The 114010-nt window shown below is 57.3% G+C and carries 112 protein-coding genes and 1 tRNA gene (1 of these 113 running past the window's edge); 75 read left to right on the top strand and 38 right to left on the bottom strand.

Going from position 1 to position 114010, the window contains the following annotated elements; genetic code table 11:
• Positions 1 to 18: 18 nt before the first annotated feature.
• Complete coding sequence (gloB, locus tag OK409_RS10555) at positions 19 to 774, bottom strand: hydroxyacylglutathione hydrolase (protein ID WP_264367041.1); 756 nt, start codon at positions 772 to 774, stop codon at positions 19 to 21.
• Between the two features lie 42 nt (positions 775 to 816).
• On the opposite strand from gloB, the gene OK409_RS10550 reads away from it, so the two are divergent.
• Complete coding sequence (locus OK409_RS10550; RefSeq protein ID WP_010671138.1) at positions 817 to 1554, top strand: class I SAM-dependent methyltransferase; 738 nt, start codon at positions 817 to 819, stop codon at positions 1552 to 1554.
• Here the strand turns inward: OK409_RS10550 and rnhA are convergent.
• Positions 1536 to 2003, bottom strand: coding sequence for a ribonuclease HI (gene rnhA / locus OK409_RS10545; protein ID WP_010255125.1), 468 nt, complete (start codon positions 2001 to 2003; stop codon positions 1536 to 1538). The two genes, OK409_RS10550 and rnhA, sit on opposite strands and share 19 nt — an antisense overlap.
• Positions 2004 to 2054: 51 nt before the next feature.
• Between rnhA and dnaQ the strand changes: the two genes are divergently transcribed.
• Positions 2055 to 2786, top strand: a complete 732-nt coding sequence (gene dnaQ, locus OK409_RS10540) for a DNA polymerase III subunit epsilon (RefSeq protein WP_264367038.1) — start codon at positions 2055 to 2057, stop codon at positions 2784 to 2786.
• Between the two features lie 134 nt (positions 2787 to 2920).
• Positions 2921 to 2997, top strand: a tRNA-Asp gene (locus tag OK409_RS10535).
• A 49-nt stretch (positions 2998 to 3046) separates the two neighbouring features.
• On the opposite strand, the gene OK409_RS10530 is transcribed toward OK409_RS10535, so the two are convergent.
• The gene (locus OK409_RS10530; protein WP_010255130.1) at positions 3047 to 4555 is read right to left on the bottom strand and encodes an NCS1 family nucleobase:cation symporter-1; all 1509 of its coding nucleotides are present in this window, start codon (positions 4553 to 4555) and stop codon (positions 3047 to 3049) included.
• Between the two features lie 144 nt (positions 4556 to 4699).
• On the opposite strand from OK409_RS10530, the gene OK409_RS10525 reads away from it, so the two are divergent.
• The 3 genes from OK409_RS10525 to puuE are packed head-to-tail and all read left to right on the top strand — an operon-like array spanning position 4700 to position 7136.
• Entirely contained in the window at positions 4700 to 5422 is a 723-nt protein-coding gene (locus tag OK409_RS10525; protein ID WP_010255133.1) for a GntR family transcriptional regulator, read from the top strand.
• On the top strand, positions 5419 to 6150 hold the full coding sequence (hpxA, locus tag OK409_RS10520) for an allantoin racemase (protein ID WP_010671141.1): 732 nt from the start codon (positions 5419 to 5421) through the stop codon (positions 6148 to 6150). The genes OK409_RS10525 and hpxA overlap by 4 nt, the downstream gene beginning before the upstream one ends.
• Before the next feature lie 32 nt (positions 6151 to 6182).
• Positions 6183 to 7136, top strand: a complete 954-nt coding sequence (puuE, locus tag OK409_RS10515; RefSeq protein ID WP_010255138.1) for an allantoinase PuuE — start codon at positions 6183 to 6185, stop codon at positions 7134 to 7136.
• Between the two features lie 50 nt (positions 7137 to 7186).
• Here the strand turns inward: puuE and hpxZ are convergent, their stop codons facing one another.
• Genes hpxZ through OK409_RS10495 form a run of 4 tightly spaced genes read right to left on the bottom strand, consistent with a single transcriptional unit; the run spans position 7187 to position 10742 of the window.
• Positions 7187 to 7567 (bottom strand): oxalurate catabolism protein HpxZ, encoded by a 381-nt coding sequence (hpxZ, locus tag OK409_RS10510; RefSeq protein ID WP_010255141.1) that lies wholly within the window; start codon positions 7565 to 7567, stop codon positions 7187 to 7189.
• Positions 7567 to 8964 (bottom strand): AtzE family amidohydrolase, encoded by a 1398-nt coding sequence (locus OK409_RS10505; RefSeq protein WP_122889168.1) that lies wholly within the window; start codon positions 8962 to 8964, stop codon positions 7567 to 7569. The genes hpxZ and OK409_RS10505 overlap by 1 nt, the downstream gene beginning before the upstream one ends.
• Positions 8961 to 9143, bottom strand: a complete 183-nt coding sequence (gene hpxX / locus OK409_RS10500) for an oxalurate catabolism protein HpxX (protein ID WP_033766590.1) — start codon at positions 9141 to 9143, stop codon at positions 8961 to 8963. Before hpxX ends, OK409_RS10505 begins: the two co-directional genes overlap by 4 nt.
• 12 nt (positions 9144 to 9155) lie before the next feature.
• Positions 9156 to 10742, bottom strand: coding sequence for a gamma-glutamyltransferase family protein (locus OK409_RS10495; RefSeq protein ID WP_157351583.1), 1587 nt, complete (start codon positions 10740 to 10742; stop codon positions 9156 to 9158).
• A gap of 138 nt (positions 10743 to 10880) precedes the next feature.
• Here OK409_RS10495 and hpxU point away from each other — a divergent pair, with 138 nt between their 5' ends.
• The 9 genes from hpxU (at position 10881) to uraH (ending at position 18080) form a co-directional block, all read left to right on the top strand.
• Positions 10881 to 11720: a MurR/RpiR family transcriptional regulator HpxU gene (gene hpxU, locus OK409_RS10490; RefSeq protein WP_010255152.1), complete on the top strand. Its 840-nt coding sequence runs from the start codon at positions 10881 to 10883 to the stop codon at positions 11718 to 11720.
• Between the two features lie 192 nt (positions 11721 to 11912).
• Positions 11913 to 12698 carry a transporter substrate-binding domain-containing protein gene (locus tag OK409_RS10485; protein WP_010255154.1) on the top strand — a complete coding sequence of 262 codons (786 nt, stop codon included), beginning with the start codon at positions 11913 to 11915 and terminating at the stop codon, positions 12696 to 12698.
• A gap of 10 nt (positions 12699 to 12708) precedes the next feature.
• On the top strand, positions 12709 to 13377 hold the full coding sequence (locus OK409_RS10480) for an amino acid ABC transporter permease (protein ID WP_010255155.1): 669 nt from the start codon (positions 12709 to 12711) through the stop codon (positions 13375 to 13377).
• Positions 13377 to 14033, top strand: coding sequence for an amino acid ABC transporter permease (locus OK409_RS10475; protein ID WP_010255156.1), 657 nt, complete (start codon positions 13377 to 13379; stop codon positions 14031 to 14033). The genes OK409_RS10480 and OK409_RS10475 overlap by 1 nt, the downstream gene beginning before the upstream one ends.
• Positions 14014 to 14745: an amino acid ABC transporter ATP-binding protein gene (locus tag OK409_RS10470; protein ID WP_010671147.1), complete on the top strand. Its 732-nt coding sequence runs from the start codon at positions 14014 to 14016 to the stop codon at positions 14743 to 14745. The genes OK409_RS10475 and OK409_RS10470 overlap by 20 nt, the downstream gene beginning before the upstream one ends.
• 20 nt (positions 14746 to 14765) lie before the next feature.
• On the top strand, positions 14766 to 16001 hold the full coding sequence (locus OK409_RS10465; protein ID WP_010671148.1) for a pyridoxal-phosphate-dependent aminotransferase family protein: 1236 nt from the start codon (positions 14766 to 14768) through the stop codon (positions 15999 to 16001).
• Positions 15998 to 17251, top strand: coding sequence for an allantoate amidohydrolase (gene hpxK / locus OK409_RS10460; protein ID WP_010255158.1), 1254 nt, complete (start codon positions 15998 to 16000; stop codon positions 17249 to 17251). Before OK409_RS10465 ends, hpxK begins: the two co-directional genes overlap by 4 nt.
• Positions 17252 to 17253: 2 nt before the next feature.
• Positions 17254 to 17748, top strand: a complete 495-nt coding sequence (uraD, locus tag OK409_RS10455) for a 2-oxo-4-hydroxy-4-carboxy-5-ureidoimidazoline decarboxylase (protein WP_264367037.1) — start codon at positions 17254 to 17256, stop codon at positions 17746 to 17748.
• Positions 17745 to 18080 (top strand): hydroxyisourate hydrolase, encoded by a 336-nt coding sequence (uraH, locus tag OK409_RS10450; protein ID WP_010671151.1) that lies wholly within the window; start codon positions 17745 to 17747, stop codon positions 18078 to 18080. The genes uraD and uraH overlap by 4 nt, the downstream gene beginning before the upstream one ends.
• A 27-nt stretch (positions 18081 to 18107) precedes the next feature.
• Here uraH and OK409_RS10445 read toward each other — a convergent pair whose 3' ends face one another.
• Positions 18108 to 18875, bottom strand: a complete 768-nt coding sequence (locus OK409_RS10445) for an amidohydrolase (RefSeq protein ID WP_187507156.1) — start codon at positions 18873 to 18875, stop codon at positions 18108 to 18110.
• Complete coding sequence (locus OK409_RS10440; protein WP_264367036.1) at positions 18863 to 20023, bottom strand: pyridoxal phosphate-dependent aminotransferase; 1161 nt, start codon at positions 20021 to 20023, stop codon at positions 18863 to 18865. Before OK409_RS10440 ends, OK409_RS10445 begins: the two co-directional genes overlap by 13 nt.
• Before the next feature lie 411 nt (positions 20024 to 20434).
• Between OK409_RS10440 and OK409_RS10435 the strand changes: the two genes are divergently transcribed.
• From OK409_RS10435 to OK409_RS10415, 5 genes are all read left to right on the top strand, one after another.
• Positions 20435 to 21424: a colicin D domain-containing protein gene (locus OK409_RS10435; RefSeq protein WP_022625183.1), complete on the top strand. Its 990-nt coding sequence runs from the start codon at positions 20435 to 20437 to the stop codon at positions 21422 to 21424.
• Entirely contained in the window at positions 21414 to 21713 is a 300-nt protein-coding gene (locus OK409_RS10430) for a colicin immunity domain-containing protein (protein WP_022625182.1), read from the top strand. The genes OK409_RS10435 and OK409_RS10430 overlap by 11 nt, the downstream gene beginning before the upstream one ends.
• A gap of 79 nt (positions 21714 to 21792) precedes the next feature.
• Positions 21793 to 22407 carry a methylthioribulose 1-phosphate dehydratase gene (locus OK409_RS10425; protein ID WP_010671154.1) on the top strand — a complete coding sequence of 205 codons (615 nt, stop codon included), beginning with the start codon at positions 21793 to 21795 and terminating at the stop codon, positions 22405 to 22407.
• Positions 22404 to 23087 carry an acireductone synthase gene (gene mtnC, locus OK409_RS10420; RefSeq protein WP_158131977.1) on the top strand — a complete coding sequence of 228 codons (684 nt, stop codon included), beginning with the start codon at positions 22404 to 22406 and terminating at the stop codon, positions 23085 to 23087. The genes OK409_RS10425 and mtnC overlap by 4 nt, the downstream gene beginning before the upstream one ends.
• 1 nt (position 23088) lies before the next feature.
• A complete protein-coding gene (locus tag OK409_RS10415; RefSeq protein ID WP_264367035.1) occupies positions 23089 to 23631 on the top strand; it encodes a 1,2-dihydroxy-3-keto-5-methylthiopentene dioxygenase in 543 nt (180 codons plus the stop codon).
• 56 nt (positions 23632 to 23687) lie between these two features.
• Here OK409_RS10415 and mtnA read toward each other — a convergent pair whose 3' ends face one another.
• The gene (gene mtnA / locus OK409_RS10410) at positions 23688 to 24710 is read right to left on the bottom strand and encodes an S-methyl-5-thioribose-1-phosphate isomerase (RefSeq protein WP_256850103.1); all 1023 of its coding nucleotides are present in this window, start codon (positions 24708 to 24710) and stop codon (positions 23688 to 23690) included.
• Positions 24711 to 24832: 122 nt separating this feature from the next.
• On the opposite strand from mtnA, the gene mtnK reads away from it, so the two are divergent.
• Positions 24833 to 26032, top strand: a complete 1200-nt coding sequence (gene mtnK / locus OK409_RS10405; protein WP_158149529.1) for an S-methyl-5-thioribose kinase — start codon at positions 24833 to 24835, stop codon at positions 26030 to 26032.
• A 193-nt stretch (positions 26033 to 26225) separates the two neighbouring features.
• On the opposite strand, the gene fadE is transcribed toward mtnK, so the two are convergent.
• On the bottom strand, positions 26226 to 28676 hold the full coding sequence (fadE, locus tag OK409_RS10400; RefSeq protein WP_010255176.1) for an acyl-CoA dehydrogenase FadE: 2451 nt from the start codon (positions 28674 to 28676) through the stop codon (positions 26226 to 26228).
• Positions 28677 to 28929: 253 nt separating this feature from the next.
• Here fadE and lpcA point away from each other — a divergent pair, with 253 nt between their 5' ends.
• Positions 28930 to 29508, top strand: coding sequence for a D-sedoheptulose 7-phosphate isomerase (lpcA, locus tag OK409_RS10395; RefSeq protein WP_010255178.1), 579 nt, complete (start codon positions 28930 to 28932; stop codon positions 29506 to 29508).
• Between the two features lie 51 nt (positions 29509 to 29559).
• Entirely contained in the window at positions 29560 to 30327 is a 768-nt protein-coding gene (locus OK409_RS10390; RefSeq protein WP_010255181.1) for a class II glutamine amidotransferase, read from the top strand.
• Here the strand turns inward: OK409_RS10390 and dpaA are convergent.
• Entirely contained in the window at positions 30298 to 31041 is a 744-nt protein-coding gene (gene dpaA, locus OK409_RS10385; protein ID WP_010255183.1) for a peptidoglycan meso-diaminopimelic acid protein amidase, read from the bottom strand. The two genes, OK409_RS10390 and dpaA, sit on opposite strands and share 30 nt — an antisense overlap.
• Positions 31042 to 31285: 244 nt before the next feature.
• Here dpaA and dinB point away from each other — a divergent pair, with 244 nt between their 5' ends.
• The gene (gene dinB / locus OK409_RS10380) at positions 31286 to 32341 is read left to right on the top strand and encodes a DNA polymerase IV (RefSeq protein WP_010255185.1); all 1056 of its coding nucleotides are present in this window, start codon (positions 31286 to 31288) and stop codon (positions 32339 to 32341) included.
• Between the two features lie 54 nt (positions 32342 to 32395).
• Here the strand turns inward: dinB and OK409_RS10375 are convergent, their stop codons facing one another.
• The 4 genes from OK409_RS10375 to pepD form a co-directional block, all read right to left on the bottom strand.
• Positions 32396 to 33463 carry a sugar ABC transporter substrate-binding protein gene (locus tag OK409_RS10375; protein ID WP_010255186.1) on the bottom strand — a complete coding sequence of 356 codons (1068 nt, stop codon included), beginning with the start codon at positions 33461 to 33463 and terminating at the stop codon, positions 32396 to 32398.
• A 25-nt stretch (positions 33464 to 33488) separates the two neighbouring features.
• Positions 33489 to 34490 carry an ABC transporter permease gene (locus OK409_RS10370; RefSeq protein ID WP_010671160.1) on the bottom strand — a complete coding sequence of 334 codons (1002 nt, stop codon included), beginning with the start codon at positions 34488 to 34490 and terminating at the stop codon, positions 33489 to 33491.
• Positions 34487 to 35992 carry a sugar ABC transporter ATP-binding protein gene (locus OK409_RS10365; RefSeq protein ID WP_031292786.1) on the bottom strand — a complete coding sequence of 502 codons (1506 nt, stop codon included), beginning with the start codon at positions 35990 to 35992 and terminating at the stop codon, positions 34487 to 34489. Before OK409_RS10365 ends, OK409_RS10370 begins: the two co-directional genes overlap by 4 nt.
• A gap of 260 nt (positions 35993 to 36252) precedes the next feature.
• Positions 36253 to 37710: a beta-Ala-His dipeptidase gene (pepD, locus tag OK409_RS10360; RefSeq protein ID WP_250489512.1), complete on the bottom strand. Its 1458-nt coding sequence runs from the start codon at positions 37708 to 37710 to the stop codon at positions 36253 to 36255.
• Positions 37711 to 37964: 254 nt separating this feature from the next.
• Here pepD and gpt point away from each other — a divergent pair, with 254 nt between their 5' ends.
• The 3 genes from gpt to crl all read left to right on the top strand — a co-directional run bounded on the left by gpt (position 37965) and on the right by crl (position 40321).
• Positions 37965 to 38423, top strand: a complete 459-nt coding sequence (gene gpt / locus OK409_RS10355; protein ID WP_009091894.1) for a xanthine phosphoribosyltransferase — start codon at positions 37965 to 37967, stop codon at positions 38421 to 38423.
• A 116-nt stretch (positions 38424 to 38539) separates the two neighbouring features.
• The gene (frsA, locus tag OK409_RS10350) at positions 38540 to 39787 is read left to right on the top strand and encodes an esterase FrsA (protein ID WP_010255196.1); all 1248 of its coding nucleotides are present in this window, start codon (positions 38540 to 38542) and stop codon (positions 39785 to 39787) included.
• A gap of 132 nt (positions 39788 to 39919) precedes the next feature.
• Entirely contained in the window at positions 39920 to 40321 is a 402-nt protein-coding gene (gene crl / locus OK409_RS10345) for a sigma factor-binding protein Crl (RefSeq protein WP_264367034.1), read from the top strand.
• A gap of 333 nt (positions 40322 to 40654) precedes the next feature.
• Here crl and ompC read toward each other — a convergent pair whose 3' ends face one another.
• Complete coding sequence (gene ompC / locus OK409_RS10340; RefSeq protein WP_010255197.1) at positions 40655 to 41767, bottom strand: porin OmpC; 1113 nt, start codon at positions 41765 to 41767, stop codon at positions 40655 to 40657.
• Positions 41768 to 42005: 238 nt separating this feature from the next.
• Between ompC and proB the strand changes: the two genes are divergently transcribed.
• The 10 genes from proB (at position 42006) to OK409_RS10295 (ending at position 50199) form a co-directional block, all read left to right on the top strand.
• Positions 42006 to 43109: a glutamate 5-kinase gene (gene proB / locus OK409_RS10335; RefSeq protein ID WP_010255198.1), complete on the top strand. Its 1104-nt coding sequence runs from the start codon at positions 42006 to 42008 to the stop codon at positions 43107 to 43109.
• A 10-nt stretch (positions 43110 to 43119) separates the two neighbouring features.
• Positions 43120 to 44373, top strand: a complete 1254-nt coding sequence (proA, locus tag OK409_RS10330; RefSeq protein ID WP_050680064.1) for a glutamate-5-semialdehyde dehydrogenase — start codon at positions 43120 to 43122, stop codon at positions 44371 to 44373.
• A gap of 360 nt (positions 44374 to 44733) precedes the next feature.
• Positions 44734 to 45465 (top strand): S24 family peptidase, encoded by a 732-nt coding sequence (locus OK409_RS10325; RefSeq protein ID WP_010255201.1) that lies wholly within the window; start codon positions 44734 to 44736, stop codon positions 45463 to 45465.
• A gap of 423 nt (positions 45466 to 45888) precedes the next feature.
• The gene (locus OK409_RS22495) at positions 45889 to 46167 is read left to right on the top strand and encodes a hypothetical protein (RefSeq protein WP_071785064.1); all 279 of its coding nucleotides are present in this window, start codon (positions 45889 to 45891) and stop codon (positions 46165 to 46167) included.
• A 204-nt stretch (positions 46168 to 46371) separates the two neighbouring features.
• The gene (locus OK409_RS10320; protein WP_010255203.1) at positions 46372 to 46839 is read left to right on the top strand and encodes a glycoside hydrolase family protein; all 468 of its coding nucleotides are present in this window, start codon (positions 46372 to 46374) and stop codon (positions 46837 to 46839) included.
• Positions 46836 to 47183, top strand: coding sequence for a hypothetical protein (locus OK409_RS10315; RefSeq protein WP_010255205.1), 348 nt, complete (start codon positions 46836 to 46838; stop codon positions 47181 to 47183). The genes OK409_RS10320 and OK409_RS10315 overlap by 4 nt, the downstream gene beginning before the upstream one ends.
• Positions 47180 to 47473 carry a hypothetical protein gene (locus OK409_RS10310; RefSeq protein WP_010255207.1) on the top strand — a complete coding sequence of 98 codons (294 nt, stop codon included), beginning with the start codon at positions 47180 to 47182 and terminating at the stop codon, positions 47471 to 47473. Before OK409_RS10315 ends, OK409_RS10310 begins: the two co-directional genes overlap by 4 nt.
• A 203-nt stretch (positions 47474 to 47676) precedes the next feature.
• Positions 47677 to 49431, top strand: coding sequence for a glycosyl hydrolase family 28-related protein (locus tag OK409_RS10305; RefSeq protein ID WP_264367033.1), 1755 nt, complete (start codon positions 47677 to 47679; stop codon positions 49429 to 49431).
• A 381-nt stretch (positions 49432 to 49812) separates the two neighbouring features.
• Complete coding sequence (gene cspA, locus OK409_RS10300) at positions 49813 to 50025, top strand: RNA chaperone/antiterminator CspA (protein ID WP_003854408.1); 213 nt, start codon at positions 49813 to 49815, stop codon at positions 50023 to 50025.
• Between the two features lie 3 nt (positions 50026 to 50028).
• Positions 50029 to 50199: a cold-shock protein gene (locus OK409_RS10295; protein ID WP_085978710.1), complete on the top strand. Its 171-nt coding sequence runs from the start codon at positions 50029 to 50031 to the stop codon at positions 50197 to 50199.
• Positions 50200 to 50571: 372 nt separating this feature from the next.
• On the opposite strand, the gene OK409_RS10290 is transcribed toward OK409_RS10295, so the two are convergent.
• The 3 genes from OK409_RS10290 to OK409_RS10280 all read right to left on the bottom strand — a co-directional run bounded on the left by OK409_RS10290 (position 50572) and on the right by OK409_RS10280 (position 53641).
• Positions 50572 to 52149 (bottom strand): methyl-accepting chemotaxis protein, encoded by a 1578-nt coding sequence (locus tag OK409_RS10290; RefSeq protein ID WP_010255214.1) that lies wholly within the window; start codon positions 52147 to 52149, stop codon positions 50572 to 50574.
• 299 nt (positions 52150 to 52448) lie between these two features.
• On the bottom strand, positions 52449 to 52598 hold the full coding sequence (locus OK409_RS10285) for a hypothetical protein (protein WP_022625169.1): 150 nt from the start codon (positions 52596 to 52598) through the stop codon (positions 52449 to 52451).
• Between the two features lie 80 nt (positions 52599 to 52678).
• A complete protein-coding gene (locus OK409_RS10280; protein WP_010255217.1) occupies positions 52679 to 53641 on the bottom strand; it encodes a chemotaxis protein in 963 nt (320 codons plus the stop codon).
• A gap of 167 nt (positions 53642 to 53808) precedes the next feature.
• Here OK409_RS10280 and OK409_RS10275 point away from each other — a divergent pair, with 167 nt between their 5' ends.
• Positions 53809 to 54201, top strand: a complete 393-nt coding sequence (locus OK409_RS10275) for a YgiW/YdeI family stress tolerance OB fold protein (protein ID WP_033785405.1) — start codon at positions 53809 to 53811, stop codon at positions 54199 to 54201.
• 35 nt (positions 54202 to 54236) lie between these two features.
• Here OK409_RS10275 and dbpA read toward each other — a convergent pair whose 3' ends face one another.
• From dbpA to OK409_RS10260, 3 genes are all read right to left on the bottom strand, one after another.
• Positions 54237 to 55619 carry an ATP-dependent RNA helicase DbpA gene (gene dbpA / locus OK409_RS10270; protein WP_010255222.1) on the bottom strand — a complete coding sequence of 461 codons (1383 nt, stop codon included), beginning with the start codon at positions 55617 to 55619 and terminating at the stop codon, positions 54237 to 54239.
• Positions 55620 to 56606: 987 nt separating this feature from the next.
• A complete protein-coding gene (locus OK409_RS10265; protein ID WP_022625168.1) occupies positions 56607 to 57995 on the bottom strand; it encodes an amidohydrolase in 1389 nt (462 codons plus the stop codon).
• A gap of 90 nt (positions 57996 to 58085) precedes the next feature.
• Positions 58086 to 58946, bottom strand: coding sequence for a LysR family transcriptional regulator (locus tag OK409_RS10260; RefSeq protein WP_264367032.1), 861 nt, complete (start codon positions 58944 to 58946; stop codon positions 58086 to 58088).
• 87 nt (positions 58947 to 59033) lie between these two features.
• On the opposite strand from OK409_RS10260, the gene OK409_RS10255 reads away from it, so the two are divergent.
• From OK409_RS10255 to yniD, 6 genes are all read left to right on the top strand, one after another.
• Complete coding sequence (locus OK409_RS10255) at positions 59034 to 60203, top strand: cyanate transporter (RefSeq protein WP_264367031.1); 1170 nt, start codon at positions 59034 to 59036, stop codon at positions 60201 to 60203.
• Positions 60204 to 60408: 205 nt separating this feature from the next.
• The gene (gene lldP, locus OK409_RS10250) at positions 60409 to 62064 is read left to right on the top strand and encodes an L-lactate permease (protein WP_264367030.1); all 1656 of its coding nucleotides are present in this window, start codon (positions 60409 to 60411) and stop codon (positions 62062 to 62064) included.
• A complete protein-coding gene (gene lldR, locus OK409_RS10245) occupies positions 62061 to 62834 on the top strand; it encodes a transcriptional regulator LldR (protein ID WP_010255231.1) in 774 nt (257 codons plus the stop codon). The genes lldP and lldR overlap by 4 nt, the downstream gene beginning before the upstream one ends.
• Positions 62834 to 64021: an FMN-dependent L-lactate dehydrogenase LldD gene (gene lldD, locus OK409_RS10240; protein ID WP_022625165.1), complete on the top strand. Its 1188-nt coding sequence runs from the start codon at positions 62834 to 62836 to the stop codon at positions 64019 to 64021. The genes lldR and lldD overlap by 1 nt, the downstream gene beginning before the upstream one ends.
• 58 nt (positions 64022 to 64079) lie before the next feature.
• Positions 64080 to 64508: an OsmC family protein gene (locus OK409_RS10235; protein WP_022625164.1), complete on the top strand. Its 429-nt coding sequence runs from the start codon at positions 64080 to 64082 to the stop codon at positions 64506 to 64508.
• A 121-nt stretch (positions 64509 to 64629) separates the two neighbouring features.
• Positions 64630 to 64737, top strand: coding sequence for a small membrane protein YniD (gene yniD, locus OK409_RS22530; RefSeq protein ID WP_022625163.1), 108 nt, complete (start codon positions 64630 to 64632; stop codon positions 64735 to 64737).
• A gap of 115 nt (positions 64738 to 64852) precedes the next feature.
• Here the strand turns inward: yniD and OK409_RS10225 are convergent, their stop codons facing one another.
• From OK409_RS10225 to OK409_RS10215, 3 genes are all read right to left on the bottom strand, one after another.
• On the bottom strand, positions 64853 to 65083 hold the full coding sequence (locus tag OK409_RS10225) for a hypothetical protein (protein WP_029519422.1): 231 nt from the start codon (positions 65081 to 65083) through the stop codon (positions 64853 to 64855).
• 99 nt (positions 65084 to 65182) lie between these two features.
• Positions 65183 to 65353: a hypothetical protein gene (locus OK409_RS10220; RefSeq protein WP_003850083.1), complete on the bottom strand. Its 171-nt coding sequence runs from the start codon at positions 65351 to 65353 to the stop codon at positions 65183 to 65185.
• A 172-nt stretch (positions 65354 to 65525) separates the two neighbouring features.
• Positions 65526 to 66176 carry a CPBP family intramembrane glutamic endopeptidase gene (locus OK409_RS10215; protein WP_010255238.1) on the bottom strand — a complete coding sequence of 217 codons (651 nt, stop codon included), beginning with the start codon at positions 66174 to 66176 and terminating at the stop codon, positions 65526 to 65528.
• A 213-nt stretch (positions 66177 to 66389) separates the two neighbouring features.
• Here OK409_RS10215 and OK409_RS10210 point away from each other — a divergent pair, with 213 nt between their 5' ends.
• From OK409_RS10210 to OK409_RS10200, 3 genes are all read left to right on the top strand, one after another.
• Positions 66390 to 68993, top strand: coding sequence for an EAL domain-containing protein (locus OK409_RS10210; protein ID WP_264367029.1), 2604 nt, complete (start codon positions 66390 to 66392; stop codon positions 68991 to 68993).
• 272 nt (positions 68994 to 69265) lie between these two features.
• A complete protein-coding gene (locus tag OK409_RS10205) occupies positions 69266 to 69562 on the top strand; it encodes an I78 family peptidase inhibitor (protein WP_062758274.1) in 297 nt (98 codons plus the stop codon).
• A 155-nt stretch (positions 69563 to 69717) separates the two neighbouring features.
• Positions 69718 to 70038 (top strand): hypothetical protein, encoded by a 321-nt coding sequence (locus tag OK409_RS10200; protein WP_033756735.1) that lies wholly within the window; start codon positions 69718 to 69720, stop codon positions 70036 to 70038.
• A 9-nt stretch (positions 70039 to 70047) separates the two neighbouring features.
• Here OK409_RS10200 and OK409_RS10195 read toward each other — a convergent pair whose 3' ends face one another.
• Positions 70048 to 70299 carry a biofilm development regulator YmgB/AriR family protein gene (locus tag OK409_RS10195; protein ID WP_010255246.1) on the bottom strand — a complete coding sequence of 84 codons (252 nt, stop codon included), beginning with the start codon at positions 70297 to 70299 and terminating at the stop codon, positions 70048 to 70050.
• Positions 70300 to 70733: 434 nt separating this feature from the next.
• Between OK409_RS10195 and OK409_RS10190 the strand changes: the two genes are divergently transcribed.
• The gene (locus tag OK409_RS10190) at positions 70734 to 72008 is read left to right on the top strand and encodes a multidrug efflux MFS transporter (RefSeq protein WP_319633920.1); all 1275 of its coding nucleotides are present in this window, start codon (positions 70734 to 70736) and stop codon (positions 72006 to 72008) included.
• Here the strand turns inward: OK409_RS10190 and OK409_RS10185 are convergent.
• The gene (locus OK409_RS10185) at positions 71890 to 75027 is read right to left on the bottom strand and encodes a beta-galactosidase (protein WP_264367028.1); all 3138 of its coding nucleotides are present in this window, start codon (positions 75025 to 75027) and stop codon (positions 71890 to 71892) included. The two genes, OK409_RS10190 and OK409_RS10185, sit on opposite strands and share 119 nt — an antisense overlap.
• Before the next feature lie 601 nt (positions 75028 to 75628).
• Between OK409_RS10185 and iraP the strand changes: the two genes are divergently transcribed.
• The 3 genes from iraP (at position 75629) to OK409_RS10170 (ending at position 78030) form a co-directional block, all read left to right on the top strand.
• Positions 75629 to 75880, top strand: a complete 252-nt coding sequence (iraP, locus tag OK409_RS10180; RefSeq protein ID WP_010255252.1) for an anti-adapter protein IraP — start codon at positions 75629 to 75631, stop codon at positions 75878 to 75880.
• 115 nt (positions 75881 to 75995) lie between these two features.
• Entirely contained in the window at positions 75996 to 76298 is a 303-nt protein-coding gene (locus OK409_RS10175; RefSeq protein ID WP_264367027.1) for a PsiF family protein, read from the top strand.
• Between the two features lie 205 nt (positions 76299 to 76503).
• On the top strand, positions 76504 to 78030 hold the full coding sequence (locus OK409_RS10170) for an FAD-dependent oxidoreductase (RefSeq protein WP_264367026.1): 1527 nt from the start codon (positions 76504 to 76506) through the stop codon (positions 78028 to 78030).
• 61 nt (positions 78031 to 78091) lie between these two features.
• Here the strand turns inward: OK409_RS10170 and proC are convergent, their stop codons facing one another.
• Positions 78092 to 78904 (bottom strand): pyrroline-5-carboxylate reductase, encoded by an 813-nt coding sequence (gene proC / locus OK409_RS10165; RefSeq protein ID WP_010255263.1) that lies wholly within the window; start codon positions 78902 to 78904, stop codon positions 78092 to 78094.
• Between the two features lie 168 nt (positions 78905 to 79072).
• Between proC and OK409_RS10160 the strand changes: the two genes are divergently transcribed.
• Positions 79073 to 79522, top strand: a complete 450-nt coding sequence (locus tag OK409_RS10160; RefSeq protein ID WP_010255266.1) for a YaiI/YqxD family protein — start codon at positions 79073 to 79075, stop codon at positions 79520 to 79522.
• A 2-nt stretch (positions 79523 to 79524) separates the two neighbouring features.
• Here OK409_RS10160 and OK409_RS10155 read toward each other — a convergent pair whose 3' ends face one another.
• Positions 79525 to 80241, bottom strand: a complete 717-nt coding sequence (locus OK409_RS10155) for a DUF2076 domain-containing protein (protein WP_264367025.1) — start codon at positions 80239 to 80241, stop codon at positions 79525 to 79527.
• 315 nt (positions 80242 to 80556) lie between these two features.
• Between OK409_RS10155 and aroL the strand changes: the two genes are divergently transcribed.
• From aroL to ppnP, 7 genes are all read left to right on the top strand, one after another.
• On the top strand, positions 80557 to 81081 hold the full coding sequence (aroL, locus tag OK409_RS10150; RefSeq protein WP_033779680.1) for a shikimate kinase AroL: 525 nt from the start codon (positions 80557 to 80559) through the stop codon (positions 81079 to 81081).
• A 111-nt stretch (positions 81082 to 81192) separates the two neighbouring features.
• Positions 81193 to 81384, top strand: a complete 192-nt coding sequence (locus OK409_RS10145; protein WP_010255272.1) for a YaiA family protein — start codon at positions 81193 to 81195, stop codon at positions 81382 to 81384.
• Positions 81385 to 81733: 349 nt separating this feature from the next.
• Positions 81734 to 82486, top strand: coding sequence for an IclR family transcriptional regulator (locus OK409_RS10140; RefSeq protein WP_010255274.1), 753 nt, complete (start codon positions 81734 to 81736; stop codon positions 82484 to 82486).
• 288 nt (positions 82487 to 82774) lie between these two features.
• On the top strand, positions 82775 to 84334 hold the full coding sequence (locus tag OK409_RS10135) for an OPT/YSL family transporter (protein ID WP_052272146.1): 1560 nt from the start codon (positions 82775 to 82777) through the stop codon (positions 84332 to 84334).
• Positions 84335 to 84345: 11 nt separating this feature from the next.
• A complete protein-coding gene (locus OK409_RS10130) occupies positions 84346 to 85278 on the top strand; it encodes a DUF1177 domain-containing protein (RefSeq protein WP_033766613.1) in 933 nt (310 codons plus the stop codon).
• 1 nt (position 85279) lies between these two features.
• Positions 85280 to 85960, top strand: a complete 681-nt coding sequence (locus tag OK409_RS10125) for an AroM family protein (RefSeq protein WP_010255292.1) — start codon at positions 85280 to 85282, stop codon at positions 85958 to 85960.
• A 95-nt stretch (positions 85961 to 86055) separates the two neighbouring features.
• Positions 86056 to 86346, top strand: coding sequence for a pyrimidine/purine nucleoside phosphorylase (ppnP, locus tag OK409_RS10120; protein WP_009091800.1), 291 nt, complete (start codon positions 86056 to 86058; stop codon positions 86344 to 86346).
• Between the two features lie 635 nt (positions 86347 to 86981).
• Here the strand turns inward: ppnP and rdgC are convergent.
• On the bottom strand, positions 86982 to 87893 hold the full coding sequence (gene rdgC, locus OK409_RS10115) for a recombination-associated protein RdgC (protein ID WP_022625153.1): 912 nt from the start codon (positions 87891 to 87893) through the stop codon (positions 86982 to 86984).
• A 146-nt stretch (positions 87894 to 88039) separates the two neighbouring features.
• On the opposite strand from rdgC, the gene mak reads away from it, so the two are divergent.
• Positions 88040 to 88951, top strand: a complete 912-nt coding sequence (mak, locus tag OK409_RS10110) for a fructokinase (protein WP_010255298.1) — start codon at positions 88040 to 88042, stop codon at positions 88949 to 88951.
• Between the two features lie 83 nt (positions 88952 to 89034).
• On the opposite strand, the gene eat is transcribed toward mak, so the two are convergent.
• Positions 89035 to 90399 (bottom strand): ethanolamine permease, encoded by a 1365-nt coding sequence (gene eat / locus OK409_RS10105; RefSeq protein ID WP_033766618.1) that lies wholly within the window; start codon positions 90397 to 90399, stop codon positions 89035 to 89037.
• Between the two features lie 249 nt (positions 90400 to 90648).
• Here eat and OK409_RS10100 point away from each other — a divergent pair, with 249 nt between their 5' ends.
• Positions 90649 to 91653, top strand: a complete 1005-nt coding sequence (locus OK409_RS10100; protein WP_010671182.1) for a phosphotransferase enzyme family protein — start codon at positions 90649 to 90651, stop codon at positions 91651 to 91653.
• A 162-nt stretch (positions 91654 to 91815) separates the two neighbouring features.
• Complete coding sequence (locus OK409_RS10095) at positions 91816 to 92883, top strand: AraC family transcriptional regulator (protein WP_033779673.1); 1068 nt, start codon at positions 91816 to 91818, stop codon at positions 92881 to 92883.
• Here the strand turns inward: OK409_RS10095 and OK409_RS10090 are convergent.
• Entirely contained in the window at positions 92880 to 93221 is a 342-nt protein-coding gene (locus tag OK409_RS10090) for a cell envelope integrity TolA C-terminal domain-containing protein (RefSeq protein ID WP_235603783.1), read from the bottom strand. The genes OK409_RS10095 and OK409_RS10090 overlap by 4 nt on opposite strands.
• Positions 93222 to 93425: 204 nt before the next feature.
• On the opposite strand from OK409_RS10090, the gene OK409_RS10085 reads away from it, so the two are divergent.
• Genes OK409_RS10085 through OK409_RS10075 form a run of 3 tightly spaced genes read left to right on the top strand, consistent with a single transcriptional unit; the run spans position 93426 to position 95124 of the window.
• On the top strand, positions 93426 to 94103 hold the full coding sequence (locus tag OK409_RS10085; protein ID WP_033756751.1) for a CsgG/HfaB family protein: 678 nt from the start codon (positions 93426 to 93428) through the stop codon (positions 94101 to 94103).
• An 11-nt stretch (positions 94104 to 94114) separates the two neighbouring features.
• On the top strand, positions 94115 to 94474 hold the full coding sequence (locus OK409_RS10080) for a DUF4810 domain-containing protein (protein WP_264367024.1): 360 nt from the start codon (positions 94115 to 94117) through the stop codon (positions 94472 to 94474).
• On the top strand, positions 94471 to 95124 hold the full coding sequence (locus OK409_RS10075; RefSeq protein ID WP_031593975.1) for a DUF799 domain-containing protein: 654 nt from the start codon (positions 94471 to 94473) through the stop codon (positions 95122 to 95124). Before OK409_RS10080 ends, OK409_RS10075 begins: the two co-directional genes overlap by 4 nt.
• A 29-nt stretch (positions 95125 to 95153) precedes the next feature.
• Here OK409_RS10075 and OK409_RS10070 read toward each other — a convergent pair whose 3' ends face one another.
• Both OK409_RS10070 and sbcD read right to left on the bottom strand, forming a co-directional pair.
• A complete protein-coding gene (locus tag OK409_RS10070; protein WP_264367023.1) occupies positions 95154 to 98828 on the bottom strand; it encodes an AAA family ATPase in 3675 nt (1224 codons plus the stop codon).
• Positions 98825 to 100024, bottom strand: coding sequence for an exonuclease subunit SbcD (gene sbcD / locus OK409_RS10065; RefSeq protein ID WP_167429837.1), 1200 nt, complete (start codon positions 100022 to 100024; stop codon positions 98825 to 98827). Before sbcD ends, OK409_RS10070 begins: the two co-directional genes overlap by 4 nt.
• Before the next feature lie 197 nt (positions 100025 to 100221).
• Here sbcD and phoB point away from each other — a divergent pair, with 197 nt between their 5' ends.
• The 6 genes from phoB to proY all read left to right on the top strand — a co-directional run bounded on the left by phoB (position 100222) and on the right by proY (position 107585).
• The gene (gene phoB / locus OK409_RS10060; RefSeq protein WP_003852491.1) at positions 100222 to 100911 is read left to right on the top strand and encodes a phosphate response regulator transcription factor PhoB; all 690 of its coding nucleotides are present in this window, start codon (positions 100222 to 100224) and stop codon (positions 100909 to 100911) included.
• Positions 100912 to 100925: 14 nt separating this feature from the next.
• On the top strand, positions 100926 to 102239 hold the full coding sequence (gene phoR, locus OK409_RS10055; protein ID WP_010255313.1) for a phosphate regulon sensor histidine kinase PhoR: 1314 nt from the start codon (positions 100926 to 100928) through the stop codon (positions 102237 to 102239).
• 19 nt (positions 102240 to 102258) lie between these two features.
• A complete protein-coding gene (locus tag OK409_RS10050) occupies positions 102259 to 103179 on the top strand; it encodes a PstS family phosphate ABC transporter substrate-binding protein (RefSeq protein WP_031293116.1) in 921 nt (306 codons plus the stop codon).
• 165 nt (positions 103180 to 103344) lie between these two features.
• Positions 103345 to 104451 carry a cobalamin-independent methionine synthase II family protein gene (locus tag OK409_RS10045; RefSeq protein WP_052272142.1) on the top strand — a complete coding sequence of 369 codons (1107 nt, stop codon included), beginning with the start codon at positions 103345 to 103347 and terminating at the stop codon, positions 104449 to 104451.
• A 391-nt stretch (positions 104452 to 104842) separates the two neighbouring features.
• Positions 104843 to 106162, top strand: a complete 1320-nt coding sequence (gene brnQ, locus OK409_RS10040; RefSeq protein WP_033771063.1) for a branched-chain amino acid transporter carrier protein BrnQ — start codon at positions 104843 to 104845, stop codon at positions 106160 to 106162.
• 70 nt (positions 106163 to 106232) lie between these two features.
• On the top strand, positions 106233 to 107585 hold the full coding sequence (proY, locus tag OK409_RS10035) for a proline-specific permease ProY (RefSeq protein ID WP_031593969.1): 1353 nt from the start codon (positions 106233 to 106235) through the stop codon (positions 107583 to 107585).
• A 512-nt stretch (positions 107586 to 108097) separates the two neighbouring features.
• Here the strand turns inward: proY and OK409_RS10030 are convergent.
• From OK409_RS10030 to OK409_RS10020, 3 genes are all read right to left on the bottom strand, one after another.
• Entirely contained in the window at positions 108098 to 109354 is a 1257-nt protein-coding gene (locus OK409_RS10030) for a histidine-type phosphatase (RefSeq protein WP_264367022.1), read from the bottom strand.
• Entirely contained in the window at positions 109355 to 110167 is an 813-nt protein-coding gene (locus OK409_RS10025; RefSeq protein WP_010255344.1) for an inositol monophosphatase family protein, read from the bottom strand. It lies immediately after the preceding gene.
• Positions 110168 to 110373: 206 nt separating this feature from the next.
• Positions 110374 to 110955 (bottom strand): ACP phosphodiesterase, encoded by a 582-nt coding sequence (locus OK409_RS10020; protein WP_022626127.1) that lies wholly within the window; start codon positions 110953 to 110955, stop codon positions 110374 to 110376.
• 103 nt (positions 110956 to 111058) lie between these two features.
• Here OK409_RS10020 and queA point away from each other — a divergent pair, with 103 nt between their 5' ends.
• The 4 genes from queA to secD all read left to right on the top strand — a co-directional run.
• The gene (gene queA, locus OK409_RS10015; protein WP_010255349.1) at positions 111059 to 112129 is read left to right on the top strand and encodes a tRNA preQ1(34) S-adenosylmethionine ribosyltransferase-isomerase QueA; all 1071 of its coding nucleotides are present in this window, start codon (positions 111059 to 111061) and stop codon (positions 112127 to 112129) included.
• Between the two features lie 78 nt (positions 112130 to 112207).
• A complete protein-coding gene (gene tgt / locus OK409_RS10010; protein ID WP_010255351.1) occupies positions 112208 to 113356 on the top strand; it encodes a tRNA guanosine(34) transglycosylase Tgt in 1149 nt (382 codons plus the stop codon).
• Positions 113356 to 113688 carry a preprotein translocase subunit YajC gene (gene yajC / locus OK409_RS10005; RefSeq protein ID WP_010255353.1) on the top strand — a complete coding sequence of 111 codons (333 nt, stop codon included), beginning with the start codon at positions 113356 to 113358 and terminating at the stop codon, positions 113686 to 113688. The genes tgt and yajC overlap by 1 nt, the downstream gene beginning before the upstream one ends.
• A gap of 25 nt (positions 113689 to 113713) precedes the next feature.
• On the top strand, positions 113714 to 114010 hold the beginning of the coding sequence (gene secD, locus OK409_RS10000; RefSeq protein ID WP_071997994.1) for a protein translocase subunit SecD. Its footprint extends 1551 nt past the window's final position; 297 of the gene's 1848 nt are visible here — the first part of the coding sequence; it begins with the start codon at positions 113714 to 113716; its stop codon lies off the right edge, out of view.

Below are 114010 nucleotides of genomic sequence, written 5' to 3'. Positions count from 1 at the left end.
ACAACACAACCCGAAAAATCAAAAAGCGTCTTTCTTCTCGCGTAGAACGGCAAATGAACGCCATACAGGTTCATCAGTAACGTTAACGTTTAATGCCCTTTGTAAATCAACGTCTTGCGTGCGAAGAAATAAATTTATTGTCCGTTCGTGCGCCAGTTTTGTGGGCAAACTAATGCCATTTTCAGCGCGTAAGTCCTTAATTTTCTGATATTCGGCCGTTATTTGTGGGTCATGGGGCAGAATAGCCGCAGCAAACTTCAGATTGGATAAAGTATATTCATGTGCGCAGCAGACTAATGTTTCACCTGGAAGCTGGTTAAGCTTTTGAAAGGAATCATACATCTGCTCTGCCGTGCCCTCAAAAAGGCGTCCGCAGCCGCCCGAAAAGAGTGTGTCACCACAGAAAAGATAAGGTGAGCTGTAATATGAGATATGTCCTAAAGTGTGACCAGGGGTGTGGATCACCTCAAACGTCAGGCCCAGTACCGTGACCTTATCGCCTTCGCTGACTATGGTTCTGGCCCCTTTAGCCGCAGTTTCCTGGGGACCATAGACCTCAAGCTGAGGGAAATGCTCGCACAGTGTTTTCACTCCGCCCGTATGGTCGTTATGGTGGTGAGTCAGCAGAATAGCGACCGGCTGCCAGCCGTTGGAGGCCATTTTTTCTAACACCGGTTGGACTTCGCCGGGATCGACAATCAGGCATTTACCGTCATCATCAGTCAGCGTCCAGATGTAGTTGTCCTGCAACGCAGGAATACTGGTAAGATTCATCATCACCTCTCGCAGGTCGTAGGAAAAGGAAGAGCGTAAAGCATGAAGCCCGCTAAATCACGCCAGATTCTGAACGCACCGCTGTCATGGCGCGATATGCCGTGGGGAGATTATTTCCGCGACGCGCTAACGCAGCAGCTTCAGCCTTACCTTGGAAAGCTTTATGGCTTTCATATGCTTAAGCTTGGCAACCTCAGCGCAGAAATCAACACCGAAAACTGTGCTATTTCACATCAGGTCAATGTTGGCAGGGAAGGTGAGCTGTTACAGGTGCTGGCTGACCCGATGCAACTGCCGTTTGAGTCGAAGTCGATCGATGCCTGTTTGCTGGCCCATACGCTCGCCTGGAGCCAGGATCCTCACCGGGTGTTACGTGAAGTAGATAGGGTGTTAATTGATGATGGCTGGATGATTATCAGCGGCTTCAATCCATTCAGCCTGCTCGGCGTGAGTAAGATGGTGCCGGGCCTGAACCGCAAAGCCCCCTGGAGCGGACGGATGTTCAGCCAGGTGCGGTTAGTCGACTGGCTGGGACTGTTGAATTATGAGGTGGTCTATCGCACCCGCTTTCAGGTGCTGCCGTGGCATCGGCAGGGCGGAAAACTGATCAGCGCCCACTTACCGGCGCTGGGCTGTCTGAATATTGTGGTGGCACGTAAACGCACCTTCCCGCTGCTGCCGACCCGGGCTAAGAAGAGTATGAGCACCAGCAAGATCCGCCAGACGGTCAATGCCACACGCCAGTTCCGGCAGGCAGAGGATCAGGATTCGGTTTTATAACCGATATCCTCAAAAGCGGGATTTTCAGCTGCGCTGCGGGCCAGCACGTCGCAGCGCTCATTTTCCGGATGTCCGGCATGGCCTTTAACCCACTCCCACTGAATCTTATGGGTGCTGAGTGCTAAGTCGAGACGCTGCCAGAGATCGACATTCTTCACCGGCTTTTTGTCGGCGGTTTTCCAGCCACGCTTTTTCCAGTTATGGATCCAGCTGGTAATTCCCTGACGCACATACTGACTGTCGGTACTGAGCACCACATCGCACGGCTGGGTCAGCGCTTCCAGTGAGACAATCGCCGCCATCAGCTCCATCCGGTTATTGGTGGTAAGGTGATAGCCCGCGCTGAAGGTTTTCTCATGCTGACCGTAGCGTAAAATCGCCCCATAACCGCCGGGACCGGGATTTCCAAGACAGGATCCATCGGTGAATATTTCTACCTGTTTGCGCATCTCTGGTAGACTTCCTCTCAAAAACGCTAAGTCTGACATAAAACGGGTCTTATGAGCACTGCAAATAACCGCCAGATCGTTCTCGATACTGAAACCACCGGCATGAACATGATCGGGGTACATTATGAGGGGCATCGCATCATTGAGATTGGTGCGGTAGAGGTGATTAACCGTCGCCTGACCGGTAACAATTTCCATATGTATCTCAAGCCCGATCGGCTGGTCGATCCCGAAGCCTTTGGCGTACACGGCATTGCCGATGAGTTCCTGGCCGACAAGCCTGCCTTCAGCGAGATCGCCGATGAGTTTCTCGACTACATTCGCGGTGCTGAATTAGTAATCCATAACGCCCCGTTTGATATCGGCTTTATGGACTACGAGTTTGCAAAGCTGAACCGCGGCATTGAGAAAACCGAAATCTTCTGCAAAATCACCGACAGTCTGGCGCTGGCGCGCCGTATGTTTCCCGGCAAGCGCAACAGCCTTGATGCGCTTTGCTCGCGTTACGAAATAGACAACAGCAAACGAACCCTGCACGGCGCACTGCTCGATGCCGAGATTCTGGCTGAAGTCTTCCTGACGATGACCGGCGGACAGACGTCACTCTCCTTTTTATCGGAAAGTGAAAGCGCCCGACAGGCGCAGGGAGAGAGCATCCAGCGCATCGTGCGTCCCACCTCTGCACTGCGCGTGGTCACGGCCAGCGATGAGGAAGTGGTTGCCCATGAGTCACGTCTGGATCTGGTGATGAAAAAGGGTGGTAGTTGCCTGTGGCGCGGCTGAATTACGCATTTTTGTGGATAAAATCAACGGCAAGCTGAAAAAAACAGCAAACGATTTGTTCGCCTGGAAAAAGCGTTGACGTCGCAACAGGCTGCCATTACTATGCGCCTCGTTCCCGACGGGGAACAAAGCGCGGAGCGGTAGTTCAGTTGGTTAGAATACCTGCCTGTCACGCAGGGGGTCGCGGGTTCGAGCCCCGTCCGTTCCGCCAATCTCTTTAAAAAAGCCGATTCAGAAATGAATCGGCTTTTTGCTGTCTGCTATTCAGCAGCGGCCTGGTTCTTCGGTGCCATCACCTCGCCTTGCCAGCGGGCACCATCCTCCGCCTCACGATCTTCACGGGCGATAAAGCGATAGCAGCCTGCCGCCAGACCGGCACCAATAAACCAGCTGAAGTTCGCCACCTGATGCAGGGAAGGGATAAAGCTAATCACCAGGCAAATCGCCACCGATGGCAGCAGCGCGCCAATCGCTTTAGGGTTAAAGCCACCGCGATACCAGTAACGGCCTGCTGGCGTATCGTTAAACAGATCGTCGACCGAGATACGTCCACGTTTAATCAGATAGAAATCGGTCAGCAGAATCCCGAACAGCGGCCCGATAAACGATCCCAGCACATCCAGCGTATAGTGAATCAGCTCTGGAGACTGGAACAGATTCCACGGCGTTAACAGCACCGACCCCACCGCGGCGATCATCCCGCCGGTACGGAAACTGATTTTCTGCGGTGAACAGTTGGAGAAGTCAAAAGCGGGCGAGACGAAGTTCGCCACGATATTGATGCCGATGGTAGCGGTAATCATGGTCAGCAATCCAATCGCGACCGCCAGATCGTTGCCGACCATGCTCACGGTTTCGATGGGATCGGTAATCATTTTGCCAAACAGCGATTGGGTGCCCGACACAATCACTACGGTCACCACCGAGAACAGCAGAAAGTTAAACGGCAGTCCCCAGCGGTTGCCGCGACGGATCTCTGACATGCTTTTGCCGTAGCGTGAGAAGTCACCGAAGTTCAGCAGCGGCCCGGAGAAGTAAGAGACCACCAGCGCCGTCGCCGTAATCATCTGCCACGTCTGCTCGCCTGCGGTAAGCGATTTGCTGGCGAGAGTAAACGAAATCCCATCGAAACCGGTCTTGTATACAATCCAGCCCGCCAGCGCCACCATCACCACATAGACCGCCGGTCCGGCGACATCAATAAACCGTTTGATGGCGTTCATGCCATGCCAGAACACCATCGCCTGCAGTAACCACATAATGCCGAAGCAGCACCAGCCCAGCAGCGACAGACCAAGCCAGTGCGGCACGGTCATCGACGTCAGCGACGGCGCGAACTTCAGCAGCACCAGCATCAGCGCATTCGCCGCCAGATAGGTCTGGATGCCATACCAGGCGAACGCGATCAGACCGCGTATCACTGCCGGGATATTGGCACCAAACACCCCAAACGCCTGACGGCAGATCACCGCATAGGGGACGCCCGCCATCTGGCTCGGTTTCGCCACCAGATTCGCACAGATCTGCACGATGCAGATCCCCGCCAGCAGGCAGAGCAGCACCTGCCAGCTGGCTAATCCCAGCGTGAAGAAGCTGGCGGCCACCACATAGCCGCCCATGCTGTGCACATCCGACATCCAGAAAGAAAAAATGTTGTACCACGACCAGTTCTGATCGCGAGTCGGTGCCAGGTCGTCGTTACAGAGTCGTGGGCTGTAACGGGCGTTGGCTTCAGAGGCCGTGCTGGCCACCGTTGATTGATTTGGCATGAAACCTGCTCCTCTACCCGAGAGTGGAATGAATAATCTGGTAAAGCGGTATTGCAGGATCCAGGCCAGATCTCTTTTCTTGTATACAATATTTATTTTTCACGTATACGATATGTGGCGTACAGCAAGCGACCGGAGTGGGTAATGACGAGTAAAACAGGACAGCGAGACGCCACCAGGCTGCAGGATAAAGATGAAGGGATTTACCAGGCGTTGATGAACGCCATTGTTGAGCATCAGCTGCCGCCGGGCAGTAAACTGCCGGAAGAGGCCCTTTCCGGGGTCTTTGGCGTGAGCCGCACCGGCATCCGCAAAGTGCTGCAACGCCTCGCGGCGGTGCAAATGGTCACTCTGACGCCCAAACGTGGTGCGCAGGTCTCCACACCCGGCGTTGAAGAGGCGCGGGATATCTTCTCAACCCGCAGCTTAATGGAGTGCGCTAATCTGCCAGCGGTACTGGCCCATCTGCAGCCCCCGCATCTGGTGGCGCTGGAGCAGCTCATCGCGCAGGAGAATCAGGCGCACGCCGATCATGATGGCCCGGCAGCCATCCGGCTGTCAGCGGCCTTTCATATTCAGTTGCAGGCGATCTCCGGGAATCAGGTGCTCACCGGCATGGTGACCAGTCTGACGCAGCGATCATCGCTGGTGATCGCCGCCTATGGCGCACCCTGGCAGCGTGGCTGCCGCTGTGACGATCATGCGAATCTGCTTCAGTTACTGCGCGCGCGTGCGCTGCAGCCGCTGACGCAGGCGCTACAGCATCACTTCGAGCACATCGTCTCCAGCCTGCACTTTGAGCGCAGCGGGGAAACGCTGCCCGACTTTTCCCGACTGTTTGCCGCAGGCTCTGGAGCTGCCTCATGAGCCTGATTCAGGTTATTAACCCTAATACCAGCCTGGCGATGACCGAAACTATCGGTCAGGCCGCGCGTGCGGTCGCCGCACCGGGCACCGAAATTCTGGCTGTTTCGCCGTCGCAGGGTGTGCCCTCCATTGAAGGGCATTTCGATGAGGCGATCGCCGCCATCGGCGTGCTGGAGCAGATTAAACTGGGCAGAGCGCAGGGCGTCAGCGGCCACGTCATTGCCTGCTTTGGCGATCCGGGTTTGCTGGCGGCACGCGAACTGGCCAGCGGACCGGTGATCGGCATCGCGGAAGCGGCGATGCATACCGCCACGCTGCTGGCGACGCGTTTCTCCATTGTCACCACGCTGCCGCGCACCCTGGTGATTGCGCGTCATCTGCTGCAGCAGTATGGCTTTACCCATCACTGTGCCGCACTGCATGCCATCGATCTGCCGGTACTGGCGCTGGAAGATGGCAGCGGCCTGGCGCAGGAAAAAGTGCGGCAGCGCTGCATTCAGGCTAAACGGGAAGATGGCAGCGGGGCGATTGTGCTGGGCTGTGGCGGAATGGCGACGCTGGCCGGGGAGCTGACCCGGGAGCTCGGCCTGCCGGTGATCGATGGCGTCAGCGCGGCGGTGAAGATGGTGGAGTCGCTGGTGGCGCTTGGTTTTGGCACCAGCAAACATGGTGATCTGGCCTGGCCTTTGCAGAAACCTCTCTCAGGTGCGTTTCAGCATCTAAACTAACGGAACTTTCCCGAATCAAAACAGGTGGAGTGATGACTGACGCTGCAGAGAAGAAAGAGTACAGCTTTAACAAAAACTATCCGCGCGATTTAATCGGTTATGGCGCTCATCCGCCGCACGCCGCCTGGCCCAACAACGCCCGTGTGGCGGTGCAGTTTGTTCTGAACTACGAAGAGGGCGCAGAAAACAGCGTGCTGCACGGCGACACCGGCTCAGAGCAGTTCCTCTCCGACATCATCGGGGCAGCCAGCTATCCCGATCGCCACATGTCGATGGAGTCGCTGTATGAGTACGGCTCACGCGCCGGTTTCTGGCGTATCCACAACGAATTCCAGAAACGCGGTCTGCCGTTAACGGTTTTCGGCGTGGCGATGGCGCTGGCGCGTCATCCGGAAGTCGTCGAAGCGATTAAACAGGCTGACTACGATGTGGTCAGTCACGGCTGGCGCTGGATCCACTATCAGGGCATGGATGCAAAAACCGAACGCCAGCATATGCAGCAGGCGGTCGATGTGCTGGTTGATCTGTTTGGTAAAGCGCCGACCGGCTGGTACACCGGCCGCGACAGCCCGAATACCCGTCGGCTGGTGGTGGAGCAGGGCGGTTTTAGCTATGACAGTGACTACTACGGCGACGATCTGCCTTTCTGGACCCAGGTCACCTGTCAGGATGGAACGGTTAAACCGCACCTGATTATCCCCTATACCCTGGAGTGCAATGACATGCGCTTTGCCTCGCCGCAGGGATTTAATACCGCGGAACAGTTCTTTACCTATCTGCGCGACAGCTTCGATGTGCTGTATGAAGAGGGCGAAACCGCACCGAAGATGATGTCGATCGGTATGCATTGCCGCCTGCTGGGTCGTCCTGGCAAATTCCGCGCGCTGCAGAATTTTCTCGATCACATCCAGCAGCATGAGGATGTCTGGATCTGTACCCGTCAGCAGATCGCTGACCACTGGATCAACACGCACCCGGCACCTTAAGCCGGTTCCGGCGCTCGGCCCGCGTTGATCGGGCGAAGCGCCGGACGATGTCAGCTCATCAGGCTGACCTGCGCCGCCACGATGCACCAGCCGTGGGGCATGCGTACCCAGGTCTGCTGCTGACGGCCAATTTTATCGCTGCCGGTGCGGGTAAATTCGGTGCTGCAGACCGCATAATCCTCGCCAAAGGTGGTGATCACGGTGTTTCGCAGCGTCCGGTTCAGCCCGGCTGAAGGACGCGCGGCGCGGAAGGCCCGAATCTCATCAATGCCATACAGATTCTCACCCGCGCCGAGGCGCACGGTTCGCGGGTCGTGCCAGAACAACGCATCCAGTTCGGCCACGTCATTGCTGACCAGCGCCTGCTCGTAGCGGTAAAACTGCGCCGTCACCTCGGTGACTACCTGCGGTAAATTAATCTCTCTGTTCATCAGGCTCCAGCCATATTGATTTGCGGTATCGTAATGCCGCGTTGTTCCAGTGCCCAGGCGGCACGTAACACCGCCTCTTCATTAAATGGACGGGCGATAAGCTGTAATCCAATCGGCAGACCGCTTCGGGTCGCCAGCGGCACGGTACAGACCGGCAATCCCAGGAAGGAGATCGGCTGCGTCAGCATACCCATGCTCGCCTTAGCGGGCAGCGATTCCCCCTGAATCGACAGGGTCTGCTGACCGATGGTGATCGCGCTGCAGGGTGTCGCCGGCGCTATCAGCACATCAAACCGATCAAAAAGCGGCAACACCTGCTGCTGGAAATGGCGGCGGAAACGCTGCGCCTGCACGTACCAGGCACCTGGCATCATGGCACCGGCCAGCAGACGCTCGCGTGAATTAGGTTCAAACTGCTCAGGCGTCTGGCGCAGGGCGGGCAGATAGTGATTGCCGCCTTCTGCCGCGGTCATGATAAATGCCGCCGAGCGTGCCAGCTCAGCGTCCGGCATCAGCACCTCTTCCTGTGCATCAAGTGCTGCCGCGATCACCGCGACGGCAGCGCGGGCATCCTCATCGCACCAGCGGGCAAAAAAGCCACCCAGTACGCCGCAGCGCAAGCCTTCGCTGCCCTGTGACAGCCCCGGTAGCGTCGCGGCCAGCGGGCGATCGGCCTGAAACGCATCGGTGTGGTCTGCGCCCTGCAACAGATCATATACCAGCGCCAGGTCTTCAACCCGCCGCGCCAGAGGACCGATGTGATCGAGGCTGGCGACAAACGGATGGCTGCCGCTGCGTGACAACCGGCCAAAGGTCGGCTTAAGACCAAAAATACCGCACAGCGACGCGGGCACTCGAATCGAGCCGTTGGTGTCGGTGCCCAGTGAAAAGTGGACCAGACCGGCGGCCACGGCAGCCGCCGAACCGCCTGACGAGCCGCCAGCCACGCGGCTGAGATCGCGCGGATTGTGCGTCGCGCCGTAGTGGCTGTTTTCGGTGGTAAAACCATACGCGTAGGCATCCATGTTCAGCATGCCAGACAGCAGCGCACCAGAGCGACGCAGTTTATCGACAGCAAACGCATCTGCACGTGCCGCCGGCCGGTCGCTGAACAGGCTGGCACCGGCCAGGGTAGTGTGACCCGCCACATCAAACAGGTTTTTTACCGCATACGGGATGCCCGCCAGCGGTGGCAGGGTTTCGCCGCGCTGCCGCTGCGCATCAATCGCACTGGCTTCTTTTAACATGCGCGGCCCGGTCACTTCCGTCCAGGCATTCAGCGCCGGATTGTGCTGCTCAACCGCCTGCAGCGTGCGCTTTGCCACTTCCAGCGCACTGATTTCACCCTGCTGAATCGCCCGTTGCAGGGTCTGAATCGAAACGTCACCTAATCTCATGCCTGGTATACTCCTGCCACTTCAAGCCGGTCATCCAGCGGAAACGTCATCAGCGGCGCGGCCATCTCCGCGATACGCGACAGCTGGATCAGCAGTTCAGCGCGGCGGGCGTCATCCAGTTCCAGTTGCAGTATCTGCTCCATATGGCCGATGTAGCTGGCCCAGTCGTGTTGATTCATGATTCGCTCCTGTTAAAAACCGGCGGCGCTGCCGTTACTGCGTGGATCGCTTGCGCCCTCAAACATGCCGTTGCTGTGGCGCACAATGGCGCCCGCATGGCCCACGGATTCGCTGAAGTCCGGCAGCAGCTCCACCTCATGTCCCCACAGACGCAGCATCAATACCGTTTCGTCGTCAAAACGACCTTCCAGTTTCAGCGAGTCTGATGATTGCCCCCAGGTCCGGCCCAGCAGCCAGCGCGGCGCACTGACCGCCTGTTGTAACGGCAAGCCCTGAATCACATGGCGGGTAAAAATCGCCGCCTGAGTCTGCGGCTGTCCATCCCCACCCATCGCGCCATACACCAGCGTCCGGCCATCTTTCAGCCGTGCGGCGGCAGGATTCAGGGTATGAAACGGTTGCTTACCGGGTGCCAGGGCCAGCAGATGGTCAGGATCGAGGCTGAAAGCGGCGCCGCGGTTCTGCCAGGTGATACCCGTGCCGGGCAGCACCACACCACTGCCAAATTCGTGATAAATGCTCTGAATAAAGGAGACGGCCAGGCCGCTGCTGTCCATCACGCCCATCCAGACCGTATCGCCCGGCCCGCGTCCGTTTCCCCATGCCGCCGCCTCTCCATCGGTGATCTGGCTGGCGAGTGTGGCAAGGTGATCGCTGTCCAGCAGCGCCTGCAAATCTTCCGTGACGTGACGTGGATCGGTGATGTGTTTGTCGCGCAGTGCAAATGCTTTTTTGGTGGCTTCCACGATACGGTGCACCGTCTGCGCATCGTCAGCCTCCGCCATCTCCAGCCGATCGGTGATGCCCAGGATCGCCAGCGACACCATGCCCTGCGTTGGCGGGGTGATATTCCAGATATCACCTTCGCTGTGGGAGAGATGCAGCGGCGTTGTGCGACGGGCGCGATGCTGCTGCAGATCGGCCAGCGTCACCGGCATGCCCAGCGTGGTCATCTCATCGGCCATATGGTGAGCCAGCGGGCCGCGATAAAAGCTGTCGAGCCCCTCTTCAGTAAGCTGGCTGAGGGTGTTAGCCAGTGCGGGCTGGGTAAAACGGCTGCCAGGCTGCGGCACGTTGCCGTCAGGCATAAAGGTGGCGCTGAAGCCGGGCTGATGCTGCAATTCACTGCGGAACGTCGCGGTGGCGGCGCTCTGTGAGGCAGTCACCGGAATACCGTCGGCGGCGTAGTGAATCGCATCGCGCAGCAGACGTGCCAGCGGCAGCGGCGGGGTGCCCATCTCAGCCGAGAGATTCAGTGCCTCCTGCCAGCCGCTGACCGTACCGGCCACGGTCAGCGCCGCTTTCGGCCCGCGATGCGGAATCTTAGGGTGATCGGCGTAGAAATCGTGATGAGCCAGCGAACCGGCTGCGCCGCTGGCGTCGATAGCGACAGGATCGCCGCCGGGCGGCAGAATCAGCCAGAAACCATCACCGCCCAGTCCATTCATATGCGGGTAGACCACGGCGATGGTCGCGGCAGCGGCCACCATTGCTTCAATGGCATTACCGCCATCACGCAGAACCGCGAGCGCGCTTTCACTCGCCAGATGGTGTGGCGTCACCGCCATCCCCTGCGGGGCCATATTGCTTTGAATCATTTTTTTCTCGTTATCCGGGTGACAGAACCGATAACAAAGCAAGAGCTGTTCCAGTTTTCACCCTGAGCTGACAATGCGCCGGTTAACCTGGCGCAAATTGTGCTAGCTTCTGCTGAAACAAAAGTTACAGGACGGGTTATGAAACAGCTTGATGAACGACTCAGGAGTCACTATCCCCAGCTCTCTCCGCAGGAGCAGCGCATTGCCGACTTCGTGTTTGACCACTTCGATGACCTGATCAGCTACAACAGTGCCGAGCTGGCGCGGCTTAGTGGCGTGTCGAAAGCCACGGTCAGCCGGCTGTTTAAGCGTCTGGGCTATGAAAAATACAAGGATATGCGTGATGAGTTACGCATCCTGCGCCAGAGCGGCATGCCGCTGACTGATAATCGTGATGCGGTGCAGGGCAATACGCTGCTGGCGCGACACTACAAGCAGGAGATGGCTAACCTGACGCAGTGGGTGAACAGTCTGGATGCCCGGCACTTTAATGAGGTTATCCAGCAGCTGGCGCAGGCAAAACGCGTCTTTATCATCGGCATGCGCAACGCCTATCCGGTGGCACTGCATCTGCGACAGCAGCTGGTGCAGGCGCGTTCGCAGGTACATATCCTGCCGCAGCCGGGCCAGACGCTGGCTGAGGAGCTGGTGGATATTACGCCGGAGGATATGGTGGTCGTGATGGCCTTCCGTCGTCGTCCCCGCATCATTCGCCCGCTGATGCAGCAGTTGCAGGCTGCCGGTATCCCGCTGCTGGCGCTGTGTGAGCCGCAGGCGCAGACGGTGATTGCGCTGGCGCGCTGGCAGCTCTGTACGCCGCTGGACAGCGTTTCCGCCTTCGACAGTTATGGCTCCGCCATGAGTCTGGTTAACCTGATTGCCAATGCACTGCTACATGAAATGCTGGCACAGGGACGTCAGCGCATTCATCAGATCGCCGACCTTTATCAGCAGTTTGACGAGCTGGAGCACCGCTAAAAGGCACCGTTTTGGTGCTTTGCCCCATTTCAGAACAGACCTTCCCCCGGCGTAGTCGTCCCGATTACGCCAGATTTCAGCTGAATGCTTTGCCGCTTAACCCTTTTTCTGTGGCCGTCCGGGTTGGCACATTAGTTGCAGATTGCATTTCAAAGAATCTTTTGTTTCACGTTAATCTCACCGGGGTGCATAATGAAAAAAGTTTTGATGGCGGTTGCGACAGCGGCATTACTGATGGCACAAGCGGGAAGCGCGCTGGCCGATCAACTGCAGGACATCCAGAAACGCGGCGTCATTCGCATCGCCGTGCCGCAGGATTTCCCGCCGTTTGGCTCGGTTGGCACCGATCTGCAGCCGCAGGGGTATGACATCGACACGGCCAGATACCTGGCAAAGCAGATGAAACTTAAGTTGCAGCTGGTGCCGGTCAGCAGTGCCAACCGCGTGCCTTATCTGCAAACCGACAAGGTCGACCTGGTGATCTCCAGCATGGGTAAAAATGCCGAGCGGGAAAAAGTGATCGACTTCACCCGCGCCTATGCGCCGTTCTTCCTGGGCGTATTCGGGCCGAAAGGCGATGAAATCAAAGCGGCGTCTGCCCTGAGCGGCAAATCGATTGGCGTAACACGCGGTGCGGTAGAGGACATGGTCCTCAGTGACGTTGCGCCGAAAGATGCACAGGTGAAACGCTACGAAGATAACAACACTACCTTGTCTGCGTATCTCTCCGGTCAGGTGCAGTATGTGGCGACCGGCAACCTGGTGGTCGCCGCCATTGCCCGTCAGAATCCGGCTAAAGCGCCGGTGGCGCAGTTTATGCTGAAAGATTCTCCCTGCTATATCGGCCTGAAGAAAGATCAGCCGGCACTGAAAGCGAAAGTGAATGCGCTGATTGAGCAGGGCATCAAAGATGGCACCCTGAATAAACTGTCAGAAGAGTGGCTGAAAGCGCCGCTGCCCGCCAACCTCGGCGCCTGAGGAAAGATTCATGACCGGGCAACTTAACTTTCCCGCCCTGTGGCCCTACTGGCCGGAGCTGCTCTCCGGTCTTTGGGTCACCATTCAGCTGACGGTGCTGGCGACTACCGGTGGTGTGGCGCTCGGCATTGCGGGCGCGGCGCTGCGCAGTGGCAGACCCAGCTGGATGAGCCGCCTGTGGGGCATCTATGTCGAGCTGATCCGCAACACGCCGTTTGTGGTGCAACTGTTCTTTATCGTTTTCGGTCTGCCTGCGCTGGGGCTGAAACTCACTGCTGGCGAGGCGGCGCTGCTGGCGATGCTGATCAACCTCGGGGCATATAGCACCGAGATTATTCGTGCCGGAATACAGGTGACACCCAAAGGGCAGTGGGAAGCGGGACGGGTGCTGGGATTAACCCGCAGCCAGACGTTTTTGCGGGTGGTCTTGCCGCCCGCGCTGCAGCGCATTTATCCGGCGCTGGTGAGTCAGTGCATCATCGTGATGCTGGGTTCGTCGGTGGTGTCGCAGGTCTCCTACGAGGAGCTGACCTTCGCCGCCAACCTGATCCAGTCGCGCACCTTCTTAAGTTTTGAGGTCTATCTGGTGACCACGCTGATCTACCTGGCGTTGTCGATTGCAATGCGCCATCTGCTGCTGGCGATTGGCCGTAAATGGTTTGGAGTGCAGCCATCATGATGACGACCTTTACCGACTGGGACATCCTGCGCAACCTGCTGCTGGCGGCACGCTGGACCCTGTTGCTGTCGCTGGTGGCCTTTGTCGGCGGCACGCTGGTGACGCTGCCGCTGCTGTTTATGCGCCTGCTGCAACGCAAATGGTTAACGCGGCTGGTACGCGGTTACACCGCGCTGTTTCAGGGCACGCCGCTGCTGATGCAGCTGTTCCTGGCGTTTTTCGGCGTCGGCCTGTTCGGCATTGATGTTGCACCCTGGACGGCAGCCTCGCTGGCGCTGACCTTCTACACCAGCGCCTTTCTGGTCGATATCTGGTACGGCAGCATCCGCGCCCTGCCAAAAGGCCAGTGGGAAGCGTCGCGCTGTCTCGGCCTGACCTTTGGTCAGACGCTGTGGCGGGTCATTGCGCCGCAGGCGATCCGCATCGGTATTGCCCCGACGGTGGGGTTTGCTGTCCAGGTGATCAAGGGCACCGCGCTGGCGTCAATTATCGGGTTCATCGAGCTGACCAAGGCGGGCACCATTCTGAACAACGTGACCTATCAGCCGTTTAAAGTCTTTGGGCTGGTGGCGCTGGGCTACTTCCTGATGTGTTATCCGCTGTCTCGCTACAGCCAGTATCTGGAGAAAAAATTCAATGCCGCTCATCACCATTAATCAGGTGCAAAAATATTACGGCGACAACCATGTGTTGAAAGGCGTGGATCTGGATATCGACATGGGCGAGGTGATCTCAATCATCGGTCGCAGCGGATCGGGCAAAAGCACGCTGCTGCGCTGCATGAACGGGCTGGAAGGCTATCAGGAGGGCAGCATCAAGCTCGGCGGTATGACGATTACCGATCGCGACTCGCAGGCGCGCGAAATCAGCCGCTCGGTCGGGATGGTGTTTCAGAGCTTCAACCTGTTCCCGCACATGACGGCACTGGAGAACGTGATGCTGGCGCCGCGCCGGGTGCTGAAAAAAAGCGAGGCCGAGTGCCGGGCGCTGGCGGCGCAGATGCTGGAGAAGGTCGGGCTGGGCGAGCGTCTCAACTACTATCCTGCCAGCCTCTCCGGCGGTCAGCAGCAGCGCGTGGCGATCGCCCGTGCACTGGCGATGACGCCGAAAGTTTTACTCTGTGATGAGATCACCTCCGCGCTCGATCCCGAGCTGGTGGGCGAAGTGCTCAAAGTTCTGGAGCAGCTGGCGTCAGAAGGGATGACGCTGATCCTCGTCACGCATGAAATGAGCTTCGCCCGCGACGTGGGCGATCGTGTGGTCTTTATGCATCAGGGGCGCGTCTGGGAGCAGGGCGACAGTAAGACGCTGTTCGCTCAGCCGCAGTCACCGGAGCTGAAGCAGTTTATCTCTTCGGTTCGCCTCTGATTCTGAAAAAGGAAATTACGATGGATATCAATCACTACCCGCAACTTAACCCGCCACAGCGTCTGCTGATGGGGCCTGGACCGATCAATGCCGATCCACGTGTGCTGCGCGCCATGTCGAGTCAGCTGCTGGGGCAGTACGATCCCGCGATGACCCACTACATGAATGAAGTGATGGCGCTCTATCGCGGCGTGTTTCGCACAGAGAACCGCTGGACACTGCTGATTGACGGCACCTCCCGCGCCGGTATCGAATCGATTCTGCTGTCATCGATCCGGCCTGGCGACAAAGTGCTGGTACCGGTGTTTGGCCGCTTTGGTCATCTGCTGTGCGAAATTGCCCGCCGCTGTCGTGCGGAAGTGCACACCATTGAAGTGCCGTGGGGCGAAGTCTTTACTCCCGACCAGATCGAAGATGCGATCAAAAAAGTGCGGCCGCGCCTGCTGCTGACCGTACAGGGCGACACCTCAACCACCATGCTGCAGCCGCTTGAGCAACTGGGTGCGATCTGCAAACAGTATGGCGTGCTGTTCTACACCGATGCCACCGCGTCGCTGGCGGGTAACGCGCTGGAAACGGACGCCTGGGGGCTTGATGCCGTATCCGCGGGGATGCAGAAATGCCTGGGCGGTCCATCGGGTACCTCGCCGATCACGCTGAGCGCAGAGATGGAAGCGGTGATCCGCAAACGCAAATGCGTAGAGCAGGGGATCCGCACCGAGGCGCATCAGGATGGCGAAGAGGAGATGATCTACTCCAACTATTTTGATCTCGGCATGATCATGGATTACTGGGGGCCGGAGCGGCTCAACCACCATACCGAAGCGACCAGTGCGCTTTTTGGCGCGCGCGAGTGCGCCCGGCTGATCCTGCAGGAGGGGCTGGACAACGGCATCGCCCGCCACAAGCTGCACGGTGAAGCATTGCTGAAAGGCATTCAGGGGATGGGGCTGGAGACCTTCGGCGACCTGAAACACAAAATGAACAACGTGCTGGGCGTGATGATCCCGTCTGGCGTAAACGGCGATCAGGTGCGCAAGCTGATGCTGGAAGATTTCGGCATTGAGATTGGCACCTCGTTTGGCCCGCTGCATGGCAAGGTGTGGCGCATTGGCACCATGGGCTACAACGCGCGTAAAGATTGCGTGATGCAGACTCTCTCCGCGCTGGAAACGGTGCTGACCTATGTCGGCTATCGCACGCCGCAGGGTGCCGCGGCGCAGGCCGCCTGGGATCACTACGGGAGCCACGCATGATGATGAGCGCCAGCGAAGCCCAGGCCGCTGCACAGCGCGTTATGGCGCGCTGCGATGCGCTAGCGGCGATCAGCGAAACGGCCGAGGGGCTGACCCGCGTCTACCTCTCACCCGAACATCTGCGCGCCAACGCCTGTGTCGGTGAGTGGATGCAGGCGGCGGGGATGCAGGTGTGGCAGGATGAAGTCGGCAATATCTGTGGGCGCTACGAGGCGGCAGAAGCGGGTGCACCCGCGTTACTGCTTGGCTCGCATCTCGACACGGTGCGCAACGCCGGTCGCTACGACGGCATGCTGGGCGTGCTCAGCGCCATTGAAACCGTACAGTGGCTTAACGAACATCAGCGCCGCTTACCGCTGGCGATTGAAGTCATTGGCTTTGGTGACGAAGAGGGCACCCGTTTTGGCATTACGCTGCTCGGCAGTCGTGGCATTACCGGCAGCTGGCCGCAAAGCTGGGTGACGCATCCTGACGGCAACGGCATCACCGTGGCGCAGGCGATGGCGGATGTCGGTCTCGACAGCGACAGGATCGCATCTGCGGCGCGGCGGGTTGAGGATATCGTCGGTTATCTTGAGCTGCACATCGAGCAGGGCCCCTGCCTGGAGCAGGAGGATCTGGCGCTCGGTGTGGTCACGGCCATCAACGGTGCGCGCCGCCTCAACTGCCGTTTCACCGGTGAAGCGGGCCATGCGGGCACGGTGCCGATGACCCACCGCAAAGATGCGCTGGCTGCTGCTGCCGAGTGGATGGTGTTTATCGAGCAGACCACCCGTGAGCAGGACCCGCAACTGGTCGCCACCGTCGGTACGATAAACTGCGCGCCGGGGGCGGTCAATGTAATCCCTGGCGAGGTATCGCTGTCGCTGGACGTGCGCGGTCCGCTGGACAACCCGCTGGAGACACTGCTCTCCAGCCTGTTAACCCAGGCGGAGGCGATTGCGCTGCGGCGTGGACTCCGCTTTGAGTCGAACGAATATTATCGCATCGGTGCCACCGCCTGTGACTCCGCGCTGCAACAGGCGCTGAGTCATGCGGTGGAAACGGTGCAGGGGCGCAGCCTGTCACTGCCGAGCGGTGCGGGGCACGACGCCATCGCTATCGCTGAACGCTGGCCGGTCGGCATGCTATTTGTGCGTAACCATCGCGGTATCAGCCACCATCCGGCAGAGTCCGTGGCGGTGGCTGATGTGGCGCCCGCGCTGCAGGCTTATTTACAGGCGGTCTCGCTGATTGCTGAACGGAGCTGAACATGGAATTAGCCGCATTTAATCAGCTGTCGGCTGATGAGGCGCAGGCGGCCATCCGGCATTGTGTTGCCATTCCGCACTGGCAGCAGTCGCTGGTGGCGGCGCGGCCTTTTGACACCCTGGATGCGCTACGGGCAACCGCCGATGCGCTGGCCCGCCAGTGGCAGCGGCCTGAGCTGGAGGCCGCACTGTCGGCGCATCCCCGCATTGGCGAACGCGCGAACGGTGCGGATAAAGAAGCGGCACTTTCACGGGGAGAGCAGTCCGCCATGCAGCAGGCCGACAGCGCTTTGCAGCAGGCAATGCAGCAGGGGAATCAGGCGTATGAAACGCGTTTTGGCCGGGTGTTTCTGATTCGCGCCACAGGGCGCAGCGGCGAGCAGATGCTGGCAGAATTGCAGCGTCGGTTGCAGAATAGCGATCCTGCCGAGCAGCAGGAGGCGCTGGATCAGCTGCGTGAAATTACTCTGTTACGCCTGAAGGAGACGATTCAATGAGTACTGTTACCACCCATATTCTGGACACGGCGCTGGGCAAACCGGCCAGCGGTGTAGCGATTTCACTTGAGCAGAACAGCCCGGAAGGGTGGTTTCCGATTTCACAGGGTGAAACCGACAGTGACGGACGTCTGAAAGATCTCACGCCCGAGCCGCTGACGCCGGGCCACTACCGTTTAACGGCAGAAATCGGCGACTATTTTGCCGCCGCTGGTCGGGATGCACTCTACGTCAGCGCGCAGATCGATTTTATGATTGCCGAAGCGGGCAGCCATTTTCATCTGCCGTTTCTGATTTCGCCCTGGTCCTGGTCAACCTATCGCGGCAGTTAATGGGCGGGCTGACTGCCCGCCCGCCATTCACAGCGAAAAGCGATCCGCATCCTGCCAGGCCGGGAAGCGCTCGCGATAAGCATTCAGTGCGTCCAGCGACAGCTCTGCGTCCAGCCTGGCGCGCTGGTGCGGCTCAGCCGCGCTGAGGATCTCGCCCTGCGGTGAAATAATCTGGCTGTCGCCGCTGTATTGATGCTGATTGCCGTCACTGCCGACGCGGTTACAGCCTGCCACATAAGCCTGATTTTCAATTGCCCGCGCCAGCAGCAGCGCCTGCCAGTGCAGTGCACGCGGTGCAGGCCAGTTGGCGACATAGAGCGCCAGATCGTAATCGTTGCGGTTGCGCGAGAAGACCGGGAAACGCAGGTCGTAACAGATTTGCGGCAGGATGCGCCAGCCGCGCCACTCAAATACCTGACGCTGTTCGCCTGGCAGATAGTGGTGATGCTCGTCCGCCATGCGGAACAGGTGGCGCTTGTCATACTGATGCAGCGTGCCGTCCGGCTCCACCAGCAGGAAGCGATTTACCGCGCCGTGTTCGGTCTGAATCGCCGCGCTACCGCCGACCAGGGCATCGTTGCGACGGGCATGCTGATGCAGCCACTCCACCACCTGCGCCTGAGGCAGCGAGCTTTTCGCCGCTTCCATTGCAAAGCCGGTGGTAAACATCTCTGGCAGTAAAATCAGATCGCGCCCGGTGAGTCCATCCAGTTGCTCGTCAAAATGGCGCAGGTTGGCCTCGCCATCCATCCAGCTCAGCGTCTCCTGCAGTAACGTGATTTTTAAAGCTGACATAAGCGCTCCGCGGCGGCATCTAATGTCGCCGGCTGTTTGGCAAAACAGAGGCGGATCAGTTTATGAGGAAAGGCATCGGCGCAGAACACCGACAGAGGAATCGCGGCAACGCCCACTTCGCGGGTCAGCCACTGGCAGAAACTGACATCATCCAGATCGGAGATGGCGCTGTAATCGACCAGCAAAAAGTAGGTACCTTCGCAGGGAAGCACCTTAAAGCGGCTTCTGCTTAGCGCCGTTGCCAGCCGATCGCGGCGGTCACGATAAAACGCTGGCAGCTCAAGATAGTGCTCCGGATGCTCACGCAGCATATCGGCAATCGCCAGCTGCGCCGGCGTATTCACCGAGAAGGTCAGATACTGATGCACCTTGCGCAGTTCCGCGCTGATCGCGGCAGGGGCAATGCAGTAGCCCACTTTCCAGCCGGTCATATGGAAGGTCTTACCAAACGACGACACCGCGATAGCGCGCTGGCGCAGTTCGGGATGTGCCAGCACGCTGGCGTGGCCTGCCTGATCGAAGCAGATGTGCTCATAGACTTCGTCGCTCAGCACATAGACCGGTCGCGCAGCAATCGCCTGCCATAGCGCGGTGAAATCCTGCTGCTGCCAGACGGTGGCGGAAGGATTGTGCGGCGTATTCAGGATCACCAGCCGGGTTTTATCACTCAGCAGCGCAGCAAACGCCTGCCAGTCCACCCGGAAAGCGGGCGGCTGCAGCGTAATGCGTTTCATCACGCCGCCCGACAACTCTACCGCAGGCGCATAGCTGTCGTAGCTGGGATCAAAGCAGATCACTTCATCGCCTGGCCGCACCAGCGCGGTAATCGCCGCATAGAGCGCTTCGGTTGCGCCTGCCGTCACCGTAATCTCCGTTTCGACATCAGGCCGATAGTCATAAAGCCGCGCGGTTTTCTCTGCTATCGCCTCACGTAACGGCAGCGCACCCGTCATCGGCGCATACTGGTTCGCGCCCTGGCTGACATGATACGCCAGCCGCTGCTGCAGATAGGCCGGGCCGCTAAAATCAGGAAAGCCCTGAGAGAGATTGATAGCGTTATGCTGCTGCGCCAGCGCACTCATCTGGCTGAAAATGGTGGTGCCGAGCAAAGGGAGTTTACTCTCGGGGATCAGGTTGTGCTGCGTCATGATGTCAGGCCTTAAGCGCGAAGATTGATGCGGTGTCACCCGGTGTTTGTGCCACTATAAACAGGATGATAGTATTTGGCAATCAAGACGCTTAGATGGCTAAATGCGTCATGCTCCACACCTCAGCTTCGTTAGCTTCGTTTGCTTACCCCGGTCACTGACAAGTGTCAGCTCCCGGCGATAAGCGCTTGCCGCCTTGCTGACACAAGGATCATCTGGCAGGACCCGAAGAGTATGGTTCAGCAGTCGGGCACCAGACCCATAAAATTCTGACAACAACAGTACAGCCTGATGCTGGTCGCTCCGCTCCCCGTCTGCTGGTGTATCCACTACGGGGATATCAGGACTTCTTCGCCTGTTGTCAGAAATGCCTGATAATTGGGAACATAACGGCAGCGTAAAAGGGACATTATGCTTCATTACAGTCAGGCAAAGTCACTGGATGACATCTACCTTGAGGACATTCCCCACATTATCCACCCGGAAACGGCGGCACGAGATCTTGCAAATACCGCGTTGCAAAACCGCATCATCCAGGAGTGGAATTTGCCGCAGGGCTACACCCTTTTTGTCAGCCGGTATCACAAGTTCCACTGGCAGCGTCCCTGGATGGCATACCGTGACACGCTGGACGACATCAAATCCGGGGCACTCGTTCTGCTGAGACAAAATATCACCGGTTATGCCATCTCTGGCGTTCTGACGACATCTGGCGGCCTTCTCGATAACCTGCCTCTGTTACTTCGATCCCGGCTCAATCACCTCATATCCCGGCAACTGAAACGCCCGGTATATCACGTCCGTCCTGCTGCACCGGTGCAACACGCTCAGTCAGCAAAAACCATCAATAGCAAAGCCGCGGGCCGGCTATTGGCTGCTGGCGGAATTTATAACGGCAATATCGAGGGGTTCAGAAAGACCGCCGGACAGCTCGGCGGCGATGCTCCAGCCGGTTTCGAGCAGGTCATGGATAACAAAGGTCTGCTCATTACCGGCGCCTCTGTAGCGGCAGGTCTTGCAATGGGAAAGCTGGGAACGGTAAGCGAATTAGAAAAGCTGTCTGCGTTATCAAAAGTACCTAAGCCACCTCCATCAGAATTTGTTAATTTTGAAACCAGACAGCTACAGAAGAAATTCAAGCACGCTGTGGATTTCAACCTGTCGGGCACTCCCAATGCCGAAGGGTTGAAGTCATATGAGCAGGCACTCAAAGCGCATATAGATGATCCACTGACACAACAAATCGCCGGTAAATACCGATGGAATCAGGATGTTAACCACTACTACAATCCTGAAACTAAAATTGATGTAATGACTAAACCTGATGGTAATTTCATCTCTGGATGGAAGTTATCCGAAACTCAAATTTCCGATCTGAAAGGTGAAGGTAATGTCTACTGATCAAAGCGAAGCAGATATGTTAGCCCTAATCGATTCGTTTGTTTCAGGTGCTATGTCGGCGCCAGAGTTTGAGGAAAAATACCTGAACGCATGGCGTGAACACAGAGCTGCTGATACAGCGGATAAACAAAACAAAGATACACAACGTTATTTTGACTCGGTATTCTCAGCTGTTGATGCTTATTGCTCTAATCCTGACCTGATTGACGAAGATGACTTAGATGCTCAGGGTTTGTTCGATTACGTCGTGAATTTAAGAAAAACCTGGGAAGAGTCACTCCTGGCTTGATGGCCTGGGCGAACTGAACATCATATCCCTGACCGTTATCTGAGCCACCCGAGATCACATTTCACCGCAAGGAACTTTTATGTCGCAGAGTCTTCCATTAGATCAGCTGGTCGCCGCCTGTCACTGGATTGGCGAGAAAGGCTGGGCACCGGCCACCGGCGGAAATATGTCGGTGCGCCGCGATGAACATGTCTGCCTGCTGAGTGAATCGGGCAAAGATAAAGGCACGCTGACGCGGGATGACTTTATCGAGGTCGATATTGCTACCAGCCAGTCGCTCTCTGGCCGTAAGCCGTCGGCAGAAACCGGTCTGCACACGATGATCTATCGACTTTTTCCCGAGGCGGGCGCGGTGCTGCATACCCACACCGTGAATGCGACTGTTCTGTCGCGGGTGGAGCAGGGCGCGGCGCTGCTGCTGCACGGCTATGAGATGCAAAAATCGTTAAGTGGCCAGCACACCCATCTGGATACGCTGGCCATTCCTGTGTTCGACAACAGCCAGGACATTGCGGCGCTGGCGTCAGAAATTGAAGATTACGCCGCCCGCTTTCCGCTGCGTTACGGCTTTCTGCTGCGCGGCCACGGCTTAACCTGCTGGGGCCGGGATGTCAGCGAAGCACGCCGTCATCTGGAAGGTCTGGAATTTTTATTTGAATGTGAACGTCAACGTCGCCTGCTGGAGAGAGCATGATTCGCGCCATTGTTACTGATATCGAAGGCACCACCAGCGATATCCGTTTTGTACATAACATCCTGTTTCCCTACGCCCGCCAGCATCTGGCGAGTTTTTTGCGTGAAAATGCGCATCAGCCCGAGGTCGCCGCAGCGCTGCAGTCGGTACGTGAGGAGGCCGGTCAGCCGCAGGCCGACCTGAATGCGGTGACAGAGATTCTGCTGGGGTTTATGGACCAGGATCGCAAATCAACCGGCCTGAAGGCGCTGCAGGGCATGATCTGGCGCGATGGTTATGTTAACGGCAGTTTTACCGGCCATCTCTATCCTGACGTCCTGCCAGCACTAAGCCGCTGGAAGGCACAGGGCATTGAACTGTATGTATATTCCTCCGGCTCGGTTGCGGCGCAGAAATTGTTATTTGGCTACAGCGACGAAGGTGATATTACTGACCTCTTCAGCGGCTATTTTGATACGCACGTAGGTGCCAAACGCGAAGTCGCAGCCTATCGCGCTATCGCCGCTGAAATTGGTCAGCCAGCGGAGCAGCTGCTGTTTCTCTCCGATATTCATCAGGAACTGGATGCCGCCGCTGAGGCGGGCTGGCAGACGCTGCAACTACTGCGTGGCGATGCGGACGGCGAGAGCCGCCATCGTCAGGTGACAGATTTTTCCCAGATTAACCCGGAGTCGATTTAGGATGAGCGCACTGACTATTTTTACCGACCGCGAAGCCAGCCAGCCGGTGTGGCACAGCACCGACGCGGAAAAAATTTGTGAACGCCTGAGCACCAAAGGCGTCCGTTTTGAGCGCTGGGAAGCCGATCGCGACCTGGGTGAAAATCCGGATCCCGAAACGGTGATCAACGCCTATCAGCATGCGATCGATCGGCTGGTGGCAGAGAAGGGCTATCAGAGCTGGGATGTGATCAGCATGCGCGCCGATAATCCGCAGAAAACCGTGCTGCGCGAGAAGTTCCTCTCTGAACATACGCACGGCGAAGATGAGGTGCGTTTCTTTGTTGAGGGTGCCGGACTCTTCTGTCTGCACCTGGATGGCGAGATCCTGCAGATCCTCTGCGAAAAAAACGATCTGATCTCGGTACCTGCGGGAACACCACACTGGTTTGATATGGGATCGTCACCGCACTTCACGGCTATCCGTATTTTCGATAATCAGGAAGGCTGGGTAGCGAACTTTACCGGCGATAAGATTGCGGATGCCTATCCGCGTCTGGCGTAAACCGCCCGTCGTTTTCGCAAGGCGTTTGCCGCTCACGGTAAACGCCTTGCAGACCGTTATTGTGGCTGGAAAATGCCACCCTGAACCTGGTCAGGCGTGACTACCCCGGTGTCCAGTACCCAGCCGCTGATCAGGGTGGCGGGCGTGACATCAAACGCCGGGTTATAGACCTTCGCCGCTTCCGGCGCCCACTGCACGCTGCCAAAACTGCCGGCAACGCCCGTCACTTCACTGGCGGCGCGCTGCTCAATAGGAATCGCTGCGCCGTCCGGACAGCTGCGATCCAGCGTGGTATTTGGGGCCGCCACATAAAACGGAATCTGATGATAATGGGCCAGCACCGCCAGGCTGTAGGTGCCGATTTTATTCGCCACATCGCCGTTGGCGGCAATGCGGTCAGCGCCTACCCATACGGCATCGACCTCTCCACGGGCCATCAGGCTGGCGGCCATGGAATCGGTAATCAGGGTGTAAGGAATTGCCAGCTCGCCCAGCTCCCAGGCGGTTAACCGGCCGCCCTGTAACAGCGGACGGGTTTCATCAACCCAGACATTCTTAATCAGCCCCTGCTGATGGGCACGAACAATCACGCCAAGGGCGGTGCCCACACCGGCGGTGGCCAGTCCGCCGGTATTACAGTGGGTCAGCAGCTGGCTGCCGGGTTTCACCCGCGTACAACCCGCGTCAGCGATGGCGTCACACAGCTGCTTATCTTCCTGCACCAGCCGCCAGGCTTCCTCTGCCAGCGCGGGGGCAAAGTCCGGCTGCGTCAGCGCCAGTTTCATCCGGTCCAGATTGTTCATCAGATTGACAGCGGTAGGGCGGGCGGCGCGCAGGGTCTCCAGTGCCTGCGCCAGTTCAGCGCGCGTCTGCCCCTGTTCTGCCAGCAACGCCAGCAGCAGTGAGGCGGAAAGGCCGATCAGCGGCGCACCGCGCACCCGCAGCGCATGAATATGTTCAATCAGCTGGGGCACGCTGTGCGCGGGCAGCCAGTTCTTTTGCTGCGGCAGTGCCTGCTGATCCAGAATCCAGAGCTGATTGTCACGAACCTGTAAGCTGGTGGTTTGAAGTGTCTGCATTGTGGGTGAAATCCATGTTGCGTTAATGATGCCTATTGTGCCAACATGCTGAACGGATGTATAGACGTCTGAACGGCTTATTACACCCAGGTTATCCCCCTTCGATTGATGAGGAACAGGCAATGTCGCAATACCGTACCTTTACTGCTGCTGATGCTGTGGAATATGCCCGACAATTTGGCGGCGTGGACAATCCTGCCGCGCTGAGCAGCGCAGAAGAGATTGGTGATGGCAACCTCAACCTGGTGTTTAAAATTTATGACGATCAGGGCAACAGCCGGGTGGTGGTCAAGCAGGCGCTGCCCTATGTGCGCTGTGTGGGTGAGTCGTGGCCGCTGACGCTGGATCGGGCGCGGCTGGAAGCGCAGACCCTGGTCGAACACTACAAATATTGTCCGCAGCACACGGTGAAGATCACCCATTACGATGCGGAGCTGGCGGTGATGGTAATGGAAGATCTCTCCAGTCATCGCATCTGGCGCGGCGAGCTGGTGAAGGGCGCTTACTACCCGGAAGCGGCTCAGCAGTTAGGCGACTATCTGGCACAAACCCTGTTTCATACCTCCGATTTCATCCTGCATCCGCACCAGAAAAAAGCGGAAGTGGCGCGTTTTATTAATCCGGAAATGTGTGAAATCACCGAAGATCTTTTCTTTAACGATCCCTATACCGACCATGAGCGCAATAGCTATCCCGAAGCGCTTGAACCGTTGGTCGCCAGCCTGCGTAATGACGATGCACTGCGCATTGCGGTGGGCGGTCTCAAGCATCGTTTCTTTGCCCACGCTGAAGCGCTGCTGCATGGTGATATTCACAGCGGATCGATTTTCGTTGCTGATGGCAGCCTGAAAGCGATTGATGCGGAATTTGGTTATTTTGGCCCTATCGGTTTTGATGTCGGCACCGCCATCGGCAACCTGCTGATTAACTACTGTGGCCTGCCGGGTCTGCTGGCTCCGCGTGAGGCCGCCGATGCACGCGAACAGCGTCTCAGCGATGTGCACACCCTCTGGACCACCTTTGCCGCGGGCTTTCTGGCACTGGCGGCAGAGAAAACCCGCGATGAGGCACTGGCTTATCCAGGCTATGCAGAGGCGTTTCTGCGTAAAGTATGGGCCGATACCATCGGTTACTGCGGCACCGAACTGATTCGCCGCACGGTGGGGATGTCACACGTGGCGGATATGAAGCTGATTGCCGATCCGGCGATGCGTACCGACTGCATCCGTAATGCAATTAATCTGGGACGCACGCTGATTCTGGCGGCCGATCATGTAGAAGATGTGGATGCGCTGATTGCCCGCATCCGTCAGGCGGGATAAAAAAAGCCGACATAATATCGGCTTTCAGGTAAATCAAAGGCTGGCTGTAAGAGTGTGCCCGCGCCGGAAACAGGGTCAGATCGGAAAGTCGCTAAAGCCATCCCTGGCTCGCTCGGCCCGCGTCGTCCTGACGCGGGACGCTTTCCTCTTCTGACCCTGTTCCCTGCGCCGGTGATGCAGGCTAACGCTAAACCTATGCTGCCTCACTCGCCCGCGACGCAGCCTGAGGGGCTTTCTCTGGCACCGGCACTGCCAGCGCATCCGCCTCAAACTCATCGACGTTAATCGAACGCAGGCGGCTGGCCTCAGCACGCTGCAACACTTCAGCCTCTTTAGCATCAATCCAGCCCTGCTCCAGCGCGCGCTTCGCCAGCGCATCCAGCCGGGTAAAAGAGAGGTGCTGCTTCGTCTGTTTGCACAGCCTGTCATGGATCACTTCTGCCGCCATCACATCCTGCAACGCCTGTTCCAGCTGACCGGCAGGGTTGTGCTCGCTGGGCGTCAGGTACATGCCACGGCCCAGACGGCTGCGTGTAGCTGACGGCTGTTGCAGCAGTTTTGCCAGCTGATGGTCCAGACGGTCAGACGGAGCAGGGCAGTGATGACCGCCTGCAAAAATAGTCATCCGCAATGCGCCCGCGACCAGACGGTTCGGGAAGTTACGCAGCAGATCGTCCATCGCGACTTCCGCCTGATGTAACGCATCCTGCACGCCCCAGTGCACCAGCGGCAGATCGGCTTCGTTGCGGCCTTCATCGTCATAGCGTTTCAGCGTCGCCGAAGCGAGATAGAGCTGGCTCAGCACATCGCCCAGACGCGCCGAAATACGCTCACGACGTTTCAGGCTGCCGCCCAGCACCGCCATCGACACATCAGAGAGCAACGCCAGGTTGGCACTGATGCGGTTCAGATGCTGATAGTAACGACGGGTGCCATCGCGGGTCGGGGTGGCGCTGGTGCGTCCGGCGGTTAAGCCCAGCCACAGGCTGCGCATGGTGCTGCTGCCGACATGACCGATGTGGCTGAACAGCGCCTGATCAAACGCGTTAACATCGTTGCTGGCTGCTGCCGCCATCTCCTGCAGTACGTAAGGATGGCAGCGAATCGCACCCTGTCCGAAGATAATCATGCTGCGGGTCAGAATATTAGCGCCTTCCACCGTGATGGCGATGGGCGCACCCTGATAGGCGCGGGCCAGGAAGTTGCTGTTACCCAGCATAATGCCTTTACCGCCGGCAATATCCATGGCGTCGATAATGGCGCGCTGACCGCGATGGGTGCAGTGATATTTCACAATCGCCGACAGCACTGCCGGTTTTTCACCCTGCATAATACCGGCCGTAATCAGCGTGGCCGCCGCATCCATCACGTAGGCGTTACCGGCAATGCGCGCCAGCGGCTCTTCAATCCCTTCCATCTTACCGATTGAGACGCGGAACTGACGACGGATATGGGCATAGGCGCCTGTCGCCAGCGCCACACTTTTCAGGCTGCCGGTTGAGTTCGATGGCAGCGTAATGCCGCGACCCACAGACAGACACTCCACCAGCATCCGCCAGCCCTGACCGGCCATTTGTGGGCCGCCGATAATATAATCAATCGGCACAAAGATATTATTGCCGCGTGTCGGCCCGTTCTGGAACGGCACGTTAAGCGGGAAGTGGCGATGACCTATCTCCACGCCGGGCGTGTTGGTCGGGATCAGCGCACAGGTAATGCCAGGATTTTCGTTATCGCTGAGCAGATGATCCGGATCGGAGAGTTTAAATGCCAGCCCCAGCACGGTGGCGATCGGCGCCAGCGTAATATAACGCTTGTTCCAGGTCAGCCGCATGCCCAGCACCTGCTGACCCTGCCACTCGCCCATGCAGACCACGCCGGTATCGGGGATGGCTCCGGCATCTGAGCCCGCTTCCGGACTGGTCAGCGCAAAGCAGGGGATCTCATCGCCGCGTGCCAGCCGGGGTAAATAGTGATTTTTCTGCTCTTCAGTGCCGTAGTGTTGCAGCAGTTCGCCCGGACCTAATGAGTTAGGCACGCCTACGGTAATCGCCAGAATCCCGGAGACGCCCGACAGTTTTTGCAGCACGCAGGCCTGCGCATAGGCGGAGAAATCCAGTCCGCCATACTCTTTTTTGATAATCATCGCGAAGAAACGATGCTCTTTCAGATAGGCCCACAGTTCCGGCGGCATATCGGCCAGCTCATGGGTGATCTGGAAATCATTGGCCATGCGACATGCTTCTTCAACCGGACCATTGAGAAAAGCCTGCTCGTCGGCGGTCAGGCGCGGCTGCGGATAGTTGTGCAGCTTCTGCCAGTCTGGTTTGCCCTGAAACAGATCGCCTTCCCACCAGGTGGTGCCCGCATCGATCGCTTCTTTTTCGGTGCGTGACATCGGCGGCATCACCTGCTGGAAGCGCTGAAACATCGGCTTTGAAAACAGGCTGCGGCGCAGTGACGGCAGGTTGAACGGCAGCAGGATAATCGCCAGCGGCAACAGTAACCATGGCGTCCAGAGGTGAGCAAAAGCCATCGCAGCAGTCCACAGCAGCAGAATCGCGCTGCTGAGCCGCAACGACAGGCGGTGATAGAACAGGGCGCCAATCAGCGCCACCGTGGCAAGTATCGAGACAACCATCATAATGAACCGCTCCAAGTAGTAAGAGGTCTGACCTGTTATGTAGAGAGGTTTAGAGCAGTTGGGTTGATTTATCAATTTGTTTACATCGCAATTACAACCTGCCTCACAAAAACCGATTTCTGTCCATTTTTGCATCACCCGCTGCAGCGATAATCGCCGCCACTGCCTGGCCAGCCATGGCATGACGCTTTGCGCTGACCGGCCATTCCGTTAAACTTGCTGCGATTAACCTCTCCTAAAAAAGGACATCCCTATGTACCAGGACATTATCCGCTCTGAGCTTAATGAAGCTGCTGATACGCTGAATAAATTCCTCAGCGACGAGGCCAATATCCATGCGATCCAGCGTGCTGCGGTGCTGCTGGCTGACAGCTTTAAGGCGGGCGGCAAGGTGCTTTCCTGCGGTAACGGCGGTTCACATTGCGATGCGATGCATTTCGCTGAAGAGCTGACCGGCCGCTACCGCGAAAATCGTCCTGGCTATCCGGCGATTGCCATCTCTGATGTCAGCCATCTCTCCTGCGTCAGTAATGATTTTGGTTATGACTATGTCTTTTCACGCTATGTGGAAGCAGTTGGGCGTCCGGGCGATGTGCTGCTGGGCCTCTCAACTTCCGGTAACTCTGCCAATATCATTAAAGCAATTGAAGCTGCCCGTGCGCAGGGGATGAAAGTGATCACCCTGACCGGTAAAGATGGCGGTAAGATGGCAGGCAGTGCCGACATTGAAATCCGGGTGCCACACTTTGGTTATGCCGATCGCATCCAGGAGATCCACATTAAAGTGATCCATATCCTGATGCTGCTGATCGAAAAAGAGATGGTGAAGTAACTGCGCTGGCCTCCCGCCTGACGGGAGGCCGCTTACTCTAAGGCGGTGGCTATGTGCGAATTGCTCGGGATGAGCGCCAATGTTCCCACGGATATCTGTTTCAGCTTTACCGGTCTGGTTCAGCGTGGCGGTGGAACCGGGCCTCACAAAGATGGCTGGGGCATTACCTTCTACGAAGATAAAGGTTGTCGTACGTTTAAAGATCCGCTGCCGAGCTTTAACTCGCCGATTGCGCGTCTGGTGCAGGAGTATCCGATCAAATCGCATTCGGTGGTGGCGCACATCCGCCAGGCGAATCGCGGGCAGGTGTCGCTGGAAAATACCCACCCGTTTACCCGTGAGTTGTGGGGCCGTAACTGGACCTATGCGCACAACGGGCAGCTCAGGGGCTATCGGCAGCTGGAGACCGGCACATTCCGGCCAGTAGGCGAAACGGACAGCGAGAAGGCGTTCTGCTGGATCCTGCATCAGCTGGCGACGCGCTATCCACGTACGCCAGGCAACTGGCCTGCGGTATTCCGTTTTATCGGGGAGCTTGCCGGCACGTTGCGGCAGAAGGGCGTGTTTAACATGCTGCTGTCAGACGGCCGTTATCTGATGGCCTTTTGCTCCACCAATCTTTACTGGATCACCCGCCGCGCACCCTTTGGCCGGGCGCAGTTACTGGATCAGGATGTGGAGGTCGATTTTCAGCAGCACACCACGCCGCATGACGTGGTGACGGTGATTGCTACGCAGCCACTGACGGCCAATGAAACCTGGCAGCGGATCGTGCCAGGTGAATGGGCGTTATTCTGCCTTGGAGAGCGCCAGGAATGAACGTGAAGCCGCTTCGGGACTGGCTAAAACCGGTGCCGGGCTGCTGTTCATCACATATTTACCGCTGGCGACATTAACCATCGGCGGCTGATGATATTTAGCAAAGTAAGCGTATCCCGGCTGCAGCTGCTGCCAGAAACTGGCATAGGTGGAGTAGCGGTGACGCTGCATATTGCTGTCGGTCATGCGGAATGGATAGATGCTGATGCTGATATCCTGCTGGCCGTTACGCAGTGCGGCATTCACATAGGTAAAAATCTCATCCATATAGGCGTTAGTCATGGCATAGCAGCCAATCGACTTACAGTCGCCATGAATCATCAGGTAATTGCCGCTGTAGCCCTGATTACGATCGTACTGATTCGGAAAGCCGATGTTGATCGCGCGATAAAACCGGCTATCCGGCTTCAGCTGATTCAGCTTCACGTTGTAAAAACCTTCCGGGCTTTTGAAATCGCCTTCACGGCGTTTCGGGCCGAGGCCGCCAGAAAAGTTACAGATGCGGTAGGTGTCCAGCAGGCGGTATTCGTTACCGATTTTGCCGTAGAGTTCGAGCGTGCGTTCTTCCTTGAAGATCTGGATATAGACCGGGGTGCCGAGTAACTGCTTCTTTAATTCTTTGCTGACCGGTGCCGTTGAGACGGGTTCGGGTGTCATTGCCATGCTGAGGGCTGGCAGTAAAATCATCGCAAACAGGAGTGCGATTTTGCCCATGCTGTGTGTACCTTGAGGTGAAGAGAACATGACGCAAAATGTGCGTCTCTGTTTGCATTATCGGAACTGTCCGCTACCGCAGCGCAACATTAAACATTGTCTGTTTTTTTAGCAAGACGGCGTCAGCCAAATTCGCGATTTACTGAAGGATATTCGGCCAGAAATTTGTAAACTTTAATCGTCAGCGCGACAAATATTGCAGTTACCCCTGCCAACTGTATACTTATCCAGTGCCGGAGGGGGTATGCGTAAAATCATTCATGTCGATATGGACTGCTTCTATGCCGCGGTGGAGATGCGTGATAATCCCCAGCTGCGCGACATCCCGATCGCCATTGGTGGCAGCCGCGAACGTCGCGGCGTGATCAGCACCGCCAACTATCCGGCGCGCAAATTTGGCGTGCGCAGCGCGATGCCAACCGGCATGGCCCTCAAGTTATGCCCGCATCTGCGTCTGCTGCCAGGACGCTTCGATGCCTATAAAGAAGCCTCCGCGCAGATCCGCGACATCTTTACCCGCTATACGCCGCTGATTGAACCGCTCTCCCTTGATGAAGCTTACCTGGATGTCACCGACAGCCCCCACTGTCACGGCTCTGCCACACTGATGGCGCAGGCGATCCGCGCCACCATCTACCGTGAAACCGGGCTTACCGCCTCAGCGGGCATCGCCCCGATTAAATTTCTGGCGAAGATCGCCTCTGACCTCAATAAGCCGGACGGCCAGTTCGTGATTACCCCGCCGGAGATGTCCGGTTTTCTGCTGACTCTGCCGCTGGCGAAGATCCCTGGCGTCGGCAAGGTCTCGGCCAAAAAGCTGGAAGAGATGGGGCTGGTGACCTGTGGCGACGTGCAGAAGGCGGACTTAGCGCTGCTGTTAAAGCGCTTTGGTAAGTTTGGCCGGGTGCTGTGGGAGCGCAGCAATGGCATTGATGACCGCAGCGTGATCGTTGAGCGCGAGCGTAAATCGCTGGGGGTTGAACGGACGCTGGCGGAAGATATCAGCGACTGGGATGCCTGCCTGGAAATTATCGATTTTCTCTACGCCGAACTGGAACGCCGGCTGACGCAGATCCGACCTGACAAGCAGGTGGCGCGACAGGGCGTCAAACTGAAGTTCAGTGATTTTCAGCAGACGACCCAGGAGCATATCTGGCCGGTGCTGAATAAAGAGGACATGATTGCCATCGCCCGTAAAACCTGGGATGAGCGTCGTGCCGGGCGCGGCGTGCGGCTGGTGGGATTACATGTGACGATGGTGGATCCCCAACTGGAGCGTCAGCTGCTGCTGGGTCTGTAACCGTAACCGTAACCGTCAGCGTCAGCCTCACCGACCGGCAAGGCTGACATCCGATTACTTCTTATATTTCGCCGCCAGGGTCGCAAACCACGGGGCAACGAAATCCTCATTGCTGCCCCAGCCCGGAATGATCTTGTTCAGTGACGCGACGTTCACCGCGCCAGGCTGGCTGTTAAGCTGCTGCTGAGAGATCGATGCCGCTTTAAACTGATAAGTCGCTGGCGTCTCTTCACCGGCAATTTTCTTCGCCACCAGACGCATATTCACCGCGCCAATAGTTTTAGGATCCACCGCTACCGTCTGCACCCACGGGCTGTTTTTCTCGCGCATCAGCTGCAAATCCTGGTTCGAAACATCAATGCTGTAGAGTTTGATCTCGGTACGGCCATTCTCCTGCAGCGCTTTGTAAGCGCCCTGGCTGAAGGCGTCCCAGGCACCCCAGATGGCGTCGATTTTGCCTTTCGGGTATTTCGCCAGAATCGCGCCAATTTTATTGGCGGTGTCGCCCTGAACGTCAGTTGAAACCGCACCAATCGACTCAAGCTGATGAATGCCCGGATTCTCTTTCAGCAGTTTTTCATACACCACCTGACGGCGTTCCATCGGCGGGAAACCGGCAACCCATAGCTTGACGATGTTCGCCTTGCCGTTGAAATCATGGATGAGCTGGCCCAGCGACAACTGCGCCAGTGAAGCGTCATCCTGCGCGGTGACGGTGACGCCCGGGATCGGGCTATCCACCGGCGTATCAAACACCGACAGCTTAATGCCTGCATCGGCAATGCGCTTCACCAGTCCGCTGGCGTAGGGCGCTTTACCGTGCGACAGCACGATGCCGTCATATTTCTGGCTGATCGCCTGATTCACGAAATCCTGGAAGCGCGCATCGTCGCCGTTGCTGAGAAAGGTGCTGACCTTGAAGCCAAGCTGGCGACCCTGCTGAATGGCACCGGCAACAAACTGGGTGGTGTTGTCATCGGAGCCGAGATTGCGGATCACCGCAATACGGATCGGGCCATCATGACTGGCGATAGCCGCAGGCACCGGCGTGACGGTATCCGCGAAGGCGGCGCTGGCGTTCAGCAGGCTCAGGGCCAGCAGCGAGAGTGTTATTTTTTGCATTGTTATCAACTCCGGTAAACGCGCCTCAGCGGCGCTGGATATAGGTGATCGCCAGTGCTAAAGCCAGCACCAGCCCTTTAATAATGTCCATGGCGTAGTAGGGAACAGAGAGCATCACCAGACCGTTCTGCAGCACGCCGAGGATCACCGCACCGACCAGCGTGCCCAGCGCATTCGGCTTGCCGGAGCCCGCCAGTGAGAAGCCAATCCACGCCGCCGCGACCGCGTCCATCAGGTAGCCGCTACCGGCGTTCACCTGCGAGGAGCCGATACGCGAGGCGAGCAGAATGCCGCCCAGACCGGCCAGCAGTGAGGCGATCACATAAGCCAGCACCCGATAGCGGGTGGTGCGGATGCCGGAGAGGCGCGCCGCTTCCGGATTGCCGCCCAGCGCATACATCCGGCGACCATGTTTAGTCAGTGAGAGCGCCAGCTGCGCGGCGACGGTGACGACCAGCATGATGATGACGATGGTGGGCACCTGGCCGAGCAGGCCAAACGCCGCCGGAATGGTGCCTTCCGCCATATCACCGCTCGGCAGCACCATGTTCTCGGTGATCGATCCGCCAAAGCTGTAGGTCATCGCCACCCCCTGAATCACAAACAGTGTCGCCAGCGTTGCCAGCATGTCGGGGATGCGCAGGATCACAATCAGAAAGGCGTTAAACAGCCCGACCAGGGTGCAGAGCGCCAGGGTGAGCAGGATGGCGGTGGTAGTGCCGAAGCCGTACCAGACAAACAGAGAAATCACCAGCGCATTGGCCAGCGAGGCGGTCGATCCGACCGACAGATCAAAGCCGCCAACGGTCAGCGAGATCGAGACGCCGATCGCAATCACCGTGACAATGGCAATTGAGCGCAGAATATTGATGATGTTGTTGGGTTCAAGGAAGCTGTCGGAGGCGAGACCAAAGGCGGCGATCAGGATCACCACCGTGAGCAACATGCCCCATTTATAGAGAAAGTCGAACAACTGGTGACGCCACGGCGAGGCTGTCAGATTCAGGCTGGTTTCTTTGCTGCTCACGCAGGGGTTCCTCCGGTGGAATAGAGCAAAAGCGTCTCTTCGGTGACGTCGCGTGCAGCCAGCTCGGCCACAATGCGTCCATCCCAGAGCACGCAAATCCGGTCGCATAAACCGACCAGTTCAGAAAACTCTCCCGACGCGTAAATGATGCCTTTCCCCTCGCGCGCCAGGTTATCGATCAGGGTGAAGAGTTCGGTTTTGGCTTTGATATCGACGCCTTTCGTCGGCTCATCGAAAATCAGCACGTCGGCGTTGTTGCGCAGCCATTTGCCTATCGCCACTTTCTGCTGATTGCCGCCGGAGAGACGGCGCAGCGTCTGTGCCGGACCGGTGGTGCGCACCTGCAACTGCTGGATAACCTGCTCCGCCCAGCGCCACGCCTGGCGATGGCCAAACAGGCTCCAGCGCGAAAAGCTGTCGTCTGCGCTGACGCTGAGGTTCATTGCCACCGACTCATCAATAAAGATCCCCTCTTTGCGCCGCTCCTCCGGCACCAGCGCCATGCGGCGACTGACGGAGTCATGCGGCGAACGGGGCTGCCACGGCTGGCCATGCAGTTCACCGCGACTGACGCGGCTTTTGCTGGCACCAAACAGCGCCTTACAGAGTTCGGTTTTACCGGCACCGGCCAGGCCTGCAATGCCCAGAATTTCCCCTTTGTGCAATCGTAGCGAGATATCCTGCAGCAGTTGCTCATCATGAAGACCGTCAATCGCCAGCAGCAGCGGCTGAGTCTGCTGCGCACGACGGGCCGGGAAGATATCGGTGAGCTGATGCCCCAGCATCTTCTCCACGATCTGCTCACCGCTCAGTGCCGCCATCGGGCCGGTTTCGATCAACCGGCCATCACGCAGCACCGTCAGCTGGTCACAGATTGCTTTCAGTTCATGAATGCGGTGAGAGATAAACACCACGCCGATGCCGCTGGCCTGCAGGCGACGCACCACAGCAAACAGCCGCTCACTTTCATGCTGATCCAGCGGGGCAGTGGGTTCATCCAGAATCAGAAAGCGGCAGTGGTGCGACAGCGCGCGCGCCAGCAGAATTTGCTGCTTTTCAGCCAGAGTGCAGCGCTCCACCAGCCGGTTGACGTCCAGCGCCACGTCGAGCTGAGCCAGCAGCGCCCGCGCCTGACGCCGAACCTCGCCCCAGCGATAGCGGTGGCCAGGCTCTGCCAGCCGATCCAGCAGAATGTTTTCCGCGACGCTGAGCTGCGGCACCAGCGCCACGTCCACTTCCTGCTGAACCAGATGGATACCCAGCCGTTTCGCATCACGCGGCGTACGGATGGAGACCGGCTCACCATCCAGCAGGATCTCGCCGCTGTAGTGGCTGTGCGCACCGGAAAGGATCGCCATCAGCGTTGACTTGCCCGCGCCGTTAGCGCCGGTCAGTGCATGTACTGAATGGCCGTCACTGCGGAAATCCACCGACGATAGCGCGGCAAACCCGCCAAAAGCGATGGAGATGTTACGCATCTCAAGGCAGTTTAACCCTGGCATGTCATTACTCTCCTGAAGAATCACTGGCCGCATTTTTTCCTGAACCTTCAGGCGCGGCAACAGCCGAAAGCGCATAAGCTAGCACGAAATCTTATTAGCCATCCAGACATCTGGACATAATGGCGGCTGTGACCAGCGAAGCGCGGGAAAGCGGCGGAATAGCGGGGTAAAGGGCGGAAAAGGCAGCGAATTATGCTGGGGGAAAGTCACAGGCATAAAAAAACCAGGCCGGAGCCTGGTTTACTTTTTTTGTGACAGAATTACTTTTCTGGCACCACATTCAGCAGGGTGGTCAGCAGTTTCCAGTAAAGGCCAACGCTTTCGATGTGAACCTGCTCATCCGGCGAGTGCGGCCCGGTGATGGTCGGCCCAATCGATACCATATCCATCTCCGGATACGGTTTTTTGAACAGACCACACTCCAGACCGGCGTGGATCACCTGAATGTTCGGGGTCTTATCAAACAGCGCGATATAGGTCTGACGGGTCAGCGCCATAATGGCGGAGTCCGCATCAGGCTGCCAGCCTGGGTAGCCGCCTTTCGCTTTGGTCTGTGCACCGGCCAGCTGGCCCAGTGAGGTCAGCATCTGCACCACATAATCGCGGCCGGTGTCGATCAGGGAACGGATCAGGCAGTTGATCTCTGCATGATCGGCTTCCATGGTCACCACACCGATATTCAGTGAGGTTTCTACTACGCCTTTCGCCACGTCGGAGTTGCGGATCACACCGTTTGGCATGCTGTTGAGCAGGTTCAGGAAGCGATCGCGGCTATCAGCGTTCAGAGCATCACCCTGATGCGCCAGCGGCTCAGTGACCAGTGCGATGTTCGGCTCTTTGATGCCGTGCTCATTTTTGATGGCGCTCAGGAAGTGCGCCGCCGCTGATTTCAGCGCATCCGCTTTGTGGCTCTCGACCGCCACGGTAGCGAAGGATTCACGCGGGATCGCGTTGCGCAGCGTACCGCCGCTGAAGGCCAGCAGACGCAGATCCAGTTCAGCAGCGTGTGCCGCCAGGAAGCGCGCCAGCAGTTTGTTGGCGTTGCCGAGGCCCATATGAATATCGGCACCGGAGTGACCGCCACGCAGGCCTTTCAGCGTCAGCTTCAGGGTCTGGAATTCAGCAGGCACCGCTTCACGGGTCAGTGGCAGGGTGGTAACGAAGTCGATACCGCCCGCGCAGCCCATGTAGATCTCACCTTCTTCTTCGGAGTCGGTGTTGATCAGGATTTCTGCCTGCAGCCAGTTGGGTTGCAGACCGAATGCGCCATCCATACCGGTCTCTTCAGTCATGGTCAGCAGCACTTCCAGCGGGCCATGCGTCAGGCTGTTGTCAGCCAGTACTGCCAGCGCAGAAGCCATACCGATGCCGTTGTCCGCGCCCAGCGTGGTGCCGCGCGCTTTCACCCACTCGCCGTCAACCCAGGGCTGAATCGGATCTTTGGTGAAGTCATGAACGGTGTCGTTATTTTTCTGCGGCACCATATCCAGATGCGCCTGCAGCGCAACCGGGGTACGGTTTTCCATGCCTGCGGTGGCGGGCTTACGAATCAGGATGTTGCCGACCTGATCGCGCTCACACCAGAAGCCTTGCTCTTTGGCCCAGCCGACGATGTAACTCGCCAGCGCTTCTTCGTGAAAAGAGGGATGGGGAATAGAGCAGATCTTAGCGAAAATATCCCACAGCGGCTGTGGAGAGAGTTGAGACAATTCAGACACGACAGGTCTCCTGTGTCAGTGTACCGGCGAGGCCGGACATCGCGAGTTTCCAGTGAAAAATCGCCGTCAGAGAATCTGACGAGCCAGGCCCGAGAATATCACTGTTTTCTACCGGGTGCGCTCTCAGACGCGCTAAAAAGCCGCAACCAGTGCGCGGGTGCTGGTTTTTAGTGCGTCAACTCCTTATAATCTCGCGCAACCTTTTCCCCGTTGCACATTTTTACGCCACCTCGGTTGGCTGGGATTTCTATTCTATGAGCGAAAAATACGTCGTTACCTGGGACATGCTTCAGATTCATGCCCGTAAACTGGCCCAGCGCCTGCTTCCTGTTGAACAGTGGAAAGGCATTATCGCGGTGAGCCGCGGCGGTCTGGTACCGGCTTCGCTGCTGGCACGTGAACTGGGTATCCGCTACGTCGATACCGTCTGCATCTCCAGCTATGACCACGATCATCAGCGCGAAATGAAAGTTCTGAAGCGCGCAGAAGGCGACGGTGAAGGCTTTATCGTGATCGATGACCTGGTAGATACCGGCGGCACTGCCCAGGCGATTCGCGAGATGTACCCGAAAGCGCGTTTCTGCACCATTTTCGCTAAACCGGCCGGTCGCTCACTGGTTGATGATTATATTGTCGATATTCCGCAGGATACCTGGATCGAGCAGCCGTGGGATATGGGCGTGGTCTACATCCCGCCGATTGTTAAAAGCTGATTGATATGCATCAGACAACGTCCGGTTTTCCGGGCGTTGTGCTTTCTGTGCCTCGCACCCCGAATTGCCGTACAGTACACTTAGCCATCGCCGTTTCTGTTGCAGGAGAAGTGAGTATGTCGAGCAAAAATCTCAGCGAGGAGTTGTTCAAACCGCGCTTTAAACATCCTGAAACCTCAACCCTGGTTCGCCGCCACCATCATGCTACTTCGGATGTCCACTCAGCCCTGGATGGTGACAGCCAGCGTGGCTGGTATCGTATGCTGAATAAGCTGATGTGGACATGGCGTGGCCTGACGCCGCAGGAGATCAGCGAAGTGCTGGCTCGGATTGCCATCAGCAATGTTGAACATACGGATGAGACGCTGCTCGACACTGTAATCGGTTTTCGCGGCGGCAACTGGCATTTCGAATGGTGTAAACAGGCGGGTATCTGGCAGCAGAAAGCGCTGGAGGCCACCGACGACAGCGAGGCGGGCGACTACTGGCTGCACGCGGCGCATCTCTACAGCGTTGCGGCCTATCCCTATATAAAAGGGGATGAGCTGGCCGACCAGGCGCAGACGCTGGCGAACCGCGCCTATGAAGAGGCGACTCAACGCCTGCCGGGCGAGCTGAAACCGCTGACGTTCGCCATTCAGGGTGGCAGCCCGGTTAACGGCTTTCTGCACATGCCGCCTGACGTTGAAGCGCCTTATCCCACCGTGCTGTTCTGTGGCGCGCTCGACTCATTACAGAGCGATCACTATCGCCTGTTCCATGATTACCTTGCCCCGCGCGGCATCGCCATGCTGACCATTGATGTGCCGTCGGTAGGCAACTCGGTGAAATGGACGCTGAGTCAGGACACCAGCTTTCTGCATCAGCAGGTGCTGCGCGATCTGAAAAACGTGCCCTGGATCGACCATACCCGCGTGGCGGCGTTTGGTTATCGCTTTGGCGCTAACGTGGCCGTGCGACTGGCCTATCTGGAATCGCAGCGGCTGCGTGGGGTCGCCTGTCTTGGCCCGATTGTGCATGCGCTGCTGACGCAGACAGCGTTGCAGGATGAGATCCCGGATATGTATATGGATATGCTGGCGAGCCGGCTGGGCATGGCAACCGCTTCTGACAGTGCGCTGCGTACCGAACTCAATCGATATTCGCTGAAAACTCAGGGATTGCTGGGCCGCCGGACGCCGACACCCATGCTGTCGGGCTACTGGCAAAACGATCTTTTCAGCCCGGAAGAGGAGAGCAAGCTGATCGCTAACTCTTCGTCAGATGGCAAAGCGTTGCTGATTCCGGTGAAGCCGATGATGGCCAGTTTCGACAAGGCGCTGAATGAAATTTGCGACTGGCTGGAGAAGCGTTTAAAAAGGTAACTGGCAAAATTTACAGTATTTGCTACAACTAGTAGCGGAATTCTTCCGGGCTGCCGTTAAGCGAAACATGACATCCCCTGGCCGTCCGGAAAATCAAGGCTGTATAGCGGTCAAAATCTATGGAGATTCAGCATGACGTTACCAAGTGGTCATCCCCGCAGTCGCCTGCTTAAGCGCTTTACGGAGCTTGGGCCTTATATTCGCGATGGGAAATGTGGCGAAACCCAGTTCTTTTTCGACTGCCTGGCTGCCTGCGTTAATGTGAAACCGGCACCGGAACTGCGTGAGTTCTGGGGCTGGTGGATGGAGCTGGAAGCGCAGGCTGACCACTTTACCTATGTCTACCATATCGGTCTGTTCGATAAAGAGGGTGACTGGTCGGTGGCAACCATCAAAGGCAAAGAGAATACGGCGCGCGTGGAAGAGACCTTACGGAATTTCCATACCCGTCTGAAAGCGATGCTGAAAGAGTTCGAGCTGGATCTGATTCCGGCCAGCGATTTCGATGAGAAACCGGTGAAGCTGAGTGCCTGATTGGGTGTTTAGAGATTAAAGGGTGAGTTAAAACGCTTGCCCACAAACTGCTGACAAATCTCAAGTAGGGTGAATCTGGCAGCAACGAATAAGCTCAACACGCAGGGAACACGGGCAGAAGAGGAAAGCGTCCCGCGCCAGGGACGGCGCGGGCCGAGCGTGTCAGGGATGACGTCTTTTGCGTCTTTCCGATCTGACCGTGTTCCCTGCGCCAGCTCGATCTCATAGCAGAGCGGGCCAGATGCTGTTAACAAGCAAAGGGCGCGTTGAAAAACGCGCCCTTTTTTATGCTCATACATTCTGTAGCTTATGCTGTCCGGCATTAGCCTGAAATCAGAACTGGTAAGTCACACCCATCGCGACCACGTCATCGTTGTTAATCGACAGCGCGTTGTCATCATCCAGCTGGTTGATTTTGTAATCAACGAAGGCGGACATATTTTTGTTGAAGTAGTAGGTCGCGCCCACATCGATATATTTCACCAGATCCGCATCGCCGATACCGTTTTCGATATCTTTGCCTTTGGTCTGTACATAGCCAATGGAAGGACGCAGGCCGAAATCAAACTGATACTGCGCCACGAGTTCGATGTTCTGCGCTTTGTTGGCTGCGCCTGCGACGGTAGCACCGGTGTTACGGTTGGTGCCGCTGATTGGTGTCATGTTGCGGGTATCGGTATAGATCGCCGCCAGGTAGACGCTGTTGGCATCATATTTCACGCCTGCACCCCAGGAATCCGCACGGTCACCGCCGCCATAGGCACGTGCCTGCTGCTGGTTGGTACGGTCAGAAGAGGTGATGGCACTCATCAGGCTCACACCGGAATCACCCAGGGCATAGCCCAGTGAGGCACCGTAGCCGTCGCCATTCTGACGGTTGATGTCGGTGCGGGTGTTGGCGCTGGTGGCGTCGTTTTTACCCTGATACTGCAACGCAAACTTCAGCCCATCGACCAGACCAAAGAAGTTGTTGTTACGGTAAGTCGCCACACCGGTAGCGCGCTGGGTCATAAAGTTATCGGAACGGGCTGTACCGTCACCGCCGAATTCCGGGAACACGTCGGTCCAGGCCTCAACGTCATACAGCACACCGTAGTTACGACCGTAATCGACCGAACCATACTGCGAGAATTTCAGACCAGCAAACCCAAGGCGGGTTTTGTTGCCATTGTTGGCGTCGCTGCCCTCGGAGTTATTGACGTTGTACTGATATTCCCACTGACCATAACCGGTCATCAGGTCGTTAATCTGTGTCTGACCCTTAAAGCCGATACGGGTATAGGACTTGTCTCCATCCTGGCTGGCATTATCGCTGATGTAGTGCTCAGCTTTAACTTTGCCGTATAAGTCCAGTTTGTTGCCATCTTTGTTATAGATTTCGGCAGCCTGCGCGGCAGATGCCAGCGTCAGCGTGGAGAGGATCATGGCCAGTGTGCTTTTCTTCATTTGCTATCAATCCCAATGTGAACGCCGTAAAAAAATGAAAGTTTTTGTAAAGCACGGACTTTTTACCCGTCGGCGATGAAGTTTTTATGACACTTTTCATGATTTCTTGTTAACCCTGAACTTTTGGTCTACGTCCTTGTCCGCGTAAATTCGTGCTTTTCCCCCGCTGGCTGTTGGCTTCCTTATCGACTCCTGTTAAAACGTCCTTTCGTAAAAATTTTTCACTACGGCAGGAAATATGAGTGGCAGTCAGACCTTAGTGGTCAAGTTGGGTACCAGCGTTCTCACCGGCGGCTCCCGCCGGCTGAATCGGGCGCACATGGTGGAACTGGTTCGTCAGTGTGCGCAGCAGCACGCGGCGGGCCACCGCATTGTGATTGTGACCTCTGGCGCGATGGCCGCCGGACGCGAACATCTGGGTTACCCCGAACTGCCACCCACCATCGCCTCAAAGCAGCTGCTGGCTGCGGTGGGGCAGAGCCGTCTGATTCAGCTGTGGGAACAGCTGTTCTCAATCTACGGTATCCATATTGGTCAGATGTTGCTGACCCGTGCCGACATGGAAGATCGCGAGCGCTTCCTGAATGCCCGCGACACGCTGCGCGCGCTGCTGGATAACCACATTGTGCCGGTGATCAATGAGAACGATGCCGTCGCCACCGCTGAAATCAAAGTGGGTGACAACGACAATCTCTCGGCGCTGGCGGCGATGCTCGGCGGTGCCGACAAGCTGCTGCTGCTGACCGACCAGCAGGGACTGTTCACCGCCGATCCGCGTAACAATCCTGAGGCTGAGCTGATCAGTGATGTCCATGTGATTGATGATGCGTTGCGTGCCCTGGCGGGCGACAGCGTATCGGGTCTCGGCACCGGTGGCATGTCGACCAAGCTTCAGGCGGCGGATGTCGCCTGCCGCGCCGGTATCGATGTGATCATCGCCTCAGGCAGTCGCAGCGGCGTAATCAGCGATGTCATTGACGGTAAGCCGGTCGGTACGCGCTTTCATGCGCAGCAATCGCCGCTGGAAAATCGTAAACGCTGGATTTTCGGTGCGCCTCCGGCAGGTGAACTCACCGTCGATGATGGTGCGCTGGCAGCAATTATTGAACGCGGCAGTTCGCTGCTACCGAAAGGGATCCGTGCTATCCAGGGGAATTTCTCGCGTGGAGAAGTGATCCGTATCCGCAGTTTGCAGGGCAGGGATATCGCGCATGGTGTTTCACGCTACAACAGCGACGCGATGCGGATGATTGCCGGTCATCACAGCCAGCAGATCAGCGAAATCCTGGGCTATGAATATGGCCCGGTGGCGGTTCACCGCGACGACATGATCGTCAGTTAAGGAGCGGACAATGCTTGAAGAGATGGGAAAAGCGGCGCGCGCCGCAGCTTACACCGTGGCCGATCTGTCGACGGCAGAGAAAAATCAGGTTCTGATGACCATTGCCGACCGTCTGGAGGCGGAAAGCGCAGACATTCTGGCGGCCAATGAGCTGGATTTAGCCGATGCGCGTCAGAACGGCATGAGCGCCGCGCTGCTGGACCGGCTGACACTCAATCCGCAACGCCTCGGCAGCATCGCCAGCGATGTGCGCCAGGTCTGTCAGCTGGCCGATCCGGTGGGGCAATTAATTGACGGCGGTCAGCTCGACAGCGGGCTGCGCATTGAGCGTCGTCGCGTGCCGCTGGGCGTGGTGGCCGTGATCTACGAGGCGCGTCCCAACGTCACGGTGGACGTCGCCACTCTGTGCCTGAAAACCGGTAACGCCGCCATTCTGCGCGGCGGTAAAGAGACCTGGCGCACCAATGCGGCCACGGTACGAGTGATCCAGAACGCGCTCAAACAGCACGGTCTGCCTGCGGCGATCGTTCAGGCGATCGAAAATCCGGATCGCGAGCTGGTGAATCAGCTACTGAAGCTGGATCGCTACGTCGATATGCTGATCCCGCGTGGCGGAGCCGGGCTGCATAAGCTGTGCCGGGAAAACTCCACTATTCCGGTGATCACCGGCGGCATCGGCGTTTGTCATATCTATATTGATGAGACGATGGAGATCGAACCGGCACTTGATCTGATCGTCAACGCCAAGAAACAGCGTCCCAGCGCCTGTAACTCACTGGAGACGCTGCTGGTGGATCAGGCGATTGCCGATCGTTTCCTGCCCGCCTTTAGCGCGCGTATGGCACAGGAAGCGATTGCGCTGCATGCTGACAGCAACGTGATGGCGCAGCTGCAGCAAGGCCCGGCATCGGTCACGCAGGTGAATCCACAGCAGTACAATGATGAGTGGCTGTCGCTGGATCTTAACGTCAAATTAGTGGCGGATATGGATGAGGCGATCGATCATATTCGTACGCATGGCACGCAGCACTCGGATGCCATCCTGACCCGTAATATCCGCAACGCCGCGCGTTTTGTCCGTCAGGTCGACTCCTCAGCGGTCTATGTCAACGCAAGCACCCGCTTCACCGATGGCGGACAGTTTGGCCTGGGTGCCGAAGTGGCGGTCAGTACCCAGAAACTGCATGCTCGTGGCCCGATGGGATTAGAGGCGCTGACGACCTATAAATGGATAGCATGGGGCGACGATACGCTCCGGCCATAACTGCCATAATTTTTAACAAAGCGGGAGTCTTTCAGAGACTCCCGTTTTTTTTAGCTCCATTTTCCGGTCCAGTGAAAGATAGAGTTTTCTGCGCATCAGCTTAATTTCCGTTCCGGTCTCGTCACTACTGGCCATTATTCTGGCTGATATTCACGCAATTTTTTACGGAACATTCCTGAAAGCCGGGGCTGTACGCGGCCTGAGGCAATATTTTTTGTCCAGCCGCGGGCTGAAGCGGATAATGATTATCAGGAATGCTTGATAAAGCGGTTAGGTAGTAAACGAGCGGTAATATAAAATGAACTGGTAGCAATAATGAAAATAACATCCAGTATCTCTTCTATGGCTGATTATTAACTAATGGTTAAAAAAGAAAGTACAAGACAAGCTTTCACCGCCAGGCTGATAGCGGCCTGTGAGAGTGCCGGCATTGCCGGACATGGACGAAACAAACAGGTTGCCAGGGCTCTGCAGCAGCAAGGCTGTAAGATTTCAACGCCGGGAGTGTGGAAGTGGTTTAACGCGCAGTCAGTGCCGGATGGCGGCAATTTACTGGCTCTCAGCCAGCTGCTGGGCGTCAGGGTTGAGTGGCTGCAATACGGTATGGAACAACCTGCTGAACCGGTGACGCTAAGTGCGCTCACCGGTCAGAAGAATGTGTTTCGGATTGATAGCCTCGACATTGGTCAGCGAAGTGCTGCAGGCCTGCCCGCGCGTGATGAGTTTGTCGAGACTATCCAGGCGATCGAATATGGTCTGGATGAGGCGCGGGTGCTGTTCAACGGGCGCCCGGCGGAAAACATCCGGTTAATCGCTATCAACAGTGACTCCATGGCTGACACCTTTGCGCCGCGCGATCAGCTGTTTGTGGATATCAGCGTGCGGATGTTCGACGGCGACGGCATCTATATTTTCACCCTCGATGAGCAGCTCTATCTCAAGCGCCTGCAGCTGCAGCATAAGAAAATCGCTGTAATATCAGATAATAAGCGTTATGAAACCTGGTATCTCAATCATGATGACGTCACCAGCCTGAAGGTACTGGCCAAAGTGATCATGAGCCAGGCGCGACATTATCAAATCCTCGGTTAAGGCCACTTCTGCCGGTTTTTTCAGGAAGGCTGAAAAAAAAATAATCGGCATAAATTCATAAATTTAACCAGCGGTAAATAAAAAATTAACCAACAGTGTTTGATAAAGCATAAGAACCTGTTAATAATTTGGATATGGATGAACGAAGCAGTTCTTTCAGGGACGAGCCGCTCTTAAACAATTGAGGCGCTGCACAAGCGCGAATCATACCACCACAAAGTTAGTGAACTTTGGGATGGGGTGGATGCGCAAAATGCAGCGTCGTCAGATGCCGTTTATTTCCCCTCGCTTACTTTCCACCTGACTGCTAATGCAGCCGGGCGGTAAGCGTGCGACCGTGATACGCGACATTCGGGCCCGTTCGGTTCGCCGAAAGCTCGCGCCTGCCACCCCATCGCCAAAGACTCATTCACAGGAGGAGTTATGGCGATAATTCACTATGGCAAAAGCGTTTTTATAGGCAACGCACGTACTCGTCGCCACCGGCGGCGCCAACCTCTCAGCAGCCTGACACAGAGCATCGACGAGGCCCTGAACTTCCCAACTGAAACACCCACCCTGAGACGTGCAGAGCAAATCTGCCAGCGTCAGGTCGCCCCGCGCGTTGACCGCGCAATTACTGCACCCCGCGTCACCAGTCAGGAAACACCCAGTTTCGACAATTGCTGTCTTCCGCACGTTCATCTCTACGCCGTGAGCTGAAACGCGCAGAAAACGCATTTTTCCGTTCCGGCTAACTCTTCGCTTTCTCCAGTTCTCACTGGGCGCAATTTGCTGAATTACTGTTCAGTTTTGCTGCAGGGTCAGTAAGGCCTTCTGCTGAGCCGTGCTGAGTAATGATCAGCGAGCGTTATGTATTTCTTTTCACAAGGCTGAGTTGCTTTAAGCCGTCATTGAGGAGTCGTTATGAGCCAGATAATCGCAGTACTGAATTTTGAAGAGGGGTATGTCGACACGCCCTATCTCGACACGCTGGGCTTTCCCACGGTGGCCGGCGGCATTCGCATTGGACCCAAGGGGGCGTCTCTGAGTAATTACGCTTTCCGCGTGCCACGGCGCGTCGGTGATGTCTGGAAGCAGTGCATTCTTGAAAACAAAATTCAGGAGATGCAGGGCAGGGAGCTGCTGCGTAATGCGCTGGCGAAGTGCAACGACGCCCGCACCGACGTGCTGCTGAGCATGGCTTATCAGCTGGGCGTCGAGGGCGTCCTGCAGTTCAAAAACATGCTCAGCGCGATCGTGGCTGAACAGTTTAATGATGCGGCTGACGCGATGATGAACAGCCTCTGGGCCCGTCAGACGCCGGGCCGCGCCAGACGTCACGCGGAGATGATGCGCAGCGGAACCTATGCGGTTTACAGGGGGTTGCTATGAGATGGCTCATGTTTCTCACCGCCGTGCTGACGGCAATCATCATTCTGCTGCTGCTGCAGCGCTTTACCACCCTCCAGTTTGTCTCTCATGCCCGTCTGCTTTTCAAAACCTGGTCTGTCTGGCTTGCGTCGCTGGGTTCCATGCTCAGCGCCTGGGCGCAGTCGTTTCCTTCGGCCGCCGTTGATGCCTGGAGCGCACTGCCCGAAGACGTTAAAGCGATTCTGCCGCACAACTACCTCGGGCTGGTGGGCGCCTTCATGGTGGCGATGGGGGTGATTGCACAATTTGTTCGTCAGAAAAACCTGCTCAATGCGAAGGAGCAGTCTGAAGGAGCGAAGCCATGACTCTGATTACCACCTTACTGGGCGGCAGCTGGCACTGGATCGCCGCGCTGGCTGCGGTCATCGCGGCGCTGGGCGCCAGTTATTTCGGCGGCAAGAAAATCGGCAAAGTGCAGCAAAAAGCGCGTTCTGACGTCGATAACGCGCAACAGGAGGCGTCCCGCGTCACCGCGGTAGCGCAACAGCAACAACATAACCGCGAGGAGGCTAACCGTGTGGCGACTGACAACCATAGCCTTGATGACGCTGCTGCTCGCGACAAGCTGCAGCAGTCGAAATACCACAAACCCTGAGCCGGTGGCGATCACCGACTCTGCCTGCGTACTTTTTTCCCCTCTTTATACCTACGGCGATGACGCGCAAAAAATGGACGTTCGTACGGTGCGCGCCATCAACACCCACAACGACATGTGGGACTCCCTTTGCGGCCATCCGGCTGCGGCTAAGTAGTGCGCTGATTTCAGCGCGATATCTCTATGATCCTGAGGAGGATTCTATGATCGAAGTTAACTCTTTTGCTGAACTGCGTACCACTGTTCCACCAAAATCAGGTGAAGTCGCGAGCCTTAAACGCTATTACGATAAGGATTCCAGCTTCCGTGGTGGCGCAGACTTTGTTGGTTTCCTCAGCACCACTCCGCTGAAAGATGATGGCGGTACGGTGGCGGTGGGTAACGGTTTCTACTGGAAGCGCACGATCAACGATCCCGCCGAAGTGAACATTCTGCACTTTGGCGCGAAAGGGGATGGCGTGACCGATGACACTGAAGCCTTTAAGCGGATGCTGGCATGGACACAGTCTTACAACGCCTACGCGAAAGCCATTCCGGTGCGTTTTCCGGGGGGCCGCTTCCTGATTTCACCTATCGATATCAGCGATACGGAGTTGTCGTTTTTTGGTCTGGCAGGCGATGATATGGAGCTCGGGTCGGCACCGCGCACCACCATTGTTTCTGATAAAAGCGCGAATACCGTGTTTAAGGTTAATGCGCGTCGAATCGTTATTAAAGGTATCTGCTGGCATGGACAGGCTAACGCCGGGACTGTCGACACCACGGCCAAAGTCACCGTCACGCCTGAACAGTGTAGTAACACGCAGCCGTTCTTTGAAAATACTATTGTCGGAGGCCAGATCGTCAATATCTTCTGCTTCAAGGCGCAAAGTACCGGGGGAACCGTCTTTAAGCTGCAGGATACGCTCGACAGTAAGTTCGATCAGATTTACAGCTCCAATACCTTTTCACGGGTGTTTGATGTCGGCTGGTCAAACACACCGAAGGGGAACTGGGACCACTCAACCGCCATTGAGCTGTGTAATGCCAACTTCCAGTCGGGCTATGGCGACGCCACGCTCTATATGCCACGCGTCACACAGGGAGTGATGCGCAACGTCTGGATTGAGCACACGACTAACCCAGGGGATCTGTCGGATGGTGGCTGGAACATCGAAACGCTCAACATTGAAGATTGCGCCACGCCGCTCAATCTCAATAATGCCCGCGTGGTGATGCGCCATATCAACCTGCAGGCGGGGGCGAAAATCACCAATGATCTGGCCGGAAGTAAGTGGTTATCGACCTTCGAATATGGCTATCGTCGGGATGAGAACTACGGCACGTTCATGACCGGTTCGCTGCGTGCCGGCTACTACAGCGGCTATAAAGTGGTGAACAACACCGATACCGACAACTGGTATCGGCTGGGGCAGCTCTATTTCCCGGCGCCTAACCAGCAATGGGTAATGGAGCTGATCGGGAAAGCGGATGCGACCACGCCCTCCGGCACTGCCGGTTCACCGGTAAATATGCCGGCTACAGGTAAAACCCTGATCAACCTCCAGCGACTGGAGACGGTCTGGGCGGATGCTTACCATATGGGTCAGCCTTCCGTGCTGGACATTCGTTATGGCCGGGTAGGGACCACCTATGCCGTAATCTGGGTCAAGCTGAGAGCGAACAGCGGCGAGACCATGTTCAACCTGAAGACGACCGGTCCGACCCGCTTCGATACCGGTTCCTGCTCGCTGTTCCAGGCTGATATGTCGGTGGTTACGGACATCACCAAAATCAGCAACCTGAAACCCGCTGCACGTTTTGGCATGCACAACGGGCTGGCGGGCATCGGGGCCAACGAAAAAGGGGTGGTTACGCTGGCTACTGCTGCGGGTACGCCGACCAATAAGACCGCTCCGACCGGTTTTGTGCTGATCAATATCAACGGCGTTGACCGTAAGGTTCCTTACTACGATTGATGATCGGCATGTTTTGGGCGAGGCTCCGGCCTCGCCCTTTTTTGATCTGACATTATCTCCGCTTCTTTTTACGTCGCCAGAAAAGTCACCGCTGCACTGTGAAGCCAGACAGTCTCCCTGACACCGCCTTTCGCCTTCATCCTCGTCAACGGGCTGATTGCGATTAATTTGAATTACGGCTTGCGTCACTTTAAGAAGTGTGGCCTAATGAATCGTCGGTTTGATTAACAGACACTATCAAAGTAAGTAACCAAAGCAGTTCTCATCTCTAAGTTTGTCGCGAGACATCCCTTCTTTTTGAGTCTTCTCTTACGTTCTGATTAAAATCTGTTCTCAGGCCATTATGTATGCCGGAAGGCTCGATATATTAAGGATTTAAGCATGTCTAACAAAATTCGCGGTACCGTTAAATGGTTTAACGCAGAGAAAGGCTTCGGTTTCATCTCTCCTGCAGACGGCAGCAAAGATGTATTCGTACATTTCTCTGCAATCCAGGGCACCGATTTCCGTTCATTAGATGAAGGTCAGCAAGTTGAATTCACAGTAGAAAATGGCGCCAAAGGCCCAGCTGCTGCGAACGTTGTTGGTCTCTAAGGACTGAAAATTACTTTTAAATGTCCTCACTGTAGTGGCTCACAGTTTCGTACATCACATTTTGATGTTACAAGAGCCAACCCGCATGGAGCGAAATGCATTTTCTGCAAATCTGTCGTGGTTCAGGTGAACCTGGCAAGGATTGCAATTCAGAGCCAGCTTCGCGCTCTCTGATTAAGGCTAGTGAGCTTTATAGCGTTGTTGCATTTACAGTAATAAAAGGCTGCCTCTGGCAGCCTTTTTTGTTTCTGCGTTTCCTCCTTCTCAAACCTCACGCTTTATCCTTGTAACCTGCCTGTTTACTTTCACTTTCCCTGTATATTTGCAATTCCCTTGTATAACGCTTACCACTTACCACTTACCACTTACCACTTACCACTTACCACTTACCACTTACCACTTACCACTTACCACTTACCACTTACCACTTACCACTTACCACTTACCACTAACCGCTAACCGCTTCCCGCTCTGTTGCCTGTAACCTATCCGCCCTTATCGTCACCATTCTTAAACTGGCCCGCCGAAGCAGGCCGTTGAGAGGGATTAACGCAGTACGGGTTGCAGTGAGAGCTTGCCGGTATTAAACACGCTCATCGCCTGTGCCATACGCTCTGCCTGATCCTGCAGCGCTTGTGAGGCGGCTGACGCTTCCTGTACCAGCGCGGCGTTCTGCTGCGTCACCGCTTCCATCTGGGTAATCGCCTGATTGATTTCATTAATGCCGCTGCTCTGCTCGCTGCTGGCAATGGTGATTTCGCTCATGATGTTTGCCACGCTCTGCACGCTGTTCACCACTTCGCCGATAGTTGAACCGGCGTGTGTCACCAGCTTGCTGCCTTCATCGACTTTAGCGACGGAATCTTCAATCAGTACCTTAATCTCTTTGGCCGCTGAGGCTGAGCGCTGCGCCAGATTACGCACTTCACTCGCCACCACCGCAAAGCCACGACCCTGTTCACCCGCGCGTGCCGCTTCAACGGCGGCGTTCAGGGAGAGAATATTGGTCTGGAAGGCGATGGAGTCGATAACGCTGATGATATCGACAATTTTTCGTGAGGAGAGGGCGATCGCTTCCATCTTCTCAATGACCTGCTCCATTACCACGCCACCTTCACGCGCCACGCTGGAAGTGGTTGAAACCAGGTGATTGGCTTCACGCGCGTTGTCGGCATTGTGTTTCACGGTCGACGTCATCTGCTCCATGGCAGAGGCGGTCTCTTCCAGCGAACTGGCCTGCTGTTCGGTTCGGGTCGAAAGATCAAGGTTCCCGCTGGAGATCTGATTAGAGGCCACCGCAATAGTGTCGGAACCGGTACGTACTTCAGTCACAATCGACAGCAGATTATCGTTCATCCGTTGCAGCGCCTGCATCAGGACGCCGGTTTCATCGCGTGAGGTCACCTGCATCTGTGAACTCAGATCGCCTGCGGCAACGCGTTCAGCAACGTCAACTGCTGCAACCAGCGGACGCACAATAGAACGGGTCAGGAAGTAGCCCAGCAGAATAGACGCCAGAATCGCCAGCGCGGAGAAAATCAGCGTAATGGAGATAGCCGACTGACCATTTTCCACAATACCCTGACCTTCACTGCGCAGCTGTGCGTCCTGAGAGTTGGCAAAATCTACGGCATCCTGAAGGAATTTGTTCTGGGTGGCGGTCATCGATTTCAGGACATAGGTGCTGGCAGCCTCAAAATCGCCCGCTTTCACCAGGGTGATCAGCTCTGCTTTAACCTTCTCAAAAGCCTGGGAAGAGGCCAGCAGACCGGCGATCTTTTTCTTGCCGACGGGCGTGACCTGAATATCTTCGATCCTTTTCATTGCGCTGTTGGTGCGTTGCGTGGCTTCATCCAGCTGACCATAACGCTTCACATTCATTTCCGGACGTGTCGTGTCGATCACCATGCCGCGCAGGTATTTGATCTGATCGTTGACGCCATCGCGCACATCAAATGCCAGTCGTACTTTCACATAACGATCGTCAACGATCGAGGCGATCGCCGTATTAATGCTGTTAATCCTGGTTATGGATGTCACGCCAATCACTATCAGTAACGTCACAATAATACCGAAGGCTGCTGCGAGCCGCATTCCCACCTTCATATTCTTGATACTGAACATGTTCTCTTCCCCGTTTTATTATTAATCAATTTGTTAGCAACACTCAGGTTTCCTGCTGTTGTGCGCAGTGCCTTGCTGATGTCTGTGGTCACAGCCTCAGGCAAAAAGGTGATCTCGCGCATACTGTTATCGGAGCACGAAGTTGTACCTTTAATAATTTTTAAGTAATAACGCCGGGTGAATAAATAGTCAGTAAAAATCATCAGAAATGGTTAAGTAATAACCAGAGGAAATTCAGACAAAAAAAAGGGCTGTCAGCAGTGATGCTGACAGCCCGATCCAGACAAGGATGAATGGATTCAGAAAACTAAGAAGTAGAGGCCTGTCCAGAACGCGACGCTTAATGTGACGGCGCTAATCCAGGCCAGCTGGCGTAAACGGCCACGCAGCACCTTTTGACGGGAAGGCGTAGCAGGTGCAGGCGTAACGGGTAAAGTTTCAATGTGCATAGTCGGTTCCTGATCAGGTCAGCCATTCTGCTGGCTAAAAAGTAAAAGCGTGCCGGGCATTCTTAGCGGCCCGCATTCGCTTAGCGGGCAGTGTCGAGAACGTTGAAAATCACGTCTGACAGCTCATTCAACTCAAACTTTGCCACATAGCCATCGGCACCCACTTTGCGCACGTGATCTTCGTTGGCGCTGCCAGAGAGTGAGGAGTGAATGACGACCGGCAGAGCCTTGAGGATCGGGTCACGCTTGATGTTGCGGGTCAGCGTAAAACCATCCATCTCTGGCATTTCCAGATCGGTCAGCACCAGGGCGATTTTGTCGTGAATCGATTCGCCGGCAGCCTGCGCTTCCTGGCTCATCAATTTAATTTTTTCCCAGGCATCCAGACCGGTGTTAAACATCAGCGCCGGAATGCCCATACTCTTCAGACCCTGCTCCAGCAGCTGACGCGCGACTTTGGAATCTTCTGCCACAATCGCCACCGCACCTGGGCGGTAGTTGAAGGCACGCGGTCTGGCCGCTTCCGGTTCGACGCCGCGCACCGATGGGATGATGTCATACAGGATTTGCTCAACGTCCAGCACCATCGCCAGCTCGTTGCTCTGCTTGTCACTGTCCAGGCAGGCGATGCTGGTAATGTTTCGGCCGCCGATACCGGCTTCGGCGGTATGCACCTGGCTCCAGTCGAGACGCACAATGTTCTCAACTGACTCCACGGCAAACGCCTGGGTGTTACGGGCATACTCGGTAACCAGCAGCAGGTTAAGACCGGTTTCCGGCACACAACCCGCCACGGCAGGCAGGTCGATGACCGGAATGAACTGGCCACGAATACTTGCCATACCCAGCAGCGGCGAACGCATGCCTGCGGCTTTGGTGATAGTTGGCATCGGCACAATTTCACGCAGCTTGAAGACGTTAATGCCAAACAGTTCAGACTTGCCTTTCAGCTGATCGGAACCTAAGCGAAACAGCAGCAGCTCAAACTTGTTCGATAACGCGAGGTTCGCTCTCTCATCGATCTCTTTCTGAAAATTATCCATGGTTGCCTCTGCATTAACGCAGCTGGTGAAATAGGGTGTGAACAGGTTATCGGCAGCAAACGGAAAAAGGTGAGAAGAGAAGGGTGAAATAAAACGGACGCCAATTAATGTGCCAGGATTAACCCTGAAGGTTCAACATGGACACCTTTCCAATAAAGGAGTGTGAAATGAAAAAAGTGATTTTGGCGTCGTTGCTGGTGATGATGAGTGCGGGTGTTTCGGCCGAAGAGGGCGGATACAAAGCGGGCGATACGCCACCACCGCAACACAAGCAGGATGCCGGCTATAAAGGTTCAGAAGATACCGGTCAGACGCATATTGATCAGATCCGCGATTTCCGTCAGGGCGGATATGTGACGCTGGAAGGTTACATCCTGAAGAAAGAGCAGGGCGAACGGTATCAGTTCCGTGACAACACCGGCACCTTACCGATTATCGCGCCGAAGAAGACCTTTGATGGTAAAACCTACACCGCAGAAGACAAAGTACGCGTCAGTGGCAAGGTACAGGGCAAAGGGGATAAAACCACGCTGCATGTGACCCAAATCGAAGAGCCGTAACAAACCGGGCGAGATAATCTTCTCGCCCGTTTTATTTAGTCCTTCAGCAGAATCGCCCGGCAGGTTTTGCCTTTGATTTTGCCCTGCTTGAGTTTAACCAGCGCATTTTTGGCCTGATTCGCCTCAATCGCCACGTAGGCGTGGGTCGGCGTAAGGACAATTTTGCCGATCTGCTCGGCACGATAACCCGCTTCACCCGTCAGCGCGCCCAGAATATCTCCCGGACGTATCTTGGCTTTACGGCCACCATCAATGCACAAAGTCATCATAGCTGCAGGCAGCGGCTTGCTGCTGCCCTTTTTCAGCGTGCTGGCAGAGACCCACGGCAGCTTCTGCTGCAGGAAATCTTCCAGCGCATGCGCGCGAGCCATCTCATCGGCAGCAACCAGGCTGACCGCAACGCCATGTTCGCCCGCACGCGCCGTACGACCAATACGGTGCAGGTGAATTTCAGGGTCCCAGGCGAGCTGATAGTTAACCACCATCGCCAGCGATTTGATGTCGAGTCCGCGTGCAGCGACGTCGGTGGCGACCAGCACGCGACCACTGCCGTTAGCGAAGCGGATCAGCACGCGTTCGCGATCGCGCTGCTCCAGATCGCCATGCAAGGGCAGGGCGCTGATATCACGCGCGTTAAGCGCCGCGGCGACATCATCACATTCACGTTTGGTGTTGCAGAAGACCACACAGGATGAGGGCTGACGATCGCTGAGCAGGGCTATCAGCAGACCCAGTTTTTCATTGTGGCTGGCTTCGAAAAACTGCTGATCGATTGAAGGCAGTTCGCTGACATCTTCTGTCACCACGCTCAGCGCATCACGCTGAAAGCGGGTGCTGATGGCCGTAATGCCGTCTGGCCAGGTGGCGGAAAAGAGCAGCGTCTGGCGCGAGGCGGGCGTCGCTTCAATGATCGTTTCCATATCATTCAGGAAACCCATCTCCAGCATCCGATCGGCTTCATCCAGTACCAGCGTGCTGAGCTGGTCCAGCTTGAGGTTTTCGCGGTTAATGTGGTCGAGGATACGACCCGGCGTGCCGACCACGATATGGGGCGGATGCACCAGCGAATCACGCTGTGCGCTCATCGGCTGTCCGCCACACAGAGTGAGAACCTTGATGTTGCGGGTGAAGCGCGCCAGCTGGCGCAGCACATTGCCTACCTGATCCGCCAGTTCACGGGTCGGACAGAGAATCAGTGCCTGGGTCTGAAAGCGGGCGCTGTCGATATGGTGCAGTAAACCAATACCAAAGGCAGCCGTTTTACCGCTGCCGGTTTTCGCCTGCGCGCGCACGTCGCGTCCCTGCAGAATGGCGGGCAGCGTAGCGGCCTGCACGGGCGTCATGCTGGTGTAGCCCATCTCGCGCAGGTTTTCGAGCTGGCTGTCGGGAAGCGAATTGAGGGTAGAAAAAGCGGTCACGGGCGCGGCCTCTGAGGCTGAAAGTGTAGGGCATTATTGCGGGGCAAGTCTGGCAGAAAGCACGCCTGACAGCAACGGGAACCTCGATGGTTAGCAGTATGAAACTATATCTTTCAGAGGGCTTAGGAATAGACTGAAGTTTACGGGAAAAAGGTGGTTTATTTTTATAGATTAACCCCGACTCAATGTGATTGTTCCAGGATGAGGATCTTTTGAGGCCAGCGATTATTTTATAAGTGGCCGTTTTTAAATATTTATTTCATTGTTAATCAGATAAATCCTTAACTACTACTCCAGTAATAGAATTAATCATTAAAAAATATCACCACTGGTGCCGATAAAAATCCTGAGCTAATTGCTTTATATTTAGCGCGCCATATTCCTGGTACAACGACCGGTAGAGGGTATTTGCATTGAGTAATCGCATCCAGGGACCACATGAAAATGTGCTTAAAATAGTAGGCCGCGCCGTACTGACACTGCATGTTCATGGAGAGAGCTTATCGGCTGATAAGATCGCTTCGATGATTGCGTGTTATGCGGAAGATGAGCCCTGTGATCAGGAAGATCGTCGCTTATACGCGCTGGCAATGGAACTAATGTCGAATGATAAATGGGCCAAAAGCGCGTAACCCGCACTCCGCTCAGGTAAATGCAGAGCCTCCCTTGTGGAGGCTCTGTTGTTTTTGGAGGAGTGGGTTTGCGTTGTGGGGCAGGTACTGGCTCCCGGCGCTTTAGGTAAGGTGATCGTCTGTAACCGGGCCGGAGCCGGCTCGATCTCTCCGCATTTGCTGAGAAGGCTCAGCATGGTCGATTACACACCGCATCCCTGAGGTGCGCTCGTAACCGTGCCAACGCTTTGCGTCGTTCAAAAACGCTCCCGGCGTTTTTAGTACGCACCTCATCCCTGAGGTGCGCCCGTAGCCGGGCCAACGCGTTGCGTTGTTCAAAAACGCTCCCGGCGTTTTTGTCCGCAGCCCTGCTGTTTCAGGCCGGGGCCAGCGCAAACACCGGTTTACCGCGCGAGAAGGTCGCGACGACCGGCGAAATCCGTGCCACGGCTTCGGCGGAACAGCTCGCCGCTACCAGCATCATGCTCGCTTCATCGCCCGGTACTGGCCACTGGCGGTCACCCTGGGCTGTCAGCGGCAGCCGATCGTCTGTGGCGATCGCCAGCGCCCGCGACAGCGAGAACTCATCCGATCCCCGATAGAGCTGCGCATAGAGATTCGCTTTTTCCAGCATGCTCCCGGTGCCAAACGGTGACCAGTGATCGATAACGCTGTCGGTGCCGGTCATCACCTTCACGCCCGCTGCCTGTAATTGCGGAATCGGCATGGTCAGCTTGCCGATCGGCAGCGTAGAGGCGACGCTGAACTGCTGCTCCGCCAGCCCTTCGATCATCTTATCCAGCGTACTGCCGGTCAGGGTCGCCAGCGCAAAACCGTGGCTCAGCGTCACTTTGCCCTTCAGCGCCGGATTCTTTGCCACGGTGTCAATCATGTACTGAATCGCCGCCACGCCAGCGGGTGAGGTTTCATGCAGATGTATATCCACGCCGCGCTGATAGTCGAGCGCAATCTGGAACATCGCATCCAGTGACTTCTCCATGGCACCATCGACATTGGTGGGGTCCAGGCCGCCGACATACTCAACGCCGTGCTGCATCGCCTCGCGCATCAGCCCATCGACCTGCGAGTGCAGCAGGCCATGTTGGGGAAAGGCCACAATCTCGCAGGGAAAGGCGGGGTGACGGGCTAATGCCGCCTGCAGATGCTCCAGACTTTGCAGGCCGCTGACCGGATCGATATTGCAATGGCTGCGGGCGCGGGTGGTGCCTTTGGCGTGCAGCAGAGCGATCAACCCTTCGGCGCGCGCCTGAGAGTGCGGCAGCAGTTGCGGAATCAGCACCTGTTCACGCGCAATCATGTCCATGATAGTTTTGCCCTGACGGGGACGCGGAGCCTGCCACGGGCCGCCGTAGAAGGTTTTATCAAGGTGGATATGCATATCCTGGGTGGCGGGCAGCAGCAGGGCATCCTGTGCATCCCACGACGGCAGGGTGCTGTCACCCTGACCGGCGGGTGTCAGCTGGTCAATTTTACCGTCGCGCACGCTGATGTCGTAACGCCCGGTGCGGGTCGCAACGATCTCATCATCCTCACGGATAAAGCCCTCCTCCAGCCGCACATTGCGCAGCAGATAGTGATCCTGCCGGGGCAGGGCGGCGGGCTGGTCGGGATTGATGGAGGACAAAGGTGATGGCGTGGCGGCACTGGCATGGCCGAGACCGGCGGCCAGCAAGCCGCCTGCGGCGGTCCAGCGGACGCTCTGGCCAAGGAAATCACGACGGCTCGGCGAAGAGGAAATAGGCATCAGAGGCTCCTGCAAAGTGAACAAGGTCTTAATCTGACAAACGACGCTCCACCCTGCTGCGTTATTTTCCACTGACGACTATTCGATATCTCACTGCCAGCGCAGCTGGCTGAAGGTTGCCAGGGATTCCGCCAGCTCGCGCTGCAGCGGATCCTGCGGATGACGACAGAACAGCGCCAGTTCGAAGGTATCAATCACCGGCAGACCCTGTTCCAGGCCCAGTACCCGATGTTGCGGCAGGCGACAGCTGGCGGGCAGCAACGTCAGCCCCAGACCCTGCGCACTGGCGGCGGCCAGCGCGACCAGGCTGGCGCTGCTGTAACTAATGCGCCAGCTACGGCCCAGTGCGTCGAGCGTCTGACACACCTCATCGCGATAGAGCCCCTGCTGGGGAAACAGCACCAGCGGTACCGGCGTCAGCTCAAAGCAGGGCCACTCTGCGCTGTCGAGCCACAGCAGGGGTTCAGGACGCGACGCCAGCGGACGCTCGCCATAAGGCTGCTTAATCAGCATGATATCGAGCTCTTCACGCTGCCAGGCGCGACGCAGCTCCACCTGCATGCCACTCATCACGTCCAGCCGAAGTTGCGGATGGTCGCGACTGAAGTGCGCCAGCAGACCGGCCGTGGGCGCGGCGAAATCTTCCGGCACGCCAAGACGCAGCACGCCGTCGCGCCACTGGTCACTCAGCACATCGTGCGCTTCCCCATTCAGGGCGATAATCCGCCGGGCGTAGCCTAAAAGCTTCTCGCCCTCTTCGGTGATCTGCACCTGATGCGAGGAGCGGTTGAGCAGCTCTTTGCCGACCATTTCCTCCAGCCGTCGCACCTGCTGGCTGACGGTGGACTGCGACAGGTGCACCCGGTCGGCGGCGCGGGTAAAGCTGGCGGTTTCGCACACCGCGACAAAGCTGAGCAGCTGTTGCGGAGTAAACATCGGCTGACGATTCATATTTCCACTACCTGGCAGAGTAATATTTCATTTCCAGATAGTAACGACTGCTGCCAGGCTGGCAACTTTTAACTGTGTGGATCTCAGATGAAGAGAGAGAACAACCTGCTGCTGGCGGCGCTGGTGCTGGCCGGGCTCAATATGCGACCGCTGATGACCTCGGTCAGTCCGTTACTCGGCGAGCTGCGGCAGAGCATCGGTCTGTCGCCGCTGGCGGCATCGCTGTTGCCTGCGGTGCCGATGATGATGATGGGTGCCATTGCGTTAGTCAGCGCCCCGCTGATGCAGCGCTTTGCGGTGCGTAAACTGCTGCTGGGTGGTTTGGTGCTGCTGTTGCTGGCGCTGGTGAGTCGGCTGTATGTGGCTGACGGAGGCTGGCTGGTGCTGAGTACTGTGCCGGGAGGGGCGGGCATTGGCATTGTGCAGATGGCGATGCCGGGATTGATCCGTCAGCGCTTTGGCAGCCGCAGTGCCGGCGTGACCGGACTGTGGGCAGCGGCGCTGATGGGCGGCGGTGGGATTGGCGCGGCGATCTCGCCGTGGCTGAATGGGCAGCTTGGCTGGCAGGGCGCGCTGAGCAGCTGGGCGCTGCCGGTGGTGCTGGCCATCCTGCTCTGGCTGTTTATCACCACCCCACGTGCAGCCCGGACGGAGGCCGACGCTCTGCCTTCGCTGTGGCGGAAAACCCGCGCCTGGACGCTGGCGTTGAGCTTTGGTCTGGTGAACGGCGGATATGCCATCTGTGTCGCCTGGCTGCCCGATTTTTATCATCAACTCGGCTGGAGCGCGCAGGCGGGCGGTTCACTGCTTGGCATGATGATCGGCTGTCAGGTCACGGGTGCGCTGCTGCTGCCCTTGCTGGCGCGGGGCAGCGATCGCCGTCCGCTGCTGCTGCTGACACTGGCGATGCAGTTCAGCGGCATGCTCGGTTTCCTGTTTGCGCCACAACTGGCGCCGTGGCTCTGGGCGGGGATTGCGGGCTTCGGGCTGGGCGGGGCATTTCCGCTGGCGCTGGTGCTGGCGCTGGATCATCTGGAGCAGCCGCAGGCTGGCGCGCGGCTGGTGGCTTTTATGCAGGGCGTCGGCTTTATTATCGCGGGCAGCATGCCGTTTATCGCCGGGCAGTTGCATGCGCTCACCGGTCACTTCACCAGCGTCTGGTTATTGCAGGCGGCGGTCACGCTGCTGTTAATCGTGCTAAATCTGCGTTTCCATCCGCGCAGCTATCAGCACGCCTTTCCGGAGGTGAATCGCTGATTTTGGTCCGACCAATACCGGCAATATTTTTCTCTGGTTCACACTCCGGGAAAATTCGCGCATCTTCTGTTGCCATAGGTTAACAATGCGTTAACTATCTGTTGCCATAAGCCCCGACAGAGCGGTTTGGTCTGACCAATCCGGGGCAGATGGCACCAGCGCTGCGGCTGCGTGCCACGTCACCTTTTCCTCTGGAGATACTGGCATGCAGATCTGGCAACAAAACTACGATCCGCTGGGTAATATCTGGCTTTCAAGCCTGATCGCACTGATCCCGATTCTCTTTTTCTTCTTTGCGCTGATTAAGCTGAAGATGAAAGGCTACCTGGCGGCCACCACCACCGTGGTGCTGGCGCTGCTGGTGGCGCTGTTTCTCTATCAGATGCCGGTTGCACAGGCGCTGGCCGCCGTGGTGTATGGCTTTCTCTATGGCTTGTGGCCGATTGCCTGGATTATTGTCGCCGCGGTGTTCGTCTACAAGATCTCAGTCAAAACCGGCCAGTTCGACATTATCCGCGCCTCTATCCTGTCGATTACTCCCGATCAGCGTCTGCAGATGCTGATTGTCGGCTTCTCGTTCGGGGCGTTTCTGGAGGGGGCTGCGGGCTTTGGTGCGCCGGTGGCGATTACCGCCGCGCTGCTGGTGGGACTCGGCTTTAATCCGCTCTACGCCGCCGGGCTCTGCCTGATTGTGAACACCGCGCCGGTGGCCTTTGGCGCGATGGGCATCCCGATTATTGTGGCGGGGCAGGTGACCGGGCTGGACAGTTTTGCCATCGGCCAGATGGCCGGACGCCAGCTGCCGCTGCTGACCCTGATTGTGCTGTTCTGGATTATGGCGATCATGGATGGCTGGCGCGGGGTGAAAGAGACCTGGCCGGCGGTGGTCGTGGCAGGGGGATCGTTTGCCATTGCCCAGTTCCTCAGCTCCAACTTCCTGGGTCCGGAGCTGCCCGATATTATCTCGTCGCTCGCCTCGCTGATTTCGCTGACGCTGTTCCTGCGGGTCTGGAAGCCGGTGCGCATCTTCCGCTTTGCGGATGCAGAGGCGAAACAGGGCGATCCGTTGCTGCCACCGCAGAAGTATCGGCTGGGGCAGGTGATCCGCGCCTGGATGCCGTTCCTGTTTCTTACCGCCACCGTCACGCTCTGGAGTATCCCGCCGTTTAAAACGCTGTTCGCCAAAGGCGGTGCGCTCTATGAGTGGGTGCTGGCTATGCCGGTGCCGATGCTGAATGAGCTGGTGGCGCGGATGCCGCCCGTGGTCGGCACTGCAACCCCTTATCCGGCCATCTTTAAGCTGGATCTGGTGTCCGCCACCGGCACCGCCATTTTAATTGCGGCGATCATGGCGATGATTTTCCTGCGCATGAAGCCAAAGGCAGCATTGCAGACTTTTGGTGAAACGCTGAAAGAGCTGGCGCTGCCGATCTACTCTATCGGGATGGTACTGGCCTTTGCCTTTATCTCGAATTACTCCGGGCTGTCTGCGACGCTGGCACTGGCGCTGGCGCACACCGGCCACGCTTTTACCTTCTTCTCACCGTTCCTGGGCTGGCTGGGCGTCTTCCTGACCGGATCAGACACCTCATCGAATGCGCTGTTTGCTGCTTTACAGGCCACGACCGCGCAGCAGATTGGCGTCTCCGATATTCTGCTGGTGGCGGCCAACACCACCGGTGGCGTGACCGGTAAGATGATCTCGCCGCAGTCGATCGCCATCGCCTGTGCGGCGGTCGGGCTGGTGGGTAAAGAGTCCGACCTGTTCCGGTTTACCGTTAAACACAGCCTGATTTTCACCTGTATGGTCGGTGTGATAACCACGCTTCAGGCCTACGTCTTCCCCTGGATGATCCCATGAGCAGCAATGCCGATCCGCTGGTGACGCGCCTGCGGGCCTATATCACCGAACATCAGCTCGAGCCGGGCATGCGCCTGCCCGCCGAGCGGCAGCTCTCTGCGGAGCTTGGCGTCTCGCGCTCCTCGCTGCGTGAAGCCATACAACAGTTGATCAGCAACGGCATGCTGATTAGCCGACGCGGCGGCGGCACCTGGATCCGTCAGCAGCTGGCGCCCTGGTCGGAACAGCGCATCGTCGAGCCGATTCGCCAGCTACTGCGCGACGATCCCGACTACCGCTACGACATTCTGGAAGCGCGCCATGCCATCGAGGCCAGCACCGCCTGGCACGCCGCACTGCGCGCCACTGACGCCGACAAAGAGAAGCTGCAGTACGCTTTCGACGCCACCCTGAAGCTGAAAGAGAGTGACGATCCCGATCTCGCCGCCCAGGCTGATGTACGCTTCCATCTGGCGATTGCCGAGGCGTCGCACAACGTAGTGCTGCTGCAGACCATGCGTGGTTTTTTTGAGCTGCTGCAATCGTCGGTAATGCAGAGCCGTCAGCGCATGTATACCCAGCCCGCGATTTTTGCCCGCCTGACTGAACAGCATCAGGCGCTGCTCGATGCGATCCTCACGGGCGATGCCGACGCTGCGCGCCAGGCGGCGATGCAGCATCTGGGATTCGTGCACACCACCATGAAAAGCCTGCATGAAGATGAAGCGCGTCAGGCGCGCATCACCCGCTTACCGGATAACGACACACGCAACCCAAAGGAATCTGACTGATGATTATCTCCGCTGCCAGTGACTATCGCGCGGCCGCGCAACGTATCCTGCCGCCGTTCCTGTTTCACTATCTTGATGGCGGTGCCTATGCCGAGCACACCCTGCGTCGCAACGTAGAGGATCTCTCGGATGTGGCGCTGCGCCAGCGCATTCTTAAAAATATGTCGGAACTGAGTCTTGAAACCAAACTGTTCAATGAAACCCTGTCGATGCCGGTTGCGCTGGCACCGGTCGGCCTGTGCGGCATGTATGCCCGCCGGGGTGAAGTACAGGCGGCGCGCGCGGCAGACCTGAAAGGCATTCCATTTACCCTGTCGACCGTCTCGGTCTGCCCGATTGAAGAGGTGGCCCCGCAGATTAAGCGTCCCATGTGGTTCCAGCTCTATGTGCTGCGTGACCGCGGCTTTATGCGCAATGCGCTGGAGCGCGCCAAAGCCGCCGGTTGCTCCACGCTGGTGTTTACCGTGGATATGCCCACGCCGGGCGCGCGCTATCGCGATGCGCACTCCGGGATGAGCGGCAATCACGCGGCGCTGCGTCGTTACTGGCAGGCGGTCACCCATCCACAGTGGGCGCTGGATGTGGGTCTGCAGGGGCGCCCTCACGATCTGGGGAATATCTCCACGTATCTGGGCAAGCCTACCGGGCTGGAAGATTACATCGGCTGGCTGGCGAATAATTTCGATCCCTCTATCTCGTGGCGCGATCTGGAGTGGATCCGCGAATTCTGGGATGGGCCGATGGTCATCAAGGGCATTCTCGATCCGGAAGATGCGCGTGATGCGGTGCGCTTTGGCGCCGATGGCATCGTGGTCTCTAATCACGGCGGACGCCAGCTGGATGGCGTGCTCTCCTCGGCGCGTGCGCTACCGGCCATTGCCGATGCGGTAAAAGGTGACATCGCCATTCTGGCGGACAGTGGCATTCGCAACGGGCTGGATGTGGTGCGGATGATTGCGCTGGGCGCAGACAGCGTGCTGCTGGGACGGGCATTTATCTATGCGCTGGCAACCCACGGTCAGCGCGGCGTAGAAAACCTGCTGACGCTGATTGAAAAAGAGATGCGCGTTGCCATGACCCTCACCGGCGCGAAGTCGATCGGTGAAATTACCCGCGATTCGCTGGTACAGGCGGAAGCGTTACTGGCACCGCAGAGCACACCGCCACGTCCCCGCGCGGTGAGTTGAGCCTGCGAAAATGAATGTATTGTCTATACTTAGCTTCTTTACCAACAGGAGGAACGACATGACCATTCATAAGAAAGGTTCGGCGCATTGGGAAGGCGATATCAAAGGCAAAGGCACCGTCAGCACCGAGAGCGGCGTGCTGAGCCAGCAGCCTTATGGCTTTAACACCCGTTTTGAAGGCGGCAAAGGCACCAACCCGGAAGAACTGATTGGTGCAGCGCATGCAGCCTGTTTCTCTATGGCGCTGTCGCTGATGCTGGGCAACGCAGGTCATCCACCGGAAAGCATTGATACCACGGCCGACGTGTCGCTGGACAAAAAAGGCGATGGCTTTGCCATCACCAAAGTGGCACTGACCAGCACCATCTCTCTGCCAGGCATTGATGAGTCGACCTTCGACGAGATCATCAATAAAGCCAAAGCGGGCTGCCCGGTTTCTCAGGTACTGAATGCGGAAATTACGCTGGATTACACCCTGAACAACTGATGCCGGTAACGGGTCGCCTTTTGGCGGCCCGGGCGTTATGCTATGCCTCACCGGTCCTGTTGTTGACCGGAACAGATGCGCCTTCTGGCGCATCTTCGCTTTCTGACCAGAGGAAACTGAGGTGACGAGATACCGGGCAGCCAAAAAGTACTGGAAGATGGTGCTGGTTCTGTTGTGCATCTGTGGCGCGCTGCTGCTGATTCGCTGGGCTGCCATGATCTGGGCCTGAACAGATGAAGGGGATTGGCCGCCACACGCTGGGCATATTATTAATGGTGATTATTGTGCTGGAAGCGGTTCACTATCTGCTTACTGCCTCATGGCTGCCGTGGCGATAAACGCGCTCAGACAAAGGCATCCTCGCGCCTTTTAGCCCGCACATCGCTGCGCGCAATGCGATAAGCCTTGCGCGGATCGCCCACCACAAACTCAAAGGTTGGCGTGTAGTAAAATGGCAGCCAGCCGCCATAGCTGCTCTCCCACTCCCAACGGACGGGGCAGGGCCACAGAATGCCATCATACAAAAGATAGTAAACCCAGCGTCCACCAGGACGACGGGGGCGTGATGTTTTCATGGGATTCACAACGATAATGGTTAACAACAGCTTATATTTTGTACGCTAAAGCGTCAGCTTGCAACGTTACAGCCCTGCTTTATTGAACCTGGCCCTGAATTAGCGATGTACTTCACCGCACAGCAGTACCACATTCGGTCTGACTTTATGAATGCGGTTCGCCATCGTTTCACAGTCGACCTTCGTCGGATAGATGCGCTCTGATACCGGCAGCGCCTCGCAGGCATCGTAGCCGCATGCGCTCACTAATAACACAAATCCTATCAACATAGATCCTCTCCTTTACACGGTCTGGTGGTCCGGACTGTGGTGCTTTTTATCCCTTTTTAACATCCAGTATAGACAAACGTGCCGGGGCGGCATTGTCAGTGTGAGCTATGGTCCGCCAGCCAGGGTGTGATGCGGCGGCCTGTAAGGTGTGCCAGAAGGGGCGGGCCTGGCGCTAGCCTGCGAAATACCAGGCGGGCAGCAGCGCAATCAGGTTATTCAGCGTGTGCAGGAAGATGGGCAGCGCCAGACTGTTACTCCGCAGCCGGGCGTAACAGAGCAGTAGCGAAAACAGCGTCAGGGCGATAAGGGTCTGCCAGTGCACATACTGCGTATGCATCACCGCAAACAGCAGTGAGGTCAGCAGCATACAGGCAAAGCGGCTCCGTGGCGCCCACAGCAGAAAGCCCTGCAACAGAAAACCGCGGAACAGCACCTCTTCAAACACCGGCGCCAGCAGCACGGCGGTGAGCAGCAGGATCAGCAGCGAATTACGTCCCTGCTGGGCCTGCATCACCAGCCATCCTTCCGGCTGCATGAACTGCATCTGTGCGGCCATCAGAACAAATAGCGCGCCAGTAAACAGCAGAGTTTGCAGCGTGCAGAGTTCACCCAGCGGCAGGTCTGTACGGCGCTGGCAGTAAAAGCGGTAAAGCGGATAGATAACAGCAAATTCAAACAGGCAGAGCACCGGCACCAGCAGGCCGTCATTACGCAGCACGCTGTAATTAGGGAACAGCGTGATCAGCATGGTAACCAGGTAATAGACCACAAAGCTGCCGACGTAGAACAGCGTCAGTGTCACTCTGTCGGAATTGGTATTCATAGGCGACTCTGCCAGCGAAGGTTAGCGCATAGTAGCAATGCACCAGATCGCTGTCGAGTCAGCCTGTAACACAATATTTAAGCGCAAAATGTTAACCGCAGACTAAACACCCGCGCGCGTGAGCCGATAACTGAGGAAACTAATCTGGTCAGCACTGCATGTTGTATTGCAGGCCCGTCATCTCAAACTCTGACTGTGTAGTGAGCACTCTTAATGACTTCTAACCCTCCGGCGCCACCCTCGCCTCCATTCAGTCATGCCGCTGAAGACCGCACTGTCCGCTTTACGCGGCGCAGCCTGCGCACGCTTTCGCTGCTGCTGTTTGGCGTGCTGGTGCTCTCGATGCTGATGGTGCTGACGATTGCGCAGCGGCAAAACAGCGTATCGGTTGAGCATGACCAGTTGCTGATGCAGCAGGCGTGGAAAAATCGTCAGGAGGCGATGGTCACGGATATCCGGGATTATGCGTTCTGGGGCGAAGCCTGGCGCAATCTCCATGTCAGGGTCAACAAAGTCTGGGCTTATGACGAAGAGAACTTTGGTCCGGGCCTCTACGAAGAGTATCACTATGAGGGCGTATTCGTGGTCGACGGCAACGGTCACACCACGTACAGCGTCATTAATGGGCAACTGGTGGATACGCCGCTGGAAGCCTGGCTGGGAAAAGAGGCTCCAGCGCTGATTGCGGCGGCACGTCAGCGCAACGACGCGGCGATTACCCGTGATGCGCTGATTAATCATCTGCCCGCCATTGTGGTTGCCGCCCCCATCGGCAGCGGCAAACTGACGAATATGCCGCCGATGGCGGGGCCGGCGTCAGTCATGGTGTTTGTGAATCTGTTCACCCCTGCCAAATTACAGGCGCTGGGCGCCACGCTGGATGTGCGCGAACTGCGCCTGCCCGTCAGTGCAGGGGATGCCCTGCGTGAACCGCGGATGGTGCAACCGTTACCCGGTGGCGATCTGATTGTGCTGCGCTGGACGCCAAAGATGCCTGGCATGGGCCTGGTCTGGTTTCTGTTACCACTACTGATGCTCATGGCGATCATCATAGGCATAATCACCCATCGCGTCAGCCGCCATGCGCTCTCTAATGCGATTCTCTCTGACCGGCGCTTTACCCTGCTGGCGATCAGTCAGCAGGAGCTGGCCAACAGTGAAGCGCGGTTTCGCGATCTCGCTGAGGCGGCGTCAGACTGGATCTGGGAAACGGATGAAGAGGGCCGCCTGATCTACCTCTCAGCGCGCTTTCAAACCGTGACCGGCCACGATATTACACACTGGCTGGGCCGTCACATCGATCACCTGCTGACGCATCCCAGCCATTCGCTGGTCGCCTGGCTGCAGCGTCAGGAGGAGGAGGGGCAACGGATGCCACTGCGCTGTCAGTTTATGTCGGCGCACGGCAACCGCCGTATCGGCCAGCTGGTCGCGAAAACAATCTGGCATGAGGCGCGACGTATCGGGTTTCGCGGCACGGTATCGGACATCACTCAGAGCATGGAAGCCGAGGCGCGCATTCATTTTTTGTCGCGTCATGACGTCTTAACCGGCCTGTCGAACCGCGTGCAGCTGCAGGAGTTTCTGACGCTACACCTAGAGCTGCCCGATGGCGCTGCGCCGCTGACGCTGATTACCCTCGATCTCGATCAGTTCAGGCCGATTAATGAAACCTGGGGCCATGCGGCGGGCGATGAGGTGCTGAGCCAGATAGCGCAGCGTCTGAAGCGCTGTATCGGCCCGCAGGAGCTGGTGGCGCGGCTGAGTGGCGATGAGTTTGTGCTGGTATTGCGTGAAACGAACCGTGAGCGGGTCGATCAGCGTTGCGCACAGCTGGTGCACGAGGTTCAGCAGCCCATCAGCACCGGCCAGCATGTTCACTATCTCACCGTCAGCATGGGGATTGCCTGTGTACCGCAGGATGCCAGCCATCCGGAAGCGCTGCTGCAAATGGCGGATATCGCCCTGAATGAAGCACGTGAAGCGGGACGCAATCAGTGGGTCTGGTATGCCAATGAGATGGCCAGTCAGCGTGAGGATAAGCGTGAAATGGCGCGGCGGATTGAGAAAGCGCTGAAGAACAATGAATTTCGCCTGCACTACCAGCCCCGCTATCAACTGCTGACGGGTCAGCTGGCGGGTGCCGAGGCGCTGATTCGCTGGCAGATTGCGCCTGATGAGTGGATTACCCCCGATCACTTTATTCCGCTGGCGGAAGAGAGCGGTCTCATCGCCACCATCAGCGACTGGGTGCTGATGCGGGCGTGTGAGGATGCGCTGGGATGGGGGGGCGATCGCTATGTTTCGGTTAATATTTCGCCCATGGAGTTCCGCACCAGCGATTTAGTGCAGCGGGTTGCGGATGTGCTGGCGAAAAGTGGCCTGCCAGCTACCCGGCTGGAGCTGGAGATCACGGAGAACGTGACCTTTGAACATCCGCAGCATGCGCTGGAGGTGATGCAGGGTTTACGGTCACTCGGGGTAAGGTTAACCGTTGATGATTTCGGCACCGGCTATGCGGCCCTGGGCTACCTGAAGACCTTCCCGTTTAATGGGCTGAAGATCGATCGCTCCTGGATGAAAGATTTTCCGGAGTCGCAGCAGGCACAATCAGTGGTCGCGGGGATTATTGCGCTGGCACGCGCCTTTGCCCTGACAATTACGGCTGAGGGGATTGAGACAGAAGCGCAACTGAACCAGCTAAAACAGCTCTCGTGCGAAGAGGGGCAAGGCTACTTCCTCGGTCGACCGATGCCGCTGGCTGCATTCAGTACGCTTGTGGAAAGAACCGCGCAGAACCAGGCTGAACCCGTTTAACGGACTTTAACCGCCACGGCGGTCATCAGCATTGCGCAGACGACAAAAATAATCAGTTCCATCATGACCTCCACAGGGCTAAGACTATTCTTAATATTGTAGTGGTCCGCTGTGCTTTTTTTAGGCAATGAGTGCGATTAATCTTAAAAGATGACCTGTGCTGCGACCCGTTTAATGCTGCTGTAACAACTTTACTTTTTAGGGGTTCAGGTCAGCAGGTGCGCTTTGCTACTCTTGGGGCAGGGTTTTACACGTCCAACAGGAGAATAAACGTGAAATTTTATGGAAAAGGGCTGCTGGTAATGGGGCTGTTTGCATTAACCGCCTGTCAATCTGCCTCTAAGCCCGATACCGCCAGTGTGGCACAGGATCCCGAAGCTGACCGCTGTGGTGCCTCTCAGTTTCAGAATTATGTCGGTAAACCGTTAACCGCGCTGCAGGGTCAGCACTTCGAACAGAAGGTCCGCGCCATTCCCTATAATTCTGCCGTCACCATGGACTTCAACCTTAACCGGCTGAACTTCCTGGCTGACAAAAATGGCAATATCAGCTCAGTTTATTGTGGTTAATGGCAAAGATGTCATAGGTTTGTCATAACGGCAGGCGAGGATAGCAGCGCGTTTAAGAAACTTCCTCGTCACACAATAGATAGTGCTCGTCTTGTTTATTCCCGCCCCGGCGGGAATTTTTTTAGCGGCTTCGGGCCGTAACAGGAGCAGAGAAGATGAAACGCATAATCGGGGCACTTCTGCCCGCATTGTTACTCAGCTGCACACTGGCGCAGGCTTCCAGTGAAGAGGCCTGGCAAAAGAGCCGTCAGGTGATGGTGCAGGCCTGCATTAACGCCAGTCATCTGAGCAAAGTAAAGGTGCTGGGCGAGGCGATCGAGTATGACGACAACACGGGCTACAGCGCACTGTTGCTGGAGGGACGCTATCCCCAGCCGCAGATGAAAAATAAGCGTGGACGGGAGCTGTGCCTGTTTCAGCGCAGCAGCGGACGAGCCAGTATCAGCGAAGCGGATAAATTGCGTTGGGTGAAGTAGGTGGTTGGTTTACGCCTCCGGCTGCGTGTCGATTAACTGCGCCAGCAGGGTGCGATAACGCTGCAACTGCGTCTCGTCGCCTTCCACTTCCAGTTTATCGATAACCCGCGCAATAAGGGCTTTATTGGTCGCGGGTTCTCCCGCTTCCATTATTTCACGCAGAATCACCGCCAGCAGATCGGACTCAGGCGGTATTCGCCAGTCCGGGCTGTTAAAATAGTCGCTGATAGCACGGCTGGCGCTGTCAGGTTGTACTCTCATTACCCACCTCCGCTAAAACAAGACTCCCTCCCTTACGCCTGAGCATAAGGGCGTTTAACCATGAAATAAGCTGGTTCGCCTCAGCGTAGCCGGACGGTCTGCACCGTTTTTTGCGGAGGATGTCGCGCCGATTAAAAAGATTGCCACACCGCCGCGGCTGGCGGTTTTTTAAACATAGAAGCGGGGGGAAGAGTTGTCAGTAACAGAATGACATATTTTTCTATATTGACGGGGCGGGTCAGGGAAAATTGCGTCCGGCCAGACCATCGCCCGCGTGCTTCGCGCTAAAAACCCGGCGGGCTGGAAAATTTGCGCCGGTGATTGCGCTGAATCAAAGAGGAATCCGGTCTTTTGCCATTTGTGCCATGTTTTGTCGGTCACGCTGAGAATAGCCGCGTTAGACTGAGCATTCCCTCTCTTTAAAATATCTGCTCATGCCACGCACTATAGAACCCTGGAAGATAAACCTGATCTCGGTCTGGTTTGGCTGTTTTTTTACCGGCCTGGCCATCAGCCAGATCATCCCGTTTCTGCCGCTCTACCTTGAGCAGCTTGGCATAACCGGTGGCGAATCACTGAGCCTCTGGTCGGGTCTAACCTTCAGTATCACCTTTGTGGTTTCGGCGGCCGTAGCCCCGCTGTGGGGCAGTCTTGCCGATCGTAAAGGCCGTAAGCTGATGCTGCTGCGCGCCGCTTTTGGCATGGGCGTGGTAATTCTGCTACAGGCTTTTGTCACCGAAGCCTGGCAGTTGCTGCTGCTGCGTGCCCTGATGGGGCTGACCTCCGGATATATTCCCAACGCCATGGCGCTGGTGGCCGCTCAGGTGCCGCGTGAACGCAGCGGCTGGGCGCTGAGCTGTGTCTCAACCGGTCAGATTGGCGGGGTGATTCTGGGGCCGATGCTGGGCGGGCTGCTGGCAGACTGGGTCGGTTTGCGTACGGTGTTTATTGTCACCGCAGCGCTGCTGATGGTCAGCTTTCTGGTGACGCTGTTCCTGATCAAGGAGACCGGTTACACCCCGGTGAGTAAAAAGGAGAAGCTCAGCGGACGCGAGGTTTTCAGCTCGCTGGATAATCCAAAACTGATGCTCTGCCTCTTTTTCACCACCATGGTGATTCAGATGTGCAACGGATCGGTGAACCCGATCCTGACGCTCTTTGTGCGGGAACTGGCACCCACCGCTGAGAATATCGCTTTTCTTAGCGGGGTCATTGCCGCGCTGCCTGGCGTCTCTGCACTGCTGGCCGCGCCTCGTCTGGGACGACTGGGCGATCGCATCGGCACGCAGCGTATCCTGCTGGCAACGATGGTCATCTCGCTGCTGCTGTTTATCGCCATGTCGTTTGTCACCAGCACGACACAGCTGGGGGTATTACGTTTTCTGCTGGGCTTTGCCGATGGCGCGATGATGCCCGCGGTGCAGACGCTGCTGGTGCGTCACTCGCGTGACAACATCACCGGCCGGATCTTCGGCTATAACCAGTCCTTTATGTATCTCGGCAATGTCGCGGGTCCGCTGCTGGGCGCCGCGGTGTCGGCGGTGGCCGGTTTCCGCTGGGTCTTTTTTGCCACCGCCGTGGTCGTGCTGATTAACGTGCTGTTTCTGAAGCGCTTTTACCGGCGTCCGAAGACAGCGCTGCCCGCGTCGGCTGGCAAATCGTCAGTTCAGCCTGCCAGCGCTGCTGAGTCAGTAAAAACTCAGGACTGACGCTGGGGCTCCAGGAGTCATCGCCGCCGACACCCATGTGGCAGGCATCCAGATGCAGCCAGCAGCCCGCTTCCGGACGCAGATGGTGGCGGTGTGATGCCTCTCGCAACTGCTCCAGGCTGAAACGGCTCAGTGAGAAAGCGAAATCGCCGCTGACCTGCCAGCTGCCGCTGTCGAGCTGACGGGTGCCGCAGCGCAGACCGTTCTCACCCGGGAAAACATAAGGCGTTGAGAGCTGATCCAGCGGCAGCTCCCAGCGGGAAAACTGCGCGGCCAGCTGGCGATCGGGATAGTTTTCATGCGGACCCAGGCCGAGCCAGCTCACCTGTTGTGGTATCTGCGTCAGCTCACAGCGTAATCCGATGCGGGCGGGCGGGGGCAATCCGCGCGACTGCTCAACGGAAAGCTGCAACTGCAATTCACCCTGCGCATTGATCAGATAACGTTTACGGCTGATAAAGGCGATCTGGCCATGGGCGAGCCAGCTGTGCAGCGTCTCAATCTGCACCGCCTGTGGCAACGTATTCGCCGTCATCGACACCAGCTGGCTGCTCATCTGGTCATAACCCGCTGCTTTCCAGCGCTCGACCCAGGCATTGGGATCAACCCGTTCCGCTTCGCTGGTGCCGATGTCATTGTCGAGCGGCGCGCGAATAAAGCAGTCCTGAAGCGGTGAAAGCAGCGTTGGCTGTTCATCCACAAACCACTGCGTCAGTTCGCCGCTGTGGCGTGAAAAATGCCAGCGTTGCTGCTGATGGGTGATGACAATCTCACGGGTATCATCGTGCAGGCCCGGTGCGTCGCCACTTTCCGGTTTTGATGGCAGCGCCAGCGACGAGGGCAGCGCCCATTGGTGCCAGGCGACACGCCAGCCAGCGGCGCTCCATTGGGTCGGTTGAATCTGATGAACCGCGACGTTCAGCCAGCATTCGCCCTGTAATGCTGGCGGTGACGGCAGCGTGATCCGCTGCTGGCCCTGTGGAGCGATATCCAGCGGCACTTCTCCTTCCGTCACCACACGACCCGCCTGTTCGATGCGCCAGCGCAGCACTTCGTTGTCACTGTGGCGGAACAGATAGTCGCTGCTGACCGTAAAGCTCAGCGGATCGCCGGGATCGACGGCAAACTGCCAGAACTGCTGGGCGCACTGCGCCTCATAAAGCGCCGGATGCGGCGTGCGATCGGCAAATACCAGCCCGTTCATACAGAACTGACGATCGTTGGGTTTATCGCCAAAATCGCCGCCGTAGGCCTGCCAGGGTTCGCCCTGATCGTCATAGCGGGTCAGGCTCTGATCAACCCAGTCCCAGACGAAGCCGCCCTGCAGACGCGGAAACTGGCGGAAGGCCTGCCAGTACTTAGCAAAACCGCCAAAGCTGTTGCCCATGGCATGCGCGTACTCACACAGGATCAGCGGACGCGTCTCACCCGGCAGACCGATCCACTTTTTCAGCGACCATTTCGGCACCGCCGGGAAGGGCTGATCTTCATCAACCCTGGCATACATCGGGCAGATGATATCGGTAGCAGCGGTATCCGCACCGCCGCCTTCATACTGAACCGGACGGGTTGGATCGCTGCTTTTTACCCAGCGGTAGAGCGCATCGTGTGTGGCACCATGTCCTGACTCGTTGCCCAGCGACCAGATAATAATGCTGCAGTGATTACGATCGCGCTGCACCATGCGCGTCACACGTTCGCTATAGGCGGCGAACCAGCGGGGATCATCGGAGAGCCGGTTCATCGGCTGCATGCCGTGGGTTTCGATATTGGCCTCATCCACCACATAAAGCCCATACTGATCGCATAACCGGTACCAGAGCGGATGATTAGGGTAATGCGAACAGCGCACCGCATTAAAATTGTGCTGCTTCATCAGCTCAATGTCGCGGCGCATCGTCGCCTCATCCACCACCTGACCGCGCTCCGGATGATGTTCATGACGATTGGTGCCACGGATCAGCAGCGGTTTGCCGTTCAGGCAGAGCAGGCCGTTGTCGATGGTGACCTGACGGAAGCCGACATCATAGGCTTCCACCTCGATCAGCTGCTGATTCTCATCCAGCAGCGCCAGCGTGGCGCGATAGAGATGGGGTGTTTCGGCACTCCACAGCGCAGGCTGTTCCACCGGCAGGCTGAGCAGGGCGCGTTCGGGATAGTGACCCCGCTCGTCAATAATGGCGCTGCCCAGCGGCTGCTGACACTGAGCAATCTGCTGGTCACCCTGCCACAGCGTCAGGCGCAGCTGATAGCGCGAGCTGACGTCATCTGGCAGAGCAACACGGATCCGGGCACGCAATTCGGCACGGTAAAACTCCGGGCTGAGCCGGGTTTCCAGCTGAACATCGGCCAGATGCACCTGCGGTTTATGCATTAACGTGACATCGCGGAAAATGCCGCTCATCCGCCACATATCCTGATCTTCCAGATAACTGCCGTCGCTCCAGCGCAGCACCATTACTGCCAGCCGGTTTTTGCCCGGCCGCAGATAAGGCGTCAGGTCGAATTCAGCGGGCAGACGACTGTCCTGAGAGTAGCCAATCCAGTGTCCGTTGCACCACAGGTGAAAGGCCGAGTTTACGCCGTCAAAAATGATGCGTGTCTGCCCATTGTCCAGCCAGGCTGCGTCAGCGCTGAATGTGAGCGAGTAACATCCGGTTGGATTCTCTGTGGGGACCAGTGGAGGATTGACCGGAATCGGATACTGCACGTTGGTATAAATGGGCGCATCGAAGCCGTGCATCTGCCAGTTGGCCGGAACCGGAAGGGTCGTGGTGTCCGGCAGATCCTGCAGTAACCAGCTGGCCGGGACCGCTTCAGGTTGCGTAAAATAACGGAAACCCCACTCTCCGTTGAGGCTCTTCAGTGACGCCGAGGGGCTGTCATCCCGCGCGGCTGCTTCATCTCGCCAGCTGGCGAATGGCGGGTGCGCATCCAGCCGATGCAGCGAGGTCACGACCGGATTTTCCCAGTCGCGCCGGGAGAGGATGTCACTAAAAGCAGCCTGAGAGAGAGTCATGTTTATATCCTGTAAATGTAATGCGCTCACAATGCGCAAAATTAAGCCGCCTGTAAAGTGTTCACCCTCCCGATTTGCACAAATAATTTGTGCTGTAATCCAGCCGGGATGTTGAGATTGTGCCGCCTTAATGGTGGTAAATCGTTAAGTCTGGTCAGCAAAGATGAATAGTCGCCGGATGCGGAAGAATCTCACTTGTCGCCATGCAGGTGGCTCCATACACTCAGCCCGATTTCATCACCCTGAGGTAGATATGGTACGAATCTTTAAGCTGGCTGCCGTTGTGGCATTGGTTACTGCATTAAGCGGATGTATTTTCCCGCCCCCAGGCGGCGGTGGCGGTGGCTGGGGCGGACACGGCGGCGGACCAGGCCGCGGATTTGTCGATCCTCGCTAAGCAAAAGACCGATTTCGGGCGGGCGAAACGTTTAACCATAGCGTTGATTGCAGGGAAAACGTTTCGCTCGCAAGGTTAGCCGGAATCGTCTGAGCAGACGGTGAGGAATGCGGGCTAACTCACTGAAAAAAGTAGCGGTTACCCTCTGTTTTTTTAGCCAGCGTGGTGATAATTTCAGCTTTTCTCCACCGCTGAGATAACAGCATGAAAAATCTGATTGCTGAATTGCTGGTAAAGCTGGCTGAAAAAGAGGCGACAGCCAAAGAGCAGATGGCGCAAATCGAAGCGCTGGAGATTGTTGTTACCGCACTGGTTCGCAAGCTGGAGCCGCAACAACATCTGGCTATAACCACCAGTATTGAAACCGCAATAGACAATGTGGCCGATGCCGGAGATGAAAATGCGCAACTGCTGCGCAATTACATCGAAAAGTTACTCCGCCATCCTCGTCAGTAACAATCCCAGTGCCAGACTGGAATGGGATCTTCACATCACTTTGACCTGAAACATTTTCCGCTTTGCTTATTCGCTGCCAGAATAACAAAGGACAATCCACTGTGGAGATAACAAGATGAAAGTCGGTTTAATGGCGATGATGATGGCGGGCCTGCTGGTCAGTGGACTGGCCGGTGCGGCGGAAAAGACCCCGCAGCAGGAGAAGATGACGATGTGTAACCAGCATGCTAAATCACAGGATCTTAAAGGGGATGCGCGCAAAACCTTTATGAGTGAATGCCTGAAAAAGGACAGCAAGCTGTCGCAGATGTCACCGCAGCAGATGAAAATGAAAAGCTGTAACGGCGAAGCTGGTGATAAAAACCTGGCAGGCGATGCGCGTAAAACCTTTATGAGCCAGTGCCTGAAAAAAAGCTGATTATCCCCCCGGCCACGCAGGTGGCCGCTTCTCCTTCCCGCGCAATGCTGATTAAATTCCCTTCTATAACAGCATGTTAACCTTCTGATAAACATTCATCGCCAGGCTTCCCGGTTCTTTTGCCACACTTACTGTTTGTGGGGATTTGCGCAGCACTCTGTTTTGCCGCGCAGCACAAGACAAGAACCGTTAAAGGAGCCATGCCGTGAACTATCAATTTACCGTCGACCTGAACGATCTGCCCCAGCGCCAGCCGGTTAAAAAAACGCTCGGCGAGGTGGAAGTGTTGCTGATCCGCGAAGGTGACAATGTACGTGCTTATCAGGCGAAATGCCCGCACGCAGGCGCGCCGCTGGAGCAGGGCGCGATTTGCGGCGATCGGCTGGTCTGTCCGTGGCACAAAGCCGCGTTTAATCTGGCCAGTGGAAAAATGTGTGAACCGCTGGCGTTAGCCGATCTCAAACAGTATCCGCTACGCATTGAAGAGGGCCGGGTGCTGGTGAATCCGAAAGCGATGTCCGCCGCGGCGCCGATTGGCAGTGGGACAGAAGCACCTGTCTATGTGGTGCTCGGTGGTGGGGCGGCGGGCGGCGCGGCGCTGTGGCGTCTGCGCCATGAAGGCTTCAAAGGCCGCGTGATTCTGGTTGAGCGGGAAGCGGATGCGCCTTACGACCGCACCGCGCTGACCAAATTTGTGCCGTCGGGCAAAATGGATATCAGCGAGGTGCCGCAGCTGCTGAAAGCGGATGTGATGGACCACGTTGAACGGCTTCAGGCTACCGTGAGCCGCCTGGATGCCCAGCAGCAACGGCTGATCTTCGAAGATGGCGAGACGCTCGCCTTCGACAAACTGCTGATCGCCAGCGGTGCGACGCCAGTCCGCCCCGATTTACCAGGCAGCGATCTCGAAGGAGTTTATCTGCTGCGCAGCAAAGCGCAGACCGATGAGCTGCTCCAGTCGGTGGATGCCAGCCATAAAATCGTGATTATCGGCAACAGTTTTATCGGCACCGAACTGGCGTCGGCGCTGCGTAATCGTGACATTGACGTGACGATAATCGCCCGACAGGCGTTGCCCTTTGCTAAACAGTTTGGCGATCAGATTGGCCGCTATTTCTATCAGCTGCATGAGCAGAACGGCGTGAAGTGGGTGCAGGGCGAGATCGAAGCCTTACAGGGCGACCAGCGGGTGAGTGGCGTGCAGCTCAAGGGCGGACGGTTGCTGGACGCGACGGTGGTGCTGTTTGCCACCGGGGTCGAACCGGCTACCGACTTTATCCACGATCTCCCGCTGGCAGAGGATGGCAGCCTGCAGGCGGATGAGCAGTTGCGGGTCGCTGACAATATCTGGGTGGCGGGAGATATCGCCACGTATCCGTCGGCACAGGGGCCGCTGCGCATTGAGCACTATCGCGTCGCGCATCAGCAGGGACAAACCGCCGCATGGAATATGCTGGACCAGACCGTCGCGTTTGATCGTGTGCCGTTCTTCTGGACTACGCAGTATGGCACTCGTTATGAGTATCTGGGCCATGCCAAAGAATGGGATTCATTCCAGCTGATTGGCTCGCTGGAGGATAAAAAGTTTATGGCATTTTATGGCCAGCAGGGGAGGCTGGCGGCAATCTGCTCATGCGGCATGTATACGCTGACCGCTGAGCTGGTGGAGCGGATGCAGCAGCCGATGACGTTTGCCGACGCGGTGGCGCTCTGTCAGGCGCACATCAGTTAAGCCGGTAGCAAGGCGGGCCAGCCAGCGTGGCGGGCCGCCTTGCGAAACAACACTCACTCTGTTAGCTGCGGCTCAGTTTCTCTGACTTCGCCATGCACTGCAGCATCGCTTCCATCACCGCCGAGCGCATGCCTTTCTCTTCCAGTACTTTCACCGCTTCGATGGTGGTGCCGCCCGGAGAGCAGACCATATCTTTGAGTTCAGCCGGATGTTTCCCAGTAGTCAGCACCATCTGCGCTGCCCCTTTCACCGCCTGTGCAGCAAACTGATAGGCCTGAGCGCGTGGCATGCCGCCCAGTACGGCCGCATCGGCCATCGCTTCGATAAACATAAACACGTAGGCCGGCGCAGAACCGCTGACGCCGACCACGGAGTGAATCAGATATTCATCCACCACGGCCGCTTTGCCGAAGCTCTCAAAAATCGCTATCACCTCGTCGATTTCCGCCTGCTCAACCAGCACGTTGGGCGTGACCGAGGTCATGCCTTCGCTGACCAGCGAGGGTGTATTCGGCATCGCACGGACAATTTTACGATCGTAACCCAGCACCGATGAGAGCGAATCGAGCGTCACCCCAGCCGCAATCGACACCACCAGCGCCTCTTTTTTCAGGCTGCCTGTCAGCTCTTTTAAGACTTTCAGAATGACATTGGGTTTAACCGCGCCGAACAGGATGTCCACTTCACGCGCCAGCGCTTCAGCGCTCTCCGCTGCGTTAATGCCATACTGTTCTGCCATCGCCTGGTTGGTCTCTGCTTTGCGATCGTAAACGAAGATATCAGACGGGGCGATTTTGCCGCTGTTGACCAGTCCGCCGATAATGGCTTTCGCCATATTTCCCCCGCCGATAAACCCGATTTTCTTTGCCAGCATCGCCATCTCCTTAGGACATTATTCGTTTTTCTCAGTGAGCTAGCTTACTTCAGCCAGCCTGAATAACAAGTCAGCCGGGCGCAGGCTGGAAAGCACGCCGCAAATAAAATTTGCCATTTAGGGGGAACCCGGCAAGATCTTACTCTTCTCTGACTGTAAGGAATCATGATGTTTATCTGGGTCGATGCCGATGCCTGTCCGAATGTAATCAAAGAGGTGCTCTACCGCGCAGCCGACCGCACCGCAACTACCATCACTTTTGTGGCGAACCAGTTTCTGCGTGTGCCTCCCTCACCGTATCTGCGCACCCTGCAGGTGCCTGCCGGATTTGATGTGGCGGACAATGAGATCGTCAGACGTTGTCAGCCAGGCGATCTGGTGATCACCGCCGATATCCCGCTGGCAGCAGAGGTGATTGAGAAGGGTGCGGCGGCGCTGAATCCGCGCGGCGAGCGTTACTCACCGGCGACGATACGTGAACGCCTGACGATGCGGGATTTTATGGATACCCTGCGGTCAAGCGGCGTGCAGACCGGCGGCCCCGCGGCGATGAGTCCGCGTGACCGCCAGCAGTTTGCAAATGAGCTGGATAGCTGGCTCACCCAGCAGAAACGCTGAAGTTAAACGAAGCTGTCGTCGTCGTAATCGTTGCCGCCAAAATCATTGAGATCGCTGTTGTCGGCATAATTACTGTCCCAGCCGGTATTCTGGTCGAGGAAGGCGTTGTCGTTACCGCCGTTAAAGGTATCGGCATTGTCATCGCCACCGTTGAAGGTGTTGAGATTGTCATTCACATCGGGCAGGGGTGGCTCATTGATGATATTCACAATCTCTTCCGGCTGTGAATGGTGGAACATGCTGGTCAGCATATCGGCCATCACCACACCGCCCGCCACACCTACAGCTGTCTGCAGTGCGCCGCCGAGGAAACCGGTGCCGCGTGGTGCAGGCGCTTGTGCAGGCGCATATTGCGGCTGAGCCGGTTGCTGTGGCGCACTGTTCCACGGTGACGATTGCTGTTGCTGCTGCACAGGCGGCTGCTGACGCGAACCGCTGCCAAACAGCCCGGACAGAAAGCCGCCGCTGCTCTGTGCAGGTTGCTGCTGCTGTTGCTGGGCCAGCTGGCTTTCCAGCGCCGATACTTTCTCATTGAGTTTTTTCAGCGCCGCTTCCTGAATCAGGATCGCCTGTGCCATGTAGTAAGGCGCGCCCGGCTGCGTCTGCAGATGCTGGTTAATCAGTTGTTCGGCAGCGGCATCGCGTGCCACGGTCTGGCTTTCAGCCTGTTTCAGACGGCTGAACAGCCCTTCGATCAGTTGTTGTTCTTCGCGTTGCATGATGACTCTCCTGTGGCGATTGTTACCAGTATATGTGGGCGCCAGCGTGAAAAGTAAAATCGGGGCAGTAAGCAAATATTGCCGACGCATTTTAGCCGCTCTTTTGCGGAGTTTTTATCGCTCTGTTACGGCCCTGATGCACAAAACGTGCATGCATTTCCCCTTGAAAACACAAAGATTGTCGCTGTTCAGGGGACGAAAATGCGTAAATCGTGCCTGACAGGTAGAGGCCATAATAATTTCCAGTTATTATGCGTCGCATTAATAAGCTCACCATGCAGCCGCATCGCGCGGTCAGGCGGAGGAACGGCCCTGATGTCACTACCCATCTTTTTGATTGGCGCTCGCGGTTGCGGCAAAACCACGGTCGGCGAGGCGCTGTCGCAGGCGCTGGGCTACGCCTTTACGGATACCGACCACCATCTGCAACTCAGCACGCAGCGCAGTGTGACGGAGATTGTGGCAGAGGAAGGCTGGGAAGGTTTCCGCGCCCGTGAAACGGAATCGCTCAAAGCGGTGACGGCACCCAGAACCGTCATTGCCACCGGCGGCGGCATGATTCTGGCTGAAGAGAACTGCCGTTTTATGCAGGAGCAGGGCCAGGTGATCTGGCTTAGCGCGTCACCCGAGGTGCTGGCAGAGCGGCTGGAAAGCGAACCTGAAGCGGCCCAGCGTCCGACCTTAACCGGCCGTCCGATTGCTGATGAGATGAGTGATGTGCTGCGTGAACGTGCGCATCTCTATCAGGCTGCGGCCCATCATCAGGTGAATGCGATGCAATCGCCTGAGTGCGTGGTAGAGGAAATTCTGCTGTCACTCTCCCTGGCGCGCGCCAGCTAACCCTCAGATTTTTCCCGCTTTGATCCCGCTTCAGACGGCATTGTCTATACTTATCCTATGACAGGCAGCGGCCTGTCCTGTGGAATGTTATTCAGACAAGAGGGACACAGTATGCCGACCAGACCACCGTATCCACGTGAAGCGAAAGTTGTGCCAGTTGAAAAGGGCACTGAAGGTAATAAAGTAACCTCTTACGAATTGCGTGCTGATCATCCCAAACCGAATTCATTAATCAGTGAGCACGAAACGGAAGAAGAAGCGCGTGACGCCAAAGCGCGCTACGAAGACGTTGAAAAAGAGTAAAGCTTTACTGCTGGCAGGGACGCCAGCCTGTTACACCGGATAACTGCTTATTACTGACCCGCCTGGCGCTGTGCCTGAACCACGCCTCTTTTTACTCCCACCTGCAGTCGATCGGGTTATTTAAGAAGCGAAATTGACGCAGATTTACTGTCGAATGCTCTCTGCGTATGCTTCTGTTCTGCACTCTCCTTGTCTCACCAGATAAAGCCCCGCTAATCATTTTTATCCCCTTATTTTCTCTGCTGCCGATCTCTGTGTGAATCAAATTGTCGCTTGACCGATTCAGCGCCACGTTTTATTTTCATCAAACCAACAGAGGAACTTAGTTCCATATAGTGGAACACGTAACATGACCACACTTGAAAATGCTGCCGCCGTACTTCGATTGTTTCAGCACAAAGGTGTGACGCAGGGGCATGTTGGTCTCTCATTCAGTGAGGTGGTTGAGGCGTTAAACCTGCCAAAAAGCACCGTTTCGCGTCTGCTGGCCACCATGGAAAGTCAGGGGCTGCTGGAGCGGAATGCGGATACGCGCGGTTATCACATTGGTCGCGTATTGCTGGCTGCCGCCGGACATTATCTTTCGGCACCGCTGGTTGACAGCGTTTCAGCGGCGATGGTCAGGCTGGCTGCGAAGACCGGCTGCATGGGTTACGTGTCGAAGCTCGACGGGCGGGAAGTATTAGTGATGCGTATGTTTCATGGGCGTCACTTTACGCAGATGGTCACGCCACCGGGCAGTCGGATGCCGGCTGCCGCGACCTCAACCGGCCGGGCGCTGTTAGCGCAGTTAAGTGATGAAGAGGTGCTGGCGCGCTTCCATGATCAATGGCAGGTCGCATCAGCGAACTCGCCGCAAAGTCCTGAGGCACTCTGTGCCAGACTGGCTGAGATCCGCCAGCAGGGCTGGTCACTGGCCCGAAATGAGTCGCTGCCAGGCATCAGCTCGCTGTCAGTTATTGTTCATAACAAACATCATGGCGAAACGGTGGCACTCTGCCTGTCGTTTCCGTCTATGGAGTCTGAACCGGGTTTCCCGTCAGAGCTCCTTGAAGCATTACGCGCAACGGCCACAGAGATGACCGAAAAATATGGCGCGTAACTTCACACCGTTTTTATCGGCGTAGTACTTTCGCCACACCAGGGAAAACAAAGGCCTTCGGGCCTTTTTCTTTCAATCTGATCGCCACGCTTTACGCAGCACTCCGGTTGCCTGTGTCCGTCTCTCATTGCCTCCTGTATCGGTTCAGCATGCGGAGGGACGACCATCTGCAGTGGCTGTTGCAATCTCTGTGCGCATCAGAGCAGTGAAACTGATAACCGGCGTAAACCGGCCAGCGGGCGGGTAGACGTTATTTCATTTCTTCTGGACAAGGACTGGCGGGGACGTATGGAACGGGTAAATCCGATTAAACACGTTGGCGTGGCACTGGTTTTAATTCTTCTCTCCATTGCGGGTGCCATTATTGGCATTCAGCTGATTACCACCATTGGCGTAACGCCTAACACCTCTATTATCGGCGCGCTGTTTGCCATGCTGCTGGCGCGTATTCCGCTGCAGGCATTCCGCCGTTATCGTTCGATTGAAATCCAGAACCTGGCGCAGACCGCTATCTCTTCAGCCACCTTTGGGGCGGCGAACAGTCTGTTGATGCCGATTGCCGTGCCCTGGGCGCTGGGTGAACCGCAACTGGTCCTGCCGCTGTTCTGTGGCGTCAGCGCCGCGATGCTGCTGGATGCCTGGCTGCTCTATCGGCTGTTTGATACCCGCGTCTTTCCGGCCAGTAATGCCTGGCCACCGGGCGTTGCAGCAGCAGAAGCGATCAAAGCGGGAGATAAAGGCGGACGCCAGGCGTGGCTGCTGGTGCTGGGCATTGTGGGTGGCGTCGTCGGTGCCATGCTGAAGATCCCGATGTCCGCCTTTGGCACCGCGTTTATCGGCAATATCTGGGCGCTGTCGATGCTCGGCATCGGTTTTCTGCTGCGTGCCTATGCGCAGCCGGTGGCCGGTATTGATATTAATGCGCTTTATATTCCGCATGGCGTGATGGTCGGTGCCGGTCTGGTGGCGCTGATTCAGGTCGTGATGGTGATTCGCAGCCGCAAAAATGATGCGCTGGTGGTGAGCCGTAATGGCAATGAGGTGCAGCGGGCGCTGGGTTTCGGCAGCGTGGGTTACATCGTGATTTCGGCGCTGCTGGCGCTGGCGGGCGGCCTGTGGAGTGAGATGGGCATCGCGATGCTGCTGCTGTTTGTTCTTTATGCCGCGTTTGCTGCTTTCGCCCATGAACTGATTGTCGGCATTGCCGCTATGCACTCCGGCTGGTTCCCGGCCTTTGCCGTGGCGCTAATTACGCTGATTATCGGCATTCTGATCGGCTTCCCACCGCTGGCGCTCTGCCTGCTGTGCGGCTTTACCGCCGCCACTGGTCCGGCGTTCGCCGATATGGGTTATGACCTGAAGGCGGGCTTTATCCTGCGCGGCAACGGTGCCGATCTGCAGCAGGAGCTCTGGGGACGTCGTATTCAGCTCATCGCAGCTATGATCGCCTTTGTTGTGTCGATTCCGCTGGTCTGGTACGCCCATACCTTTTTCTTTGCTGACAACCTGCTGCCGCCTGTAGCGCGGGTGTATGCCAAAACCATTCAGGCGGGTGCTGAGCCAGGTATCGCCGGTAATCTGCTGATGTGGGCGATTCCGGGGGCCATTATCCAGTTGATCGGCGGGCCGAAACGCCAGCTGGGCGTGCTGCTCGCCACCGGTTTATTAATTAATAACGCCATGGCGGGCTGGGCAGTAGTGGTGGGGATCGCCTTACGCATCATAATCATCCGGATCTGGGGCGAGCGGGGCCGGTCGCCTATGGAGGTGATGGCGGCAGGCTTTATTGCCGGTGATGCCCTCTACAGCTTCTTTCATTCGCTGTTTGCCAGCAGCAGCAAGAAATAAAAGGATAAAGCATGAGTTTGCAGCAGACCCTGGCGGTTTTTGAGTTACTGGATAGCGCCCACATTGACGGACAGCAGGTGGTGGATCTCTTCGCGGCGTATCCTGATGTTGATGCCCGCTTTACCCGTGTCTCCGGTCCCAAAGGCCGCACCGATTTTGTGCGCATTGATATTCCGGGGACGCAGGGCAAATCAGGCGGCGGCAGTGCACCGACGCTGGGGATTATTGGTCGCCTTGGTGGCATCGGCGCTCGTCCTGGTCGTATCGGCATGGTGTCAGATGCGGATGGCGCGATCGCGGCCGTTGCCAGCGCGCTTAAACTGGCGCAGATGCAGAGCAAAGGCGACAGGCTTGATGGCGATGTCATCATTACCACTCATATCTGCCCGGATGCGCCAACGCGGCCGCATCTGCCGGTCGATTTCATGGACTCGCCGATTGACGATATCACCATGAATGATAATGAAGTGGTGGCGGGTGTGGATGCGATTCTGTCAATCGACACCACCAAAGGTAACCGCATTATCAACCACAAAGGCTTTGCCCTGTCGCCGACGGTGAAAGAGGGCTACATCCTGCGGGTTTCGGAGGATCTGCTGCGCATCATGGAGATGACCAGCGGCCGTCCGGCGGTGACCTTTCCCATCACCACGCAGGATATTACGCCTTACGGCAATGGGGTTTATCACCTCAACAGCATTCTGCAACCTTCTACCGCCACGGATGTGCCGGTGGTGGGGGTGGCGATCACTGCCGAGTCGGTGGTGCCGGGCTGCGGAACCGGCGCCAGCCATGAAGTGGACATTGCGGCAGCGGCGAAGTTTGCCATTGAGGTGGCCAAGGAGTTTGGTCGTGGAACCTGTCACTTCTACGACGCCGAAGAGTATGCGCGGCTGATTTCACTCTATGGCAGCCTGGCGCATCTGCGTCACCGGAATCACTAAGATGACGAAACCACTGGTAACGCTGACTATCGGCCAGTCTCCGCGCAGCGATATTCTGCCGCTGCTGCGGCAGCATCTGCCGGATGCGCTGACCGATCACGCCGGTTTACTGGATGGACTCAGCGCGGCAGAGATTGCCGCACGCTTCGCGCCAGCAGCGGGCGACCGGGTTCTGGTGTCGCGGCTGCAGAGTGGCGAACAGGTGCGGCTGGCGGCCTCGAAAGTGGAGCAGGGATTGCAGCGCAAAATCAGTGCGCTGGAACAGGCGGGCTATGCGACCATTCTGCTGCTCTGCACCGGTGAATTCAGCCGGCTCCGCACCCAGCGTGCGCTACTGCTGGAGCCGGATCGCCTGATTCCACCGCTCATCTGCGCCATGGTGCAGCAGCAGCAGCGGGTCGGCATTGTCGTGCCGGTTGAGGAGCAGATTGTTGAGCAGGCAGGTAAATGGCAGCAACTGCCTGCGCAGCCCTGCTTTGCGGTCGCCAGTCCCTATCAGGGCGATCAGGCAACCTTCGCCGATGCCGCAAACAGTCTGAAAGCGCAGGGCGCAGCGCTGGTGGTGCTCGACTGTATGGGGTATCACCAGCAGCATCGGATAGGGTTACAGCAGCGGCTGGGCGTACCGGTTCTGCTCTCTAATCAGCTGGTGGCGCGCCTGGCGGCGGAGTTGCTTCCCTGAGTGAAGAGATCACAAACGGCCATCATTTCGCGTGACAGATCAGCGGGTTCCCTTCTACACTGCCAGACACACAACATGTGCTCTGGAGAACTATTATGCTCAACGTAAGTGAGTATTTTGACGGAAAAGTTAAGTCTATCGGTTTTGACAGTGCGAGCACCGGACGTGCCAGCGTGGGCGTAATGGCTGAAGGCGAATACACATTCGGTACCGGCCAGCCGGAGGAGATGACCGTGGTCAGCGGCTCGCTTAAGGTATTACTGCCAGGTGAAACCGAGTGGAAATGGTTTGAAGCGGGTTCGGTGTTCAACGTGCCGGGTCACAGCGAATTTCATCTGCAGGTTGGCGAGCCAAGTTCCTATCTCTGCCGTTACCTGAAAGATTAAAAAAAATGGCCGCTTAGCGGTAATGCTGGTCAGTTAAGATTAGATTTGTAAAGGCTGTCACGGTCAAACGTGGCAGCTTTTTTGTCAGGGCGAGCGTGCCGCAGTGCGGGCCAGCGCACCTCTGCTGCTGCCGGGCCGTCCTCGCGCCGCTCACGCGGTTCCTTCGGCTTTGACGGCGTGCCCACGAACCGTTCGGGGATCGGCCCTCCCTGGCCGGCCCCGAACTGTCCACGCTTCCCGGCGTGGACTTCTGGCCCACCGTCACGCCTCAGCGCTGCGGATAGCCCTTTCAGCAGCAGAGGCGCTCAGGCCTCCACGCTCGTGCCCTTTTTAACAGTACGCACCAGAAGCTTCAGAGCAGGCCGGTGGCGATCAGGGGCAGGCAATCCGCAGCGCTGAACAGAATGAGTCTGCCAGGACGCGGGCGAAAGGCGGGGCGGCACAGGATGTGCCATCCCCGACGGTCCGTCAGGCAGGCGAATGAAGTGAAGGAACCGCGCAGCGGCGCGAGGACCGCCAGCCCCTGAGCGGCACCAGACTGCGTTATCACCTGTCGCTTAACTGGCTGGCATTACCGCTTAGCGGCCCTTTTTTTGGCGAATATCGTCTGTCAGGATGATTCTGCCGGTGGCTGATTAACGCTGGGCTTCGCCGCCCAACGCTTCTACCAGATTGCTGGTCAGTGCGGCCAGTTCGCTGGTCATCAGAATAAAGTCCGCATCAAAGCGCTGTGCAAAATCTTCGCGGTCAATATCGTCGTTCTGGTCGCGCAGCGTGTCGCTGAACTTCAGACGCTTCACTGAACCATCATCGGCCAGCACGAACTGAATGCGCTCCTGCCAGTCGAGCGCCAGTTTGGTTACCAGCTTGCCCGCTTCGATGTGGTTGGCGATCTCATCGCACACCAGATCCTGTTTCTTGCAGCGGATAACGCCGCCATCTTCCAGCAGCGCTTTCAGCTCCGCTTCATCCATCAGGGCGAATCCGGCAGGCAGCTCGCCTGAACGTACCCATTCTGTCAGGGTCAGTTCAATCGGGCTTTCCAGCGTCAGCGGCACCACCGGCAGTGAGCCCAGGCTTTTGCGCAGTAGCGCCAGGGTATCTTCCGCTTTTTTTGCGCTGGCACAGTCAACCATAATCAGGTTGTTGACCGTGTCGATCCACAGGTAGGTCTGGCTGAAACGGCTGAAGGCGCGCGGCAGCAGGCTGTGCAGCACTTCATCTTTCAGCGAATCTTTTTCGGTCTTTTTGAGCTTGCGGCTCTGCTCAGATTCCAGCTTGTCGATTTTCGCTTCCAGCGCCTGTTTCACCACCGGCGAAGGCAGGATTTTCTCTTCTTTGCGGGCGCAAATCACAATCTGGCCTTTGTTTTCATGGGTCAGCGCATCGCTGCGGTTGCCCATCGGCGAGACCCAGCCGGTCTTGCTCATATCCTGACTGCCACACGGTGAAAACGTGAAGGCGTCGAGCTGCTTTTCCATCTCATCTGCGGACAGCGGAATGTCACGATTCAGACGATAAACCATCATATTTTTAAACCACAACATCGGGATTCCTTACCGTGGCGCGATCGGGCGCACAAGTCTGCGAGAGTCAGCGCGCATGATAGCGAAACATCGGAGTGGTTTCATTGCCTTTCCGGCAGACGCCTTTTACTGTATCTCTCACCTGAACGAATAACGAGGACGTAATCTTGCGCATAGGCATAGATCTGGGTGGCACCAAGACAGAAGTGATCGCATTGTCGGATAAGGGAGAGGAGCTGTTCCGCCACCGGGTGAATACCCCGCGTGATGACTATCAGGCAACGGTGCAGGCGATTGTCGATCTGGTCACGCTGGCGGAGCAGAAAACCGGCGAAACCGGCACGGTCGGCCTCGGTATTCCCGGCACGCTTTCGCCCTACAGTAAGCGGGTAAAAAATGCCAACTCCACCTGGCTCAACGGTCAGCCGCTGGATAAAGATCTGGCGCAGGCGCTGAACCGGGAAGTGCGTATCGCCAACGATGCCAACTGCCTGGCGGTGTCGGAAGCGATCGACGGTGCCGGTGCCGGACAGTCGCTGGTGTTTGCCGTGATCATCGGCACCGGATCGGGCGCCGGTGTGGCGATCAACGGTGAGTCGCGTATCGGGGGCAACGGCAATGCCGGTGAGTGGGGCCACAATCCGCTGCCGTGGATGGATGAGGATGAGCTGCGCTACCGTCAGGAAGTGCCCTGTTATTGCGGGCAGCAGGGCTGTATTGAGACCTTTGTTTCAGGCACCGGTTTTGGTATCGACTATCAGCGGCTGAGCGGCGTGCATCGCAAAGGTGCGGAGATCGTCTCGCTGCTGGCGCAGCAGGATCCGATCGCCGAACTGGCGATGAGCCGCTATGAGTTGCGGCTGGCAAAATCGCTGGCGCAGGTGGTAAACCTGATCGATCCCGATGTGATTGTACTGGGCGGTGGGATGAGCAATGTGGATCGTCTCTATCAGACCGTGCCGGTGCTGATGAAGAAGTGGGTATTTGGCGGGGAGTGTGAAACGCCGGTGCTGAAAGCGCAGCATGGCGACTCCAGCGGCGTACGCGGTGCGGCGTGGCTCTGGCCGCTTAACGGCTGAGTCACCTGAGCATCCGCTGACGATTCAGCGCCAGCGATACCCGGCGCTGAATCGTTAACCCACGGCACTTACCCGCGCCGCTTTTATTCGCCGACCAGCATACTGTCCTGCGGCGCCCGATCGCGCTGCGCTTTGGTGGCGAGGAAGTAGAGATAGCCTGCCAGCATGATGGCGAAAAACAGCGCGCCAATCACCGGATTAAACCACAGCATCGCCAGCAGACAAACCACCGACAACAGCAGGGCGATGCCCGGAACAATCGGATAGCCCGGCGCGCGGAAACTGCGGACCATCTCCGGCGCGCTGCGGCGCAGTTTAAACAGGCTCAGCATACTCATGATGTACATCACAATCGCGCCAAACACCGCCATGGTGATCATCGCCGCCGTCAGCGTCATCCCCTGCAGATTAATCACACCATCGCTGTAAATCGCCGCAATACCCAAAACGCCGCCGAGAATAATCGCCCGATGCGGGGTCTGGAAACGCGACAGTTTGGCCAGAGAAGGCGGCAGATAGCCCGCGCGTGCCAGGGCAAAAAACTGCCGTGAATAGCCGAGGATGATGCCGTGGAAGCTGGCAATCAGGCCAAACAGTCCGATCCACACCAGCATATGCATCCAGTTAGAGTGCTCGCCGACAATCATTTTCATCGCCTGCGGCAGCGGATCGTTAATGTCGGCAAGTTTGCGCCAGTCGCCCGCGCCGCCCGCCATCAGCATCACACCTATCGCCAGCACCACCAGCGTCAGAATTCCGCTGATGTAGGCGCGGGGAATGGTCCGGGTCGGATCTTTCGCCTCTTCGGCCGCCATCGCCGCGCCTTCAATGGCCAGGAAAAACCAGATGGCAAAAGGAATGGCGGCGAAAATGCCGGAGAAGGCGGGCAGTCCGAAGCTGTCACTGCCTGCCCAGCCGTGCGCGGCGAAGTTCGCCAGGCTGAAGCCGGGTGAAACCACACCCATAAACACCAGCAGTTCAATCACCGCCAGCACCGTCACAACCAGTTCAAACATCGCCGCCAGTTTTACGCCGAGAATATTCAGCGTCATAAACACCAGGTAAGCCCCGACCGCCGCAGTCTTCGGGTTCAGTTCGGGATACTGCACGTTGAGATAAGCCCCAATCGCCATGGCAATCGCCGGTGGCGCAAAGACAAACTCAATCAGCGTCGCCAGACCGGCAATCAGTCCGCCGGTTTCGCCAAAGGCGCGGCGACTATAGGCAAATGGCCCGCCTGCATGGGGGATCGCGGTGGTCAGTTCGGTGAAGCTAAAAATAAAGCAGGTATAGAGCGTGGCGATCAACGCGGTGGTGACCAGAAATCCCAGCGTGCCCGCCACGGCCCAGCCGTAACTCCAGCCAAAATATTCGCCTGAAATGACCAGGCCAACCGCAATCCCCCACAGATGCAGGGTGCCCAGAGTGGGCTTGAGTCTGTTTGTCATACTGTTATCCCCGTCGTTGTTGGCTTCGCGCGGCGTTACACCGCCATTACGCTACAGTAAGGGGATAATGCCGTTGCATTACTCGCCACGACTTGACGCGGGCGCAGTGACTTCTGTTCTCCACGGTCAACTCACAGGCAACAACCGGGCCAGCTGCACGCTGCGGTCAACTTTGTCTCTTCCGGAGTCAAGCAGCTCACCTTCTGGCAACGCATGCTGAGATAACGCAAGTGACAAGGAGCCGGACTGATGAGCGCTAAACAATATGACAACCTGACTGATTCCCAACTCACCCTGATGGCGCAGCAGGCGCTGGCCTGTTATCCCGCCGCGCTGCAGGGCCAGCTCAGCCTGCTGTGCCGCTCAGAGAACGCCACGTTTCTGCTGCAGGCGGCAGGCCGGCGTTATGCGCTGCGACTGCATCGCGGCGATTATCATCAAAAAGCCGACATCGTCAGCGAACTGCTGTGGCTCAATGCGCTGCGCGAAACCGGCATTATGGTGCCGGAAGCGGTGCCGGACAAAGAGGGCGAAACCGTGCTGACGCTGCGGCTGCCGGAGGGCGGTGAACGCTACGTGGTGCTGTTTCACTGGATCGACGGAGAGATGCCGACCACCGACGTCGATCCCCGCGCTTTTCAGCAGCTCGGCCAGATCACCGCGCGGCTGCATCAGCACAGTAAACAGTGGCAGCCGCCTGCGGGTTTCCAGCGCATCATCTGGGATCACCACACCATGACCAGCGCAGAGAGTCACTGGGGACGCTGGCAGGATGCGCCGAATCTGAATCCTGCCGATCACGGCGTGGTAGAGCAGGCGATAAGCCAGGTCGGCGCGGCGATGACGCAGTTCGGTAAAGGATCGGATCGCTATGGCCTGATCCACGCCGATCTGCGGCTGACCAATCTGCTGCTGCACAAGGGCGAAACGCGGGTGATCGATTTCGATGACTGCGGGCTAGGCTGGTATCTGCACGATCTGGCGGCGGCGATCAGTTTTGTTGAGCATCATCCGCGCGCGCCAGAGTGGATCGATCACTGGATCCGCGGCTATGAGCAGGTGGCGCATATCAGCGATGCGGAGATGGCCATGCTGCCCGCGCTGTTAATCCAGCGTCGTATCCAGCTCACCGCGTGGGTGGGATCACATGCCGAAACCGAAATGGCGCGCAGCCTGGGATCGGCGTGGGCCAGCCACTCGGTCCGCCTCTGCCGCCGCTATCTGGAAGGTGAGCAGCTGCCGGTCGGCGTCTGATGCACCAGCGGCGGGCGTCGCTGCGCCGCCGCAGTGCCCTGCGCGTAGCCCGCGCGCCGCCCGGACAGCCCGCAGGCGGCGCGTCGGGCATCAGGGACCTGGTATGGAAATTGCTCGGATAGGAGTAACGGGTGATCCACCTGAATTCTGACTGAGGCGACCATGAATCCGACACTGATAAAGCCCGATGCGTTTGCGGCCTGCTCGGCAGCGGCGGGGGCAGGCAATCACGGCGTGCTGGCAGCGGCGGCGACCGGCTTAGGCGACTTTATTCATACCCAGGGCGGCGATGTTGATCGCATCTTCGGCATCAGCGGCATCGATCCGGAGCGCCTGGCCAGTCCGACGCTCAGCCTGGGGCTGGTTAACTACTGTCGGGTGCTGGAAGAGGCGGCGCGTCACTCCGGTTTTGATAACTTCGGTTTGCACTACGGCAGGCAGTTTAAACCGCAGTCATTAGGCCTGATCGGCTACATCGGTTTGTGCTCCGCCACGCTGGAACAGGCGCTGCATAATGTGGTCAACGCGTTTCCCTGGCATCAGCACGACACCTTAACCCGGCTGGTGGATAAGGGAGAGTGCTGGCGGCTGGATTATCAGGTGCGACATGGCGCGATCCTGTCGCGCCGTCAGGATGCGGAGCTGACGCTGGGGATGTTTATGAATCTGATCCGCCACGTGGCGGGCAGACACTGGGCACCGCGCGAAGTCCACTTTGAACATCCGCGTCCCGGCCAGTGGCACGATCACTGCAAAGTGTTTGATGCGCCGGTCTGGTTCGATCAGCCGTTTAACTCACTGGTGATCCCCAAGCGCGATCTGCTGCGCGCCATGCCGGAGAGCGATCCGATCCTGTTAATGGTGATGCAGGATGCGATCCGACGGCTTAACCGTGGGACGTCACAGCAGAGCATGATTGAACAGGCGCGTTCGCAGGTTAATTTATCGCTGATGCAGGGTGAGCCGGTGCTGGAAGAGGTGGCGGATAAGCTCGGACTGTCGAGCTGGTCACTGCAGCGGCGGCTGCGCGAAGAGGGCAGCAGCTTTACCGCGCTGGTCGATCAGGTGCGCTGCGAAATGGCGACATACTATCTGCAGCAGAAGCAGCTGCCCATCTCTGAGATGGCGCTGCTGCTGGGCTACTCGGAAGTCAGCGCGTTTTCACGCGCGTTTCGTCGCTGGTTTGGCATCAGTCCGCGCCAGTGGCGTCAGGAAGGTCTGGCCAGCTAACCGCGCGGCGCAAAGCCGAACCACGCCGGTTGTCCAGGCTCCGGCGGCGGCGGCAGATCGCGGGTCTGCGCGACCAGTTGCCAGGCGCGCAGGCAGAGCGCTTCATCACCCTGCGTCTGGGTCACCGCATAATGTCTGCTGTGTGGTTGCCACTCCATCCGTACCAGACATTGCTGACCGGCGTAACGCGCCGCATCGCTGAACTGCCGGTTCAGTACTGGCTGCATTTGATTAGTCCAGTGACAGGATTGGCTGTCAGGATCTTTCGACGGCTGACAGAGGTTTGCCACGCTATCCCGTTGCTTTGCCACAGGATGCTGACAGGCGCTGAGCGACATTGCAATAATCACTCCCGGCAACATTCTCATCGTTATATTAATTAAATTCATTTAACTGGCCAACTTTCCTTAAAGATCTTCCGGTCTGCTGCCGACAGTCTACAGACCGGCATCATGAATGCTATGGCATTACTCCGACTGTCGACAGAACCAGAATTTACCGCCCTGGCGCGGGTTACATCTCTTTCACTTCATGGATTAGAAATGCAGAAAAAATATGCCTTTGCGGCACTCTCCCTGTTAACGGCCTCGCTGATCAGCGGCTGCGCCACTGAATCTTCCCGCGCTATTCAGGCCCCCCAAGTTCGCGCGGCCAGCCAGCCGGTTTATCAGGGCGTGCGCAGCCCGATTGCGGTGGGTCAGTTCGATAACCGCTCCTCCTATATGAACGGCATTTTCTCTGATGGTGTCGATCGGCTGGGCAATCAGTCAAAAACCATTCTGATTACCCATCTGCAGCAGACCAACCGGTTCAGCGTGCTGGATCGCAGCAACCTGAAAGAGCTGCAGCAGGAGTCGGACTTCAAACGCAGCCAGCAGAATATCAAAGGCGCGAACTTCATCATCACCGGTGATATCACCGAGTTTGGCCGCAAAGAAGTGGGCGATCAGCAGCTGTGGGGCATTCTGGGCCGCGGCAAAACGCAGATCGCCTATGCCAAAGTGAATCTGAACGTAGTGGATGTCACCACCTCAGAGGTGGTCTACAGCACCCAGGGCGCGGGCGAGTATCAGCTCTCCGCACGTGAGGTCATCGGCTTTGGTGGCACCAGCAGCTATGACTCAACGCTGAACGGCAAAGTGATGGATCTGGCGATTCGCGAAGCGGTCGATCATTTAGTGGATGGAATCAACAACGGCGCATGGCGTCCGGCTAAATAAGGAAGCAGTAAATGAAGATGATGACACTGAGCAGCCTGCTGATTGCAGCGGCGTTGCTGGCAGGCTGTGCGCCAAAAGCGCCGAAAACGATCTATTACTGGGGCGATTATCAGCAGCAGGTTTACAGTTACTATCAGCCGGGCAGCGATCCGCTGAAGCAGATCGATGCGCTGAATCTGGACATTGACAAAGCCCGTGCCGTTAACCAGCCGGTTGCGCCTGGCCTGCACGCCCAGCTTGGTCTGCTCTATGCCAAAACCGGCGATACCAATAAAGCCTTTGGTCAGTTTGCCACCGAGAAGCAGCTGTTTCCCGAATCGGCACCTTACATGGATTTTCTGATGAGTAAAAAACAAGGAGTGGTACGGTGAAAAAACTGATTGCCCTCGGCGGCGTGCTGATGATGCTGCTGCTGACCGGTTGTGCGACGAAAAAACCGTATGACTACAGTGCGTTCCGTGCCAGCAAGCCCGCCTCGATTCTGGTGCTGCCGGCCGATAACACCTCGCCGGATATCAATGCCGCGCACAGTCTGACCTCGCTGGTGACGCGCCCGCTGGCCGAAGCCGGTTACTACGTCTTCCCGGTGGCAGTGGTTGAAGAGACCTTTCAGCAGAATGGCCTGACCAGTGCCAGTGACGCCCAGGCCGTCAGCGCGAAGCGTCTGAATGAGATTTTCCACGCCGACAGCGCGCTCTATATCTCGATCAGCGAATATGGCAGCAGCTATCGGGTCATTGACAGCGTGACGATCGTGACCGCCAAAGCACGGCTGGTGGATCTGCGCAGCGGCAAAGAGATCTGGCAGGGTAAGGCCAGTGCCAGCGACAGTGAAGATGGCAACAACAACAACGGTGGACTGGTCGGCATGCTGGTCAGTGCGGCGATCAAACAGATTGCCAGCAACGTGACTGATAAAGCGCACACCGTGGCCGGACTGACCAGCAATCGTCTGCTGGCACAGAACGAGCAGGGCGGGTTACTCACCGGCCCTCGCTACAAGCTCGTCAGCGCCCGCTGATTGCACGTAAACGGGCGCTGCGGCGCCCGTTATCCCTGCGGCAGTTCCAGCTGGCTGTAACCCAGCCCATTCATCTTGCGTACTTTAATCTGTACCGGAATGCGCTCCTTCATCGCTTCCACATGGCTGATCACCCCAATGGTTTTGCCGCTGGCGTTGAGTGCATCGAGTGCGTCCAGCGCGGTGTCGAGCGTCTGCGCATCCAGCGTGCCGAACCCCTCATCCAGAAACAGCGATTCGATGCGCGTTTTGTGGCTGACCAGATCCGACAATGCCAGCGCCAGCGCCAGACTCACCAGGAAGCTCTCACCACCCGACAGCGTGCGGGTATCGCGCGCCGCATCGGCCTGCCAGGTATCGACCACATCCAGCTCCAGCAGATCCTGCGCCCGTCGCTGCAGCAGATAGCGGCCATGCAGCCGATCGAGCTGACGGTTAGCCAGGGCCACCAGGTGATCCAGCGTTAAGCCCTGGGCGAAGCGCCGGAATTTATCGCCGCTGGCGGAGCCAATCAGATCGTTGAGCAGGCTCCACTGCGCCAGCGTCACACCATCCTGTTCAATCTGCGTCATCAGGCTTTGCTGGCGCACACGAAGGCTGGCATCGCTGTGCAGCTGCTGCTGAATCTGACCCTGCTGGCTGGCGTTGTCGCGCAGTGCCAGCCGTAACTGCTCCAACTGTTGCGCCAGCGCCTCGGCGGATTCCGGCATCGCAGCGGGTTTCGCCTGCTGATGGAGACTGAGCCGTTGGCGCAGATCCGCCAGTCGCGCCTGCTGCTGCTGGCATTGCTGATCGAGCTGCTGCAACTGCTGACGCAGTTGCACTGCGGTCTGCTCATCCAGCAGCGCCGCGCGCAGGCTGGCTTCATCCGCAAATCCGGCGCTCTCCAGTGCCTGCTGCAGCGCGCTTTCCGCCTCTGCCAGTTTGCTATTGAGCGTCTGCCGCTGATTTTCCAGCCCCGAAAGCTCACCCTGCAGGCGACTGACCTCGGCCTGCGCCTGTTGCAGGGCAGTGAGTTGCTGTGCCAGTTGTTCATCAGCCTGCTGAACGCGGGCCTGTATCTGCTGACGGGCGTGGGTGACCTCGCGGTCGCCAAACAGCGCGAGACGCTGCTGGCGCATCTCGCTGAGCTGCGTCTGGCGCTGGTTTTGCTGCTGCTGACGAGTGGTGAGCTGCTGCTGCTCCAGTTCTGCCTGCTGTTGCAGGGCAGTGAGCTGGGTTTCCCCCTTTAACAGCTGCGGTTGCAGATTAGCGAGCAACCGCTCACTTTCCTGCCAGCGCTCCCAGCGCCGCTGCTGTTCTGTCAGCCACGCCTCGCGATGGGCGGCGTCGGGCAGGGCAAGGTTGTGTGCACTGAACTGCTGCTCCAGACGACTCTGCAATTGCGCCATGGCCTGCTGTTCCTGCTGCTGACGCTGTTGCAGCGCATCCAGCGCCTGCTGCAGGCTGGACAGCGACTGCTGCGCCAGCTGTTCTGCCTGCAAATGCTGCTGCCAGGCCTGTGACTGCTGAAGATAGTAATCTTTTGCGGCCTGACGCGCCTGTTCTGCGGCTTCCTGCGCCTGTCGCTGTTGCTCAAGCTGGCTTTCACGCTCGCTTTGCTGCTGCTCCCACGCGGTTAAGGCATCCCGATCGGCGAGCGGGAAGGTAAGTGCCAGCTCACTGCTCAGCGCCTGCCATTGCTGCTCAAGCCGATCGAGCTGTTGCTGCATCTCCGCGATCTCATCGCGCAGGGTCTGCTGCTGCACGGCTGACTGTTTCAGCTGTTCGCTTTTTGCCGTGCCCGCTTCGCGCAATGCCTCGGTTTGTTGCTGCAGTGCAGCCCGGCGCTGCTGGTTAGCACTTACTTCCAGCGTGCTGTAGGCCTCAACGGCGGGATGCGTGCAGGAGCCGCACAGCGGACAGGGCTGATTAGCGGCGAGCCGGGCGCGGTAATCGCTGAGATCAACAATCTGCTGCTCCAGCGCGCAGATTTTTTCGACATCATCCAACTGCTGTTTTTCGCGTTTCCACGTCTCGCGCAGGGCCTGGAGTACCGCTTCACTTTGCTGATGCGCTTTTGCGAGCGCGATAAGCCGCTGCTGGCGCTGGTCCAGCTGCTGGTGCAGCGGCTGCCACTGGGTTGAAAGCAGCAGCAGTTGCTGACGAGCCGGACGGCTGTTCTGCAACTGGCTTAATGCCTGACGCAGTGCGGCAGGCGGATGCTGTTCCTGTAGCGAAGTTAGTACTTGCTCCGCCTGCGAGAGCGCCTGGCGGGCCTGTTGCTCCGCCTGCTGGCGCGGGAGCGCCTGTTCTGCCTGCTGCTGCTGTTCCGCCTGCTGGGTAGCGATCTGTCGCTGCTGCTGCTCGCGCTGTTGCGCCAGTCCGGCCAGGGTCGCTTCACGCTGCGCCAGCAGGGCAAAGTTCTCCTGCCACACCGGCAGCGAAGCGCCCCATTGGGCGAGATCGGCAAGCTGCTGGCGTAACTGATGCTGTTCGGCAATCGCCTGCTGCCATGTCTCAACCTGGCGCTTCTGCTCTGCCAGGCTGGCCTGTGTCTGATCAGCATGCTGCTGCTGTCGGGCATTTTCCTGCTGCTGCTCCGCAAGCTGCTGCTGCAGTGCGCTGATCCGCTGATCCAGCGGCAGCACCTGTTCTGTCAGCAGACTTTCCTGCTGCTGCTGTTCCTGCAGCGCCTGCTGGCGGGCACTCTGGGTGGCCGCGTAGTGCTGCTGATGCTGCTGCTGTTGGGTCTGCGCCTGCTGCTGCGCCGCCGTGAGTTGCTGACAGCGGCTCACGACCTGCTGCTGTTCGGTGCGTAACGCGTCGCGCTGCTGCAGTTTTACCCGCAGCTTTTCAGCCGGTTCGCTGCGTGCCAGCCGCTGACGATCGGCCTCTGCCGCCTGGGATGCAGCCTGGGCCTGCTGCAGCGCGACGTCAGCCTGCGCATTTTCCTGCTGTAACTGCTGCGCCTGCTGTTGCCACTGCTGCTGTTGCTGCGCCTGCTGATAGTGCGCGCTGAGCTGCTGTTCCGCATCGGTCAGATCGGTGAGCTGCTGTTGCAGCGCGGCACGTGCGTCGCTATCCAGCAGCGCCATCGCTCCCGCCTGGCTGCGCAGCAGATCCAGCTGGGTTTTTGCCTCTTTGTGGCGCTCGTAGATGGCGGCGGAAATCAGACCGTAAATTTCGGTGCCGGTCAGCTCCTCAAGCAGTTCCGCGCGCTCACTGGCTTTCGCGTTGAGAAAGGCGGCGAACTGGCCTTGTGACAGCATCATCGAGCGGGTAAACCTTTCGAAATCGAGCCCGGAGAGGGTTTCGATCAGCTTCAGCTTGTCACCGACTTTATCGGCAACAATAGTGTTGTCAGCGCAGCGTGCCAGCTCAACGCGCGGCGCCTGAAGTTTGCCGTCAGCAGTGCCGCGCGCGCGGTTCTGGCTCCAGAAGGCGCGCCAGGCTTCTCCTTTAATCTCAAACTCCACCTCGGCCAGACATTCGGCACAGTCGCGGGTCATCAGCGCATTCTGGCTCTGTGAAATCGCGCCCAGGCGCGGTGTCTGGTGATAGAGCGCCAGGCAGATGGCGTCCAGCAGGGTGGTTTTACCGGCGCCGGTGGCACCGGTAATGGCGAACAGGCCGTTGCTGGCGAAAGGTTCGGCGCGGAAGTCGATGAACCATTCACCGCGCAGGGCATTGAGGTTTTTGAACCGTAGCGTGAGGATCTTCATTGGGTCTCTTCCATGGCGGCCAGCGTCTGGCGGAACAGGGTGGTCATCTCGGCGATTTGCTCTGGTTGCAGCTCCTCATCCAGCGCCAGCCGGCGGGCAAAGACCTCCTCCACCTTCAGCTCACTCAGGGTTTCGTTGTCGAGCCGCGCCAGGCTCTGTTGCCGCTGTTCACGGCTGCGGCGGAGCAACAGGACTTCGACCGGCAGCGTGGCGGTCAGGGTTTCTACCTGACGCTGCAGATCGCTGAGGTACTCCTGGGTGGTGACTTCGATGTCGAGCCAGGTCGGCTTCTCCTGCTCTGCCGTGCTGAAGGCATTTAACTGTTCTGCAATCTGCGCCAGCGATCCTTTCAGCACCTGCATCGGCTGCGCCTGTGGCACCACCAGCGGCGTGACTGATTGCAGGCCGCTGGTGGTGAGTTCCAGCAGGAAGACGCTTTTTTCTGTGCCCAGCTCATCAAAGCTCAGCGGAATCGGTGAGCCGCTGTAGCGGATATGCTCGCTGCCCGCGACGCGCTGGGCGCGATGAATATGCCCCAGTGCGATATAGTCAGCCGCGGGAAACGCGCTGGCCGGAAAGGCATCCAGCGTGCCGATATAGATGTCGCGCACCGAATCGCTCTGGCTGACGCCGACGGTGGTGAGATGGCCGGTGGCGATAATCGGCAGTGCATGGCCCAGCGCCTGGGCGGCGGCGAATCGCTGCTGATAGTGGTGGGCGATCGCTTCCAGCAGCGAGGTCTGCTTGTCGCGTCCCGACTGACCTGCCCGGCTGCGCAGGATATCGCGCGGCCGCAGATAGGGAATCGCACACAGCAGCGCGCCCGGCTCGCCCTGGCGGGTGTTGAGCAGCAGCACATCATCCTTCTCCTGCGGGGTGGCGATCACCCGGGTATTGAGGCAGGCGAGCAGCTCACGCGACTCATTCAGCGTGGCAACGGAATCGTGGTTGCCCGCCAGCACAATCAACTGACAGCCGCTGGGCTGCAGCGCCACCACAAAGCGGTTGAACATTTCGCGGGCGTAGCTGGGCGGTGTACCGGTATCAAACAGATCGCCTGCGATGATCAACGCATCCACCTGATGCTGTTCAATCTGGATCAACAGCCAGTCGAGAAATGCCTGATGTTCGGCTGCCCGACTTTTGTTGTAGAAGAACTGCCCCAGATGCCAGTCCGCAGTATGAATGATGCGCATGATGAGTCCCTGCCGTTGTGATTCGCCCGGCGATTATACTGGCTCTGCGGCCAAAGCAAAAAATTGTCGCTGCGCTGTCATAAATGATTACCAGTGAGGTTACAGGCAGGTTATGTTTTTCATAAAAGTGTCACAAATCTGACGCATAATGGCGCCGCGAATCTCAGTGACATCCGTCATAATCAGCAGGAGTAATAATGGCTAAGCGCATTTTGGTTGTGGAGGATGAAGCCCCCATCCGTGAAATGTTGTGTTTTGTTCTGGAGCAGAACGACTATCAGCCAATCGAGGCGGAAGATTATGACAGCGCCGTTGGCAAGCTGATTGAACCCTGGCCCGATCTGATTTTGCTGGACTGGATGTTACCCGGTGGCAGCGGTATTCAGTTTATCAAACATCTGAAACGCGAGGCGATGACACGCGATATCCCGGTGATGATGCTCACCGCGCGCGGCGAAGAGGAGGATCGGGTGCGCGGCCTGGAAGTGGGTGCCGATGATTACATTACCAAGCCCTTTTCACCTAAAGAGCTGATGGCGAGAATCAAAGCGGTGATGCGCCGTATTTCGCCGATGGCCGTGGAAGAGGTGATTGAGATGCAGGGGCTGAGTCTGGATCCCTCCTCACATCGCGTGATGTCCGAAACCACGCCGCTGGAGATGGGTCCCACCGAATATAAGCTGCTGCACTTCTTTATGACCCACCCGGAACGCGTTTACAGCCGCGAACAGCTGCTGAACCACGTCTGGGGCACCAATGTGTATGTGGAAGATCGTACTGTCGATGTTCACATCCGCCGTTTACGTAAAGCGCTGGAAGTGTCCGGCCACGATCGCATGGTACAAACCGTTCGCGGAACAGGGTATCGTTTCTCTGCCCGCTACTAAACGGAGCCTTAACCGTGCTGGAACGCCTCTCCTGGAAGAGATTACTGACAGAACTGCTGCTGGTCTGTCTGCCCGCAGTGCTGCTGGGCCTGCTGTTCGGCGGTCTGCCCTGGTGGCTGCTGCTGAGCGTGCTGACGGTGCTGTTGTGGCATTTTCACAATCTGATGCGGCTGTCGCACTGGCTGTGGCTGGACCGCACCATGACGCCACCGGCCGGGCGTGCCAGCTGGGAACCGCTGTTTTATGGTCTTTACCAGATGCAGCTCCGCAACCGGCGGCGGCGGCGTGAACTGGGCAATCTGATTAAGCGTTTCCGCAGCGGTGCCGAGTCGCTGCCGGATGCGGTGATCCTGACCACCGAAGAGGGCACCATTTTCTGGTGTAACGGCCTCGCACAACAGCACCTGGGTCTGCGCTGGCCGGAAGATAATGGCCAGAACATCCTCAATCTGCTCCGTTATCCGGAGTTCTCGCGCTATCTTCGCCAGCGCGATTTCGACAAGCCGCTGACGCTGGTGCTGAACAACAAACTTCACATGGAGTTCCGCGTCATGCCCTACAGCGAAGGGCAGTGGCTGCTGGTGGCACGTGATGTCACGCAGATGCATCAGCTGGAAGGGGCGCGCCGCAACTTCTTTGCCAACGTCAGCCATGAATTGCGCACACCGCTCACGGTACTGCAGGGCTATCTGGAGATGATGAACGACTCGGTGATGAGCGAGCCTTCGCGCAGCAAAGCGCTGCACACCATGTCGGAGCAGACGCGCCGCATGGACAGCCTGGTCAAACAGCTGCTGACGCTGTCGCGCATTGAAGCCGCGCCCGCAATCGATCTGAAAGAGAAGGTCGATGTGCCGGTGATGCTGAAACTGCTGCAGCATGAGGCGGCAACGCTGAGTGGCGGCCGTCACGATATCCATTTCCATACCGATCCCCATCTGAAAGTGTTCGGCAACGATGAACAGCTGCGCAGCGCCATCTCCAATCTGGTTTACAACGCGGTAAACCACACACCGGATGGCACGCGAATTGATATCAGCTGGCTGCGCGGCAAACAGGGGGCTATCTTCCGGGTGTGCGATAACGGGCCGGGCATCGCCTCAGAACATATTCCGCGTCTTACCGAGCGTTTCTACCGGGTCGATAAAGCGCGTTCGCGTGCGACCGGCGGCAGCGGGCTGGGGCTGGCGATAGTGAAACATGCTCTGAGCCACCATAACGCGCGGCTCGATATCACCAGCGTGCCGCACAAGGAGACCTGTTTTACCTTTACGCTGCCAGCGAGGTTGATTGTCAGCAGCGTGATGCAGGAGAATGCCGTTCATTAATTGCTGCCGGATCTCCCTGATGCGCATCCTTCTTTTGTTGATCGTTACTCTGCTGCCGGGCCTGGCACTGGCCCAGCCCGGCGCGCTCTCCGGCAATCTCAGCAGCGTCGGATCCGATACGCTGGGTTATCTGATGACGCTGTGGGGCGAAGATTTCAGTCGCCAGGCGCCGGGCGTCAATGTCCAGGTTCAGGCCTCCGGCTCTTCTACTGCGCCGACCGCGCTGGCGGCGGGTGCAGCACAACTCGGTCCGATGAGCCGCCCGATGCAGGCAGATGAACGCCAGGCCTTTGAGGCGCGCTACGGCTATCCGCCGCTGGCGGTTCCGGTGGCTATGGATGCGCTGGTGGTAGTGGTGAATCAGCGCAATCCGCTGCAGCAGATTGAACCGCGTCAGCTCGATGCCATCTTCTCGATTACCCGTCTGTGTGGCGCACACAGCGTGCCGCTGCGCTGGGGAGATCTCGGCTTAACCGGCGCGCAGTGGAGTAAACGGCCGATTCAGCGCTATGGACGTAACTCCGCCTCCGGCACCTGGGGTTTCTTCAAGCAGCAGGCGCTATGCAAAGGTGATTTTCGCAGCGACGTGGCGGAGTTTCCCGGCTCGGCCGCAGTGGTGCAGGCGGTGGCCGGTAATTCACGCAGCATCGGCTACGCCAGTTTTGGCTTTCATCTAAGCGGCGTAAAAATGCTGGCGGTGATGAATGATCAGGGGCAGGCGATTACCCCGGATGCCGATGCCATCCGCAGTGGCCGTTATCCCTGGGCGCGCCCGCTCTATCTCTATGTGAATAAAGCGCCCGGCAAACCTTTGCCGCCGCTGGTGGCCGCGTTTCTGCAGCAGGTACTTTCGGCACAGGGACAGCGGCGGGTCAGCGAAGCGGGCTATCTGCCGCTCTCTGACAGTCAGATGACGCAGGCGCGCGCCGCGCTGCGTTAATCCCCCGGACGTGAATTTTTTTCATCATCACTGAATTTTCTTCAGTTGCAGAAGAAAGCCGCCCATGCCACTCTGTGTTCAGACATGTAGCCATCCAGATGGCTATTTATATCAGGATGCAACTATTTCCTGCCGTCATTACCGGCAGGAGAGACAGGAGTGATCATGCAAAGAGAAACCGCCCCGTTCCGTGCCGATACCGTTGGCAGCTTTCTGCGTCCCACCGCCATTAAGCAGGCGCGCGAACAGTTTGCAGCCGGAGAGATTGATGCGGCGGCCCTGCGCCAGGTTGAAGATGAGGCGATTCGCGATGTGGTGGCGAAACAGCGGGAAAATGGCCTGAAAGTGGTCACTGATGGCGAGTTTCGTCGCGGCTGGTGGCACTTCGACTTTTTCTATGGCCTGAATGGCGTAGAGCGCTATGAAGCGGAGCAGGGCATTCAGTTTAATGGCGTGCAGACCAAAGCGCATGGCGTGAAAGTGGTGAGCAAACTCGGTTTCCCGGCGGATCATCCGATGCTGGCGCATTTCCGCTTCCTGCAAAGTATTGCCGGTGATGCGGTGCCGAAGATGACCATTCCCAGCCCCAGCGTGCTGCACTTCCGTGGTGGCCGTAAGGTGATCGACGCGGAAGTCTATCCCGATCTGGCAGACTACTTCGACGATCTGGCGCAGACCTACAAAGCGGCTATTCAGGCGTTTTATGACGCGGGCTGCCGCTATCTGCAACTGGATGATACCGTCTGGGCTTACCTCTGTTCTGAAGATCAGAAGCGTGATATCCGTGCGCGTGGCGACGATCCTGACCAGCTGGCACAGACTTATGCTCAGGTGTTGAATAAAGCGCTGGAAGGTAAACCTGCCGATCTGACCGTGGGTCTGCATGTCTGTCGCGGCAACTTCCGCTCAACCTGGATCTCTGAAGGCGGCTATGGGCCGGTCGCAGAAATCCTGTTCGGCAGCGTCAACGTGGATGCCTTCTTCCTGGAGTATGACAACGCCCGTTCCGGCGGTTTTGAACCACTGCGTTACATTAAGCCAGGTCATCAGCAGGTGGTGCTGGGCCTCATTACCACGAAAGTGGGTGAACTGGAAGATCCGGCGCAGGTGAAAACCCGGCTGGAAGAGGCGGCGCAGTATGTCAGTCTGGATCAGATCTGCCTCAGTCCGCAGTGTGGTTTTGCCTCAACCGAAGAGGGCAACAGCCTGACCGAGGCGCAGCAGTGGCAGAAGATTCGCTTAGTGGTCGATATCGCGAATCAGGTCTGGTAGTGCTGTAACGTTGTGCAGACAGGCGCGTAAAACGCGCCTTTTGTGTATCTTCAGGCCCGTTTATGCGGGGATTTCTCGCGCTCTGTCTATTATTTAGGCACATCATCTTGTGTGCCTGCTGCAAAAATTAACGCTATCCACTGCCTTTTGAAAAAATGGCGGCATAACCTTCTGGTTTTCCGATCCCGTATTGCCTTTCACCGCTATAAACGTTTTACTTAGCGCCGTTGTCGATCCATCCCTCTGTGAACAGAATAAAAGCAGCTCAAATCACCTGTGCTTTACCCTGCGACGAGCATAATGCGCTGACATTGTCAGCCTGGTCGCGGTTTACACGCAGCGAGGGGACAACACTAACCCAACTTCCACCGCAACATCAGTGACAGGCCGTATGACACATCGTTTAACTTCGAAGGACATTCTCGCGCTGGGCTTTATGACATTCGCCCTGTTTGTTGGCGCGGGCAACATCATTTTCCCGCCTATGGTCGGTATTCAGTCTGGCGAACACGTCTGGACTGCCGCGATTGGTTTTCTGATTACCGCAGTCGGTCTGCCCGTGATGACCGTGATCGCGCTGGCCCGCGTCGGCGGCGGCGTGGATGCACTCAGCACCCCGATTGGCAAGGTCGCTGGCATCGTGCTGGCCACCGTTTGCTATCTGGCTGTCGGGCCGCTGTTTGCCACACCGCGTACGGCCACGGTCTCGTTTGAGATGGGTATTGCACCGCTGACCGGTGATGGCGCGCTGCCGCTGTTTATCTATAGCCTGATTTACTTCACGCTGGTGATTGGCGTATCGCTCTATCCCGGCAAGCTACTCGACACGGTAGGGCACTTCCTTGCGCCATTAAAAATTATTGCGCTGACCGTGCTGGGCGTTGCTGCCCTGGTGTGGCCTGCTGGCGGCACGGTTCCGGCTACCGCTGATTATCAGCGTGCGGCCTTCTCCAGCGGTTTCGTCAATGGCTATCTGACCATGGATACGCTGGGCGCGCTGGTATTTGGTATCGTAATTGTCAACGCCGCCCGTTCGCGTGGCGTCGATAATGCCGCGCTGCTGACCCGTTACACCGTGCTGGCGGGGTTAATCGCCGGTCTGGGCCTGACGCTGGTCTACCTCTGCCTGTTTAAGCTGGGCGCGGGCAGCGGTGCGCTGGTGGATCAAAACGCTAACGGCGCAGCGATTCTGCACGCGTATGTTCAGCACACCTTTGGCAACATGGGCAGCTTCTTCCTTGCCGCGCTGATCTTCGTCGCCTGTATGGTGACTGCCGTTGGCCTGACCTGTGCCTGTGCGGAATTTTTTGCGCAATACCTGCCGTTATCGTATAAAACGCTGGTGTTTATTCTGGGTCTGTTCTCCATGGTGGTGTCGAATCTCGGCCTGAGCCACCTGATTCAGATCTCCATCCCGGTACTGACGGCGATTTATCCGCCCTGTATCGTGCTGGTGGTGCTGAGTTTCACCCTCAACTGGTGGAATAAGAGCAGCCGGATTATCGCGCCAGCCATGTTAATCAGCTTGCTGTTCGGTATTGTTGATGCGATTAAAACCACCGGGTTTAAAGATTTGCTGCCCGCTTTCAGTCAGCATCTGCCGCTGGCCGATCAGGGTCTCGCCTGGTTGCCGCCGTCGCTGGTGATGCTGCTGATTGCCGCTGTTGTTGATCGGGTGAAAGGGCCGGAACAGGTGACCGTTCACTCGTAGCAGAGAGCACTGATTTTTCTTTAACCACGGGCCTGCCCGTGGTTTTTTCATTTCACAGGTACAGGTTGTTATGCAAGAAACCAACAAGCTCAAACGCGGACTGAGCACGCGCCACATCCGCTTTATGGCGCTGGGATCGGCGATTGGCACCGGGCTGTTCTACGGTTCCGCTGACGCGATAAAAATGGCCGGACCGAGCGTGCTGCTCGCCTATATCATCGGCGGGGCAGTGGCTTACATCATCATGCGCGCACTGGGTGAGATGTCCGTTAATAATCCTCAGGCCAGCTCCTTCTCACGTTACGCGCAGGACTATCTTGGGCCGATGGCAGGCTACATCACCGGCTGGACGTACTGTTTTGAAATCCTGATCGTGGCGATTGCGGATGTCACGGCGTTCGGCATCTATATGGGCGTCTGGTTCCCTGAGGTGCCGCACTGGATTTGGGTGCTGAGCGTGGTGCTGATCATCGGTGCCGTCAATCTGATGAGCGTGAAGGTGTTCGGCGAAGTGGAGTTCTGGTTCTCCTTCTTCAAAGTCGCCACCATTATCGTGATGATTCTGGCCGGTTTCGGCATGATCATCTGGGGTCTCGGCAACGGCGGCCAGCCGACCGGCATCCACAATCTCTGGACTAACGGCGGCTTCTTTGCGCACGGCGTAGTCGGTATGCTGCTGTCGCTGCAGATGGTGATGTTTGCCTATGGTGGCATCGAAATCATCGGTATCACCGCCGGTGAAGCGAAAGATCCGGAGAAGTCGATTCCGCGCGCCATCAACTCGGTGCCGTGGCGCATTCTGGTGTTCTACGTCGGCACGCTGTTTGTGATTATGTCGATCTACCCGTGGAATCAGGTGGGCACCTCGGGCAGCCCGTTTGTGCTGACCTTCCAGCATCTGGGCATTGCGGCGGCCGCCTCTATCCTCAATTTCGTGGTGCTGACCGCGTCACTCTCGGCGATTAACAGCGATGTGTTTGGCGTGGGCCGCATGCTGCACGGGATGGCGCAGCAGGGACATGCGCCGAAGGTCTTTATGAAGGTCTCCTCGCGCGGGATTCCGTGGGTGACGGTGGTGGTGATGATGTTCGCCATGCTGATTGCGGTTTATCTCAACTACCTGATGCCGGAAAAAGTCTTCCTGGTGATCGCCTCGCTGGCGACCTTTGCAACGGTGTGGGTCTGGATCATGATTCTGCTGTCGCAGATCGCGTTCCGTCGCAAAATTGGTAAAGAGGCCGCCAGTAAGCTGCAGTTTGCGCTGCCAGGCGGCAGCTGGACTGCTGGCGTCGGCGTAGCCTTCCTCTGCTTTATTATCGGTCTGATTGGTTATTTCCCCGATACCCGCATTTCCCTCTATGTCGGTATGGTGTGGATAGTGGTGCTGCTGCTGGGCTATAAGCTGGTTCGTAAACCCCGCTAATCTCCTGTTCTGCTCTCTCATTCGTGGGGGAGCAGAACACGCTATTTCCCGCGCTTTTATATTCCTGCTCATCTGATTATTTATGTGACCCAATCCACAATATGGAATCCTGTTATCAGGAGCAAAACGCCTGCCTGCGAAATAAGTTTATGTCCCGGTTTATATCCATGAATGCGTATTTTAATTGGCAGTGAATGTGGCCGATAGTGATAACCGGGCAGGGGCGATAAGGGAGATTCAGAGGAGTGAGCGTGCAGTCACACAGGCGCTGGCGGGCAGCAGTAGCGGGGCGTGTAAGAAATAAAAACGGCGAAACCAGTCGCCGAAATATTCAAGAATTACAGGAAAATAGTTAATAAAGGGATGATTGACGGGTCTATCGTAAAACAAAACGAGTGGCGCTGATAGTCAGGCGATTTAAATAAGAAAAGGTCGGAATGGCGTTAATTAACAGCGGTTAACATTATTCAGGCCGCGTTGATGCTGCGGCCTGAATTTGATTAGCCACAGACTCAGGGCAATATAACCGAAACCGGCAGCACAGCGCTGTCATCCAGCTTTTTCCGCAACTGAATCAGCGTGGATTGATAAGGGCAGAGCACGCCGACATCGGTGATTCTGCAGTCGGGCTGATGCCACTCCTGACGTAATAACGGATGTTTATCATCAATCGGTTGTAACTGACGAATCCCATCCAGACTCTGCGCCTGGAAATAGAGCCGCAAAAAACGTTCGCCGCTGTGGGTGTCGCGCCAGCGCTCCAGCACCAGACTACTGCCCGGTGGAATGTTGCCGCGCGAATAGCCAGGCAACTGCCAGCTAAAGCCCATCAGGGTGCGCACCATCGCAATATTAGTGTCATGTGCCACCAGAATCAGCCAGCGGCCCGGCGCGCTATCGGAAGCAATCGCCTCCAGCAGGGCGTTGAGCAATATTGAGCCACGGCGCTGTGCCTGATAGAGCACGTCGTTGCTGAGATCGTAGTTTGCGGTCAGCAGCGGCAGCAGCGTGGTGATCTGCGCGGCCGAGGTGATGTGTCCCCAGGCGAGCTGATCCCACGGCAGGTTTTCGCTGTAGCCCAGTCGCAGCGTCTCCACCATGCTTGCCATTACACTCAGCCCGTAAACGTATGTGTTGCCGTTACGGGTTTGCCGGAACGACCAGGGCGCATCAAAGAGGGGGCAGTCAGTCGCGGGCGGGCAGACGGCGGCTTTCAGCTGCTGAATGGCGGGTTGCAACTGCTGTTGCAGCCGCGCCAGATCGCCTGCTTTCTGCTGCTTAGCTGCCAGCTCCTGAGCAGGATCGGTGTGGGTGACCGTCAGCTTTTCACTCTGAAACAGGGGATCGACATCGCCCGCGACGTGATGCACCGGCACGCCGCAGCCGGGAAAGGCCCCGTCAGTCAGCGCTGCGGCCGTGGCACGGGTGCGCTGCAGCGGACTGGCGCGCACGTAGACCTGTGCCGCATCAGGACAGCCCGCGCCCAGCAGGCCGAGCTGGCGATAGTGCTCGCCTTGCCAGCGTCCTTTATTGACCACCGCGCTGTAGCCATGACCGGTCAGCTCGCCATCGGCGGTGGTCCACTGCGTCCAGGGTTGCTGGCTGGCGGCTTCAATCTCTTTGCGATTGCCGGGGGTGGGCGGACGGACACCGTGACGGCTCAGTTCGACCACCTTCTCCAGCTGGTAATCCGCCGCCTGTGACGCCGGACTTAACAGCCAGAGAGAACAGAGGATCAGCGCGCAGCGGTACAGGCCTGGCAGCGTCATTTACTCCTCCAGCGCGCGATTACCGGTCAGCGCTTTGATTTTTGGATAAAGAGTCGCATTGGCCAGCAACACCGGGTTGCCGTTTTTTAGCCCCTCGTTGCGCAGATAATCATTAGTGACGCCGCCCGCTTCGCGCATCAGGACGATGCCCGGCAGACTATCCCAGGGATGCATATGCGCTTCATAGTAGCCAATCAGTCGCCCGGCGGCCGCCCAGGCGCTGGTCAGCGCGCCAGAACCGATGCGAATAAACATGCCACCCTGTTCAGTTAAGCCGCTAATCAGGCGCGAGACGCTTTCGGCAGGGGTGCGACTGGAGTTGCTGATGCCGAGCAAACCCTCGTTGAGATGCGTCGCGCTATGAACCTGCAAACGGCTCTCATTAACCCACGCACCCTGACCTGCTCGTGCGTGAAACAGCTCCTGATGATTGGGATCGCAGACCACGCCGATTACCGGTTCGCCGTCACAGACCACCGCCAGCGAGACGCACCAGTTAGGCAGGCCGTTGACGAAGCAGGCGGTGCCGTCGATGGGATCGACCACCCAGATAAAGGGCGCGCCCTGAACCTCACCACCGCTCTCTTCGCCATAGACAGCATCGTCAGGAAAGCGCTCAGCGATTAATGTCTTAATCAATGCCTCAACGTTACGATCAGCCTCGCTGACCACGTCCTGCAAATCCCTTTTGTGTTCCACCACCAGTGTCTGACGCTGCTGATACCACGAATAAGCCCGGCTGGCCGCCGCACGGGCGATGTCGCAGGCGTAACGGTAACGCGCGTCAATTTCAGAATGCGAAGCGGATGACATCTTTTCCTCTTATGTCTTTTGGTCAAAACGAACGGAAGGCACGCCTGAACAGGCGGTCTGGCTGTGATATTTACTTAACTATTGTTAAGAAAGGCTTCATTAAGCCGCAGATAGGCAGCAATGGCAAGATGGTGCAGGGCCGGGTGAGGCGCTTTCCCGGCGGGCGAAAGCTGGCGTCCGCCAGCCCGGCAGCAGAGGATCGGGTTTTACAGGGTTCTGCTGGTCGCCAGCGCCATTAAACGCGGATAAAAAACAAAAAACAGCGCTTCCAGCTGATCATAGTGTTGCGTGAAATCGTGGTAGGAGTCGCGCAGGGCTGCCAGGCGTGGACGGCGGCTGGCCATGCCGTGCAGCACCCGCTCCAGCCGCGCGGGCTGGGCATAATGCTCAAACCAGCGCTCGCGCCACATCACCGCGTTGAGTTCCTGAAACTCGATGGGGGTGTCTGCCAGTTGCGGCATGATTTCACGTTCGGCGGCGGCAGAAAAGTGCACCAGCGTTTGGCCGGGCGTGAAGTGCTGCCAGTGCCGGGCCAGAAAATGGTCCCAGATGACGTCCAGCGTAATGGGTGCCACGCGATAGGTTTCGGCACGGAACAGCTGACGGGCGCTGCGCACTTCCGGCAGCGCATCGGTCATCACATCGAGACGACGGTGCATCAGAATGCCGTCCGCGACGGGCGCAGACCAGTGCTGGTGCGGGTTGCCACGCACAAAATCGGCCATTAAATTGCCGAGTAAGGAGCTGTCGGCCAGCTTAGCCAGATGGAGATGAGCAAGAAAGTTCATGCCGCATTATAGGCTGAACTGCCTTTGCGCAGCCAGTTGTTCAGAATTGGTCGATTTTCCGCTAAACTGTGCCGCCTGTTTTTGCCTGAGAAAGAACTCTTTCATGCGTGTCGCCGATTTTGCTTTTGAACTGCCCGAATCCCTGATTGCTCACTATCCCCAGGCGCAGCGCAGCGGCTGTCGTCTGCTGTCGCTCGATGGTCCCAGCGGGACGCTGTCGCACGGTGTGTTCACCGACGTGCTGGATAAGCTGAATCCGGGCGATCTGCTGGTGTTCAATAACACCCGTGTGATTCCGGCGCGCGTCTTTGGCCGCAAAGCCAGTGGCGGCAAAATCGAGATGCTGGTGGAGCGGATGCTTGACGACAAGCGTGTGCTGGCCCATGTGCGCGCCTCGAAAGCGCCGAAGCCGGGAGCAGAACTGCTGCTGGGCGAAGACGAGAGCGTCAAAGCGACGATGGTGGCGCGTCACGATGCGCTGTTTGAGATTGTGTTTGATGATGAGCGCGCGGTGCTCGACATCCTCAACAGCGTTGGCCATATGCCTCTGCCGCCTTATATCGACCGTCCGGATGAAGAGGCGGATCGCGAGTTGTATCAGACGGTTTACAGCGCCCGTCCGGGTGCCGTTGCGGCACCGACCGCCGGTCTGCATTTTGATGAACCGCTGCTGCAGGCGCTGAAAGAGAAGGGCATTGAGATGGCGTTTGTGACGCTGCATGTCGGTGCAGGAACCTTCCAGCCGGTGCGCGTCGACAACATCGAAGAGCATCACATGCATGCTGAATATGCCGAAGTGCCGCAGGAGGTTGTTGATGCGGTGCTGGCCTGTAAAGCACGCGGCAATAAAGTAGTCGCTGTCGGCACCACCTCTGTCCGTTCGCTGGAGAGCGCCGCCAAAGCGAGTCAGGATGCCCTGATTGCGCCGTTCTTCGACGATACCCAGATTTTTATCTATCCGGGCTATGAGTATCAGGTGATCGATGCGCTGATCACCAACTTCCATCTGCCCGAATCGACTCTGATTATGCTGGTCTCGGCGTTTGCCGGTTATCAGCACACCATGGCCGCGTACCGCGCAGCCGTGGCTGAGCAATATCGTTTCTTCAGTTATGGCGACGCGATGTTTATCAGCAAAAATCCGCAGGCGCCGCTGGAAAAAGTGGGCGACTGATTTATTAACCGATAGCCGGAATCGACTGAGAGCGACTGAAGGTTATCTGCATCGGACTGTTTCTCCGATGGAGGCTTTGTGAAATTTGAACTTGATACCACAGATGGGCGCGCACGCCGTGGCCGTCTGATTTTTGATCGCGGTGTGGTGGAAACCCCTGCGTTTATGCCTGTTGGCACCTATGGCACCGTTAAAGGCATGACGCCGGAAGAAGTGCAGGAGACCGGCGCGCAGATCATTCTGGGCAATACCTTCCACCTCTGGCTGCGTCCGGGTCAGGAGATCATGAAACTGCATGGCGATCTGCATGACTTTATGCAGTGGAAAGGGCCGATCCTGACCGACTCCGGCGGCTTCCAGGTCTTCAGCCTGGGCGACATCCGTAAAATCACCGAAGCGGGCGTGCATTTCCGTAACCCGATCAACGGCGACCCGATCTTCCTCGATCCGGAAAAATCGATGGAGATTCAGTATGACCTCGGTTCTGACATCGTGATGATTTTCGATGAATGTACGCCCTATCCGGCGGACTGGGACTACGCCAAACGCTCGATGGAGATGTCGCTGCGCTGGGCGCAACGCAGTCGTGACCGTTTTGACAGCCTGGGCAATAAAAATGCGCTATTTGGCATTATTCAGGGCTCGGTTTACGAAGATTTACGAGATGTCTCGGTGAAAGGTCTGGTAGAGATTGGCTTTGATGGGTACGCTGTGGGCGGCCTGGCGGTGGGTGAGCCTAAGCAGGACATGCACCGTATTCTTGAGCACGTCTGTCCGCAGCTTCCGCAGGATAAACCGCGTTATCTGATGGGTGTCGGCAAGCCAGAAGATCTGGTTGAGGGCGTCCGTCGCGGCGTCGATATGTTTGACTGCGTGATGCCGACCCGTAATGCCCGAAATGGTCATCTGTTTGTGACTGAGGGTGTGGTGAAAATCCGCAACGCCAGATACAAAGATGACACTGCGCCACTGGATGCGGAGTGTGATTGTTACACCTGTCGCAATTATAGTCGTGCCTACTTGTATCATCTCGACCGTTGTAACGAAATACTGGGCGCGCGTCTGAACACTATCCACAATTTGCGCTATTACCAGCGCCTGATGGCAGGTTTACGCCAGGCCATCGAAGAGGGTAAATTAGAGCGCTTTGTAAACGAGTTCTACCAACGGACGGGCAAAGAAGTTCCGCCTTTAACGTCTGATAATTCATCAATGAGGGAAATTTAATGAGCTTTTTCATTTCTGACGCCGTGGCCGCAGCAGGCGCACCGTCTCAGGGAAGTCCGTATTCTCTGGTGATCATGCTGGTGGTGTTTGGTCTGATTTTCTATTTCATGATCCTGCGTCCGCAGCAGAAACGTGCGAAAGAGCACAAGAAGCTGATGGATTCTATCTCTAAGGGTGATGAAGTGCTGACCAGCGGTGGCCTTGTAGGCCGCGTAACAAAAGTCTCTGACACGGGCTACGTAGCTATCGCGCTGAATGACACCAATGAAGTCGTCATTAAACGTGATTTCGTCGCCGCCGTGCTGCCTAAAGGCACTATCAAGGCGCTGTAATTCTTTCTTCCCTAAGGGAACTGCCGTGTTAAATCGTTATCCTTTGTGGAAGTACGTGATGCTGGTCGTCGTGATTCTCGTCGGCCTGCTCTATGCGCTTCCCAACCTGTATGGTGAGGATCCGGCCGTTCAAATCACTGGTGCGCGCGGAAGCGCCGCCAGTGAGCAGACGTTGGATCAAATTCAGTCCGCATTAAAACAAGATAATATCCAGAGCAAATCTGTTGCGCTGGAAAATGGTGCGATTACCGCGCGCTTCAATAATACGGATGTGCAGTTACGCGCCCGTGAAGCGATCATGAAAGCGTTGGGTGAAGACTAC

Source organism: Pantoea sp. RG18, from assembly GCF_025910075.1.
GTDB classification, from domain to species: domain Bacteria; phylum Pseudomonadota; class Gammaproteobacteria; order Enterobacterales; family Enterobacteriaceae; genus Pantoea; species Pantoea agglomerans.
Note: the sequence above shows the minus strand (reverse complement) of the source record. Positions and strands in the feature narration are given on the sequence as shown.

Coding starts and splice junctions, on each gene's coding strand:
- OK409_RS10415 (WP_264367035.1), top strand. CDS start 23,089: ATGAGCGCACTGACTATTTTTACCGACCGCGAAGCCAGCCAGCCGGTG.
- rdgC (WP_022625153.1), bottom strand. CDS start 87,893: ATGTTGTGGTTTAAAAATATGATGGTTTATCGTCTGAATCGTGACATT.
- lpcA (WP_010255178.1), top strand. CDS start 28,930: ATGTACCAGGACATTATCCGCTCTGAGCTTAATGAAGCTGCTGATACG.
- OK409_RS10030 (WP_264367022.1), bottom strand. CDS start 109,354: ATGACGCTGCCAGGCCTGTACCGCTGCGCGCTGATCCTCTGTTCTCTC.
- frsA (WP_010255196.1), top strand. CDS start 38,540: ATGTCGAGCAAAAATCTCAGCGAGGAGTTGTTCAAACCGCGCTTTAAA.
- mtnC (WP_158131977.1), top strand. CDS start 22,404: ATGATTCGCGCCATTGTTACTGATATCGAAGGCACCACCAGCGATATC.
- OK409_RS10225 (WP_029519422.1), bottom strand. CDS start 65,083: ATGAAAACATCACGCCCCCGTCGTCCTGGTGGACGCTGGGTTTACTAT.
- OK409_RS10430 (WP_022625182.1), top strand. CDS start 21,414: ATGTCTACTGATCAAAGCGAAGCAGATATGTTAGCCCTAATCGATTCG.
- OK409_RS10090 (WP_235603783.1), bottom strand. CDS start 93,221: ATGTCGCTCAGCGCCTGTCAGCATCCTGTGGCAAAGCAACGGGATAGC.
- hpxX (WP_033766590.1), bottom strand. CDS start 9,143: ATGAATCAACACGACTGGGCCAGCTACATCGGCCATATGGAGCAGATA.
- OK409_RS10315 (WP_010255205.1), top strand. CDS start 46,836: ATGAGATGGCTCATGTTTCTCACCGCCGTGCTGACGGCAATCATCATT.
- OK409_RS10550 (WP_010671138.1), top strand. CDS start 817: ATGAAGCCCGCTAAATCACGCCAGATTCTGAACGCACCGCTGTCATGG.
- OK409_RS10020 (WP_022626127.1), bottom strand. CDS start 110,955: ATGAACTTTCTTGCTCATCTCCATCTGGCTAAGCTGGCCGACAGCTCC.
- OK409_RS10025 (WP_010255344.1), bottom strand. CDS start 110,167: ATGTCATCCGCTTCGCATTCTGAAATTGACGCGCGTTACCGTTACGCC.
- proA (WP_050680064.1), top strand. CDS start 43,120: ATGCTTGAAGAGATGGGAAAAGCGGCGCGCGCCGCAGCTTACACCGTG.
- OK409_RS10185 (WP_264367028.1), bottom strand. CDS start 75,027: ATGACTCTCTCTCAGGCTGCTTTTAGTGACATCCTCTCCCGGCGCGAC.
- uraH (WP_010671151.1), top strand. CDS start 17,745: ATGAGTACTGTTACCACCCATATTCTGGACACGGCGCTGGGCAAACCG.
- brnQ (WP_033771063.1), top strand. CDS start 104,843: ATGACACATCGTTTAACTTCGAAGGACATTCTCGCGCTGGGCTTTATG.
- OK409_RS10130 (WP_033766613.1), top strand. CDS start 84,346: ATGAGTTTGCAGCAGACCCTGGCGGTTTTTGAGTTACTGGATAGCGCC.
- OK409_RS10305 (WP_264367033.1), top strand. CDS start 47,677: ATGATCGAAGTTAACTCTTTTGCTGAACTGCGTACCACTGTTCCACCA.
- OK409_RS10425 (WP_010671154.1), top strand. CDS start 21,793: ATGTCGCAGAGTCTTCCATTAGATCAGCTGGTCGCCGCCTGTCACTGG.
- OK409_RS10310 (WP_010255207.1), top strand. CDS start 47,180: ATGACTCTGATTACCACCTTACTGGGCGGCAGCTGGCACTGGATCGCC.
- OK409_RS10390 (WP_010255181.1), top strand. CDS start 29,560: ATGTGCGAATTGCTCGGGATGAGCGCCAATGTTCCCACGGATATCTGT.
- gloB (WP_264367041.1), bottom strand. CDS start 774: ATGAATCTTACCAGTATTCCTGCGTTGCAGGACAACTACATCTGGACG.
- OK409_RS10220 (WP_003850083.1), bottom strand. CDS start 65,353: ATGTTGATAGGATTTGTGTTATTAGTGAGCGCATGCGGCTACGATGCC.
- OK409_RS10155 (WP_264367025.1), bottom strand. CDS start 80,241: ATGCAACGCGAAGAACAACAACTGATCGAAGGGCTGTTCAGCCGTCTG.
- OK409_RS10050 (WP_031293116.1), top strand. CDS start 102,259: ATGCGCATCCTTCTTTTGTTGATCGTTACTCTGCTGCCGGGCCTGGCA.
- OK409_RS10480 (WP_010255155.1), top strand. CDS start 12,709: ATGACCGGGCAACTTAACTTTCCCGCCCTGTGGCCCTACTGGCCGGAG.
- OK409_RS10375 (WP_010255186.1), bottom strand. CDS start 33,463: ATGCAAAAAATAACACTCTCGCTGCTGGCCCTGAGCCTGCTGAACGCC.
- OK409_RS10095 (WP_033779673.1), top strand. CDS start 91,816: ATGAATCCGACACTGATAAAGCCCGATGCGTTTGCGGCCTGCTCGGCA.
- OK409_RS10045 (WP_052272142.1), top strand. CDS start 103,345: ATGCAAAGAGAAACCGCCCCGTTCCGTGCCGATACCGTTGGCAGCTTT.
- eat (WP_033766618.1), bottom strand. CDS start 90,399: ATGACAAACAGACTCAAGCCCACTCTGGGCACCCTGCATCTGTGGGGG.
- OK409_RS10495 (WP_157351583.1), bottom strand. CDS start 10,742: ATGATTCAAAGCAATATGGCCCCGCAGGGGATGGCGGTGACGCCACAC.
- hpxZ (WP_010255141.1), bottom strand. CDS start 7,567: ATGAACAGAGAGATTAATTTACCGCAGGTAGTCACCGAGGTGACGGCG.
- OK409_RS10260 (WP_264367032.1), bottom strand. CDS start 58,946: ATGAATCGTCAGCCGATGTTTACTCCGCAACAGCTGCTCAGCTTTGTC.
- OK409_RS10445 (WP_187507156.1), bottom strand. CDS start 18,875: ATGTCAGCTTTAAAAATCACGTTACTGCAGGAGACGCTGAGCTGGATG.
- iraP (WP_010255252.1), top strand. CDS start 75,629: ATGAAAAATCTGATTGCTGAATTGCTGGTAAAGCTGGCTGAAAAAGAG.
- gpt (WP_009091894.1), top strand. CDS start 37,965: ATGAGCGAAAAATACGTCGTTACCTGGGACATGCTTCAGATTCATGCC.
- dpaA (WP_010255183.1), bottom strand. CDS start 31,041: ATGGGCAAAATCGCACTCCTGTTTGCGATGATTTTACTGCCAGCCCTC.
- proC (WP_010255263.1), bottom strand. CDS start 78,904: ATGCTGGCAAAGAAAATCGGGTTTATCGGCGGGGGAAATATGGCGAAA.
- uraD (WP_264367037.1), top strand. CDS start 17,254: ATGGAATTAGCCGCATTTAATCAGCTGTCGGCTGATGAGGCGCAGGCG.
- lldR (WP_010255231.1), top strand. CDS start 62,061: ATGAGCAGCAATGCCGATCCGCTGGTGACGCGCCTGCGGGCCTATATC.
- phoB (WP_003852491.1), top strand. CDS start 100,222: ATGGCTAAGCGCATTTTGGTTGTGGAGGATGAAGCCCCCATCCGTGAA.
- OK409_RS10125 (WP_010255292.1), top strand. CDS start 85,280: ATGACGAAACCACTGGTAACGCTGACTATCGGCCAGTCTCCGCGCAGC.
- OK409_RS10145 (WP_010255272.1), top strand. CDS start 81,193: ATGCCGACCAGACCACCGTATCCACGTGAAGCGAAAGTTGTGCCAGTT.
- sbcD (WP_167429837.1), bottom strand. CDS start 100,024: ATGCGCATCATTCATACTGCGGACTGGCATCTGGGGCAGTTCTTCTAC.
- OK409_RS10475 (WP_010255156.1), top strand. CDS start 13,377: ATGACGACCTTTACCGACTGGGACATCCTGCGCAACCTGCTGCTGGCG.
- OK409_RS10365 (WP_031292786.1), bottom strand. CDS start 35,992: ATGCCAGGGTTAAACTGCCTTGAGATGCGTAACATCTCCATCGCTTTT.
- OK409_RS10215 (WP_010255238.1), bottom strand. CDS start 66,176: ATGAATACCAATTCCGACAGAGTGACACTGACGCTGTTCTACGTCGGC.
- OK409_RS10140 (WP_010255274.1), top strand. CDS start 81,734: ATGACCACACTTGAAAATGCTGCCGCCGTACTTCGATTGTTTCAGCAC.
- aroL (WP_033779680.1), top strand. CDS start 80,557: ATGTCACTACCCATCTTTTTGATTGGCGCTCGCGGTTGCGGCAAAACC.
- lldD (WP_022625165.1), top strand. CDS start 62,834: ATGATTATCTCCGCTGCCAGTGACTATCGCGCGGCCGCGCAACGTATC.
- queA (WP_010255349.1), top strand. CDS start 111,059: ATGCGTGTCGCCGATTTTGCTTTTGAACTGCCCGAATCCCTGATTGCT.
- OK409_RS10320 (WP_010255203.1), top strand. CDS start 46,372: ATGAGCCAGATAATCGCAGTACTGAATTTTGAAGAGGGGTATGTCGAC.
- fadE (WP_010255176.1), bottom strand. CDS start 28,676: ATGATGGTTGTCTCGATACTTGCCACGGTGGCGCTGATTGGCGCCCTG.
- mtnK (WP_158149529.1), top strand. CDS start 24,833: ATGTCGCAATACCGTACCTTTACTGCTGCTGATGCTGTGGAATATGCC.
- dnaQ (WP_264367038.1), top strand. CDS start 2,055: ATGAGCACTGCAAATAACCGCCAGATCGTTCTCGATACTGAAACCACC.
- OK409_RS22495 (WP_071785064.1), top strand. CDS start 45,889: ATGGCGATAATTCACTATGGCAAAAGCGTTTTTATAGGCAACGCACGT.
- cspA (WP_003854408.1), top strand. CDS start 49,813: ATGTCTAACAAAATTCGCGGTACCGTTAAATGGTTTAACGCAGAGAAA.
- OK409_RS10200 (WP_033756735.1), top strand. CDS start 69,718: ATGAAACGCATAATCGGGGCACTTCTGCCCGCATTGTTACTCAGCTGC.
- OK409_RS10280 (WP_010255217.1), bottom strand. CDS start 53,641: ATGGATAATTTTCAGAAAGAGATCGATGAGAGAGCGAACCTCGCGTTA.
- OK409_RS10290 (WP_010255214.1), bottom strand. CDS start 52,149: ATGTTCAGTATCAAGAATATGAAGGTGGGAATGCGGCTCGCAGCAGCC.
- OK409_RS10285 (WP_022625169.1), bottom strand. CDS start 52,598: ATGCACATTGAAACTTTACCCGTTACGCCTGCACCTGCTACGCCTTCC.
- hpxU (WP_010255152.1), top strand. CDS start 10,881: ATGAAACAGCTTGATGAACGACTCAGGAGTCACTATCCCCAGCTCTCT.
- crl (WP_264367034.1), top strand. CDS start 39,920: ATGACGTTACCAAGTGGTCATCCCCGCAGTCGCCTGCTTAAGCGCTTT.
- OK409_RS10080 (WP_264367024.1), top strand. CDS start 94,115: ATGAAGATGATGACACTGAGCAGCCTGCTGATTGCAGCGGCGTTGCTG.
- OK409_RS10440 (WP_264367036.1), bottom strand. CDS start 20,023: ATGACGCAGCACAACCTGATCCCCGAGAGTAAACTCCCTTTGCTCGGC.
- OK409_RS10070 (WP_264367023.1), bottom strand. CDS start 98,828: ATGAAGATCCTCACGCTACGGTTCAAAAACCTCAATGCCCTGCGCGGT.
- OK409_RS10275 (WP_033785405.1), top strand. CDS start 53,809: ATGAAAAAAGTGATTTTGGCGTCGTTGCTGGTGATGATGAGTGCGGGT.
- OK409_RS10175 (WP_264367027.1), top strand. CDS start 75,996: ATGAAAGTCGGTTTAATGGCGATGATGATGGCGGGCCTGCTGGTCAGT.
- OK409_RS10190 (WP_319633920.1), top strand. CDS start 70,734: ATGCCACGCACTATAGAACCCTGGAAGATAAACCTGATCTCGGTCTGG.
- ppnP (WP_009091800.1), top strand. CDS start 86,056: ATGCTCAACGTAAGTGAGTATTTTGACGGAAAAGTTAAGTCTATCGGT.
- OK409_RS10505 (WP_122889168.1), bottom strand. CDS start 8,964: ATGAGATTAGGTGACGTTTCGATTCAGACCCTGCAACGGGCGATTCAG.
- OK409_RS10530 (WP_010255130.1), bottom strand. CDS start 4,555: ATGCCAAATCAATCAACGGTGGCCAGCACGGCCTCTGAAGCCAACGCC.
- OK409_RS10160 (WP_010255266.1), top strand. CDS start 79,073: ATGTTTATCTGGGTCGATGCCGATGCCTGTCCGAATGTAATCAAAGAG.
- OK409_RS10265 (WP_022625168.1), bottom strand. CDS start 57,995: ATGCCTATTTCCTCTTCGCCGAGCCGTCGTGATTTCCTTGGCCAGAGC.
- OK409_RS10085 (WP_033756751.1), top strand. CDS start 93,426: ATGCAGAAAAAATATGCCTTTGCGGCACTCTCCCTGTTAACGGCCTCG.
- OK409_RS10465 (WP_010671148.1), top strand. CDS start 14,766: ATGGATATCAATCACTACCCGCAACTTAACCCGCCACAGCGTCTGCTG.
- mtnA (WP_256850103.1), bottom strand. CDS start 24,710: ATGCAGACACTTCAAACCACCAGCTTACAGGTTCGTGACAATCAGCTC.
- OK409_RS10255 (WP_264367031.1), top strand. CDS start 59,034: ATGAAGAGAGAGAACAACCTGCTGCTGGCGGCGCTGGTGCTGGCCGGG.
- proB (WP_010255198.1), top strand. CDS start 42,006: ATGAGTGGCAGTCAGACCTTAGTGGTCAAGTTGGGTACCAGCGTTCTC.
- OK409_RS10195 (WP_010255246.1), bottom strand. CDS start 70,299: ATGAGAGTACAACCTGACAGCGCCAGCCGTGCTATCAGCGACTATTTT.
- hpxK (WP_010255158.1), top strand. CDS start 15,998: ATGATGATGAGCGCCAGCGAAGCCCAGGCCGCTGCACAGCGCGTTATG.
- ompC (WP_010255197.1), bottom strand. CDS start 41,767: ATGAAGAAAAGCACACTGGCCATGATCCTCTCCACGCTGACGCTGGCA.
- OK409_RS10485 (WP_010255154.1), top strand. CDS start 11,913: ATGAAAAAAGTTTTGATGGCGGTTGCGACAGCGGCATTACTGATGGCA.
- OK409_RS10210 (WP_264367029.1), top strand. CDS start 66,390: ATGACTTCTAACCCTCCGGCGCCACCCTCGCCTCCATTCAGTCATGCC.
- proY (WP_031593969.1), top strand. CDS start 106,233: ATGCAAGAAACCAACAAGCTCAAACGCGGACTGAGCACGCGCCACATC.
- lldP (WP_264367030.1), top strand. CDS start 60,409: ATGCAGATCTGGCAACAAAACTACGATCCGCTGGGTAATATCTGGCTT.
- rnhA (WP_010255125.1), bottom strand. CDS start 2,003: ATGCGCAAACAGGTAGAAATATTCACCGATGGATCCTGTCTTGGAAAT.
- puuE (WP_010255138.1), top strand. CDS start 6,183: ATGACTGACGCTGCAGAGAAGAAAGAGTACAGCTTTAACAAAAACTAT.
- OK409_RS10435 (WP_022625183.1), top strand. CDS start 20,435: ATGCTTCATTACAGTCAGGCAAAGTCACTGGATGACATCTACCTTGAG.
- dinB (WP_010255185.1), top strand. CDS start 31,286: ATGCGTAAAATCATTCATGTCGATATGGACTGCTTCTATGCCGCGGTG.
- OK409_RS10525 (WP_010255133.1), top strand. CDS start 4,700: ATGACGAGTAAAACAGGACAGCGAGACGCCACCAGGCTGCAGGATAAA.
- hpxA (WP_010671141.1), top strand. CDS start 5,419: ATGAGCCTGATTCAGGTTATTAACCCTAATACCAGCCTGGCGATGACC.
- OK409_RS10100 (WP_010671182.1), top strand. CDS start 90,649: ATGAGCGCTAAACAATATGACAACCTGACTGATTCCCAACTCACCCTG.
- OK409_RS10325 (WP_010255201.1), top strand. CDS start 44,734: ATGGTTAAAAAAGAAAGTACAAGACAAGCTTTCACCGCCAGGCTGATA.
- OK409_RS10135 (WP_052272146.1), top strand. CDS start 82,775: ATGGAACGGGTAAATCCGATTAAACACGTTGGCGTGGCACTGGTTTTA.
- OK409_RS10470 (WP_010671147.1), top strand. CDS start 14,014: ATGCCGCTCATCACCATTAATCAGGTGCAAAAATATTACGGCGACAAC.
- OK409_RS10235 (WP_022625164.1), top strand. CDS start 64,080: ATGACCATTCATAAGAAAGGTTCGGCGCATTGGGAAGGCGATATCAAA.
- yajC (WP_010255353.1), top strand. CDS start 113,356: ATGAGCTTTTTCATTTCTGACGCCGTGGCCGCAGCAGGCGCACCGTCT.